This window comes from Aliivibrio logei, assembly GCF_001691055.1.
GTDB lineage: Bacteria > Pseudomonadota > Gammaproteobacteria > Enterobacterales > Vibrionaceae > Aliivibrio > Aliivibrio salmonicida.
Genome location: NZ_MAJU01000008.1, coordinates 874,519 through 989,861 on the forward strand (window position 1 = coordinate 874,519; position 115,343 = coordinate 989,861).

Annotated in this window: 108 protein-coding genes, 1 tRNA gene and 1 pseudogene (2 of these 110 only partly in view); 36 read left to right on the forward strand and 74 right to left on the reverse strand. The window is 39.2% G+C overall.

Annotated features, from left to right (window positions below; genetic code table 11):
- A protein-coding gene (locus tag A6E04_RS08095; protein ID WP_017022040.1) for an MATE family efflux transporter crosses the window boundary here: on the reverse strand, positions 1-202 show its 5' end (the start). The gene continues 1,178 nt to the left of window position 1, outside the view; only the first 202 of its 1,380 coding nucleotides appear in the window; it begins with the start codon at positions 200-202; the stop codon falls past the left edge of the window.
- Between the two features lie 147 nt (positions 203-349).
- On the opposite strand from A6E04_RS08095, the gene A6E04_RS08100 reads away from it, so the two are divergent.
- Positions 350-1,771, forward strand: coding sequence for a DUF2867 domain-containing protein (locus A6E04_RS08100; RefSeq protein WP_065610992.1), 1,422 nt, complete (start codon positions 350-352; stop codon positions 1,769-1,771).
- Positions 1,772-1,842: 71 nt separating this feature from the next.
- On the opposite strand, the gene A6E04_RS08105 is transcribed toward A6E04_RS08100, so the two are convergent.
- The 5 genes from A6E04_RS08105 to A6E04_RS08125 all read right to left on the reverse strand — a co-directional run bounded on the left by A6E04_RS08105 (position 1,843) and on the right by A6E04_RS08125 (position 7,327).
- Positions 1,843-2,532, reverse strand: a complete 690-nt coding sequence (locus A6E04_RS08105; protein WP_065610802.1) for a DUF2913 family protein — start codon at positions 2,530-2,532, stop codon at positions 1,843-1,845.
- Complete coding sequence (locus A6E04_RS08110; protein ID WP_065610804.1) at positions 2,533-3,738, reverse strand: Bcr/CflA family multidrug efflux MFS transporter; 1,206 nt, start codon at positions 3,736-3,738, stop codon at positions 2,533-2,535.
- 167 nt (positions 3,739-3,905) lie between these two features.
- Complete coding sequence (rsuA, locus tag A6E04_RS08115; protein WP_017022042.1) at positions 3,906-4,610, reverse strand: 16S rRNA pseudouridine(516) synthase RsuA; 705 nt, start codon at positions 4,608-4,610, stop codon at positions 3,906-3,908.
- Positions 4,611-4,679: 69 nt separating this feature from the next.
- Positions 4,680-6,284, reverse strand: coding sequence for a DHA2 family efflux MFS transporter permease subunit (locus tag A6E04_RS08120; protein WP_065610805.1), 1,605 nt, complete (start codon positions 6,282-6,284; stop codon positions 4,680-4,682).
- Positions 6,285-6,286: 2 nt separating this feature from the next.
- Positions 6,287-7,327 carry an HlyD family secretion protein gene (locus A6E04_RS08125; RefSeq protein ID WP_065610807.1) on the reverse strand — a complete coding sequence of 347 codons (1,041 nt, stop codon included), beginning with the start codon at positions 7,325-7,327 and terminating at the stop codon, positions 6,287-6,289.
- A 162-nt stretch (positions 7,328-7,489) separates the two neighbouring features.
- Between A6E04_RS08125 and A6E04_RS08130 the strand changes: the two genes are divergently transcribed.
- The 4 genes from A6E04_RS08130 to secF all read left to right on the forward strand — a co-directional run bounded on the left by A6E04_RS08130 (position 7,490) and on the right by secF (position 11,843).
- The gene (locus A6E04_RS08130) at positions 7,490-8,398 is read left to right on the forward strand and encodes a LysR family transcriptional regulator (RefSeq protein WP_023603801.1); all 909 of its coding nucleotides are present in this window, start codon (positions 7,490-7,492) and stop codon (positions 8,396-8,398) included.
- Positions 8,399-8,491: 93 nt separating this feature from the next.
- Complete coding sequence (locus A6E04_RS08135) at positions 8,492-8,998, forward strand: hypothetical protein (protein ID WP_026025467.1); 507 nt, start codon at positions 8,492-8,494, stop codon at positions 8,996-8,998.
- A gap of 118 nt (positions 8,999-9,116) precedes the next feature.
- Positions 9,117-10,940, forward strand: a complete 1,824-nt coding sequence (gene secD / locus A6E04_RS08140; RefSeq protein WP_017022047.1) for a protein translocase subunit SecD — start codon at positions 9,117-9,119, stop codon at positions 10,938-10,940.
- A gap of 3 nt (positions 10,941-10,943) precedes the next feature.
- Positions 10,944-11,843: a protein translocase subunit SecF gene (gene secF, locus A6E04_RS08145; protein WP_017022048.1), complete on the forward strand. Its 900-nt coding sequence runs from the start codon at positions 10,944-10,946 to the stop codon at positions 11,841-11,843.
- Between the two features lie 245 nt (positions 11,844-12,088).
- On the opposite strand, the gene A6E04_RS08150 is transcribed toward secF, so the two are convergent.
- From A6E04_RS08150 to A6E04_RS08160, 4 genes and pseudogenes are all read right to left on the reverse strand, one after another.
- Positions 12,089-13,924, reverse strand: a complete 1,836-nt coding sequence (locus A6E04_RS08150; RefSeq protein ID WP_065610810.1) for an ATP-binding protein — start codon at positions 13,922-13,924, stop codon at positions 12,089-12,091.
- Position 13,925: 1 nt separating this feature from the next.
- Positions 13,926-15,098 carry an SIR2 family protein gene (locus A6E04_RS08155; RefSeq protein WP_065610812.1) on the reverse strand — a complete coding sequence of 391 codons (1,173 nt, stop codon included), beginning with the start codon at positions 15,096-15,098 and terminating at the stop codon, positions 13,926-13,928.
- 239 nt (positions 15,099-15,337) lie between these two features.
- A pseudogene (locus A6E04_RS20935) lies at positions 15,338-15,535 on the reverse strand (DUF4172 domain-containing protein); the annotation flags it as partial.
- A 290-nt stretch (positions 15,536-15,825) separates the two neighbouring features.
- On the reverse strand, positions 15,826-16,932 hold the full coding sequence (locus tag A6E04_RS08160) for a Fic family protein (protein ID WP_065610814.1): 1,107 nt from the start codon (positions 16,930-16,932) through the stop codon (positions 15,826-15,828).
- Between the two features lie 279 nt (positions 16,933-17,211).
- Here A6E04_RS08160 and A6E04_RS08165 point away from each other — a divergent pair, with 279 nt between their 5' ends.
- Positions 17,212-17,550: a cytosolic protein gene (locus A6E04_RS08165; protein WP_065610816.1), complete on the forward strand. Its 339-nt coding sequence runs from the start codon at positions 17,212-17,214 to the stop codon at positions 17,548-17,550.
- 146 nt (positions 17,551-17,696) lie between these two features.
- Here A6E04_RS08165 and A6E04_RS08170 read toward each other — a convergent pair whose 3' ends face one another.
- Together A6E04_RS08170 and A6E04_RS08175 are read right to left on the reverse strand one after the other, a co-directional pair.
- A complete protein-coding gene (locus tag A6E04_RS08170) occupies positions 17,697-18,002 on the reverse strand; it encodes a Fis family transcriptional regulator (RefSeq protein ID WP_065610818.1) in 306 nt (101 codons plus the stop codon).
- 295 nt (positions 18,003-18,297) lie between these two features.
- The gene (locus tag A6E04_RS08175; RefSeq protein WP_017022055.1) at positions 18,298-18,792 is read right to left on the reverse strand and encodes a YcxB family protein; all 495 of its coding nucleotides are present in this window, start codon (positions 18,790-18,792) and stop codon (positions 18,298-18,300) included.
- Positions 18,793-19,281: 489 nt separating this feature from the next.
- On the opposite strand from A6E04_RS08175, the gene A6E04_RS08180 reads away from it, so the two are divergent.
- On the forward strand, positions 19,282-20,370 hold the full coding sequence (locus A6E04_RS08180; protein ID WP_065610820.1) for a methyl-accepting chemotaxis protein: 1,089 nt from the start codon (positions 19,282-19,284) through the stop codon (positions 20,368-20,370).
- A 286-nt stretch (positions 20,371-20,656) separates the two neighbouring features.
- Here A6E04_RS08180 and A6E04_RS08185 read toward each other — a convergent pair whose 3' ends face one another.
- The gene (locus tag A6E04_RS08185; RefSeq protein ID WP_065610822.1) at positions 20,657-21,163 is read right to left on the reverse strand and encodes a GNAT family N-acetyltransferase; all 507 of its coding nucleotides are present in this window, start codon (positions 21,161-21,163) and stop codon (positions 20,657-20,659) included.
- Between the two features lie 39 nt (positions 21,164-21,202).
- A complete protein-coding gene (locus tag A6E04_RS08190) occupies positions 21,203-21,772 on the reverse strand; it encodes a TetR/AcrR family transcriptional regulator (protein ID WP_023603812.1) in 570 nt (189 codons plus the stop codon).
- Positions 21,773-22,023: 251 nt separating this feature from the next.
- Between A6E04_RS08190 and A6E04_RS08195 the strand changes: the two genes are divergently transcribed.
- Entirely contained in the window at positions 22,024-22,674 is a 651-nt protein-coding gene (locus A6E04_RS08195; protein ID WP_244886258.1) for a CatA-like O-acetyltransferase, read from the forward strand.
- An 89-nt stretch (positions 22,675-22,763) separates the two neighbouring features.
- Here the strand turns inward: A6E04_RS08195 and A6E04_RS08200 are convergent, their stop codons facing one another.
- The 4 genes from A6E04_RS08200 to A6E04_RS08215 are packed head-to-tail and all read right to left on the reverse strand — an operon-like array spanning position 22,764 to position 25,596.
- Complete coding sequence (locus tag A6E04_RS08200; protein ID WP_065610826.1) at positions 22,764-23,450, reverse strand: MOSC domain-containing protein; 687 nt, start codon at positions 23,448-23,450, stop codon at positions 22,764-22,766.
- Between the two features lie 60 nt (positions 23,451-23,510).
- Positions 23,511-23,753, reverse strand: coding sequence for a hypothetical protein (locus tag A6E04_RS08205; protein ID WP_023603815.1), 243 nt, complete (start codon positions 23,751-23,753; stop codon positions 23,511-23,513).
- A gap of 12 nt (positions 23,754-23,765) precedes the next feature.
- Entirely contained in the window at positions 23,766-24,851 is a 1,086-nt protein-coding gene (serC, locus tag A6E04_RS08210; protein WP_023603816.1) for a 3-phosphoserine/phosphohydroxythreonine transaminase, read from the reverse strand.
- Positions 24,852-24,855: 4 nt separating this feature from the next.
- Positions 24,856-25,596 (reverse strand): type 1 glutamine amidotransferase, encoded by a 741-nt coding sequence (locus tag A6E04_RS08215; RefSeq protein ID WP_023603817.1) that lies wholly within the window; start codon positions 25,594-25,596, stop codon positions 24,856-24,858.
- 140 nt (positions 25,597-25,736) lie between these two features.
- Here A6E04_RS08215 and A6E04_RS08220 point away from each other — a divergent pair, with 140 nt between their 5' ends.
- Entirely contained in the window at positions 25,737-26,543 is an 807-nt protein-coding gene (locus A6E04_RS08220) for an AraC family transcriptional regulator (protein ID WP_065610828.1), read from the forward strand.
- Between the two features lie 51 nt (positions 26,544-26,594).
- On the opposite strand, the gene A6E04_RS08225 is transcribed toward A6E04_RS08220, so the two are convergent.
- Positions 26,595-28,127: a phospholipase D family protein gene (locus A6E04_RS08225; RefSeq protein WP_065610830.1), complete on the reverse strand. Its 1,533-nt coding sequence runs from the start codon at positions 28,125-28,127 to the stop codon at positions 26,595-26,597.
- 356 nt (positions 28,128-28,483) lie between these two features.
- Here A6E04_RS08225 and radD point away from each other — a divergent pair, with 356 nt between their 5' ends.
- A complete protein-coding gene (radD, locus tag A6E04_RS08230; protein WP_065610832.1) occupies positions 28,484-30,208 on the forward strand; it encodes a DNA repair helicase RadD in 1,725 nt (574 codons plus the stop codon).
- An 18-nt stretch (positions 30,209-30,226) separates the two neighbouring features.
- Here radD and A6E04_RS08235 read toward each other — a convergent pair whose 3' ends face one another.
- On the reverse strand, positions 30,227-30,652 hold the full coding sequence (locus A6E04_RS08235; protein ID WP_244886259.1) for a cytochrome c: 426 nt from the start codon (positions 30,650-30,652) through the stop codon (positions 30,227-30,229).
- 225 nt (positions 30,653-30,877) lie between these two features.
- Between A6E04_RS08235 and rplY the strand changes: the two genes are divergently transcribed.
- Positions 30,878-31,156 (forward strand): 50S ribosomal protein L25, encoded by a 279-nt coding sequence (gene rplY, locus A6E04_RS08240; RefSeq protein ID WP_017022066.1) that lies wholly within the window; start codon positions 30,878-30,880, stop codon positions 31,154-31,156.
- Positions 31,157-31,462: 306 nt separating this feature from the next.
- Positions 31,463-31,906: an META domain-containing protein gene (locus A6E04_RS08245; protein ID WP_065610835.1), complete on the forward strand. Its 444-nt coding sequence runs from the start codon at positions 31,463-31,465 to the stop codon at positions 31,904-31,906.
- A 132-nt stretch (positions 31,907-32,038) separates the two neighbouring features.
- Here A6E04_RS08245 and A6E04_RS08250 read toward each other — a convergent pair whose 3' ends face one another.
- From A6E04_RS08250 to A6E04_RS08330, 17 genes are read right to left on the reverse strand one after another with little or no spacing between them, the layout of a single operon-like run.
- Positions 32,039-33,274 carry a beta-ketoacyl-ACP synthase gene (locus A6E04_RS08250; RefSeq protein ID WP_017022068.1) on the reverse strand — a complete coding sequence of 412 codons (1,236 nt, stop codon included), beginning with the start codon at positions 33,272-33,274 and terminating at the stop codon, positions 32,039-32,041.
- The gene (locus A6E04_RS08255; RefSeq protein ID WP_012550621.1) at positions 33,271-33,996 is read right to left on the reverse strand and encodes a 3-ketoacyl-ACP reductase FabG2; all 726 of its coding nucleotides are present in this window, start codon (positions 33,994-33,996) and stop codon (positions 33,271-33,273) included. Before A6E04_RS08255 ends, A6E04_RS08250 begins: the two co-directional genes overlap by 4 nt.
- 11 nt (positions 33,997-34,007) lie before the next feature.
- Complete coding sequence (locus tag A6E04_RS08260) at positions 34,008-34,469, reverse strand: hotdog family protein (RefSeq protein ID WP_017022069.1); 462 nt, start codon at positions 34,467-34,469, stop codon at positions 34,008-34,010.
- Complete coding sequence (locus A6E04_RS08265) at positions 34,466-35,656, reverse strand: beta-ketoacyl-[acyl-carrier-protein] synthase family protein (RefSeq protein WP_085941858.1); 1,191 nt, start codon at positions 35,654-35,656, stop codon at positions 34,466-34,468. The genes A6E04_RS08260 and A6E04_RS08265 overlap by 4 nt, the downstream gene beginning before the upstream one ends.
- Before the next feature lie 7 nt (positions 35,657-35,663).
- Positions 35,664-36,293 (reverse strand): DUF3261 domain-containing protein, encoded by a 630-nt coding sequence (locus A6E04_RS08270; protein WP_065610837.1) that lies wholly within the window; start codon positions 36,291-36,293, stop codon positions 35,664-35,666.
- Between the two features lie 10 nt (positions 36,294-36,303).
- On the reverse strand, positions 36,304-38,625 hold the full coding sequence (locus A6E04_RS08275; protein WP_244886260.1) for an MMPL family transporter: 2,322 nt from the start codon (positions 38,623-38,625) through the stop codon (positions 36,304-36,306).
- A 19-nt stretch (positions 38,626-38,644) separates the two neighbouring features.
- Positions 38,645-39,253 carry a LolA family protein gene (locus A6E04_RS08280; RefSeq protein ID WP_241802865.1) on the reverse strand — a complete coding sequence of 203 codons (609 nt, stop codon included), beginning with the start codon at positions 39,251-39,253 and terminating at the stop codon, positions 38,645-38,647.
- Positions 39,254-39,257: 4 nt separating this feature from the next.
- Positions 39,258-39,716: an acyl-CoA thioesterase gene (locus A6E04_RS08285; protein ID WP_017022074.1), complete on the reverse strand. Its 459-nt coding sequence runs from the start codon at positions 39,714-39,716 to the stop codon at positions 39,258-39,260.
- A complete protein-coding gene (locus A6E04_RS08290) occupies positions 39,716-41,251 on the reverse strand; it encodes an HAL/PAL/TAL family ammonia-lyase (RefSeq protein WP_065610839.1) in 1,536 nt (511 codons plus the stop codon). The genes A6E04_RS08285 and A6E04_RS08290 overlap by 1 nt, the downstream gene beginning before the upstream one ends.
- Positions 41,241-42,932: a glycosyltransferase family 2 protein gene (locus A6E04_RS08295; RefSeq protein ID WP_065610841.1), complete on the reverse strand. Its 1,692-nt coding sequence runs from the start codon at positions 42,930-42,932 to the stop codon at positions 41,241-41,243. Before A6E04_RS08295 ends, A6E04_RS08290 begins: the two co-directional genes overlap by 11 nt.
- Before the next feature lie 2 nt (positions 42,933-42,934).
- Complete coding sequence (locus A6E04_RS08300) at positions 42,935-43,309, reverse strand: ApeI family dehydratase (protein ID WP_012550630.1); 375 nt, start codon at positions 43,307-43,309, stop codon at positions 42,935-42,937.
- An 11-nt stretch (positions 43,310-43,320) separates the two neighbouring features.
- Positions 43,321-44,694 (reverse strand): AMP-binding protein, encoded by a 1,374-nt coding sequence (locus tag A6E04_RS08305; RefSeq protein ID WP_065610843.1) that lies wholly within the window; start codon positions 44,692-44,694, stop codon positions 43,321-43,323.
- On the reverse strand, positions 44,691-45,251 hold the full coding sequence (locus A6E04_RS08310; protein WP_017022077.1) for a COG4648 family protein: 561 nt from the start codon (positions 45,249-45,251) through the stop codon (positions 44,691-44,693). The genes A6E04_RS08305 and A6E04_RS08310 overlap by 4 nt, the downstream gene beginning before the upstream one ends.
- Positions 45,251-45,502, reverse strand: coding sequence for an acyl carrier protein (locus A6E04_RS08315; RefSeq protein ID WP_012550633.1), 252 nt, complete (start codon positions 45,500-45,502; stop codon positions 45,251-45,253). The genes A6E04_RS08310 and A6E04_RS08315 overlap by 1 nt, the downstream gene beginning before the upstream one ends.
- 8 nt (positions 45,503-45,510) lie before the next feature.
- On the reverse strand, positions 45,511-45,768 hold the full coding sequence (locus A6E04_RS08320) for a phosphopantetheine-binding protein (protein ID WP_012550634.1): 258 nt from the start codon (positions 45,766-45,768) through the stop codon (positions 45,511-45,513).
- Positions 45,769-45,775: 7 nt separating this feature from the next.
- Positions 45,776-46,573: a lysophospholipid acyltransferase family protein gene (locus A6E04_RS08325; RefSeq protein ID WP_017022078.1), complete on the reverse strand. Its 798-nt coding sequence runs from the start codon at positions 46,571-46,573 to the stop codon at positions 45,776-45,778.
- Between the two features lies 1 nt (position 46,574).
- On the reverse strand, positions 46,575-47,306 hold the full coding sequence (locus A6E04_RS08330; RefSeq protein ID WP_017022079.1) for a beta-ketoacyl synthase chain length factor: 732 nt from the start codon (positions 47,304-47,306) through the stop codon (positions 46,575-46,577).
- 130 nt (positions 47,307-47,436) lie between these two features.
- Between A6E04_RS08330 and A6E04_RS08335 the strand changes: the two genes are divergently transcribed.
- From A6E04_RS08335 to A6E04_RS08345, 3 genes are all read left to right on the forward strand, one after another.
- Positions 47,437-48,012 carry a hypothetical protein gene (locus A6E04_RS08335; RefSeq protein ID WP_017022080.1) on the forward strand — a complete coding sequence of 192 codons (576 nt, stop codon included), beginning with the start codon at positions 47,437-47,439 and terminating at the stop codon, positions 48,010-48,012.
- 92 nt (positions 48,013-48,104) lie between these two features.
- On the forward strand, positions 48,105-49,184 hold the full coding sequence (locus A6E04_RS08340) for a methyltransferase (RefSeq protein ID WP_220488638.1): 1,080 nt from the start codon (positions 48,105-48,107) through the stop codon (positions 49,182-49,184).
- An 80-nt stretch (positions 49,185-49,264) separates the two neighbouring features.
- Positions 49,265-50,506, forward strand: a complete 1,242-nt coding sequence (locus A6E04_RS08345) for an NAD(P)/FAD-dependent oxidoreductase (RefSeq protein WP_017022082.1) — start codon at positions 49,265-49,267, stop codon at positions 50,504-50,506.
- A gap of 85 nt (positions 50,507-50,591) precedes the next feature.
- Here A6E04_RS08345 and A6E04_RS08350 read toward each other — a convergent pair whose 3' ends face one another.
- Positions 50,592-51,188: a VOC family protein gene (locus A6E04_RS08350; RefSeq protein ID WP_065610845.1), complete on the reverse strand. Its 597-nt coding sequence runs from the start codon at positions 51,186-51,188 to the stop codon at positions 50,592-50,594.
- Positions 51,189-51,372: 184 nt separating this feature from the next.
- Between A6E04_RS08350 and argS the strand changes: the two genes are divergently transcribed.
- Positions 51,373-53,106, forward strand: coding sequence for an arginine--tRNA ligase (argS, locus tag A6E04_RS08355; protein ID WP_065610847.1), 1,734 nt, complete (start codon positions 51,373-51,375; stop codon positions 53,104-53,106).
- 79 nt (positions 53,107-53,185) lie between these two features.
- Here the strand turns inward: argS and yfbV are convergent, their stop codons facing one another.
- A complete protein-coding gene (yfbV, locus tag A6E04_RS08360; protein WP_012550642.1) occupies positions 53,186-53,635 on the reverse strand; it encodes a terminus macrodomain insulation protein YfbV in 450 nt (149 codons plus the stop codon).
- A 315-nt stretch (positions 53,636-53,950) separates the two neighbouring features.
- On the opposite strand from yfbV, the gene A6E04_RS08365 reads away from it, so the two are divergent.
- Positions 53,951-55,147, forward strand: a complete 1,197-nt coding sequence (locus tag A6E04_RS08365) for an acetate kinase (RefSeq protein WP_012550643.1) — start codon at positions 53,951-53,953, stop codon at positions 55,145-55,147.
- Between the two features lie 99 nt (positions 55,148-55,246).
- Complete coding sequence (pta, locus tag A6E04_RS08370) at positions 55,247-57,418, forward strand: phosphate acetyltransferase (protein ID WP_012550644.1); 2,172 nt, start codon at positions 55,247-55,249, stop codon at positions 57,416-57,418.
- 190 nt (positions 57,419-57,608) lie between these two features.
- Here pta and A6E04_RS08375 read toward each other — a convergent pair whose 3' ends face one another.
- The 5 genes from A6E04_RS08375 to cydH all read right to left on the reverse strand — a co-directional run bounded on the left by A6E04_RS08375 (position 57,609) and on the right by cydH (position 64,592).
- Entirely contained in the window at positions 57,609-57,851 is a 243-nt protein-coding gene (locus tag A6E04_RS08375; protein WP_017022085.1) for a FeoC-like transcriptional regulator, read from the reverse strand.
- The gene (gene feoB / locus A6E04_RS08380) at positions 57,848-60,124 is read right to left on the reverse strand and encodes a Fe(2+) transporter permease subunit FeoB (RefSeq protein ID WP_017022086.1); all 2,277 of its coding nucleotides are present in this window, start codon (positions 60,122-60,124) and stop codon (positions 57,848-57,850) included. Before feoB ends, A6E04_RS08375 begins: the two co-directional genes overlap by 4 nt.
- A gap of 1 nt (position 60,125) precedes the next feature.
- The gene (locus A6E04_RS08385; protein WP_012550767.1) at positions 60,126-60,353 is read right to left on the reverse strand and encodes a FeoA family protein; all 228 of its coding nucleotides are present in this window, start codon (positions 60,351-60,353) and stop codon (positions 60,126-60,128) included.
- A 535-nt stretch (positions 60,354-60,888) separates the two neighbouring features.
- Positions 60,889-64,296, reverse strand: coding sequence for an AraC family transcriptional regulator (locus A6E04_RS08390; protein ID WP_065610849.1), 3,408 nt, complete (start codon positions 64,294-64,296; stop codon positions 60,889-60,891).
- 206 nt (positions 64,297-64,502) lie between these two features.
- The gene (gene cydH / locus A6E04_RS21135; RefSeq protein ID WP_017022089.1) at positions 64,503-64,592 is read right to left on the reverse strand and encodes a cytochrome bd-I oxidase subunit CydH; all 90 of its coding nucleotides are present in this window, start codon (positions 64,590-64,592) and stop codon (positions 64,503-64,505) included.
- Between the two features lie 150 nt (positions 64,593-64,742).
- On the opposite strand from cydH, the gene A6E04_RS08395 reads away from it, so the two are divergent.
- The 4 genes from A6E04_RS08395 (at position 64,743) to A6E04_RS08405 (ending at position 67,985) form a co-directional block, all read left to right on the forward strand.
- On the forward strand, positions 64,743-65,324 hold the full coding sequence (locus A6E04_RS08395) for an outer membrane beta-barrel protein (RefSeq protein WP_065610851.1): 582 nt from the start codon (positions 64,743-64,745) through the stop codon (positions 65,322-65,324).
- A 381-nt stretch (positions 65,325-65,705) separates the two neighbouring features.
- Entirely contained in the window at positions 65,706-67,172 is a 1,467-nt protein-coding gene (locus tag A6E04_RS08400; protein WP_017022091.1) for a sodium-dependent transporter, read from the forward strand.
- 1 nt (position 67,173) lies between these two features.
- Positions 67,174-67,269, forward strand: a complete 96-nt coding sequence (locus A6E04_RS21140; RefSeq protein ID WP_017022092.1) for a MetS family NSS transporter small subunit — start codon at positions 67,174-67,176, stop codon at positions 67,267-67,269.
- Between the two features lie 74 nt (positions 67,270-67,343).
- Positions 67,344-67,985 (forward strand): glutathione S-transferase, encoded by a 642-nt coding sequence (locus A6E04_RS08405; RefSeq protein WP_017022093.1) that lies wholly within the window; start codon positions 67,344-67,346, stop codon positions 67,983-67,985.
- Positions 67,986-68,042: 57 nt separating this feature from the next.
- Here the strand turns inward: A6E04_RS08405 and ptsG are convergent, their stop codons facing one another.
- The 14 genes from ptsG to yceD form a co-directional block, all read right to left on the reverse strand.
- The gene (ptsG, locus tag A6E04_RS08410) at positions 68,043-69,473 is read right to left on the reverse strand and encodes a PTS glucose transporter subunit IIBC (protein ID WP_017022094.1); all 1,431 of its coding nucleotides are present in this window, start codon (positions 69,471-69,473) and stop codon (positions 68,043-68,045) included.
- A gap of 448 nt (positions 69,474-69,921) precedes the next feature.
- Complete coding sequence (locus A6E04_RS08415; protein ID WP_017022095.1) at positions 69,922-70,692, reverse strand: TatD family hydrolase; 771 nt, start codon at positions 70,690-70,692, stop codon at positions 69,922-69,924.
- Position 70,693: 1 nt separating this feature from the next.
- Entirely contained in the window at positions 70,694-71,665 is a 972-nt protein-coding gene (gene holB, locus A6E04_RS08420; RefSeq protein ID WP_065610853.1) for a DNA polymerase III subunit delta', read from the reverse strand.
- Positions 71,655-72,287 (reverse strand): dTMP kinase, encoded by a 633-nt coding sequence (gene tmk, locus A6E04_RS08425; protein WP_017022097.1) that lies wholly within the window; start codon positions 72,285-72,287, stop codon positions 71,655-71,657. The genes holB and tmk overlap by 11 nt, the downstream gene beginning before the upstream one ends.
- Positions 72,288-72,289: 2 nt before the next feature.
- A complete protein-coding gene (gene mltG, locus A6E04_RS08430; protein ID WP_065610855.1) occupies positions 72,290-73,300 on the reverse strand; it encodes an endolytic transglycosylase MltG in 1,011 nt (336 codons plus the stop codon).
- Positions 73,294-74,100 carry an aminodeoxychorismate lyase gene (gene pabC / locus A6E04_RS08435; RefSeq protein WP_065610857.1) on the reverse strand — a complete coding sequence of 269 codons (807 nt, stop codon included), beginning with the start codon at positions 74,098-74,100 and terminating at the stop codon, positions 73,294-73,296. The genes mltG and pabC overlap by 7 nt, the downstream gene beginning before the upstream one ends.
- Positions 74,101-74,198: 98 nt before the next feature.
- Positions 74,199-75,440: a beta-ketoacyl-ACP synthase II gene (gene fabF / locus A6E04_RS08440; RefSeq protein ID WP_012550756.1), complete on the reverse strand. Its 1,242-nt coding sequence runs from the start codon at positions 75,438-75,440 to the stop codon at positions 74,199-74,201.
- Positions 75,441-75,532: 92 nt separating this feature from the next.
- Positions 75,533-75,766: an acyl carrier protein gene (gene acpP, locus A6E04_RS08445; protein WP_017022099.1), complete on the reverse strand. Its 234-nt coding sequence runs from the start codon at positions 75,764-75,766 to the stop codon at positions 75,533-75,535.
- Between the two features lie 168 nt (positions 75,767-75,934).
- A complete protein-coding gene (fabG, locus tag A6E04_RS08450; RefSeq protein WP_065610998.1) occupies positions 75,935-76,669 on the reverse strand; it encodes a 3-oxoacyl-ACP reductase FabG in 735 nt (244 codons plus the stop codon).
- Positions 76,670-76,688: 19 nt separating this feature from the next.
- Positions 76,689-77,612, reverse strand: coding sequence for an ACP S-malonyltransferase (fabD, locus tag A6E04_RS08455; RefSeq protein WP_065610859.1), 924 nt, complete (start codon positions 77,610-77,612; stop codon positions 76,689-76,691).
- Positions 77,613-77,672: 60 nt separating this feature from the next.
- Positions 77,673-78,626 (reverse strand): beta-ketoacyl-ACP synthase III, encoded by a 954-nt coding sequence (locus A6E04_RS08460; RefSeq protein ID WP_012550753.1) that lies wholly within the window; start codon positions 78,624-78,626, stop codon positions 77,673-77,675.
- A gap of 5 nt (positions 78,627-78,631) precedes the next feature.
- Entirely contained in the window at positions 78,632-79,657 is a 1,026-nt protein-coding gene (gene plsX, locus A6E04_RS08465) for a phosphate acyltransferase PlsX (RefSeq protein ID WP_023603840.1), read from the reverse strand.
- Between the two features lie 10 nt (positions 79,658-79,667).
- Positions 79,668-79,838: a 50S ribosomal protein L32 gene (rpmF, locus tag A6E04_RS08470; RefSeq protein ID WP_012550751.1), complete on the reverse strand. Its 171-nt coding sequence runs from the start codon at positions 79,836-79,838 to the stop codon at positions 79,668-79,670.
- A 16-nt stretch (positions 79,839-79,854) separates the two neighbouring features.
- Positions 79,855-80,376, reverse strand: coding sequence for a 23S rRNA accumulation protein YceD (yceD, locus tag A6E04_RS08475; protein ID WP_012550750.1), 522 nt, complete (start codon positions 80,374-80,376; stop codon positions 79,855-79,857).
- A gap of 133 nt (positions 80,377-80,509) precedes the next feature.
- On the opposite strand from yceD, the gene A6E04_RS08480 reads away from it, so the two are divergent.
- Positions 80,510-81,091 carry a Maf family protein gene (locus A6E04_RS08480; protein ID WP_065610861.1) on the forward strand — a complete coding sequence of 194 codons (582 nt, stop codon included), beginning with the start codon at positions 80,510-80,512 and terminating at the stop codon, positions 81,089-81,091.
- 77 nt (positions 81,092-81,168) lie between these two features.
- Here A6E04_RS08480 and rluC read toward each other — a convergent pair whose 3' ends face one another.
- The gene (gene rluC, locus A6E04_RS08485; RefSeq protein ID WP_017022104.1) at positions 81,169-82,116 is read right to left on the reverse strand and encodes a 23S rRNA pseudouridine(955/2504/2580) synthase RluC; all 948 of its coding nucleotides are present in this window, start codon (positions 82,114-82,116) and stop codon (positions 81,169-81,171) included.
- Between the two features lie 443 nt (positions 82,117-82,559).
- Here rluC and rne point away from each other — a divergent pair, with 443 nt between their 5' ends.
- The gene (gene rne, locus A6E04_RS08490; protein WP_065610862.1) at positions 82,560-85,589 is read left to right on the forward strand and encodes a ribonuclease E; all 3,030 of its coding nucleotides are present in this window, start codon (positions 82,560-82,562) and stop codon (positions 85,587-85,589) included.
- A gap of 174 nt (positions 85,590-85,763) precedes the next feature.
- On the forward strand, positions 85,764-87,311 hold the full coding sequence (locus tag A6E04_RS08495; protein WP_017022106.1) for a SulP family inorganic anion transporter: 1,548 nt from the start codon (positions 85,764-85,766) through the stop codon (positions 87,309-87,311).
- A gap of 58 nt (positions 87,312-87,369) precedes the next feature.
- Here A6E04_RS08495 and A6E04_RS08500 read toward each other — a convergent pair whose 3' ends face one another.
- Positions 87,370-88,821 carry an HD domain-containing phosphohydrolase gene (locus A6E04_RS08500; protein ID WP_065611000.1) on the reverse strand — a complete coding sequence of 484 codons (1,452 nt, stop codon included), beginning with the start codon at positions 88,819-88,821 and terminating at the stop codon, positions 87,370-87,372.
- 131 nt (positions 88,822-88,952) lie between these two features.
- On the opposite strand from A6E04_RS08500, the gene cobO reads away from it, so the two are divergent.
- Positions 88,953-89,555, forward strand: a complete 603-nt coding sequence (gene cobO, locus A6E04_RS08505; protein ID WP_017022108.1) for a cob(I)yrinic acid a,c-diamide adenosyltransferase — start codon at positions 88,953-88,955, stop codon at positions 89,553-89,555.
- 68 nt (positions 89,556-89,623) lie between these two features.
- Here cobO and A6E04_RS08510 read toward each other — a convergent pair whose 3' ends face one another.
- The 3 genes from A6E04_RS08510 to apbC form a co-directional block, all read right to left on the reverse strand.
- Positions 89,624-91,783 carry an AsmA family protein gene (locus A6E04_RS08510; RefSeq protein WP_083198942.1) on the reverse strand — a complete coding sequence of 720 codons (2,160 nt, stop codon included), beginning with the start codon at positions 91,781-91,783 and terminating at the stop codon, positions 89,624-89,626.
- Positions 91,784-91,947: 164 nt separating this feature from the next.
- The gene (gene udk / locus A6E04_RS08515) at positions 91,948-92,595 is read right to left on the reverse strand and encodes a uridine kinase (protein WP_012550742.1); all 648 of its coding nucleotides are present in this window, start codon (positions 92,593-92,595) and stop codon (positions 91,948-91,950) included.
- A gap of 111 nt (positions 92,596-92,706) precedes the next feature.
- The gene (apbC, locus tag A6E04_RS08520; protein WP_065610866.1) at positions 92,707-93,774 is read right to left on the reverse strand and encodes an iron-sulfur cluster carrier protein ApbC; all 1,068 of its coding nucleotides are present in this window, start codon (positions 93,772-93,774) and stop codon (positions 92,707-92,709) included.
- Between the two features lie 132 nt (positions 93,775-93,906).
- Here apbC and metG point away from each other — a divergent pair, with 132 nt between their 5' ends.
- Positions 93,907-95,967, forward strand: a complete 2,061-nt coding sequence (gene metG, locus A6E04_RS08525; protein WP_065610868.1) for a methionine--tRNA ligase — start codon at positions 93,907-93,909, stop codon at positions 95,965-95,967.
- A 90-nt stretch (positions 95,968-96,057) separates the two neighbouring features.
- On the opposite strand, the gene pyrF is transcribed toward metG, so the two are convergent.
- From pyrF to aroA, 7 genes are all read right to left on the reverse strand, one after another.
- Positions 96,058-96,762: an orotidine-5'-phosphate decarboxylase gene (gene pyrF / locus A6E04_RS08530; protein WP_017022112.1), complete on the reverse strand. Its 705-nt coding sequence runs from the start codon at positions 96,760-96,762 to the stop codon at positions 96,058-96,060.
- A gap of 55 nt (positions 96,763-96,817) precedes the next feature.
- A complete protein-coding gene (gene lapB, locus A6E04_RS08535; RefSeq protein WP_017022113.1) occupies positions 96,818-97,987 on the reverse strand; it encodes a lipopolysaccharide assembly protein LapB in 1,170 nt (389 codons plus the stop codon).
- A gap of 7 nt (positions 97,988-97,994) precedes the next feature.
- On the reverse strand, positions 97,995-98,279 hold the full coding sequence (locus A6E04_RS08540) for a LapA family protein (RefSeq protein WP_065610870.1): 285 nt from the start codon (positions 98,277-98,279) through the stop codon (positions 97,995-97,997).
- A 188-nt stretch (positions 98,280-98,467) separates the two neighbouring features.
- Entirely contained in the window at positions 98,468-98,749 is a 282-nt protein-coding gene (gene ihfB, locus A6E04_RS08545; protein WP_012550736.1) for an integration host factor subunit beta, read from the reverse strand.
- A 59-nt stretch (positions 98,750-98,808) separates the two neighbouring features.
- Complete coding sequence (gene rpsA / locus A6E04_RS08550) at positions 98,809-100,482, reverse strand: 30S ribosomal protein S1 (protein WP_012550735.1); 1,674 nt, start codon at positions 100,480-100,482, stop codon at positions 98,809-98,811.
- A gap of 96 nt (positions 100,483-100,578) precedes the next feature.
- Positions 100,579-101,253: a (d)CMP kinase gene (gene cmk, locus A6E04_RS08555; RefSeq protein ID WP_012550734.1), complete on the reverse strand. Its 675-nt coding sequence runs from the start codon at positions 101,251-101,253 to the stop codon at positions 100,579-100,581.
- Between the two features lie 155 nt (positions 101,254-101,408).
- Positions 101,409-102,692 (reverse strand): 3-phosphoshikimate 1-carboxyvinyltransferase, encoded by a 1,284-nt coding sequence (gene aroA / locus A6E04_RS08560; RefSeq protein ID WP_065610872.1) that lies wholly within the window; start codon positions 102,690-102,692, stop codon positions 101,409-101,411.
- 198 nt (positions 102,693-102,890) lie between these two features.
- Here aroA and aat point away from each other — a divergent pair, with 198 nt between their 5' ends.
- The 3 genes from aat to infA all read left to right on the forward strand — a co-directional run bounded on the left by aat (position 102,891) and on the right by infA (position 104,605).
- Positions 102,891-103,601, forward strand: a complete 711-nt coding sequence (gene aat / locus A6E04_RS08565) for a leucyl/phenylalanyl-tRNA--protein transferase (protein ID WP_065610874.1) — start codon at positions 102,891-102,893, stop codon at positions 103,599-103,601.
- 3 nt (positions 103,602-103,604) lie between these two features.
- Positions 103,605-104,297 (forward strand): arginyltransferase, encoded by a 693-nt coding sequence (locus tag A6E04_RS08570; RefSeq protein WP_012550731.1) that lies wholly within the window; start codon positions 103,605-103,607, stop codon positions 104,295-104,297.
- An 89-nt stretch (positions 104,298-104,386) separates the two neighbouring features.
- A complete protein-coding gene (infA, locus tag A6E04_RS08575; protein WP_005420180.1) occupies positions 104,387-104,605 on the forward strand; it encodes a translation initiation factor IF-1 in 219 nt (72 codons plus the stop codon).
- Between the two features lie 113 nt (positions 104,606-104,718).
- Here the strand turns inward: infA and clpA are convergent, their stop codons facing one another.
- Together clpA and clpS are read right to left on the reverse strand one after the other, a co-directional pair.
- A complete protein-coding gene (gene clpA / locus A6E04_RS08580) occupies positions 104,719-106,971 on the reverse strand; it encodes an ATP-dependent Clp protease ATP-binding subunit ClpA (protein WP_017022115.1) in 2,253 nt (750 codons plus the stop codon).
- 42 nt (positions 106,972-107,013) lie between these two features.
- Positions 107,014-107,334, reverse strand: a complete 321-nt coding sequence (clpS, locus tag A6E04_RS08585) for an ATP-dependent Clp protease adapter ClpS (RefSeq protein WP_012550729.1) — start codon at positions 107,332-107,334, stop codon at positions 107,014-107,016.
- 395 nt (positions 107,335-107,729) lie between these two features.
- Here clpS and cspD point away from each other — a divergent pair, with 395 nt between their 5' ends.
- Positions 107,730-107,951 carry a cold shock domain-containing protein CspD gene (gene cspD / locus A6E04_RS08590; RefSeq protein ID WP_012550728.1) on the forward strand — a complete coding sequence of 74 codons (222 nt, stop codon included), beginning with the start codon at positions 107,730-107,732 and terminating at the stop codon, positions 107,949-107,951.
- Between the two features lie 117 nt (positions 107,952-108,068).
- Positions 108,069-108,614: a DUF4136 domain-containing protein gene (locus tag A6E04_RS08595; protein ID WP_065610876.1), complete on the forward strand. Its 546-nt coding sequence runs from the start codon at positions 108,069-108,071 to the stop codon at positions 108,612-108,614.
- 44 nt (positions 108,615-108,658) lie between these two features.
- Here A6E04_RS08595 and A6E04_RS08600 read toward each other — a convergent pair whose 3' ends face one another.
- Positions 108,659-110,116, reverse strand: a complete 1,458-nt coding sequence (locus A6E04_RS08600) for a protein adenylyltransferase SelO (protein WP_065610878.1) — start codon at positions 110,114-110,116, stop codon at positions 108,659-108,661.
- 109 nt (positions 110,117-110,225) lie between these two features.
- Positions 110,226-110,302 (reverse strand) — tRNA-Arg (locus A6E04_RS08605).
- A 264-nt stretch (positions 110,303-110,566) separates the two neighbouring features.
- On the opposite strand from A6E04_RS08605, the gene folD reads away from it, so the two are divergent.
- From folD to A6E04_RS08625, 4 genes are all read left to right on the forward strand, one after another.
- Complete coding sequence (gene folD, locus A6E04_RS08610) at positions 110,567-111,424, forward strand: bifunctional methylenetetrahydrofolate dehydrogenase/methenyltetrahydrofolate cyclohydrolase FolD (protein WP_012550725.1); 858 nt, start codon at positions 110,567-110,569, stop codon at positions 111,422-111,424.
- A gap of 188 nt (positions 111,425-111,612) precedes the next feature.
- The gene (locus tag A6E04_RS08615) at positions 111,613-113,547 is read left to right on the forward strand and encodes a PrkA family serine protein kinase (RefSeq protein ID WP_012550724.1); all 1,935 of its coding nucleotides are present in this window, start codon (positions 111,613-111,615) and stop codon (positions 113,545-113,547) included.
- A gap of 67 nt (positions 113,548-113,614) precedes the next feature.
- The gene (locus tag A6E04_RS08620) at positions 113,615-114,883 is read left to right on the forward strand and encodes a YeaH/YhbH family protein (RefSeq protein WP_012550723.1); all 1,269 of its coding nucleotides are present in this window, start codon (positions 113,615-113,617) and stop codon (positions 114,881-114,883) included.
- A gap of 11 nt (positions 114,884-114,894) precedes the next feature.
- Positions 114,895-115,343, forward strand: the start of a protein-coding gene (locus A6E04_RS08625) for a SpoVR family protein (protein ID WP_017022121.1). The gene runs 1,069 nt beyond the window's last position; 449 of the gene's 1,518 nt are visible here — the first part of the coding sequence; it begins with the start codon at positions 114,895-114,897; the stop codon falls past the right edge of the window.

Consider the following 115,343-nt stretch of genomic DNA (forward strand, 5'->3'; position numbering starts at 1 on the left):
TCGTTGTTACAAACGTAGCACGGCTGGCTACGCCAACGGCAGCAATCTCAGCTTCACCTAATTGACCCAGCATCAATACGTCCACCAAGCCTCGACTAGAGAACATAATATTTTGCAGAGCAATAGGTATTGCAATAAGAATTAAACGCTTAAGGAAATCACCGCGAGTATGTGCGATAACATTAGAAAGGAAGACAGACATACAGAACCTCAGATAAACAACAAATTAACTATTTGCACTGCATAAGATCCATTAGGTATATGCCTACAAATTGTACTAGAATCAGAAAGTAATTAATATTTATATTCATTAGGTTAAGGAGTAATCTTGAATAAAGAAAACACCATCATGATCGTCGGTGCTTCAGGCTATATAGGATCACAATTGATCCCATTATTATTGCAGCAAGGTCATACAGTCATAGCCTGTGCTCGTAATATTGATTACTTGACTGACAGAGTATCTGAGCACCCTAATTTGCATTGCCATTATCTTGATCTAGAAGACACTAACGCAATTCAACCACTCATCGATCAATGTGATATCGCTTACTTCTTAGTTCATGGCATGTCACACGGCCATGACTTTATTGATTACGAAGTGTCTCTTGCTGAAAACTTTAAAACGGCAGCCGAAAAATCAACACTCTCTCGTATTATTTATCTTAGTGCATTACAGCCAGAAGGTTATCAATCTCAGCATTTACTCGCTCGAAAAAAAACGGGGGAATTACTACGTTCAACAGGCATTCCTACCATCGAAATAAATTCAGGGATCATTATTGGTACAGGTTCTGCCGCCTTCGAAATAATGACGGATTTTGTTAACCACTTCCCGCTATTAATTTGCCCTATTTGGATTAACTCTCAAGCAAACCCTATCGCGATTGATAATCTCAATTACTACCTTATTCAGTGTATTGATTTTCCATTAACTCACTCAATTACCTTAGAAGCCGGTGGACCTGAAACCGTTAGCTATCACGATTTATTTCATCTCATAGCTAAACACAATCGTCGTTCAATTAAAATAATTCCGACTCGCTTTATTAGCCCAGGCTTTGCTGGACTATGGCTAGGTATGGTGACCTCTGTGCCTTCGGATTTAGGAAGAGCATTGCTTGCTGGTATTGATCACGATCTCATTGCCGACAATACCGCGATACAGAAAATCTTCCCTCAACCTTTATTGTCTTTATCTGATGCCGTAAACAAGGCTCAAGAGACAAATGATGAAACCATTCAAACCGAAATATGGGGGTTTGATCCTAGTGCATTAAAACGCTGGAAGTCTGATTATGGTTTTTACCCAAAACAAGCCGGGGCAAGTTTTACGACCACCGCAACAGCAAAACAGCTTTGGCGTGTTATCGCTCGTCTTGGCAGTAAAGAAGGGTATTTCTTTGCTAATGCATTATGGCGAACCAGAGAATGGTTAGACCCATTACTTGGTGGCTCTTTCCCTGTGAGAAGAAGACCCGAATCAGGGAGCGTACAATTAGGTGATTATATTGATTCATGGAAAGTCATCCGCTGCGAAGAAAACAAGTTTCTTTCACTGCTTTTTGGTATGACGGCACCAGGACTTGGCCGCCTAGAGTTTTCAATAAAAGACATTGATGAACACCATCGTCAACTTGACGTCCGTGCATGGTGGCACCCAAAAGGGTTTTGGGGATTAATGTACTGGTTCGCTATGTTCCCAGCTCATTTATTTATTTTTAAAGGAATGGTAAAAGCCATTTGTAAAAAAGCAGAAAAAGAAGAGTAAACAAACAACCACAAAATAAAAAAGCGCAGAATATCTGCGCTTTTTATCGAACAATGAAAGTACCGATTCTGTTATTTTTTCACATTAAATGAAAATGGCGTTTCACCTAATTGAATACCGTGGTTATTTGGATAAATTAAATATTCACCATGGTATTTTACTTTTGATTTATAGTCAGAACGCTTATGTACTATCAAACCGTGCTCAAAAGCCGATTCAACAAACTCATGATGATTACCACGAACATAACACGTTAACGGCTTCACAAGCAGTTGATTTTCAGCATAACCCCCTTCAAAACACGATGCTAATTGCGTCGCACAGATAATCAACGAATGATCACCATCTGAAAACAAAGACGCTTTTTCTAAAATTTCAAAATCTGTCGTTACACACCATTCTTTTTCTTCTAATGACTCACACCACCCCATTACTACTGATTTAGTAATTGGAGTCACGGTGTCAATAGGCGCTAATGCTTGGTACAAGCGAGAATAATGTTCAAAACGAACAGGAAGCTCAGTTCCAGTCCCTTTCGTACGGCCTTCTTTTTGCCAAGTCTGCAAATCTTTGACGACACAACGAGAAAAACGCTGTGATTTAATCGCAGTGGTCACCCATCGGATCAAAAAGTGATTCGCACTTACCGGATTTTTCGGTAAACGTCCACTGTCCTTACTTTCTTGTAAGTCAGTAAGAGCTTCATTAATTACTTTTTGAATTTCTTGATAATAGTGCACTGTGTTTGTCTCATTACTCATTTACGCTTTACGTCCAAAAACAAAATAACAACCAAAAGATAAGATAGAACATGCTGCCATGGAACTCACCATAGGCCAAGCAGAATCAGCAGGAAACATTGCAATACAAGCACCAACAAGTGACCCCGTACCAAATCTCAATGTGCCCGCTAATGATGATGCGGTTCCCGCCATTTTAGGGTAGTGACTTAACAATAAGCCCATCGTATTACTGCCAATCGTCGAGATACAACCCACAAATAATACAACAGGAATAACCGTTCCCCATAGACCCCAGTTCAATAGTTGCCCGACCATCATCAGAATGCCAGCAAACAGTTGAATAGAAAGGCCAAATTTAATCATATTATGGGAACCCATTTTTTTAACCATACGACCATTAATCACAGTCATAACAATTAAGAAAACAACGTTTAAACCAAATAAATAACCAAAATTAGACACGCTCACACCATAAATATCGATGTAAACAAATGAGCCTGCCGTTAAAAATGAAAACATCCCAGCAAAAGAAAAAGCACCAGAGAAAATCAAACCAAGTGACACTGGGTTTTTAAATAATGAACGGTAATTTCTAAACGACGTCATTAATCTAAAAGGAGAGCGATTCTCTTCTGCCAACGTTTCAGGGATCCGCCAAAGAATCGCAAAAATAGTTAACACGGCAAAAATAGCCAGTAACCAAAAAATTGAACGCCAACCGAACCATACCGCCATGTGTCCACCAATCATCGGCGCGACCAGTGGGGCAATTGTCATGACCAACGTGATGAAAGACATCATGCGGGCAAAATCTTCTTTATTAAACATGTCACGAACAATGGCTTGAATAACCACCGCTGATGCAGCGCCTGCAATCCCTTGTAAAACACGGATATACATTAATGATTCAATACCATCAACCTGCGCACCAATCACCGCACAAATGGCAAAGAGCACCGTACCGATAATTAATACCGGACGGCGACCATAACTGTCAGCCAGTGGCCCATGAATCAGTTGTGCAATCGCAAAGCCGGCCGTATAAGCCGTTAATGTCATCTGAACTGAACCCGCAGATACACCAAGATCCGCCGCAATGCTCGGCATTGCAGGAACATACATATCAATAGCAAGTGGTGTTAGCGCTGAAATAGCACCCAAAATGATGACTAATAAAAGACTTAACTTAGGGGCTTCAGAAAGATCGCTAGCTGAGGATGACATAGGGTTTAGACCAACTAAAAAATAGGGAACAAGAAAGGATTTTTCATATTATCACGCCCGATTACAACATGCTTTTTATATTCGATCTCTTTGCAAGAATTTACAAAAAAAAGCGGCATGACATTTCTGCCACACCGCTTTTTGTACCCACAGATAACTGGGGTGAATTACTTGCTCAAAACCGCTTTTACTTCTTCCGCGGTTAAGTAACGATATTCGCCAGGCTCTAATGAATAATCTAAACCTAAACCGCCAATTTGAGAACGGTGTAAGCCTTCAACTTTATTACCCAACGCAGCAAACATACGTTTAACTTGATGATACTTGCCTTCTTGGATCGTTAATAAAAGCTCGTGCTCTTCTTCATTAACCACTTCCATTGTTGCAGGCATTGTTAAACCAGTTTCACTCTTAAGCTGAATGCCTTCCGCTAATTGCTCAGCGTAATCAGCACCAATTGGCTCATCTAGCCATACTCGGTATGTTTTAGGACACTTACGCTTTGGTGATGTGATTTTATGTGACCATTGGCCATCATCAGTAATCAGTACCAATCCTGTAGTATCAACATCAAGGCGACCAGCAAAGTGTAACTTCTCTAGATTCACTTCATCTAAAAGAGTTAATGCCGATGGGTGCGTACTGTCTTCATGTGAACACACGTAACCATCTGGCTTAAATAGCATAATATAACGAGGACCATGGAATTTAAGCTCACGACCATCCCACTCAACGGTCGAATCGTCAGTTACTTTTACTGAAGTAACTTTTGTTTTTACGCCATTAACAGTGACAGTACCACTTTTAACGATTCGAGTAGCTTCGCTACGGGTAGCACCTGTTGTTTCGCACAAAAATTTATCTAAACGCATGAGAACCTCATTTCAATATTCTGCCGCATTATACCCAAACCACTTAAAGATGCGAGCAACCATAAAAAATTAATGCCCTCCAGCCTCGATTGACCCTGGATTCGAATTCGATTTAACAAAAAACATCATAAATGCAGCAAAACCTAAGAAACATGTCATCATGAAAAACACATCGTTATACGCCATAATTGCCGCGTCTCTTTGCATTGTCAGACTCAATGACGCTTTAGCTTGCAGCATCGCCGTTGCCGGATCACTCCCCTTTGAGACAAACATCGCCGCACTCTGTTGTAAGTGATACCACCCATCTGTACTTACCGTAGTTAAGGTTTCTTTGATATGACCCAAATGTTCGCGGGTTTTGTTATCCAACAGCGTCGCAATAAACGCAATACTAAACGCACCACCCAAGTTACGCAGTACATTGGTAATCGTTGAGGCATCGGCCACTTGATGTTTTTGAATCTCTTCCATCGCAACTAAAGACAGCGGCACCATAATAAATGGGCTACCTATAGCACGCAGCAGCATAGAGAAAATCAATTGATCGCCACCAAAATCATAACTCATGTGTGTGTTTACAAAGCAGCTAATACCGAACATTGCAAAACCAAAAAACACGAGATATTTAGCTTTAATAATCTGAGTTAATTTAGGGACCAATGGGAAAATTAATAACTGAGGAAACCCCATCCACATTAATACTTCACCAATTTCTAACGAGTTATAACCCTGAATTTGGATCATATACATAGGCAACACGTAAATAGACCCCAATAACGCCATCCCTAAAATTAAATAGGCGACACACGACATCGCAAACTGACTTTGTTTAAGTAGCCGCAAATTTACTAACGGGTTTTTATGCTGTAACTCGTTAATCACAAAATAAATTAAGCTAATGGCAGAGATAATCGACAACGTAATAATAAAACTAGAACTGAACCACTCTTCTCTATTCCCTTCTTCCAAAACCACTTCTAAACAACCCAACCCTATCGCCATGGTCGCGATGCCAAACCAATCGGCTTTCAGCAAACTGTCTAATCGTAGTGGTTCATCATCAAGACCATAATTCACCATACAAATAAGTGCTATCGCAGGGGGAATATTAATATAGAAAATATAATGCCAAGAAAAGTTTTCCGTTAACCAGCCACCTAATGTTGGTCCGATTGATGGTGCAAACGTTGCTGTTACACCAAAGAGAGCCATACCAACCGCTCGTTTATTCAATGGTAATAATTGAACAACAAGAGAAAACGCCAAAGGAATTAATGCACCACCACTGAAGCCTTGGATCGCACGAAAGACGATCATCGATCCCATGCTCCAAGAGAGTGAGCATAAGACTGACGCCACAGCAAAAATAATGGTGGTCCACGTTAAATAACGACGCTTACCAATCGCGACCGATAGCCAGCCACTTAATGGGATGGCGATCATTTCAGCCACAAGGTATGAGGTAGAGATCCATGAACTTTCATCCATGGTGGCCGATAACGCCCCTTGAATGTCTTTTAGTGAAGAGTTGGTGATCTGAATATCCAGAATCGCCATAAACGCACCAAGCAAGCCACCGAACAGAGCTATCCAATGACGTCTTGGGATTTCAGGCTCTATCGGTGTATCCGCTAAGTCATTTTGATTTGTGGCTGTTAATTCTTGAGTCATGATTAACCTCGAGTATCAACCGTAGCAACAACAGAAAGCCCAGGAATTAACTGACCATCTAATAAATCAGCATTCAAAATAGTAATTTTCACCGGCACTCGTTGTACAATTTTAGTGAAGTTACCCGTTGCGTTTTCTGGTGGTAATAACGCGAACTTTGCGCCCGTTGCAGGAGAAAAACTGTCCACAATGCCTTTTAGGTGTAGATCCGGGTACGCATCAAGATCCACAAATACTTTCTGTCCTTTATGAATATCGCCTAACTGAGTTTCTTTAAAGTTGGCTTCAATCCATACATCAGAAGTAGGAACCAAACTTAGCAACGGCATACCCGCTTGAACAAGCAATCCAACACGTAAGCTACGCTTACCAACAACCCCATCAATCGGTGCGTAAATATTGGTATAAGACAAATTAAGTTCCGTTTGTTTTAACGCTGTTTTAGCTTGATTTAATGCGGCTTCTGCTTGAGCTATTTCACTCTCGATGACGTTGATTTGTTCTTTTGATGCTTGATAATTTGCTTTTGCTGCGTCCACATTCGCTAGCGCCACTTTAAGATGAGACACGTTATTGTCCAATTCATCTTGTGACGAGTAATTCTTTTTGATTAACGCCTTCGTGCGTTTTACTTGTTGTTGAGTACGTTCATATTCCGCTTTAGCCGATTCAATTTCACTGGCGGCTTGGCGAATACGAATGTCCTGTAATTTACGCTCTGCGACTAAGTTTTTAATCGATGCCGCATTAACTAATACGTTTGCTTCTGCTTTCTCTTTTTCAGCAACAAAATCACGACTGTCTATTGTTGCCAATAAATCACCCGCTTTCACTACTTGGTTATCTTCAACAAATGTTTTTGCAATGTAACCACCCACTTTAGGGCTGATTGTCGTGATATCACCTTGCAAGTACGCATTGTCTGTTGATTGGAAATACTGACCATAGCCATACCAATAGCCAGCCCCCGCAAAACCACATAAAATAATAACGATTGTCGCAATCAAAGGTGCTTTATTTTTTTTCTTTTGTTGTTCTACCACTGTGCGTACCCACTTGAAAATGAAGCCATCCCTGTTTGCCATAAACATGGATGTAATAAATAAGAGAGAAACAGTATAAAACGAAAATGATTAATTGATTAGATAGGAAAAAAAGGAAACACTGTTGCATAAATCTTACCAATAGAGCGAGTTTGAACAATGATGGACTTAAATAACATCACAATATTAAACCAAGTCATTGATTCTGGTAGTTTCACCCAAGCAGCAACAAACTTAGGAATGACAAAATCAACCGTAAGTAGAAAGCTTGCTGAGTTAGAAGAGCACTTAGGTGTGAAGTTGATCACTCGTTCAACTCGAAAATTAGGATTAACCCAAGAAGGTGAGATTTTCTATCAAGCCAGCGTCCGTGTATTGGATATAATGCAGCAAACCGAGTTAGAACTCACCGCAAACCAAAGTCTTATTCGCGGTCATCTGAATCTTGCGATGCCCGTAGAAATTGGGCATCACGTCATGTCGGAATACATTAATAGCTTTCTTAAACGCTACCCAGAAGTGTCGATTAACGTTGAAATGACCAATCGTGAAGTCGATATTATTGGCAGCGGTATCGATCTTTACGTTCAAATCGGAGAAATTAACGACTCTTCACTCGTTGCTCGCACCATTGATTACTCTGAACGTATTATTGTGGCTACCCCTGATTACTTAGCCACTTATGGAAATATTCATTCACCCGATGATCTTAAATCACCTCATCACCAAATTAAAATCGTCAATGCGGTTAAAGTCCCCTCTCTTTATTTGAATCAAGTGGATAAAACGATACGAGCCAATTTACCTTATCGCTTAAAAGTGAATACCATCACCGCGTGTAAATCGGCTTGTTTGAGTGGTTTAGGCATCGCTACACTTCCTGAGTTTATTTGTCGCCAACACATTAAGAATGGTGAATTAGTTCAGATCTTACCCGAGTGGGAACTACCTAGAGCCGCGATCAGTTTGGTGTTTCCACAAAACAAACTGATCCCGAAGCGATTACGCGTTTTTATTGATCACGTTCTTGAGCGATTTGAGTTGATTCACCCAAGCACTCCCTCTAAATAAAACTCAATTTTCATTAATATTGCGTTATTTCTTGTCAGAAATCGTTCTCCATTATAGGATGCGATCTTCTGTACGCATAAATGTGAGCTTCTAGTGATACGATTGTTTCGTATAGTAATGATGATTTGTTGTTTTGGGGTAGCCTCGCTAGCTCAGGCCGCATCACATCATGACATTATAAATACGATACAAACACCACTCACTATTGAACAGCATTCAACCATTCAGCCAACCCTAACGTTTGATGCGCCAGTATCTACATCGGCTGATTTTGCAGTGTGTCAGGTTACACATCCAACAGAAAATAACGTGTCTCAACACACCCAAAGTTCATCTCAAGAACATGGGGTAAACTTAGGCATTGGTTATTCTTCTCGTATGGCCAACCTTGCTCGACATGAACCAGAAGAAGTAACGCCGTATTATGAACTCGCTTCAGAAATACCCCTGCTTCCTGCTGAGCAACTTGCTATCGGCTATCAAGAAAAACCAAAACCGACCGTGAATTGGGCGCTTAACAGCTACTCTTCAACGTCTCGAGTTTCTGCTTGGAAAGAAAGTAACCTCCTCTACAGCCAGCGTTTGTACCCCCACTCTTAATTTCACTTTACCAACATAATTTATCTGCATCACTGCATCCATTAATAAATCATTAATAACCCAGTGATCGTCTGTGACTTTTTCGTGCCCCTTATTATCGGTGCGAGGTGAAATTAAAATGCAAAGAAAGCAACCATTAAAACGATTGAATCATTATTCATCTTGGAAATACATTGTCCTTATATTTACGATTCTCATTCTACTTCTGAGTGCGATACCAACATGGTATGGCGAAGATGCAGCAGTGCAGATTACGAATAAAGATGGTCAGATCCCGTCAATTCTTCAATTACAAAATACCTTAACGGACCAAGGCATTGTCGTAAAACGCATTGAACAAAAAGGGGATAAAACAACCGTTATCCTACAAGAAGAAGATCAACAAACCGCAGCAAAAACGGCGTTGGCTTCCGTAATTGATGAAGATAAAAAAGGCACCACGTTAGCCTTAGCTCTTGCCCCTGCGGCACCTGCATGGCTACAGAATATGGGTTTTGAACCAATAAAACTGGGTCTAGACTTACGAGGTGGCGTTCAATTTTTACTTGATGTTGATGTAAACCAAGTTTACCAAGCTCAACGCACCGAATTAAGTGACTCTCTAAAACAAGAATTTAGAGAAGAGCACATTCGCTCTGTACGCTTCCAAACAGAAGGTAGTGACCAATTACTTGTTCGTCTTCCTTCTGAAAAAGCAAACCTTGCCGCGAAGAAATTCCTTCATCAAAACTACCCTACATGGCAAATCGAAAATTCTGATGGCTTTGATATCAAGCTGACGTTAAAAGAATCAGAAAAAGTCGCGGTTCGTAATTTAACCGTACAACAAAACTTGCAAACCATGCGTAGTCGTATTGAAGAGCTGGGCATTACCGAAGCGTTAGTTCAACGCCAAGGTGAAAACCGTATTCGTATCGAATTACCGGGTGTTCAAGACCCTGCTGCTGCGAAAAATGTTATTGGTGCAACCGCAAGCTTGGCTTTTTATGCTGTGAAAGAACAAGGCACTGGCAGCACAATGGAAGTTCCAGATGAAAATGGACGTCCTGTTCGTGTTGGTAGAAAACCAGTACTAAGTGGTGACCACATTGTTGATGCTCGTGCAAGCTTAGGCGAGATGGGCATGGCGGAAGTAAACATTGTTCTTGATAGCTCAGGCGGCAAAATCATGTCTGAATTCTCTCGTCACAATGTTGGCAAACCAATGGCAACCTCATACAACGAGTATGGTCGTAACAGCAAAGGTGAAACCACACAAAGTAACAAAATCATCAGTGTTGCTACTATCCAAAGCCAATTAGGCAGCCGCTTTAGAATCACGGGATCTGGTTCACTTCAAGAATCTCAAGAATTAGCATTGTTATTACGTGCAGGTTCACTTACTGCGCCCGTCACTATCGTTGAAGAACGCACAATTGGTCCAACTCTGGGTGCAGAAAACATTCAAAATGGTTTTGCGGCACTTGGCCTTGGTCTTGGTTTAACGTTGTTATTCATGGCGGTTTGGTATCGTCGTTTAGGCTGGGTTGCTAACATTGCATTGCTTGCCAACATGATCATGCTATTTGGTTTATTAGCATTAATCCCTGGTGCGGTATTAACACTGCCGGGTATTGCCGGATTAGTATTAACCGTCGGCATGGCCGTAGATACCAACGTACTTATTTTTGAACGAATAAAAGATAACCTAAAAGAAGGACGAACATTAGCTCAAGCCATTGATAGAGGCTTTAGTAGTGCATTTGGTACAATTTTCGATGCCAACTTCACCACCATGATTACTGCGGTTGTACTTTACACCGTCGGTAATGGTCCAATTCAAGGCTTCGCATTAACACTGGGCTTAGGTCTATTAACCAGTATGTTCACAGGCATCTTCGCTTCTCGTGCCATTGTCAATTTAGTTTGGGGTCGTGATTCTCGTCATGATGTTAGGATTTAAGTTATGTTTATTACTATGAAAAATGCAACAAAATGGCGTCACATGACAAGTGTGGTTTCTGTTTGTCTTATGATTTTTGCTTTATCAATGATCGCGGCAAAAGGCTTAAACTGGGGCTTAGATTTCACAGGCGGTATCGTGAGTGAAATTCAAATAGACAACAAAATCACAAGCAGCGAAATCGCGCCATTATTGGATGCGGGCTTTAAACAAGACGTCGCCGTTATTGCTTCTGGTGAGCCGGGTCGTTGGGTTTTACGTTATGCTATCCCACCAAAGGGAACGGAACTGCCTGCGTTAACTGAGGTTCTTGCTCCGCTGCACAGTGATATACAAGTGCTAAATACAAGTATTGTTGGCCCTCAAGTGGGTGAAGAGTTAACAGAACAAGGTGGCATGGCGTTATTAGTGTCGGTTCTGGTTATCTTAGCGTACTTGAGCTACCGCTTTGAATGGCGCTTGGCTTCGGGCTCTTTGTTTGCCCTAACCCACGATATCGTGTTTGTTCTTGGTTTCTTTGCTGCAACCCAAATGGAATTTAACTTAACAACCCTAGCCGCTATCTTGGCAATCCTAGGTTATTCGTTAAATGACTCCATCATCATTGCTGATAGGATCCGTGAATTGTTAATTGCCAAGCCTAATTTATCTATCCAAGAGATAAACAACCAAGCCGTTGCTGCAACGTTCTCTCGTACGATGGTGACATCAGGAACCACATTGATCACGGTTGGGTCATTATGGTTATTGGGTGGTGGTCCACTAGAAGGCTTTGCGATTGCAATGTTCATCGGTATTGTAACGGGCACTTGGTCTTCAATTTCAGTAGGTACAACCCTACCTGAATACTTTGGTTTGAATTCGGATCACTACAAGCCAAAACCAATTTCTGAAGAGCCGTAAGGGTTTGGTTTAGATAGTAAACAGTAAAAAGCCGCAGAGAATGCGGCTGATATTGGGGGATCTGGTTTAGGCTAGATCCCTTTTTTGTTGGTGGGGATTTGATTTTTGCATTTATCTTTTTGTGCTTGGTTCGTTATTAGATAAAACCAAAATAAACTATTTAGTTAAAATGAATATATATTATAAAAAGTATAACAAAGTAGCTCAATTGTGACTTAACCACGACAGTTAATATCATAGATTAACTAAGAGCACATTCTCTCAGATATAGCTTCAAGCTCTTTTAATGCTAACCTATTGCTAGCCCAGCCTTCAGCAAATGGAATCGTATTTGATTTAGGCAATTGATCTTTTCTTAAATCTCTAATCCTGATCCTAGAAGGTAATGCTGCTCCTTCACCAACAAAGATTGCCTCTTGTTGAGATAAAATAGGTAACGCTCCGACCATTCCTGACAATCCATCAGGTAGAAAACGAGCGACATGTTGTTGATCTGCTGCATTTGTAAGTCTTAATACGACCCATGTTCCACATTGTGATATTACAGTACTGTCAACGTCGGCTGGTCGTTGGCTTACCAACATTAACCCAATACCATATTTCCTACCTTCCCTTGCAATACGTCTTATTGCATCTTGTGCTGCTGCGTATTGAGCTTCACCATGATCTGGTACGTATCTGTGGGCTTCTTCACACACAAATAAAATAGGATCTTTTTCCTTTTCTTCTTGTGTCTGAAATACTTTGTATTGGAAAAGTAATCTGGCAATCAATGCTGTAAGAGGGCCTGCTACTTCATTTGGCAATCCTGAAATATCAATAATCCTGATATCTTTTTTATCTTGTTTTGGCTTCCCAACAAATTGATTTAATACATCATATAGCTTTATTTCATCCTCAGATCCTTTCCAACTCTCCATCATGAAAGAAAGTCGGGTATCTCTTCTAAGAATCTTTAATTTGTCGAGAACAGAGGGGACTGGTGATTTTGCTAAGTCTGAAGCTGTCAAACTTTCATGCACCTTACCCTTAATTCTCCCTCCTTGAATATATTTAATATGGCTTTCAAATTCGTCTAATGAAAATGGTCTAGGCTTGTCTATATCAAACGCTAAAATATCTGATGTTTCCTTTCCATCACATGGATCAGGGTCATCAAAGTTAATGAGGTGACTCAGGTCTTTTTCGCCAAATGACCTAGGGCAAGGTTTTACGATTCCAGATGCAACCATTCTTGCATGGGCAAGTGCTTTTTGCATAACATTAGTTTGACTTGTTGCGCTTCTTTCTGTTTTTCCAATTATAAGGTGAGTAAATTCATCACAGGACATTAACCAATAAGGGAGTTTTATCTCTTCTTGTTCATCCTTTCCTGCTGCAATATTGTATGCGCGGTATTGAACAGCACGTTCTTTAAATGCCGTACCATACTCGCCGTGTGGATCGATAATTACTATCTGTGGGGATAATTCTTTTTCGCCATGTTTGTGCGAAAGCACACTATGAATAATTGCAGCTACTGTACCTGACTTTCCTGAACCGGTTGAACCTAAAACAGCACAATGCATACCAAACATCTTATTAATATTAGCTCTACAAGCTGTAGATTCTGATGCGCTATAAACCCCAAAAGGAACTAACGGATCTACTTCCTCATTTTGTCCGCCTTCAGCTGAACGATAGACACAGCCAACTTCTTCACTTGTTAGTAAAAAGACACCTTGTTGAGGGAGAGGATATGTTTTGATCCCACGCTTAAAAGCTAACTTTTGTTGTTGTCCATTCCAACTACCTTCAGCTAACAATTGAACTTCCATTAATCGTTGATCAGAATCAGCATTGACTGGCTTACCTACTTCAATCAATTCTTCCGAACGCATTCTGAGCATTGTTACTAAACCAAAAATGACTTTTCGACCATAGTGAATCTTAATCATGCTCCCTATTTGGCCTATAGGATAAACTCGGCCATTAAAAGTTCGATTTAACTCAGATATTTTATCGGAGATTTCGACCTTGATATTAGTTCCTGAAACTTCGACTACTTGACCTATTCTTAGTTCGTCAACTGGCGTAAACATACTATACCTCGCAACCATTCTTTAAGAGTGAAGTAACACCTTGAAATGTCCACCAATAATCTTCGCCATTTTGTCGTTCAAATGGCCCACTATCACCAATATATAGTCCATTTAGCGTTGCTATAATTATGCGTTTTCCGAATTTTGAATTACGCCATTTTTCAATACAATGAGGAATTTCATCGCGGCATTCCAAAAATGCAATCAATACTGTTTTATTATCTTCTTTAGATAATGCAAACTCTATTTCATTATTAATATGATCATCACCAAAACTATAGCCACATACAGCAAGAACGTTACTATTATTGGAATTTAGTGATTTTCTAAATAGATCAAATTGTGAAGAAAACGGGTCTTGTTGAGTGGCTATATATTTTGTAGCTTGAGGGTATATAAGAACTCTGCGGTTTACGTCAGGGTAATTGTCATTGTTTCTCACTCGCCATACATTCCCATTATCACAAAGAAACCAATCTATAGAACCATGCATCTTGATTAAGTTGGCACGTTGGCCATTTGGTGGAATAGGATCTCCATACCTTTGAGTCCTGTGGGCGACAGCACCACCACTAAACCCATCCCAGTAAGATATTTTATTCAGTGCTAAAGCATCTTCTAATAATGTGTCGTAATTCGTCGTGAAAATATTTACTGATTTTCTTCTTTCAGATACGCCAGCAGACGCATGATTGAAAAGTATATTAATAAAGTCTAAGTGAGCATTTATACAAACAATTGGTTTGTCTAATGTTCCATCTTCATCTAGATTCCCATTTTTACCCTCAACATGACCACAACGAATAACGTTAGATATCGACTCTAGAATGGCGTGATGAATATTTTCAAGATCAGATAACGCTATTATCTTTCCATTAATTGTTATCTTTTTTTCCTTTGTTCTTTCCGCTAGAGCAGCATAATCACCAATATGGCTCAGTACATGCTCAATATGGCACCCTGTAGGCAATTCATCGATTAAAGGTACAATTATTTCGTTGTATAGTTGTTCATGCTTACTCGCTAAATCTTTTTTTACCTTACTAGTTAAAGGATACATCAAAGGCAATTTAGCATCGAAACTGATCCCAGCCCCCATAAGCCAACTTTGCTCACTACATTTTAGATGCTCTTCTATTTGAGAGAACAGTTCCTTATCTACTAAATTTTCCATTTATTCTCTTCTAGCCAATAATTATTTTGTTAAGTTCAGAACTATTTTTGTAAAAAATAGTTTAACCCATTATTTATGAAAATATCCTAGACATTATTTTCTAATCTTACGAACTAAAATATAGCACAGTACACATAAAGAAAATCTAGTCTAGATCGCATAAGGACCTTAGTATTACTGCTAAATATCAATTAGTTAGTATAATAGAAAGGGGAGCACTAATACGCCTTTTATCTTATTCAAACATAACGAGTACTTCTACCACCTGCTCCAGTTTTAGCCAAACAACCAAGCTCAAATAACGCTGATAAATGCCGAGTTGCAGTGGGCTTACTGACCTTTGCAACTTTGTGGTATTGAGAGGTGTTAATGCCGTCCTCAAAACCCCCATCTAGCATTCGATTAAGCACTTTTACTTGCTCTTCTGTCAGCTTGGTTCAATGTACACCGTCAATATTAGAACTTGCATTTACCAACCAGATCATCCAAGATCATTTTGTAGGCACATTAAGCCTACAAGGTAAGAGAGAGACTAAGTCGGATTGAAATATCCTCTCCTCCCGCTGACTATAACAGCATTTTAAGCGAGTAATATCGGGTTAGAGTGTATGTCGGTGACCATGCAAGACATGGTGTTAACTAGGTAATCCGGAATGATTTATGAAAATGAGAGAAAGCTCTGACAAAATCAGGGCTTTTTTTATGTATTCAACTTTAGCAAATCAACTCATCTATGTTTCAACTCCCCCAAAACATAACGAGTACTACGGCCACCCGCCCCAGTTTTAACCAAACAGCCAAGCTCAACTAACATTGCTAAGTGCCGAGATGCAGTGGGCTTACTGACTTTTGCTACTTTGTGGTATTGAGAGGTGTTAATCCCATCCTCAAAATCCCCATCTAACATTCGATTAAGCACTTTTACTTGCCCTTCTGTTAGCTTGATTTGATCAACCTTGCGCCAAAAATTGGTTTTAAAAATCGTTCTGTCTATTTCGTTAAAGACTTCTGCAAACGTACTATCAAGGGTTTCAAAAAACCATTGTAGCCAAGCGGTAATATCTAACTCCCCTTTTTGGGTTTGCTCTAAAATCTCATAATAGCTTTTGCGGTTTGCCAAGATACCAACAGACATGGCATAGAATCGAACCGATTGCTGCTCAGCTTGGGCTAATGCGAGATCCGTAAGTAGACGAGTGATTCTTCCATTACCATCATCAAGTGGATGAAGCGTCACAAACCACAGATGTGTCATTGCTGCTCTTAATAGAGGATCTAAAGCAATATCACTTTTTGACGTATTAAACCAATCAATAAACTGGTTCAATTCAGCATCAAGAATATCTCGACTTGGGGCTTCAAAATGAACAACAGGACGATCAATGCGGCCTGATACCACTTGCATAGGTGCATCGCCTCGTAATTGCCCACCCACCACAGGATTAAACATGGTGTAGCCTTGAGGAAATAAACGATGATGCCAATGCAAAATACGATCGAGTGTTAAAGGCGTATCTAAGTTTTCTACCGCATCAAGCATGATCTCAGCAAGGCCATCAGTCTGCTCAGTAGTAGGAAAAGGTCTCTCTTCACTTAATCCTAATTTATTCGCTAGCGAAGAACGCACCGAGAACGCATTTAACGTTTCACCTTCAATCGCGCTTGAGTGGACAATATTGGCAAGTAACGTATCAAGCATGGCTTTTTCTTGGTCTTGACTTGTCATCTTCCCTAATAAAAGCCCTTGGTTAAATCTAACCGACCTTAATAATGGTTCAATAACGCGTTCATCCCAATAAAAGTTAGGCCATTTATCTTGCTGCCATATCCACATAACGCCTTCCTCTAATTCAATTTCGCTTAATCTAATCACAGTATGATGCGAATAGGTCACTTATTCAAATCATTTTGTGATGCGATTGAACACCCTATTCAAATCAAAACGTGATTAGATTAAAGATACTATTCAACTCACGACAAGCCAAACGCATTTCAAGTTGACCTAGTGAGAATACAAAAATGGCATAGAATCACTGACTTTAGCCACTAAATCTCTACTACGTAATCACTTGATAGTGATACAATCTCCACATCAGAATTACCGAGAAACTCCATGTTTATTCATCATGTTAACGACATCGACTGGCTGGTGATTACCGCTTTTGAAGAACTGAAAACTTTATTTATCGAAGAAGCGGGTGCGATCCCTTCTTGCTTCTCTACCACCAGCGAATTGAGCCTGATTGATCAAGCCAAGCGCAGTTATGGATATTTGCCTACACTCAGCGGCGTAATCACCGATACTGGCACTTTTCAAAGCCAGAATAATGAAGAAGACTTAAACCCACAGCTTGCCTGTCTAGTTGAGGGGCGTGGTCGCGTATTTATCTATCACGGCGGCTTTGTCGCTTTTGTGGATGACGAGCAAACCTTTATTACCCGAATGGACTGAAAATAGCGGTATTCCTAGACTTAAGTAAGCTATTCGTCACCCTGACACAAAGGACTGACAGTAGCCTTCAGGCTTTATATCAAACTGTATATAAAGCCTTACGTCCCCACTACAAACTCAACTCAATTCACTTTATTTGATGACCGCTACTTGCGATTTTTATGCGTATCGTAACTGATGTGGTTATCTACGTTCTTTAGTTGGACCCCAACCTTATTAAACGCCTTTTGGATAGTTGTTGAAACATGGAGCTGGTCTTCTCCCATTAAAAAGTTTGCTCTATCTTGATTCGTTTCGAATACGCAGACAATTTTTAAGCTCTGTGGAAAAGAAGAGAATTTGACCGTATGAGTCACCCAAAGGAAACCCTCGTAGCCTTTTAACGTATCTTCACAAACTTCGGTTAACACGTCTCTGATTTGATTTTCGATCTTCTTATCTGATTTACGCATAAAGCAAACTTCCTATTTAGCACCTTTAAAAAAGTTGTCGGTCAACATTGTCTTAAACGACATTGAGCACTGTGGCTGTTTCAAATGCAAAGTATTTATAGTAACACTTGAAAATCTCACAGTGTAGGAATGTAGTGGATGAGTAAATATCACCATATGGTTAGAGCTATAAATATTAGGAAGAGTAAGTCAAACAACAGGGTTTGAGATTGGAGTCGAGGGGTTAGATAGACAGTAAAAAGCCGCAGAGAATGCGGCTGATATTGAATAAGATTTTATTTTGCACGCAATGGCGTTAGTTTATTTTTGATATTGCGTGCTGCTCTGCAATGAATGCTATCTCTTCATCATTTAAGCAAGATTTACTGACATATTGGCGCTGTTTACCCATGTGAAAGATAAATCCTAGATCGCTTTGTTCAAGTTGATCAATGTCACTCCATGCGATATTACGGATGTTTTTAGCGCTTTTATAACTCACACCTTTTGAGTCAACCTGAAGTACCACTTTGCTGCCAGAGAGTGAGCTGATTTTTTGTCGCCATAACCACCACGTTCTCTTAAAATAAATACTAAGCCCCTCAATAATACTTAAAACAATAAAGAACCAACCAACATACCCATTAGGTAATAGTTCAAGTTTTAATAAAACCACACCAAAAAGAAGAAAAAGTATTCCTTTTAAATAGGCTTTTGGAAATTTAACAGGATGGCTAGTTTGATCATAACACTCAGCAAAGAAGGTCTTGTCGAGAGTGTATTCTGTGGTAAAACTAAAATCTTTAGGCATATGTGGCTACTTTACGGTTTTATGTGAATGAGTATCCCATGCTGCGATCTCGCAACTCAGGTATTGTACCGCTTATTGGTGCTTTTCTTTAGCTATTTTGGTCCTCTTTTTTACATCAAGAACACCGATAAGATCGACGATCAGCCTTGCGCCAAAAGTTAGTTTTAAAAAACAACGTTAGCCAAGAGATAATATCTAACTCCCCCTTTGTTGGGTTTGTTCTAATTACATTAAAGTCGATGCCATAACCAAAAATATCTTCTGCTTACTCGTTTCACTTTTAATTTTGATAACTTAAATATAGCCCCCTTCTTGTGTGCATCATATAAGTTACAGATGTTTCATTACTTGACTACAAAACCCAGCTTATCATTAAATGTAAATACACCAGAAAAGTCACACAATTCACAAATATACCTTACTTTTCATATGACAAAACCGAACAAACCTAGGTAGACTCAAAAGATTACTTAATTATTTTTTGAGCTTATGTTTGGATTAAAACGAGTCAAAGCAGAAAATGAGGCTCTAAAAAAAGAGCTGTCAAACCTCCAACAAAAATACCAAGCTGATATTGTCGCATTAGAAAGTCAACTCCAAGACGCTAAACAGCAAGTTAGCTCGGCACAACAACGTTATCAAAGTAGCGATGGGTTGATTTCTAGCAGTTTAAAAGGCGGAGACATGCTGCAAACCATTCGAACTGCGATGGTCGAAAGCGCTCAGTCGATGGCTCAAGAAAATGAAAATCTACAACAGCTCGGTGAGGTTTTTAAACAAACATATCAAGCACTTTCTCGCCTTGACGATAGAGCGATTAAAATAAGCGCCCAAACCACTCAAAGCATTAAATCTGTTCAAATATTAGATAAAACCGCCAATTCTATCTCCCACCTTGTATCTACTATTCAAGAGATTTCTGACCAAACAAATTTACTGGCGCTTAACGCTGCAATTGAAGCCGCTCGTGCAGGAGAAGCTGGCCGAGGGTTTGCTGTCGTTGCTGATGAAGTAAGAAAGCTCGCAAGCAAAGCCAGTGAAGCGAGCGAACAAATTGATTCGTTAGTGAACCAAGTTATGACTCAAGTGGTTGCGATTAAAACCTCTATCGATGAGAACCAAATTTGTGCCGAAGAGGTCTCCGCTTCTTCTGCACAAATTGGGGTTATCGTAAATGAGGTTGTTGTGAAATCAGAGCACATGAAGGGGGTGATTTATATCGCTTCGACTCGAGCTTTTCTTGATACAGTAAAACTTGACCATGCGATTTGGAAGAACAATATCTATCGTTTATTACAAAATGGCTCGTTCGATGAAACTGTAAATACTCATTCTGAGTGTCGATTGGGTCAGTGGTACTACAAGGGAGACGGTAAAGCCTACGTTCACCTGAAAAGTTATACGCAACTTGAAGGGCCTCACAAGGGGGTACACGACAGTGGTCGCGAAGCGATGAGCAAAGCCAAAACGGGCAATATGCCGGGTATGATCACATCAATTAATGCGATGGAAAATGCCAGTGAACAAGTCGTGATTCAAATTGATCGTTTAATGGACGAAATTGTCGCAACCAAATAGAACGGTTTGTTTCGCTAACGAGTTTGAGTAAACTTCAAGCCTCTAAACAACCCTGAATGTTTGTAATATATTCAGGGTATATTTGGTTGCTAAAATACCGATTAATTTAACGTCGTAAAAAACCATTCGAATCAAATGATGATTAGATTCGAACCATAATTCACATCACAAGTACTTTCCTATTGGCAACAACTGCAAAATCGGGATTTAAATCAACTCGGTACTAAAATTCGTTAGGCATAAATTGAAGTGAATAAAAAATTGGAACGCTCAGCGTCCCAGTTGATTATACTTGTTCAGAAGGATGACTCCATATTAGTGGCTCAGAATAAGGCCCCGTCATGCTTGATGTCGATTCACCTACATCGTTTAGTGCACCTTCAGTTAATGCTAGCGCGAACCAATTCTCTAATGGTGCTAACGATTCCACAGGAAGTCCTACCTTATGAGGTGTATTGTAACGTTTAGCGTAATGGTGAATTTCCCCCATGATAAACACTACATCTGGTGCTAACTGCTTTTCTGCTTCTTCCATTAATCTCGTTGCGTAGCCTTGGCGTTGGTATCCAGGCAATACGGCTAAAGGAGCCACTACATAACATTTTAAATGTGGTGCCGCATCTATAATAATCGGTGTATAACACGCATGTGCTACGCCTTCATAAACGATAGAGAAGCTGCCATCTGCAATTAGGTTATCTGCAAATTCAGCATACAGTTTTGCGTGTCTTTCATCATAAATACCGCCTGCTGCTGCGAAAGTTTCGTATTGAATTTGATAAGGTGTTTTCATTTTAATGTACTCTTTAATTATTATTTTTTATTGAACTAGTTATGAAAGTCCTAGCAATAACAAGTATTTTTGGATAAATCGATCTTTGATTTCTGTCAGTGGATAATCATCTTTAGCGAACAAATGATTCAAGGCAATGCCGTCTATTTCGGCAATTAACGCATGACTATCAACAAGAGGATTAGCTGCGGGTATATCGCATAAAACATCTTGAAAAGTGGACATCATTAATTTGTATCGCTCATCTAATAAGTCTTTTAAAATCAATCTCATTGATGGCTGACATTTCACCTGATAATCAAACTGATAAAATAATTTCTGTTCTGGGTTTGTCATTGATAAAAAGATATGTTCTAACAGATGAATAAACTTCTCTTTTACCGATACCTCCTCACTAACCGAATTCACATTTTCACCAACTTCGTTAATGATCTCTGCCATACGAACAAAAACGGCTCTCAGTAAATCGTCTTTATTTTTAAAGTGATGAAACACTAAACCTTTTGATACTTTTGCAGACTCACAAATTTGTGCGATAGAGGTTTTTTCATAGCCTTGCGCTGCAAACAACTCAATTGCGGCTTGTATTGTTTTTTGTTTTTTGTCCATGACAATGCCCTTCCAACCAGCAAACCGACTATCCGGTCTGTAATTAATGGCGAGATATTATATTAGAAAAATAAAGTTGGCAAGTGTTTAAAAATAGAAGCCTCTAAGCGTTATAAAAAGGCGGTATTGTTTAATTGCTAAGTAAGCTATGAACTCTCTATTCAAATTATCTTGCAGTCGCTTAGGGTTATAAATAGAATCAAGCCGATCGAAATCATTGAACTCTATAGGGAAATCAAATGGCGCATAAAGTGCTAGATGTCAGCCAGTGGGCGCGAGCTCAACATTTAAAATTCTATCAAGGTTTTAGCCACCCTTGGTATAACATCTGCTCCAACATCGACGTAACGGCGCTGTATCAATATTGTAAGCAGCACAATCATCGTTTCTTCCACGCTTACCTTTACCTAACTCAGCAGGCACTAAATAAATGTGAACCGATGAGTTATCGCCTTGTGGGAGAAGAAGTACGAATTTACTCGCCGATGTGCGTCAGTGTGGCGCTGCTTGCCGATGATAATACGGTGCGTTTTTGCGATTTAGACCATGAGCCTACGTTTTCTGACTTCACACTAAGTGCAGCCAAAGCCGAGACTCGGATTAAGAGCACGCCTTTTATCGTAGAGCAATTCATTGGCCAAGAAATGAAGCAGAACACGATTCATTTAACCGTATTGCCATGGGTAGACTTCACCAGTATGAGTCATGCTAGAGACGTTAACTTTCCAGATAGCGTGCCGAAGATGGCCTTTGGCAAATTGGTTCAACACAGTCAGCAATGGCGTATGCCGTTATCGATTGAAGTGCATCATGGTTTGATGGATGGCTTACACGTGGGGCAATTTATACAGGTATTACAAGCAATGTTTGATGACCCCTTACAGCTTGATCAATCGAAATAGGATTCATACCCCCACTGAGACGAGCGGCATTACGCTCGTCAAAATGCCTAGCCTCTGTTGGCTATTAGCTCTTTAACAAACCAACACTCTTATTTTTGACCATCTAATCGAGGAGACCAATCTTCTATACTTTGACTCTCTAAGCGTCTAGCCACTAATCTATGCCATGATTCTACAAGCGGTAAATCCAATAAAGGGGTTAGCTCTTGTTTATTTAAACATCCTTCAAAAATCAACTTCATTATTTTTGATAAAGGCCATTCAGGGTAAGGGCGATCACAAAGGAATATCTCATCACCACAACCAATATTGCCTTCGTCTAATACTCTAAAGTACCACCCGGTTCTTAATGTATCCTGCAATCTTAACGCCATACCATCTTGTTCAAATTTAACGTTTAATTTCCAGCATGGCATTCGACCTTGAGAAACTTCAAGCAGTGTTGAACCAATTCTAATTTTATCATTCAAACAAATAGTGTCTTCATTCAATCCCGTTGAACTAATATTTTCACCAAAAGCCCCTATCATTTGTAATGCTGTATTACCTTGTAGCTCTTTTTGCCATTCAACGTAATGCTCACTTGGGTATATATGAATCGCTTTTTCAATACCTCCATGTACTCGTAAATCGCCTTGCTCATCATCAATAAAACCTAATCGTGATGTTACTTGTCGCTCAGATTTTGGTTTCTTATTGATTGCACTTTGTGCACCTTTCGCATAGGGAACACTCTTACCAACAAGTACAGAGTTTACAACACCAATTTTTTTCATATTCCTCCCCCCTAAACTACTATTCATTAATCAAAATAATAAACATGAATTAAATTAAGATTATCTATAACCAACTTCTTTGAATATTGGTTGAATCGAGATCACTTCCATACTTCTTTCTGTACTTTTTATTATTCTATTTTCAGTATCTGAATAAAAAACATGTCTTTTGAATCCATTTTCATTAGGAAACTGAGCTAATAATATGGTTAACTTCTCTTCTAAAGCATTTCGACCAATATCATCAATTAATACTTCAAATAATATCTTTTCTTCTTTTGATATCTCTATTTTGTATTTCATTTCACTTCTTAATTAGTTATAGAATTTATCTTCGAATTGCTTCATGAAGGTTACTAATGCTTTGACTCCCTCTATCGGCATCGCATTATAGATTGATGCTCGAATACCACCGACAGAGCTATGGCCTTTAAGGGAGGTAAGTCCCGCAGTATGAGCAAGAGATACAAACTTTTCTGTTAATGCTTCTGACTTTAAATAAAATGGAACATTCATGATTGAACGAGCGGCAGAATCTATATGATTAATATATAAACTTGAGTTATCAATTGCATCATACAATAACGCTGCTTTTTCTATATTTATCTTGTAAATAGCCGATACACCGCCAACCTTCTTAAGCCATTTAAAGACTTCATTAGCAACGTACCATGGATAGGTTGGCGGTGTATTTGGCATCGAATAATTTTCAGCCAATACCTTATAATCAAAAATAGTGGGTATTTCACGACTCACTTTTCCCAATAAATCATCACGAATGATAACTAACGTTAATCCTGCTGGACCAATATTTTTTTGAGCTCCCGCATAAATAATTCCATATTTAGAAACATCAATTGGGCGTGACAATATGAATGAAGACATATCTGCAATTATTGGTTTATCTGTAATAGGCAGTTCATTAATCTCTAACCCATCAACCGTTTCATTTGGACAGAAGAAAACATACTGAGCATCCTGTGATAATTGCCAATCAACGGGAGATAAGAGTGATTGCTTTTGATTATTTCTCTGAACAATATTGATGGTATTAACCTTACAAAATTTACTCGCCTCTATCGCTGCATACTTTGACCAATGACCGCTAACAACATAATCCGCTGTTTGTGATTTATCCACCAAATTCAATGGAACCGCTGAAAATTGACCACTTCCACCACCATGACAAAACAGGACATGATAATTATCAGGGACCTCCATTAGTTCTCGTAATATCATTTCAGACTCTTCTGCTAATTGCATAAACTCAGAACTACGATGGCTAAATCCCATGATTGATAATCCAGTTCCTTTCCAATCAAGAACATCATGTTGAACTTGTTGTAAAACACTCGTAGGAATAACAGCAGGCCCTGCAGAAAAATTATATTTAGTGTGCATAAGATTATCTCGCGATCTCTTTGCAATCATCGTATCGATATTTTGCAATTAAATTATCTAAAAAATCACCTAGTAATTGATTCATTCGACTTGTAGATGTATTTAATATCTCAAGCTCTGATTGAATAAAAATATGCTCATTTTGCACGGTAAAGTCACGAGTACTATGCTCGATCAAAGAAGGCAGCTCGGAGGCGATAAACTCAAGATGGCATTGAAATCCATAGACCAAATTTGAATATCTAATGATTTGTCTCGGACATCCTTTACTAGAAGCTAATACCTTTGCTGATTCGGTTAAACCCGGCATATCATCATGCCAATGCCCAACGAGCTCTGACAAATTAAAATGATCAAGTGATGAGTCGTGAATTCCATCTTTACTTAATTGGATGGGGAAGTAGCCTATTTCCTTCTCTGGGCTTCTCTCATATTTTGCCCCTAGTGCTTCACCAATAAGCTGAGCACCAAGGCAAACTCCCATAACCATTTTATTACCATTGATCCCGTGTAAAATAAGACTTTGCTCTTCTTTTGAATGAAAGTATGCGCACTCTTCTTTAGTTGTATCTGGACTTTGTGGGCCACCTAACACGATTAACCCATCAAAATCATTCATATTGAGAGGCAGCATATCCCCAAGATAAACTCGTGAATAAGAAACCTGATAACCACGATTATTAATCCAAGAATCAATAAAATTAGGCCCTTCAAATTCTTCATGAATAATTATATGTATATTCATAACGCCTCCTGACTTTGCGAAGACACTATAATATGGTAATTTCAACTCGGCAGGATAATGACACATTGACAACAAACCATCCCAAACCGCCAATTATTATAAGCGTTGAAATAGGAACAAGAACACAAGGATGAATAATAATGATAAGTAACCAGCAGCTACCTGCTAATGAAATGATGAAGAACGACCCACTATTTCCTGCGTTGGCTAAAGTAATAGAAATGCCTAAAGGCTACGTTGACTCGTTACATCATCACACATGGCATCAAGTAATATTTCCTATTAAAGGATTACTCCAAACTCAAGTTGGCTCTTATCAATACTTACTTCCTCATACCTCAGCGCTATTTGTTCCTGCAACGTTAGCACATGAATCAATCGCTTTAACAAACACCACTTTCATTGGTATATATATTAACCCTGCGTATTGTTTTAAGTCTGAAGAACAGGTTCGAACCATATCTTTAACTCCATTTATCAAAGAGTTAATACAGGAAATTAGAAGGAAATGTTTGCAAGTAGAAAGTCAAACGCCGTTATTAGGCTTATTACAGGTACTGCATGACCAAATGATGCATAACGACGTAGTAACTTTTCAGCTACTACTCCCTAAAGATAGACGTTTAAAGCAAATATTTGACAAGTTAACTGAGACACCAGCCTTGGATTGGCCTTTAAAGATATGGGGAGAAGAAGTGGGGGCATCAGAACGAACGCTATCTAGACTTTTTGTTAAAGAGTTTAAAACCTCATTTCCACTCTGGCGTCAGCAATTACGCTTAATATATTCATTGTCACTGTTGGATGAGGAGATAACAATACAAGCAATCGCTGACGAAATCGGATATCACAACGACTCATCATATATTAAAGCGTTTAAATCGTACTTCGACATGACACCACAACAATTTAGAGGCAATTCTAATCGCAAATACTATGAATTATAGTAATACCGCATGAAAACTCAGCATGCAATTCATCTCAATAAGAAGCCTTCACTACAAGTACTTCTCTATTGGCAATAACTGCAAAAATCGGGATTCAAATCGCTCCCACCGGCCTGTTTCTGGTTCACTTTCCCACCTTTTATCGCCAGAATACCAACGAACGTCACCGTCTTGTAATTTCAAATGCCAACTGTTTTCTTCATCCATTGCTTGCTCTATGTCATCAGCCAGATGCTCTGCTATTTTTTGATTTTCAATGATGAGAATCGATTCGGTATTAAGGTAAGTGGATCGTAAATTGAAGTTAAAAGAGCCGATACTCGCGATTTTTCTATCAAAAACAGCAGACTTTGCATGAAGCCCATACGCTAATGTCGGGGCACACTTAGAAACATCTCGGGTTGAATCTTCACACAACCCTGTTTCTGGTTTTAATTCAAACAATTGTATACCGTGCTCAAGCATGTCTTGGCGTCGGCCTGCATAACCAGAGTGATTGGTTGTTAAATCATTCGATGCCATTGAATTAGTTAATGCTTTTATCTTTACACCGTTGTTACTTAATTCTTGCCATTCTTCTAGTTGGCTATCATCAAATATCAAATAAGCCGATTCCAATAAGATCTCTTGATCCGATTCACGAGCTAATTGAGCCAATACTTTGGCCGTTTCTTTTGGTTCACTCGTGTTATTTTTATCAACTGGAACTGGTCTGTCAGAAACAAAACGGGCTTGAACCCACGTCATGTTCCCCATCAACTTAGTTAAGAATTGATGAGCGGTTTTACTGCCTTCTGGCAAGGCTGGGTAGTTTGTGTAAATCGGTGCCGAAATTTCGTCTAACACCGGTTGATCTGGTGACGTTTTCCCACCTAATAAATCAACAGGGTAAGACCACCGACTGTCCCAATATTCTGCAAAACTCGTTTGAATCTCACCCACCACATCACCTGTGACTAATACATCACGGTCACGAAAATTGATTTCATCAGACAGATCAAAATACTCATCGCCAATATTACGTCCACCAACAACAGAGAAAGCCCCATCAACGGTAAATGATTTATTGTGCATACGACGGTTTAGACGAGAAAAGTCTCCTAAGAAATTGACCCACTTGGTAACACCACGGCGAGTTGGGATTGGATTGAATATACGGATATCAACTTGAGGGTGTGAATTAAGCGCAATAAGTAGATCTTCTCGTTCATTAAGGTTGATATCGTCCAGCATTACACGCACTTTAACACCGCGATCAGCCGCCGCTAACAAACGACTCGCTAGGTAATGACCTGAAGCATCTGAATTCCAGATGTAATATTGAATATCAATCGTGTGTTCTGCGGTTTCAATTAATGCTAAACGTTGAGCGAGAGCATCCCAGCCTGCATCTTGCAGTAAAACCGCACTCGTCTCTTGAGTCGATGTCGACGGTTGATAAGCGTCTCTTAATTCCGATAATGGGCTGATGACTGAGTTTGCGACGGGTTCATTAGTGTGCTCAACCTCATCAGGAAGTGAACCACACCCAGAAAGAATAGCGACAAAAAATAGTGTTATATGAATACGTTGAAGCACAGACATTTATTAAACTTCCTTATTAAACCTAAATAACCAACCCTGATTCCGTCTATTATATATTATTTTTATATCTTAACGCTCTACTGCTCGGATCTTATCCAAAAATTAGACAAATCATCAAACAGATCATCATTACTTAGAATACCTAAATGGTTTTCGTCATAGCCCCGAATTTGATAAATTTATAAAATTACTGCAACTGGTTAGCAATAATGCGCACACGAGAATAAAGAAACACCTACCCATTTGTTCTATTTTCCTTTTAATCAATCCCCCTTTAATCTTCACAAGAAAACAAAGAGGAATATTTTTTATTCTGATATGATGACACCTTGTCTTTTACCACTGTGTTTATATCCATGTATACGTTACGTCCTTATCAGCAAGATTCAGTCAAAGCCGTTATTCATTATTTCCGAAAACACACCAGCCCTGCTGTATTGGTGTTGCCTACTGGTGCCGGTAAAAGTTTGGTGATTGCTGAGTTAGCACGCATTGCTAAAGGCCGTGTATTGGTCATGGCCCACGTAAAAGAATTGGTTGAGCAAAACCATGAGAAATACGAAGGGTACGGCGAAGAAGCCTCTATATTTTCAGCTGGATTAGGCCGTAAAGAAACCGATAAAAAAGTGGTTTTTGCCTCGGTACAATCAGTGGTTCGTAATCTTGACTCGTTCAAAGATCAGTTTTCTCTGCTCGTCATTGATGAATGCCACCGAGTGCCAGACAACAAAGACACCAGTTACCGTAAAGTTATCGAACACCTGCAAACCCAAAATTCTGGCATTAAAGTGCTTGGCTTAACTGCCACCCCTTATCGTTTAGGCATTGGTTGGATTTATCAATATCACACTCGTGGACAAGTCAAAACCGACACGCCTCGTTTTTTCCGTGATTGTATTTTTGAGTTACCAATTCAATATCTATTGGATGAGGGCTTTTTAACCCCTGCAAAATTATTGGATGCCCCAATTTTAAGCTACGACTTTTCTCAGTTAAAACCCGCCTCAACGGGTCGTTATAAAGAATCAGAATTGGATCTGGTGATTGAAGAATCAAAACGTGCAACGCCTCAAATTGTTCAACAAATCATTGAATATGCCAAAGACAGAAAAGGCGTAATGATTTTTGCGGCAACGGTGCGTCATGCTCAAGAAGTATTATCATTACTGCCACCAGAGCAATCCGAATTGGTGATTGGCGATACCAAAGTGATTGAACGTGATGCCATCATCCAACGCTTCAAACAACAACAAACCAAGTTTTTGGTTAATGTGTCGGTATTAACCACCGGATTTGATGCGCCTCATGTCGATCTCATTGCTATTTTACGTCCAACCGAATCCGTCAGTTTGTACCAACAAATTGTCGGGCGAGGGTTACGTTTAGCTGAAGGGAAAACAGAGTGTACTATTTTGGATTACGCGGGGAATTGCTACGATCTCTACCAACCTGAAGTGGGCGATCCTAAACCTGACAGTAACAGCGAAATAATCACGATTCCCTGCCCTGCTTGCGGTTTTAACAATAATTTCTGGGGTAAATTAGACAGTAATGGTTTTTTACTGGAACATTTTGGTCGTCGTTGCCAAGGCTATTTTGAAGACGATGAAGGCACACGTGAAGAGTGTGGCTATCGCTTTAGAGCTAAATACTGTAACGAGTGCGGTGCCGATAACGACATTGCTGCACGTATCTGCCATGAATGTGATGCTATTTTAGTCGATCCAGATAAAAAACTAAAAGAAGCCCTTAAACTAAAAGACGCCCGTATCCTCAACTGTATTGATGTCACACTTACCGCAGGAAAAAATCAGTTTGATAAGCCACAAATTAAAGTCACGTATTCTGGTGATGATGACTCTGAATTGCATGAGGTGTGGCAACTTGGCACTAAGAAACAAAAGCAATTATTTTTAAACAATTTTGTCCGCCCTCATTTAGTCGACAGGCATCGCCCATTTGAAGAAACAACAGCAATAAAAATAGCGAATAGCCAACACCGATTCCGTCCACCAAGCTTTGTTATCGCTCGTAAGCAAGGCAAGTTTTGGTCTATTCGCGATAAGATTTTTGAAGAATAATCTTACGGTATTATGCCATTACCACAACGAACGGTAATTCATATGGCATGAACGGCATTGGGCGTACGCTTTATCAAGTGCGGCTCGTGCTGCCACTTCATCTTGATCTACAGCGGCTTCACTGATCAATATAAATTGCTGAGATAAAGTATCAAACTTTCCTTCAAACTCGACTTTTTGAGTCCAAATTTTAGTTCGTGCTCTACTATTATCTGCACTGCCTTCTGGAAATAATGTTTTTTGCTCTTCTACTGTTAAGTGCGCACTTTGCGCCAACGGCATAATTCGATCCCAATCTAGCGCCTCTTTATCAAACGCGTCATCGAGTAAATCGACCGTTGCATCGAGGTGTTGAAAGTTATCTTGTCGAGATTCAATCTCTGTAGAGTAGTCAGTTGCCATCACTGAAAACGAGAATAACGCAACAATCCCTATTTTTTTCATACTTACCTCCATTCGTTTCTTTATGCAGTTAAATCGCGGTGATTTCGATTTAACGAGAACTTATTAACATTAGCAAAATACTCTTAAAAACACACGAAAATAGGTTGTTAGATAAATAATGGGGTGGTACTATTCGCGCTCGTTTTTCGAAACGAAAAGTCTGTTAAGTTAGGTCGCTAAGCTTAATGGCATTTATTTATTTTACTATTTTTGAGAGTAAAGACTATGAAATTTGAAGCAGTAGTACGTACTGAACAAGGTAAGGGTGCGAGCCGCCGCCTTCGTCACGCTGGTAAATTCCCTGCAATCGTTTACGGTGGCACAGAAGCTCCAGTATCAATCGAACTAATCCACTCTGATGTTATCAACCAAATGGATAAGCCTGAGTTTTACGAAGCAATTGAGCTAGTAATCGATGGCGCTACTGTTAAGGTTAAACCGCAAGACGTTCAACGTCACGCGTTTAAGCCTAAAGTTGAGCACATGGACTTCATCCGCATCTAATTCGAGTCTGTTTTACTTTTTTGCATTATTGCTATTTCTTTCTTACCAATTGAAATAACAAACCCTTTAAGGCCCTGATATTACCAGTATCAGGGCTTTAATCTATCTAGCGCTTCCCCATTCGAATAAATTCCACGCTCTATCCCCATAAAATTCAGACTTACTTCCCATTTTTTGATTCTAATTCTTAAGACACTCATAATTGAACACTGTTTTTTACGTTTCACTGACAATAACCGTCCATTATCTTCTATACTCCGTTTAACAAAAATAAGGCTAAACTTCATAAATAAGCTAGGAGTTAAAATGAAAAAATTATTAGTGGCTATATCTCTACCTGTATTGATGGCTGCATGCTCAAGCAATGGCGATATGATGACTGACGCAACGGTTTCTGCAGATATGCTGCAACATCACAACTGGCAATTAACAGAAGTTGATGGCAACGCAGTCGCAACACCTGAAAAAATGGAAGCGCCTCGTCTAGAAATCGGCGAAAAAATGACAGCGAACGGTAATGCTGGCTGTAATAACTTTTTTGGCCAAGCTGAGCTAAACAAAGAAGGTCAATTCCGCATTGAAAAAATGGGCATGACAATGAAAATGTGCATGGGTGATGCCATGACAACAGAACAAGCAATGTCTAGCACTCTGTCTTCTTGGAGCGACATTACACTAACAAAAGAGAACTTGATCCTTAAAGGCCAAGATCACGAACTAACGTTCACATTGCGTGATTGGATTAACTAAACCCGATTAGCAACAGACTATTTGTTATAAAACAGAAATGCTCTGAATAAATGTGTCGGCGACATTAAGGCACAAAAAAACCGGTGAATTCCCCCTCACCGGTTTTTTATCATTTATACGTTCAGAATAAGGTTATTCTTCATTCCAACGTTTAAATATTAATGACGTATTAATGCCACCAAAAGCAAAGTTATTACTCATGATGTACTGACAATCAATCTCTCGCCCCGTTCCGGTAATATAATCCAGCTTACCGCAACGCTCATCAATATTATGTAAATTTAACGTTGGGCTAAACCAATTATTACGCATCATCTCAATAGATAACCACGCTTCAATTGCCCCACAAGCCCCTAGTGTATGACCAAAATAAGACTTCAATGAACTAATCGGCATTGATGAGCCAAACACATTCTCTGTTGCCAGACTTTCCGCGATATCACCGCGTTCTGTGGCCGTACCGTGAGCTGACACATAGCCAATACTATCAGGTGATAGATTTGCGTCCTTTAAAGACATCTCCATACACAGCTGCATGGTTTCCATTTGAGGCTGTGTTACATGTGCCGCATCACAATTACTTGCAAAACCAACCAACTCAGCATAAATGGTCGCGCCACGTGCTTTTGCATGCTCATACTCTTCAAGCACTAATGACCCGGCACCTTCACCAATAACCAACCCATCACGATCTTTATCGTATGGACTTGGCGAAGTCTTAGGGGCATCATTTTTTAAACTGGTCGCAAATAAAGTATCAAACACTGCTGACTCTGTAGGACAAAGCTCTTCTGCACCACCAGCAACCATCGCCGTTTGATAACCGTGTTTTATTGATTCGTAAGCGTAACCAATCGCTTGGCTTCCAGAAGTACATGCACTACTGGTTGGAATAACACGACCACGTAATCCAAAAAATAACCCCACATTTACCGCTGCAGTATGTGACATCATTTTTACGTAAGTTGTCGCGGTAATTGCTTTGGTACTTTTCTCACTCAACATAATACCGAAAGCACCTACCGCATCCGTAGATCCCGTTGATGAACCAAACGCAATACCCGTTTGACCATTCGTTAATACATCATTACCAATCAATCCACTTTGTTCTAGTGCTTGCTCTGATGCCACCGTAGACAACAAAGACACTCGCCCCATTGAACGGATTTTTTTGCGAGTATAATGTGCTGGCAGTGTAAAGTTATCAATTGGGGCTGCAAGCTTTGTATTCAAACCATCATAGATTTCAAAACTCGGCATATATTGAGTCGCATTTTCACACTTACGAAGATTTTCGCCTACCGTATTCCAATCACTGCCAAGTGCAGTTACCCCTGACATTCCGGTTACAACAACACGACGACTCATACTAAACCACCATTAATTGAAATGACTTGGCGAGTAACATAACCCGCGACATCCGACATCAAATAACTCACTAGACCGGCAACCTCTTCAGGCTCACCCATACGACGTAATGGAACTTGTGGTAAGGCGTGTTCTTTTACATGTTCATCGACCATTCCTGTATCGATAAGCCCTGGAGCCACACAATTTACCGTGATTTTTCGTTTTGCTAACTCAAGTGCTAATGATTTGGTTGCACCAATCACACCCGCTTTAGCCGCACTGTAATTGGTTTGCCCACGATTACCAACAATGCCTGAGACTGACGCTAACGTAACGATACGACCGCCTTTACGTGTTCTCACCATTGGCATAACACAAGGGTGAAGTACATTATAAAAGCTGTCTAAGTTAGTGTGAATAACGCTGTCCCACTCTCCCTCTGTCATTGCAGGAAAAGCCGTATCGCGAGTAATGCCCGCATTACTTACGACACCGTAATACGCACCATTCACTTCGATGTCATGTTCAAGCATAAGTCGACACTGAACACGATCACTAATATCAAACTGAATTAAACGGCCTGAACCGCCATTCGCTTCAATCGTCTCGATTGTTTTCTCTGCGCCTGCTTTGTCACTCATATAGTGAACCACCACATGAAAACCATCTTTTGCTAACTGCTCTGAAATTGCGCGACCAATACCTTTACTTGCTCCGGTCACTAATACTTGTCTTATCATGATTTCCTCTACTACTGCTTTGGCGCTAAGAGCTCTTCTAATTTATCTTCTGTCGGTACAAATACATTTAATTGACTCGATGCCAATTGCTGACCGTTATGTTTAATATAACAACTGAACACGGCCATGCCATTATTCTCTAATATTTGTTCCGCAAAAATGTCGAGTGTGTCGCCTTGCTTAAATTCACTGCATTCGGCTTGATACTTACGGCTACCAAGTAAAAATCCTATCGGGGACTTATTGCCTTTTTTCCAAGCGTGATATCCAGACCAACCAGCAACACTTTGGGCCATAAACTCAATCCCAACCCAAGCTGGAATCGTGTGAGTCTCATGGTTAAAAAAGACATTATTTTCATTAATGGTGACTTGGCAATGAATCGATAACTCACTGACTTCGATCAATTCATCCACTAACGCTAACGGCGTTTCATGAGGAAGAAGATCGATTAACGCTGGAATATGGCTCATGACTGGTACCCAAAAATTAAGCTGATGTTGTTGCCACCAAATGCAAATGAATTACTGATAATCGCTGGTTTTTCTAATCGTTGGTCAGTTACTAACTTTATATCCGCTAACGTTTCATCTTTTTGATTATCATTGATTTGTCTTGGTAACGGTAAGTCGTATTTTAAGATGTGCCAACAAATTGCAGCCTCTATAATACCTGCCGCCCCTAATGTATGCCCAGTAAATGGTTTGGTTGAGCTTATCGGCGTATGAGAGCCAAACACCGCATTTACGGCTTTCGATTCCATGGCATCATTCAATGGTGTTGCCGTACCATGCGCGTTGATATACCCAATATCTGATGCGTGAAGACCGGCATCATGTAATGCTTTTTGCATCGATTCAATCGCCCCTTTCCCTTCAGGGTGCGGCGCTGAAATATGATGTGCATCTGAGCTGTCTCCTGCGCCAAGTAAGGCAATAGGATCATTGGAGTCTTTTTGCTCTGCGCTTAACAACATGTAAGCACTCGCTTCGCCAATATTAATGCCTTTTCGATTAGGGCTAAATGGCAAGCAGTGTTCATTAGATAAAGCTTCTAGGCTATTAAAACCATTCAATGTTAATTTACACAGAGAATCCGTTCCGCCCACAATAACCGCATCAACAAACCCTGATTTCAATAATCGCTTTGCCGATAAGAAAACTCGACCACTTGAAGAGCATGCCGTTGAAATAGCATACGTAGGTCCTGACAACTCTAAATACGTCGCCACAAATTCAGCCGGGTTTCCTAACTCTTGTTTACGGTAATGGTAATCATCAGGAAAAATACCGGAATTTAGCTTTTCACTTAATGCAGCTTCGCCATCAGAAATACCCGATGTACTTGTCCCAACAATAACGGCAATTCGATCCGATCCGTACTTGGCTTTCGCTTCTTTAATTTGAGGTTCTATTTGCTGCAATGCGGATAAAACTAACTGGTTATTTCGAGTATCAAATAAGGACAAATGAGCGGGAATGCTAGGGAGTTCACCTTCAGCCTTCCCCACCACGGTTTTCTTGCCATCATTAAGCCATCCATCTTCAAGCATCATCGAAGACCCTTGATTACCATTGAGAGCCTGATGAATATCATTGCTCTCTTTGCCTAATGCTGAATGCGAACCACAAGCATGAATATATACAGGAAAATCACTCATCTTACTTTTATCCATTCTTCTTTTTAGTCATGACAGCCTGAGCGTTTGCAAACGTTTTGATTGTAATAACATACCCCAGATGCGGGCTCGTTAAAATAATATCGCCACTTAATTTATCTTCAATAGAAGAGTAATCAATAATAAGAATCGTCTTACCAAAATCGTTTGATAATACGCGTTGGTTTCCGATGTCTTGCAGACTCCAACCAATAGAATCTAACGATGCTTTCCAAGCCTCTGCCGGCCACAATGTGATCATGACATTAAATAAAACTTGCTCTGGCGGTGGCAGAGTCTCTGACAACCCGGCCATAACGTAAGTATTTAATGTCTGTCCATCGTAATCCAAACTAAGGATACGAGAGCCCCACGAGGCAAATCCAGCCAACACAAGTTTATTACCTGTTAATTGTAGCTGCACAGGCAATTGTTGCTTACCACCATGCCAATTTACTGAAATTAACTGGCTTAACGATATATCCGATCCATATTGATTTGGTTGAGGTAAAGTCACAAATTGCTCTGGAGATACTTCAACTTGATTGGCTTTTTTGATCGGTGCAGAGGCACAACCCAGTAAGCTTAATGACACTATAAAAATAATAGAGTGTATTAATCGTAGCGATATTCTTTTCATTCACTCTGTCCTATCGAATTTTATTGTGTGGGTTCATATTTTGGCTCAAGGGTGCCAATAACCAAGCCACGATGATACCCGTCAGTACCGTAATACCAAAACTGTGTATCGCTTGAGTTTCACTTAACGCCAACAACCCAAAAGAAAGGATGGTGGTTAACGCCGATAACGAAATTGCCAACAGAGTACTTTCGGTATGTGAGTCGTCTTCTTGTTTATTCTGCTCAGCAAAAAATAAGGTGTAGTCTATACCTATTCCTAAGATCAACATTAACGCGAGTAAGTTAAATAAATTCAATGGCACTCCCGTAAATACCGTCACAGCGAGCCCTGCACACCCAGCGATAAAGGGGGGTAACACAATTAAGAACCCTTGCTTTAAACCATATCGAGGCAACAGTAATAAAAAAATGGCTCCGTAGGCTATTAATAACAATTCAGTAATGCGTTCACGATATTGCCCAAACAACGTCGAAATTTCTTCCGCTTTATTCAAGTACGTTATATTTTGCTTCTCAGCAAACGCGTGTAACTCTTGGCTATCGACCGCTTTATTAAACGTGATCACCGAGGCCACCACATCGTCTATCTTACCAAGCCATAAAAAACCCACCGTATCAGAAATAGGCGATGCGAGAAAACCGTCAATCGTTAATGGTGTAAATGGTTGAGAAAATAACAATGGCACTTTTTGCTGTATCACAGTGTGATAGTTATCCGCTTGCTGTGCATATAATGCTTTTACTCGCTGATAATTCTCACGCTGTGTTTTTTCTGATGGAACATACCGGCTTATCGTTTGAAAACCGCCAAAATTTGCTTTCTGTTCAAGTTGGTTAGAAACCGATTCTAACTTCTGTAATAACTCTTCTTCTGTATCCGCTCGAACCAAGAGTAATTGTTGAGATCCACCAACACCCGTGATGGCTTTTATCTCTCTTTCTTGCTGCTGAAGCACTTGAGGCAATGCTTGCAGTTGTCGAATATCATCGTCGTATTGTGCTTTATATACACCAAAGCCAGAAGCCACCAACAAACTCAAAGGAAGAACGATTCTGATTAACGGCTGACGCCATACCAATAACCATTGACCCAATGCGCGTTGAGCGGGAATAACTTGGTATTTATTTGGCTTCGTGGCCAATAACGGATACCAACACACGACGGTGAAATACGCCGCAGTTAATCCAATCGCAGAAAATAGTGATAACTGTTGTAAGCCGGGGAATGGTGCAACAAGCATCCCTAAATAACCCACTAAGCTCGTAATCAAGCCAAGCGTTATTGCAGGAAAAAGTTGTTGTATTCCTTTCGTTGAATTCCATTTATTACCCGCATTTAAGCGATCCGTTAAAAAATGAAAAGCATAATCAATGGATACCCCAATCAGGCTTGCACCAAACACTAAACTGAATAAATGAATGGAACCAAAGAGCCAAATCGTCAAAACATACGCACAAAAAAGACCTGTCGAGATAGACAATAAAGCCAAAGTGAGTGGTAACGTACTGCGATAAACCAATAGAATTAAAACAAGAATACCAATCAAAGAGCCAAGACCAATGGTACTTATTTCGCTTTTAGCACTTTCAGTGCCATGAGCAGCATAAAAAATAACACCAGTATGTTGTATCTCTACTGAAAAAGCCTGTTGAATAGTTTGCTCTAACTCGACAAGCTGCGGCAATTGTTGTTGTAATGACAATTGGTAAGAAGATCCAGCAAGATCAGCGGTGATCACCACGTACTTTGCTTGATCGGATTTAACCGTCAAATACCCATTTTCGATTTGAAAATGACCCGAACTCTGAGTTAACCCTGATAAGAAATCTCGAAATAATAAAAAAGGATCATTTTCTAACTCAGCACCCGTGACTCCAGAAAATGGATTGTACAGTGCTTGTAATACCTTTTGGACTTGTTGATCTGGTGCCGTTGTTAACTGCTCTTTTTGCTTTTCCGTTAACAACTGAGCACGAGCAGGAAAGTAATATTTCCCCCACGCTTGTTGTTGATTTTCACTGATGGTAGCCGTAACAGAATCAAACAAAGGTAAGTCTGAAAGTTGATGAGAAAACTGATCCACTGCGTCAAACAGTTGTTTATCATTATTCTTGGTTTGGTTAACAACAAACACCACTTTGTCGCTCATGGTGTCAGCAATGCTATCAAAAGCCTGCTGAGCCACCTTATCTTGTTGATTATCAGGCAGAAGCGCCAGGATATTAGTTTCAATAGGAAAGGCACCTTTTGAGTACCATTGATAACCAAACAACCCTGTAATCACACTCAATACCAATAACCAACCGACAGCAAGTTGTCGTGGTTTCATTAAGGCCGATTTCATACAATTAGAAAGTAAAGGCACGTAACTCTTCTTCTGTTAATACACTAGGTGTTGATGATTGGTTTGAAAATATCATCTCAGTAACGTCACCACGGACTTCTCTTAAAACAACACGATTCAAATACAAACCGCCTTCAATTTTAATCGTTTCAAACACACTGTTAATCGGTGCAGATTTCGGGGTTAACAATAAAATCCACCCTTCTTTTGAGCCTGTTAATGTCATTGTGAAATTTTCTTGAATCGCTTTAGTGTCACCTTTGAATAAGGACAGAAATAAACGAGTAAAATAAAACGCCATTGGGTTTTCAGAATCATTCATAACCTGAGATTCCCCATTAATCGATTGGCGTAACTTATTCTTTGTTAGCGTTAAATAAATTGGAAATGGTGTGTTTTGTTGCCAAAGTAACCCTTTATCATGTTCTAACAAAAAAGTGCCTGACGTACTTAAAGGGTGGTTAAACATCTGCATGGTTCTGACTTGACTAAACTCACCACGAACCAGTGTTGATTGAGATAATTGTTGCTGTAAATCATCGACACTAAATGCAAAGCTATTCACACTAAATAATAAAAACAATGCCGCTATCCAAGCTGTTTTTCTATTCACTCTGTTACCCATTATGGTAAGCCTCTACTTTATCGGTAAATACATGAGGTGAAACAAAACACATCTCATCGCTTTCAATACTGACGGCTACCTGCATCGTGTGTCCTTTTGTCATACGCACCCCTGATTCGGCATCGTAAATAACATAATTCACACGCATTCGATTTTCCCACTCCGTTAATGTGGCAACAACTCGAATGGTATGATCATAACGAATTGATTTTACATAACGAACACCGACATCAATGATTGGCCAGACATAACCTGACTCAACCATATCATTGTAGCTATAACCAATTTTTTTCAACAGTTCATGGCGTGCCGTCTCAAAAAATCGAAAATAGTTTCCATGGTAAATGATGCCCATCGGGTCTGCATCTTGAAAAGCCGTTGTGATCAACACCTCTGAACTCAATACGTTCAACGTTGATGATCCATCCGTGTTAATCACAGGGTTTGACATTAATAAAGTGTCCAATGTTGTTGTTGAATTTTTTCGATAAAGTTACGTAAATCATGTTCTAACGGTCGATCTTCATTCACAAATTCAAACTCAGACAATACCGCATCACGCATGGTTTTTAACTCAACGCTCAGTTCTTTATCACTCAATTCACCTTGTCTTTCACGTAAGACTAATGCTTGAGTTGCGGCAAGTAATGACGCTGATGTCACTTGTTCTGTCAGCTGTAGAACACGTAAACAATCGCGTGATGCAATGGTGCCCATGCTTACTTTATCTTGGTTATGACATTCAGTTGAACGTGAGAATACACTCGCAGGCATCGTGCCCTTAAGCGCTTCTGCTGTCCACGCTGAAATGCCGATTTGTACGGCTTTAAACCCGTGGTTAATCGGTTTACGTGCGCCTGTTGCACCCGTTAAGTTAAATGGTAAGCCGTTATTGAACTTATAGTCCATTAACTGCGCCATTTGGCGATCCAGTAGATCCGCAATATTCGCAACCGCTGTTTTTAGCATGTCCATCGCCATTGCGATATGGCCGCCGTAAAAATGTCCACCATGCAGAACGCGTTCATTATCACCATCGATAATTGGATTATCATTGGCACTGTTTAACTCATTCTCAATCATTTGACGTAAGAAAGGCAGGCTATCTTGAAGTACACCAATAACATGAGGAGCACAACGCAGTGAATAGCGATCTTGCAGACGATCACTGTTTCTTGGTGGTGTTTCATTATGCAAATCAGAACGTAACCATGCCGCAATTTGTTGCTGACCTGGATGCGGTTTAACCGCAAATAACGCTTCATCAAAATGGAAGTCATTACCTTGCATACCCACAGACACCATGGCGGTAATTTTAGTCGCCATTTGCGCTAAATATTCAGCACGTTTGTAAGCTAAACAAGCAAGTGCTGTCATTACTGACGTACCATTCATTAATGCTAAACCTTCTTTTGGCTTTAGCTTAATTGGCTTAATATTCAACGCTTTAAACACGTCTGCCGTTGGACGGATTTCGCCTTTATAAATAACTTCACGTTCACCGATTAAAGTAGCCGCAAGATAAGATAATGGCGTTAAGTCACCGCTTGCACCCACCGATCCTTCTTGAGGAATACGAGGTGAAACACCGTGATTAATTAGCGTCACAATTTGGTTTAATAAATCGTGAGTTACGCCGGATACACCCTGAGATAATGAACACAAACGTGTCGCTAATACTGCACGTGACTGTTGTTCGTCAAGGTTCTCGCCCAAGCCACAACCATGAAAACGAGTTAAATGCAGTGGCAGTTCATCCACTAAATCCATTGGAATAGCAACAGTACAAGAATCCCCATACCCTGTTGTTACGCCATAAATAACGCCTTCTTCTCGTAAAAGACGTTCTAAAAATTCTACACCACGATCAATTTTGGCAGTGAATGCATCGGAATTATTAAGTTGTGCATCTGCACCATTTGCGATCTCAACAACGTCTTCAATCGTCAGACGTCCTTTACCAAATGTAATTGAATTAGTTGTCATCTTTCTTTCCAGTTAACTGCCAAAAATTAAAAAAGTTATACCATTGTGATGGTGCTTTCAGTGTGAAATGCTCTAAGCGTTGAGCATAGTTTTGCACGACTTCTTCTAAAGCCTCTTCTCGCTGTCCACGAGGTAATATAATTTGTTCTGAAAACGGTTCAAAATACACATCAAAACGAGGTTCTTTTTGTGTATCATCACGTAGTCCAAACATTAAATAAACGGGTTGTTTTAAAATTGAGGCCAACATAAATGGCCCTTGAGGAAAGGGGGCTGGTTTGCCTAAGAAATCAGCCCAAATGACACGATCTTCTTTTGTGACCGACGTTCTGTCACCCACAATCACTATCCATTCACCGGCATCAATTTTTTGTTGCAGTAAAATAGCGGTGTCTGGCCCCATTTTACCCACTTGAATCACGTTGACTTCAGATTGAGGATTAACGGCTTTCATTACGGCATTAAAACGTTCGGCATGTTCAGTGAAAACCAACGCATTAATTTTAAGATCCTTGTGTCGACGACTGAGTGCACGACATAATTCTAGATTACCTAAATGAGATCCAAGCATGACAATGCCTTTTTCTCTGTTAAATAATTCTTCGTAATGCTCTACCCCATGAACCGTTAAATTTTTGTCTGAAAAGTCTCCGCGCCACGCCGCAAGCTTATCTAACATCGTCTCACCAAAGGAAATAAGATGACGATAAGGAGATAATTTTTCAGGTAACACGATCCCTTTCACTCTTGCATACGCTTCAACTTGCTGAATATAATCATCAGATGCTTGTTTTACGGGACCACCACGCAAGTAGTAATACGCCATAACCGGTTTTAGCAATAATGAGAAAACACTTCGCCCAAAAGTAGAATAAACCCACAACAGCAACTGCATTCCGAGAATGGTGCCACGTTCTGCATGAGCAGACCAATGGTCGCTTTGAACCGGTTTACGTTTTAGTAATGAAGGGATACGTGGCAACATGCCAAAAAACAGTTTGGTATGCATCCAGCTAATGTTTACGTTATCCCACAGCGCATCAAAGTGAGAGATCCCATTTTCAGGGTAAATAACACGAGTATTAATGAAACGGATATCAGTATCATTCCAGTACATTCGCACCATGATCTCAGTATCAAAATCCATGCGACGACCGATAACCGTTCGTTCGAGAACATTAATGGTTGGACCTACTGGATACGAGCGAAAGCCACACATGCTGTCTTTAATAGAGAAAGACAGCGTTTCTATCCATACCCAAACATGAGTGACATAACGGCCATATAAACGAGATTTAGGAACGGACTCATCATAAACAGGTTGCCCTGAAATCAATGCCGTTGGATGCAGCTGGGATTCTTTAATCAATTGAGGTAATGCGGCTAAATCATGCTGACCATCGGCATCAATTTGAATGGTATGACTGAAGCTTTGTTGATAAGCGGCTTCAATACCCGCGATAACGGCTCCGCCTTTCCCTTGATTTTTACTTAACGTAATCAAGGTTACAGAAGCATTGTCTTCTGCTACTTTCATTAAAATTTTCTTTGTTTCGTTTTCACTACCATCATCAACAATTAAAATTGGATAATTGAATGAACTCAATGCATCAACAACCTTTGGAACAGTTTCACCATGGTTGTAGCACGGAATTAAAAAACAAGGACGGAAAGTAGTCATTTTTATTGCCCTAATAGAATTCGGCCAGAAGAATGTTTATGAATGCTATCACTCTGATGTGATGTAAATGAAAAATACAGTTTTTCTGTTTCTTTCACCCACTTTAAATCCAATATTACTTCTGTATTTGGTAAAATTGGTTCTTGAAACTTGAGTACTTCCATCCCTTTAAACACGGAATTCGCGTTCAAATACACTTGACCATAATAAACGGCCCAATCAACCTGAGTCACCCCTGGTAATAAGGGATGACCAGGGAAGTGCCCAGTAAAATCCAAAATATCGGCGTCTATTTTCATCGTAATAACGACACTTGAATGCGCATCATCTTGAATGACGACTTCGGTGGACAGAATTGTCGGCTTACGTTTTGTCATGAGTACTTCTTTTAATCATTAATGTCATTAAACAGCTGCTGTAAATCACGCATTTGGCGTTTACTTTGGCTATTTAATGGAACTTCATCTACCGCTCTGAATCGTCTAGGGATCCCTACAGGTTCTAACCATTCTCTCAGTTCAGAGCGTAATTTGAGCCAAAACTTCCCTTTTGACCCCTGTTGCATTAATTCGTTCCCAGCGTCAGAAAGCACAATAACAGCACCTAAAACAGTGCGTTTTTCTTCTTCCATCGGAATAACGGCGGCGTCATCTATCCACATTAACTGTGTTAAACGTTTCTCAACTTCCGTTAATGAAAGACGCTTTTCTTCAATTTTAATGACTCGATCAACTCGGCCTTTCAATATAAATTGACCATTTTCAAGCAAATCGCAGTAATCGCTCGTTGGGTACCATAGTGTGTCATCAATGAATGGAGACAGTAATTCCAAACAATGCTCAATATTCAAGCGCGCTTGATGAGACGGAAAAAACGTCCACAATGAACTGGATTCGGTTTGCTGGCGATAACCCACCCCACCCGTTTCTGTACTGCCATACACTTCAAATGGTCGTGATGATAATTTAGCCTCACTTTGATCCGCGCCTTCGATCGCTAATGGGCCACCCGAAGAAAATACCACCTGATACTCATTATAGCCTTCATGGTCAATAAGACGTTTTAATAACGCGGGACTACAAACCAAGGTCTTTGGCTGTGATGAGTGATGAGATAAAATTTGCTCAGGATAAATGAAATTTGTTTGGCTAAACGCGCGTCCTGAACACAATGGCCACAGAACTCGGAACAATAAGCCATAAATATGTTGATGAGAAACGGTGCTATAACATTCCGAGTCTTTGACTTTTTCACCCCACAACAATTCTAATTGTTGTATTTCATTATCCAATAATTGCAGGGTCTTATTAATGGGTTTAGGGGTATCGGTTGAGCCCGATGTAAACAGCGTTAACGGTATATCACACAAAGAAAGAGGCGATAGTATTTCTGTATGTTGAATCGATAAATCTACAGCATTGTAGTTAATATGGATCTCACAAGGCATCGTTTCAATAATGTCATCATGCAATAACGCATCAAAATGTTGAGCCAATTCAGCCAAGGCCGCGGGCTGATGATTTCCCGGTAAAATAAGATGCTTACCCGCATGAGCCAATGCCATAAACGCCACAGAAAAAGCATAGCTATTTTCAAAACACAGCGCCCATTTTTTCTGAGGTTTATCGCTTAAATACGCACTGAAAATTTGAACGTCTTGTTGAAATTTTTCATAACCAGTAACGTTATGTTGCTCATCAAAACACACGGAATGAAAGGCATTAGATTGTAATGTCAGATGGGAAAGTGATGTGTAGGTCATGCTTCTTTTCTCTTTATCCATTGGCGAACTAACCACTCACTCACAAATAATGTTCCAATAAGCAAATAACTAATAAAACCGTTATACAGCATCCATACTTTCATCTCTAAAAAACAAGTTGTGAGAGAAATAGAGCCGTTAATAACAAAAAATACACACCAAATTTTCGTCACTGTTCTTGTGTATTCAATACCGCTTTGTGGTAGCTCAGGCTCTTGAAGACGAGCAAAACGTTCAATCATGCTTTGAGGTTGAAATAAAGTCCAAAAGAAGACACAAAACATGACGACATTGACGATCACAGGATAAAAAGTAAACCACCCTTCAGATCGAAATATCCAGCCTAAACCCGCAAGTATTATCCCTGCCGCTCCACTGATCATCGCTATGTATTTTAGCTCTTTAATCGGAACTTGTTTTCCACCAACCATTCGCACTAAAAACAACACCGCTAGCACGCCTGCTACTGTCGTAATTCCACCAAAGTGAAGACCGTAGTAAACCGCTAGCGGATAGGCAAGCAGTGCAATGGCTGACAATACCGTCAGCCAACGCATTATTTTAAAAGTGCAGCGACTGAATTAACAACGTCTTCGACAGTACGAACTTCTTTAAATTCTTCTGGTTTAATCTTTTTGCCTGTCACTTTTTGCAAGTGGACAACCAAATCAACCGCATCAATACTGTCTAAGTCCAGATCGGTATATAATTTAGCATCCAACGTAATGTCAGCGGCATCAATTTCAAATAACTCAACCAGCGCAGACGTCACTTGCTCTAATACTTGTTCTTTATTCACATCAGTCATTTTAGTTTCTACGCCTTATTTTCAGTAATGTAAGCCGCTAAATTAGCCACTGATGCAAAATGTTCACGTGTATTGGTATCATCAGCATCTAACACTAAGTTGTATTTTTTCTTAATAGCTAACCCCAATTCTAACGCATCAATTGAATCTAGACCTAAGCCATCGCCAAACAAAGGGGCTTCTGTTTCAATATCATCCACTGAAATATCTTCTAGATTTAATGCTTCAATGATTAATAATTTAAGTTCGTTGTGTAATGCTTCCATCAATGACCTACTTTTTTTCGTTTGATGAGTTAAATTCATTTATTGGATACAAAGCTGTATCTAAAAATCGATTAAAATTTCGAGCGGCTGATGGCAATGAATCAGCTTCTTCAATAAAAGAGGCGATCGTAACCTTCTCTTTTACTTGGACATGAAAGAATGGACGCACATCAGGGACTTCATACCATTTTGCTTCTTTCGTCAAAAAGCTTGGTGCCACACTAATATGTACAATTCGAACATCACTTTCACTGCGTACTGCTATTTGAGCAGCACCTCGCTGTAATTTTGATTGAACGCCAGGCGTTGTTCTTGTCCCTTCAGGAAAGACGAGTAAAATATTTCCTGAATTGAGTTTTTCTGAACAATCATCTAAAAACACTTCGGGTTCACGATTTGGAATGTAGCCAGCGGCCCTCACAATCCCACGTATAAAGGGATTATGCCATAAAGCCGCCTTAACAATACAGTCACACTGCGGTAATTGTGAAGCAATTAAAACATAATCAATTAAGCTAGGATGATTTGCGACAATTAAACAATTATGGTCTTCTCGTAACAATTCAGCACCATCAAATTGGTATTTAATGGCTCGGCTATAATGCATTGTTTTACAAAAAAGAAGAAAGCTACGTTGAATGATCAACTGCACACGTATTTCACGTTGTTTGGCGTTTTTAGCCGTAAACGTCAGTGTCGGAAATATCACAAAAGTTAAACAAAGAGCACCAATACCAAACAACGAAAAACAAATTCCCGTCGCTATAATTCGCCAATATTTATCTATTCGTGAGAGTACTGTCATTCTACTTAATACGCGTCCATGTCCATTGAGTTGATTTACTGTCAACATTCCACTTATCCTTTGATCCTACTAAGTTAGCAATACATTGCAACCCATGAGGCAAGGATGAAGAACTGATTGATGGTTTATTGTTCCATGCAATCGAAATATCTTGTCCACTGCTTAATATCAACCCTAATGCGTAGCCTTGATAAGTGTCAGTTTCAAATTCTTTATAATGGGAAGACGTCGGTTCATCAAAATCCACCACTAATACATTATGGTCTGGATTTTCATAAAGATAGGCTGCGGCTTCAACTAATGCTGAGTGAAAGGTATTTTCTCCGGCGGCAATAGAGGTCACCGGAATTGGTTTTTTGGCACTGATCGTAAATAAACCAGAGGCCGTATTATGAACCGATTGAGAGAACGCCATTGGAGAAGCATCTTCTCCTTTTAAAATATCTTCAAGTAATGTCGTGGTTCTGGTTAATTCACCATGACGGCTTGCAAAAACCAAATAATCTATCGAATTATGTTCAGAGAGCGTTAAGGCAGTTTGAACCGCTAATTTACTCAATGAACTCATTCGACGTCGAGCCATCGCAGGAATTTTATCAACCGGTATTTTACCGTCTTCTGGCCAAGTAAAATCACTTTCTGACCATAGAAGCCAATCACTTCGATTTTCTAATCCAGTCGAAATTGCGTGCCAGTCGATTATATTAAAATTTGCGTATGCCATGATGCCCATCTAATAGTAAAAACATTACAATTTGTAACTATAGTCGTATAGGATATATGAATTCAGTGACTTGGCGCAAATACAAAAGCGGCAAAGCATACGGTAAACATATAAATAGATGCATAAATAAGGGTTATATATGTCATTTAAGAAATCAATATTACTGACAATAAGTGCATTATTATTAAGTAGTTGTGCTAGCGTTATCCCACTAACTGACAAAACAACAGGTGAAGATTTATCTCACACGACAAAACCAGTTTATACATTAGTCAATCTACACCCTGATTCAAATCGTCTTAAACTTTATTCTGTTAATTACCAACAAGATGGCTTAATTCCACTTTGCTCTCAAGTCGATATTATTAGCCTAAATAGCAAGCGATTGACCTTCAAAGTCAAATCATCCGACCAACAATATACCTTAGATAAACACAAATCCTCCCCTGACTTCACAGCATACTTAAGCCATTATTTTGGTACTGAATGTAATACCTCAAAAGTAAATGCGTTAAGCACTTTAGACCAACAAGGTATCAAAGACGGTATTGTTAAAGAAGGCATGACAAAAGAAGCAGTAGAATATGCGATCGGCTTCCCACCAAAGCACAGAACACCGAGTTTAGACGGCAACGAATGGTTATATTGGAAAAGCCGATTTAATACGTTTAAAGTTCAATTTAAAGATAATGTCGTTTCAAAAATTATCGACTAATCTATTGATACCTAATTCATATCTGTCATTTCTTGCTTTTGAACAAGGTTTACACCGATACAGCTGATATGATCCATTTACTTTCTAATAATATGGCCAATTTTGTGACCCAATATACTAATGACCCTTTTAATGCCTTAGAAGCAAAAACTGAAGCTCAAAAACTCTCTTTTGCTCCTATCGTTTTTCATACTGCTCGTACATTGAGAGATTTAGGTATTCTTGCCGCATTAGACAAGGCAGGAAACCTAGGATTAAACGCACAACAATTGTCAGAAAACACTGGTATCTCTGAATATGGTGTCAAAGTACTATTGGATATGGCGTTAAGTGCTCATATTGTCACGTGGAATGAACCTAATTATATTCAAGCCAATTTAGGTCACTTTTTATTGCATGATGGCATGACAAACGCCAATTTAGATTTCACGGCAGATGTATGCTATGCCGCGATGATGCATTTAACGGAATCAATAAAAGAAGGAACGCCAGCAGGCTTAAAAGAGCTTGGTGATTGGCCTACAATCTATGAAGGATTGTCTCGTTTACCAGAGAAAGCAAAAGAAAGCTGGTTTAAGTTTGATCACTTCTATTCTGACCGTTCATTCCCAATATTATTAGAAAAAGTATTGAGCCAAAAACCTCAACGTTTGTTTGATATTGGCGGCAATACAGGGAAATGGGCTTTAGAGTGTTGTAAATACGATTCTGACGTTAACGTTACGATTATCGATTTACCACAGCAAATTGAAATGGCGTTAAAAAACGCAGAACAGCAAGGCTTTGCCGACCGTATTAACGGCCATCCTACTAATATGTTAGATAAAACACTGCCATTACCTCAAGGTGCTGATGTCTGGTGGATGAGCCAATTTCTAGATTGCTTCTCTCCAATGGAAATATTAAGCATTCTTAAGCGTGTTCGTGCCGCTATGTCCATCGATGCTAAAGTCTATATTCTTGAGCTGTTTTGGGATGCTCAAAAGTACGATGCTGCGTCATACAGTTTAAATGCAACATCGCTATACTTTACTTGTTTAGCAAACGGAAACAGTCGTTTTTATCGTTGCGGTGATTTCTTAGAGATCATTAGCGAAGCTGGATTCATTGTTGCGGAACAAACGAATAATATTGGATTAGGTCATACTCTACTTGAACTTAAAGCCAAATAACGCTTAAACCATAGCAACATCCCTATTAAAAAATAAAACAATGGCAGGTGGTAATACACCTGCATGAATGAGGAATTTCTGTGTCTACACCACAATCAACCCACGTTGCCATTATTGGTGCAGGCCCATCAGGGTCTATTGCTGCTGCGTTGCTTAAAAAGCACAATATCGATTGTATCGTACTAGAAAAATCCACTTTTCCTCGTTTTTCTATTGGCGAGAGTTTACTTCCTGCTTGCATGGAATCAATCAAAAAAGCAGGCATGCTTGATGCAGTAAAAAATGCCTCTTTTCAATACAAAAATGGCGCAGCATTTCATTTTAACGGCACGTTTACTTCCTTTGATTTTACGGACAAATTTTCAGACGGTGCTGGAACAACCTTTCAAGTTCAACGTGGTAATTTTGATAAAGTTTTAGCTGATAGCGCCCAAGAGCAAGGGGTTGAAATTCGTTACCAACACGAAATTACCGATGTTGATATTTCTCAACCTAAAGCGCTACTTTCTGTTTTAGATGCTGATGGTAACCCTTATCAAGTTGAAGCCAATTTTGTCTTAGATGCAAGTGGATTTGGACGTGTATTACCAAAACTACTAGATCTTGAAGAACCTTCTTGTCTTCCACCACGAAAAGCTATTTTCACTCACATTAATGACAATATTACTGATGTTAACTATGACAGAAATAAAATCCTTATCTCTGTACATCCAACCAATACGCAGGTGTGGTATTGGTTAATTCCATTCAGTAATGGAACCTGCTCTTTTGGTGTCGTTGGTGAACCTGAGTTCTTCGACCTATATCCTGAAGATAATATTGAAGCATTAAAAAAATTAGCGACTGAAGACAGTAATCTTAAACAGCTACTGGCTGCGGCTGAATACCCAAATCCATCCGGTCAAATTATGGGTTACTCTGCGAATGTCTCTAAGCTATTTGATCGTAATTTTGCTTTATTAGGTAACGCTGGCGAGTTTCTTGACCCAGTGTTCTCTTCTGGCGTAACCATCGCGATGAAATCAGCAGAGTTAGCCGCTGATTTATTAATTAAGCAATTCAACCAAGAAGAGGTTGATTGGCAAGTTGATTATTCAGACAAACTAATGAAGGGCGTAAATACATTCCGTTGCTATGTGGAAGGATGGTATGAAGGATCATTTCAGGACGTTATTTTTCATGACGATCCAAACCCTAAGATTAAACAAATGATCTGTGCCATTTTAGCAGGCTATGCATGGGATGAAGAAAACCCGTTTGTCGCAGAACCAGAACGTCGTTTGAAAGTTATTGCTGAACTATGTAAACCTGTAACTAAATAACCTCAACACAAGCTTAAAAGTCGTAAAAACAAAAAGGCAGTCTAAAAATAGACTGCCTTTTTTATTTTGATTTAATAAGTAATGATTAGGCTTGTTCGCTCTCTATCACTGCTTTCAAACTGTGTGGATGCAATTTAATACATACCCCTTGATACTTAAAAGCCACGGTATAATTTGCAATTCGTTCTGCTTCACCAGATGGACAACTCTGCTTTACTTTTACACCCAAAGACGCCAATTCTGACCATTTTTCTTTAAGTATAGGAAATATAGAAAATAAGTAAGTCAGAAATTCTTCTTGAGAATTAACCTCACACGGTATTACCCATTCAATATGCTCCCACCCTTGTTGAGGGTAAGTTTTCTCTCCAGGATAAGGTAATTCTAAACATTCAATAGACCATCCACGACTCTCTAAAGGTTGATTAAAACCTAAAGCGATAATTGGACGACCATTAATCTCGTTATTTGACCATTCTGTTGCCTGTTTCAGCCACATTTGATGCGCTGCTTGAGCAACGTCGCGATCATTAATTCGCAAAGCAATATGATCCGCTTGATATTCGGTTAAATCCAAACCCAGAACATTCAACAAGACTTGAATTTTATCCATAAAAGCAGGTAACACACAAATTAACTGCTGAGGCTCTAATTGTTGTTCTTTTAATAATAGTGATGACATGAGAGCAACCTAACGATTGAAGAAGAGAAACCGAATTGTAGCAACCTCTTTACTTGATGTTTAGACTCTTAAGAAAAAATAGCAGAAACTATTAAATATCCCCTATTTTATTGCTATTATTAGCGACTATTTTGCTTTCCATGCAACAGCATTCCTGTTTAACAGCGATATGAAGGATAACTCTTTGAATATTCAATCACTTATTAACGACAAAGTTTCTCAAGCGTTAGAAGCAGCCGGCGCGCCAGCGGGCAGCCCTGCCGCCGTTCGTCAATCTGCAAAAGCTCAATTTGGTGACTACCAAGCTAACGGCGTAATGGGCGTAGCTAAGCAACTAGGTACAAACCCGCGAGAATTTGCTCAGAAAGTACTGGATGTTTTAGATCTTGATGGCATCGCTAGCAAAACTGAAATTGCAGGCCCTGGCTTCATTAACATTTTCTTGTCTGAAGAATTTCTAGCTAAGCAAGCAGAAGCAGCTTTAGCTGACGAACGTCTAGGCGTAGCACTAGAAACCAAACAAAATATCGTAGCCGATTACTCAGCACCAAACGTTGCTAAAGAAATGCACGTAGGTCACCTTCGTTCAACCATCATTGGTGACGCTGTTGTTCGTACTCTTGAGTTTTTAGGCCACAACGTGACTCGTGCTAACCACATCGGTGACTGGGGTACTCAATTTGGTATGCTTATCGCAAACCTTGAGCGCATCCAAAAAGAGAAAGGCGAAGTTTCTATGGAACTGTCTGATCTTGAAGGTTTCTACCGTGAATCTAAAAAACTGTACGACGAAGATGAAGAGTTTGCCGTAACAGCCCGTGGTTACGTTGTTAAACTTCAAGGTGGTGACGCTTTCTGTGCAGACATGTGGAAAAAATTAGTCGACGTTACAATGGTTCAAAACCAACGTAATTATGACCGTCTAAATGTATCATTAACTCGTGATAACGTGATGGGCGAAAGTATGTATAACAGCATGCTTGCACCTATTGTTGCGGATCTTCAAGAAAAAGGCCTAGCAGTAGAAAGTGATGGCGCTCAAGTTGTTTACCTTGACGAATACAAGAACAAAGATGGCGACCCAATGGGTGTTATCGTTCAAAAACGTGATGGTGGTTTCCTTTACACAACAACAGATATTGCTTGTGCTAAATACCGTTTCGAAGAACTGAACGCAGATCGCGTACTTTACTTCATCGATTCACGTCAGCATCAACATCTGATGCAAGCGTGGACTATCGTTCGTAAAGCGGGTTATGTTCCTGAGAGTGTTTCTTTAGAGCACCATGCGTTTGGCATGATGCTAGGTAAAGATGGTCGCCCATTTAAAACTCGTGCAGGTGGTACCGTTCGTCTTGCTGATCTTCTTGATGAAGCAGAGCAACGCGCAATTGCACTGATCGAAGAGAAAAACAAAGATCTATCAACTGAAGAAAAAGCAAAAATTGCAACGACCGTCGCAATGGCTGCCGTGAAGTACTCAGATCTTTCTAAGCACCGTACAACCGATTACATCTTTGATTGGGACAACATGCTTGCCTTTGAAGGTAATACTGCCCCTTATATGCAATATGCTTACACTCGTGTAGCATCTATCTTCAGCAAAGCAGACCTATCGATGGATAATCTAGCTGGCGAAGTTAAGATCACTGATGAGAAAGAGAAAGCATTAATTACTAAATTAATGCAGTTTGAAGAAGCAGTACAAGCAGTAGCAAGTGAAGGTCAACCTCACTTAATGTGTGCGTACTTATTTGAACTTGCTGGCCAGTTCTCTAGCTTCTACGAAGCGTGCCCTATCCTTAACAACGAAGATGAAACAGTTAAGCAAAGCCGCCTGAAGTTAGCTGCATTAACGGCTAAGACAATCAAACAAGGTCTAGATCTATTAGGTATTGAAACGCTAGAGCGTATGTAATCTTTATCTAAACCATAAGATCAAAAAAAGGAGCTAATTAGCTCCTTTTTTTTATTTCTAGATTTATTGTAATAAAGTATTAAAACCAACGTTCTAATGCTGTTTTATCTAGTTGTTTAAACGCTTTATTCAAAATATTCGCAAGATCTTTATATCGAGGTCTCTGTTTAAGTGGCTCTAATGCCGCCCCGGATTCGATAATTTTTTGATAAAGCTCTCTGTACCAATTTACTAATGCTGGTGGCAATTTAGTATTCGCTCGATTACCTAACCACCAAAACCCTTGCAAAGGCATACTAATAGCAAAGAGTGCAATAATGATGGATTGTGGTAACGCCGCTGAATTATTAAACACCATTTGAGTCAATACGCTGATCACAGCGACTGCTGGCATCACTTTAACAGCAAATTTAGTTGCCTTAATCACTCGCTGTTCAGGGAACATCGGTGCTAACTCTTTACGTTCAGGCCACGTATCCATATACGTCTGACCATCTTTAAATCGGAATAAAAAGCCGTTATCACTCATTTTGCCCCCTCCGATAACTAAACAAAAGTTTAATCATTCAAAAAAATACAGAATAAACTTGATTAGAATTAATATTATCTTAAAATATTTTTGTTATCTTAGCGCACAATCGTTATCCTATGCACTGATTTATCTTTTGCTGTAGTTCTACTATAAGCTAAAAAAGGATAAATCGGCAAGGACTGCTGTAATGCTCTTTCTAAGGATAGCTAATTTTTTTGTACAAATGTGGGATTTTTCGTTAACTCACTACATTTGTCATGCTATATCGTTGCGATATAGCTTAATTACTGATGAATAAATAGGTATTTATACATGTCTAAGCTGGTTTTAGTTTTAAACTGCGGTAGTTCTTCTCTTAAATTTGCGGTTATTGACGCAGAATCTGGTGCAGAGCACTTAACTGGTCTTGCTGAGTGTCTTGGTCTTCCTGAAGCGCGTATTAAGTGGAAACTTGATGGCAAGCACGAAGCTCAACTAGGTGAAGGTGCTGCTCACGAAGAAGCTCTATCGTTTATGGTTGAATCTATTCTTGCTTCTAAGCCAGAGCTTAAAGCTAACCTAGGCGCAATCGGTCACCGTATCGTACACGGTGGTGAGCAATTCACTTCATCTGCTCTTATCACTGACGAAGTGCTTAAAGGTATTCAAGACGCTGCAACTTTTGCACCTCTTCATAACCCTGCTCACATCATTGGTATCGAAGCGGCTAAACACAACTTCCCTGAACTTCAAAACGTTGCTGTGTTTGATACTGCATTCCACCAAACAATGCCTGAAGAGTCTTACCTATACGCTCTACCATACAACCTATACACAGATCACGGTATTCGTCGTTACGGTATGCACGGTACTTCTCACCTGTTCATCACTCGTGAAGTTGCTGGCCTATTAAACAAGCCAGTTGAAGAAGTAAACATCATCAACTGTCACCTAGGTAACGGCGCATCTGTATGTGCAATCAAGAACGGTCAATCTGTAGATACTTCTATGGGTCTTACTCCTCTTGAAGGTCTAGTAATGGGTACTCGTTGTGGTGATATCGATCCTGCGATCATTTTCCACCTACATGACGCACTAGGTTACTCTGTTGAACAAATCAACACGATGCTAACTAAAGAGTCTGGCCTACAAGGTCTAACTCAAGTGACTTCTGACTGTCGTTTTGTTGAAGACAACTACGGTGAAAAAGAAGAAGCAACTCGTGCGATGGATGTATTCTGTCACCGTCTAGCTAAATACGTTGCAGGCTACACAGCAACTCTAGAAGGTCGTCTAGACGCAATCACTTTCACTGGCGGCATCGGTGAAAACTCTGCTCCAATCCGTGAAATGGTTCTTAACCGTTTAGGTATTTTCGGTATCGAAGTTGATAACGAAGCAAACCTTAAAGCACGTTTTGGTGGTGAAGGTACTATCACTACAGCAAACAGCCGCGTTCCTGCTATGGTTATCTCTACTAACGAAGAGCTAGTAATCGCAGAAGACACAGCTAAACTAACTGGTCTATAATCTCTCCTAAAAGGCTAGCCACTAGGTTAGCCTTTTTTCTTTCTATGGCTTTATTCTTTAAATAAAGTCTCTTGCCCCAATAGTTTAGAGGAATCTTCCATGTCTCGTACTATTATGCTTGTTCCAATCAGTGCTGGTGTTGGTCTAACTAGCGCAAGTTTGGGTGTTTTACGTTCTATGGAACGTAAAGGCGTAAGCGTTTCTTTTTACAAACCTATCTCTCAACCTCGTCACGGTGGTGATCAACCTGATCTAACTACGTCAATTGTGACTAGCAGCAGCGATATTAAAGCAGCAGAACCTACAACAGTTTCTCGTGCAGAAGAACTTCTACGTAACGATCAAACTGATGTTCTTTTAGAAGAAATCGTTGCTCGTTATAAGTCTATCAGTGAAGATACTGATGTGACGCTTATCGAAGGTCTTGTTCCTACTCGTAAGCACCCATTTGCTAACCAATTAAATGGTGAAATTGCAAAAACTCTGGGCGCTGAGATTGTATTTGTAGCGACTCCTGGTACAGACAACCCTTCTCAACTTAAAGAGCGTATCGAAGTAGCATGTTCTAACTTCGGCGGCACTAAAAACAAACAAATCGCTGGTGTTATCATCAACAAGCTTAATGCGCCTGTTGATGAAGCCGGTCGTACTCGCCCAGACCTATCTGAAATCTTTGATGATGCAGATGCAACGACTAAGACTAATCTTGAAGTAATGCAAATCTTCAACTCTAGTCCTATTCGTGTTCTTGGTTGTGTGCCTTGGAAAATCGATCTAATCGCTACGCGTGCTATCGATATGGCTAAGCACCTTAATGCTGAAATCATCAACGAAGGTGAAATCGCGACTCGTCGCATTAAGAGCATCACTTTCTGTGCACGTTCTCTACCGCACATGATTGAGCACTTCAAACCAGGTTCTCTATTAGTAACTTCTGCCGACCGTCCTGACGTTATCGTTGCTGCATGTCTTGCTGCAATGAACGGCGTTGAAATCGGTGCTATCTTACTAACTGGTGGTTACGAAATTCCACAATCAATCGCTGATCTTTGTAAGCCTGCACTAGATGCTGGTCTTCCAATCTTCACGGCTCAAGGTAACACTTGGCAGACTTCTCTAAATCTACAAAGCTTCAGCCTTGAAGTTCCTGCAGATGATAAAGAGCGTATTGAGTTTGTTAACGAACACGTTGCTAGCCACATTGATGGCCCTTGGATTGATTCACTATCTGAAGGTACTGAAGGCATCCGTCGTCTGAGCCCACCAGCGTTCCGTTACCAGTTAACTGAATTTGCTCGTAAAGCGGCTAAGCGTATCGTCCTTCCTGAAGGTGATGAACCTCGTACAGTTAAAGCCGCGGCTATCTGTTCTGAGCGTGGTATCGCGACTTGTGTTCTTCTTGGTAATCCTGAAGAGATCCGTCGTGTTGCAGCACAACAAGGTGTTGAACTTGGCGCAGGCGTTGAGATCATCGATTCTGAATCTGTACGTGAAAAATACGTTGCTCGTTTAGTTGAGTTACGTGGCGCGAAAGGCATGACTGAAGTTGTGGCTCGTGAGAAACTAAAAGATTCGGTATTCCTTGGTACTATGATGCTTGAAGCGGGTGAAGTTGACGGTCTTGTTTCTGGTGCGGTTCATACCACAGCAAACACGATTGTTCCTCCATTCCAAATCATCAAAACAGCCCCTGATGCTTCTATCGTATCTTCTATCTTCTTCATGCTTCTGCCTGATCAAGTACTTGTATACGGTGACTGTGCGATCAACCCTGATCCAACCGCTGAGCAACTTGCTGAAATCGCTATCCAATCTGCTGACTCTGCAGCGGCATTTGGTATCGACCCTCGCGTTGCAATGATCTCTTACTCTACTGGTGAATCTGGTAAGGGTGCAGACGTTGATAAAGTACGTGAAGCAACCAAACTTGCTCAAGCAAAACGTCCTGATCTGATCATCGATGGTCCTCTTCAGTACGATGCTGCTATCATGGAAAATGTAGCCGCTTCTAAAGCGCCTAATTCTCCTGTTGCTGGTAAAGCAACTGTATTTGTATTCCCTGACCTAAACACTGGTAATACAACGTACAAAGCGGTTCAACGTTCTGCTGACCTAGTATCTATCGGTCCAATGCTTCAAGGTATGCGCAAGCCTGTAAATGACTTGTCTCGTGGCGCTCTAGTAGACGATATCGTTTACACAGTAGCACTAACGGCTATCCAAGCGTCTCAAGCTGAAGAAGCAGAAAAAGCTGAAAAAGTAATTAACTAATTTTACACCTTAGTAATTAAGACTTAGTTAACGAAAATAGAAAGACACGCGATGAAAATTGCGTGTCTTTTTTTGTGCTTAAAACAGGGACGAGTCCCTAATGTCTCGTCCCTCTTTCCCTTTCGCCCATAAAAAAACGAGAACCAATTGGCTCTCGTTTTTATTTATCACGCTAATGTTAATTAGGCGACTATCTTATATAAGTTGTCATTAACTCATCTTTATAAACTGGCCGATACCAAACACGTTCAGCGTCTTGACAGCATTGTGTTTTATCGCAACCGATTAATTCACGGGTTAACTTTCCTTTTTTTACCCATAGCTCAAGCATTGCATCAACACCATCTTCACTCATACTGAACTTTTTCGCTAGGGTCAGTCTTTCTACCCGACCCTCTTCATCAATATATTGCTTAAGCTCAGTGAGTATCATACTAATGCCGCCTCTTGGTTTTCAACCTCTCGACTCTTTCTCTTCAACGCTAAATAAGTCACAGCCATTGCAGCTAGTGAAATCGCAATCCACATACTGCTTGTCATTGGAGCATTAGAGAAATTTGCAATTTGGTAAAATAATGTCGAAGACACATAAGCCAACAACATCGTCCAACCAGCGATAAAATAAGAATATTGACGACCAAATTCACGCATGTAAGCCCCCATTGCAGCAACGCATGGTGTATATAACAAGATAAAGATTAAATACGCCATTGCACTTGCACTCGTTACAAAATACGTTTGTAAGTTACCAAAGATAGAGCGTTCTACACCTTGGTCTGCCGCGACTGCCGCACTGTCCGTTAAATCCCCTACTTCAACCCCTAATGGATCTGAATAACTAAGACCCGTTAAGTTCTCAGGGATCGACATTACGGCTTCTTCAAGGCTCGCCATAAGATTAAATTCAGCGTCATCTCCTGCAGGATCAGCATATAAGCTGTTTAATGTACCCACAACCGCTTCTTTAGCAAAAATACCCGTGATAATACCGACGGTTGCAGGCCAGTTGTCTTCTTGAATACCAATTGGCGCTAATACTGGAGTCACAATTTGAGCTGCTTTTGATAACACAGAGTTTTCACTGTCTTCGTTACCAAATGAACCATCCATACCCAATGAGTTAAAGAAGCTTAAAATAGTCACTACTACAACAATAGTTTTACCAGCACCAAGAACAAAGCGCTTCAACTTCTGCCATGTTTTAATCATGATGTTACGTACCGTTGGAAATTCATAATCAGGAATTTCCATAATGAACGTATCACTACGACCTGGATAGATAGTATGTTTTAGCAGTAAACCGGTAAATACAGCGGCTAAAATACCTAAAAAGTACAAACCAAACACAACATTTTGTCCATTTTCTGGAAAGAATGCCGCAGCAAACAACGCATAAACAGGCAAGCGTGCACCACATGACATAAATGGCGCCATTGAAGCCGCTAGTTTACGTTCACGCTCCTGCTCTAACGTTCGAGTTGCCATAATGGCAGGAACGTTACAACCAAAACCAAGCACTAAAGGAACAAACGCTTTACCAGGTAAACCAATTTTTTGCATTACTTTATCAAGAACAAAAGCAGCACGAGCCATGTAGCCTGAGCTTTCAAGCAAAGATAAAAATAGGTATAAACAACCGATAACAGGAATAAATGTTGCAACAGTTTGAATACCACCACCAACACCATTTGCAATTAATGTGACTAACCAAACCGGTAAGTGTCCATCTAATAAATAGTGTCCGCCATCAACTAGCAATGCGCCAACGCCAATATCAAAGAAATCGATAAATGCGCTGCCTATATTGATAGAAAACATAAACATGAGATACATAACGAAAAAGAAAAATGGGATACCTACCCATTTATTTAATATCACGGTGTCTATTTTTTCACTAACACTGTGGCTCAGTCCACCTTCTTGACGACGTAACTTTTGGCATAGCTGATGTAGAAAAGTATATCGACAATCTGCAATATGGAAATCCGCTTCAACTTCGGTCGTTAAGACATTCGCAATGTTAGCAATCGCATTTCGTTTATCAGCTTCTAATGTATTTAACACTAACGCATCATTCTCTAATGCTCTGATCGCTAAAGAACGACTTGATGCGTATTTACTTGAGAATAAATGAGACGCTTCTTTTATTGCCGCTTCAACTCTATCACCATACGACAATTCAAGCGGTGCCATTTTAATGCCTTGGGCAATGGACTTATGCAGTTTTTCTTTAAACTTATGTACTTGACCATTATTATTCGCAGAAAGAGCTAAAACTGGGCAACCTAGCGTTTTTTCTAATCCCTTGATATCTAATACTTGTCGTTGACGCTTTAGTACATCCATCTTGTTTAGCACAACAATCATTGGTCGACCCAATTCACGTAACTGCAATGTCATGTATAAACTGCGCTCTAAGCACGACGCATCAACCACATTAATAATAACGTCGGCATCATGAGTAAGCACGGCGCGTGAGGCAATTGTTTCATCAAGACTGTTTACATCATTACCACTATCCAGCGCATAGATACCCGGTAAATCCGTTAATAAAAATTCATCGCCAGAACAGATATATTTACCTGTTTTCTTCTCGACCGTAACACCAGCCCAATTACCAACTTGTTGCTTTGCGCCTGTTAATCCATTAAATAAGGTTGTTTTACCGCTGTTTGGATTTCCTACAGTTAATACCTGATATTGCATTTTATAATTCCTTAACTGTAATCTGTTCTGCTAGATTTTTACGAATGGCAAGAGAAGTACCTCTTACACTGATCTGTAACGGATCACCCATTGGAGCCTTACGCAATATAGAAATTTCAGTATGTGGCAGCATTCCCATTACCATTAATTTCTTTCTTGTATCCGTTGGTAATAAAGACATGTCTGTTACAACGGCTTTTTTACCGCTTTCTAATTGCGCTAAATTCATTCAAAGCTCCACGATAGTGAGAATCATTATTATTTCGTTTCATTTTATAACTAACTGTTACTTTTATCTTGCGCTAAATCAATTTTTTTCAGTAAATTGACAAAAATCCTATAAATAACGATTTTTAATTGAAAATAAGATTGTGATACTGCTTCAAAAAAAACGTCAATAACGTTAATTTAAATATGCATAGAATTGACGTCAAAAATGACACAAATATAGGACAAATGCGACATGGAAATATAGTTATTTAAAAACAACAACTTAAATTAAAAATATCGATTTGTCGTATTTATCCCTATCGATTGGCGTTATTTTGATATGTAAAAAAAGACGGTGGGATTATAGTTATTCCATCGAGAGGGAGACCTCTTAATTTTATTCTATAAGAGGAAACAGGAGAAATCTTGCTTCCTCGGCAGCAAGCGAAGGTGCCTTTGGTACCCGTGGCGTCGTCCCCCCGGCGACGCCACGATCTTTTTTTTCTTTCCTTATAAAGTCCCTTACCTTATATCTACAATATAAAATCCCATCGCTATAAAATTTCATTCTCAGAAACAAACTGTGTCGGTGATAAACCATAATGACGCTTAAAGCGCTTACTAAAATAAGAAGGATCATTAAATCCGGATTCAAACGCTGCATTAGCCACTTTATTTCCTGAAATTAACATTTCACACGCTTTTTCTAATCTGATTTCTGTTACATACTCCATGAATGAACGCTGCGTTATTTGTTTAAACTTTCTCTGTAGATTGCGTTCAGAGGTGTATAGCAATTTAGCTGCCGCACTTGTACCAAAAGTAGGATCACCGTAAGACTGTTCAACTAAACGATACACATCAATTAACCATTGTTGTTGATTATCATCTTTATCATTATCAATCTTATAATTAAATTTCTCTGGTCTTTCTACTAGCGCATCAACAGCCACAGGCCAAGATAATTTTATTTCACCATTACCGGCTTCATTTTTAACTAATACAAAATGCCCACCATTTTGTATGGTAAGCAATTTTACAGATGATAATCCTAACGCTACTTGACTCATGATTTGAAGGTGTTGAGAAAGATCAATTCGTTTTAGCTCATCGAGTTCGTTGTCATTGATGACCTCTCCTGAGCTTAAGAATTGCACGTGGATCTCTCCATTATCATGAAATAAAACAATTTCTACTTGTTGTCCAAAATCACTTCTTTTTAATAAATTAAATAGCATATTATTAAAAATCGTATCGATAAAAAGAGGCTCAACAAAAATAGAACACCCCTTAGAATCATCACATAATATTAACTCCACTCCTTTAGAGTGAAACTCATCTTTCCAACTCTTAATAGCGGCAGTAAGTAACGGCTGTAGTACTTGATTCATTCTTCTATTTTTTTGCAAATCGGCAAACGACTCTAATTGAGTTAATTGCTGTAGAAGCTGTAAGCTATACTCACATTGATTAGCCAATGACAAGTTAGTTAACGATCCCTTTTTGTATAGGTTTACTTGAATGTCTTTAATCGGTTGTTGCGCTTGCTCTGCCATCTCAGCAATAACATGTTGTCGCACAGTAAGTAACTTTTGCAACTGGCGATTACTTGATGTTAATACCTTCCCTTGATTACTCAATTGCTTCGTTTTTACTCCCACGCTTTTTCTTAAATTTTCATTACTTCTCTTAATTTCTTTAGAGCGCCAGTAATATATAGTAATGACAATACTAACCAAGCTGACAAAAAGTAAAAAAACAAACCAAGGAGCAAAAAACCATGGTACTTCAATATAGAAAATAAACTCTGTGACATTACTGCTTCTTTGCCCATCATTCTTAGGTCTGATCCGTAGTGTGTACTTACCTGGATTTAATGAATCAAAAATCAACAAATTACCTTCAAAATCTAACCACGATTCATCATTAGAACCAATCAATTGAAACGATAAATATTTATTCTGAAATTCCGGTAAAATACCAAATAAGAAAGAGATACTAGAACCATAAGGGACTTGTTTTGTTAATTTATTATCCTCGCCATAACTAACAATACGATCCCCCACTTTTACTTTGCCAAAGACCACCTTCGGCTTCGTTATTTGATACTCAATAAGATCTTGCTCATTAACAAAGATCACACCATCTTTGCTTGCGAAAAGCATTTTACCCGCAGGAGAAATAGAACAAAGGTTAGGTAATAATTCATTATTAATTAACCCTCTTTGGCTACCGAAATGTTTCATTAATCGGCCTTGATGGGTGTATAAAGAAAGCCCTTTACTAGAAGATAGCCATACACCTTTGCTACTTGGCAGTACACAATGAGGGGTTATATATTCAGCAGGGAGTTTGATGTCTTTACGAACCCCATTAAGCAGGGTCAATTGTAGGCCGTAGTTACTTACTATCCATGAATTACCATATTCAGTATCAGCCATATCTAAAATGCTGCCTGTATGGCTATAAGCATAATCAAACGTTAATGCTCCATTAGAATATTGATACAAACCAACATTTGTGCCAATGGAAACTCGTCCATCTTTGTTCTCATAAATGTGCGTAATTTGAGTGGAGTATTTCTGTTGAATTGCCCAATAAAAACCTAAAGGCACCAATTTATTTTCTGCTACATTGTATTTATATAGCCCCTTTTTGCTTGAAAACCATAACGTTTGGGTTGAATCAATAAAGATATGTTCGATGTTTTGTGTCGATAACGATTTTAATGCATCCGGAGTCGTTCTTTTCTGGTTATACCGATCAATTCTCTCCACGCCAAAAGACGTTGCTGCCCATATTGAGTCAGAATCATAAGAAAGATCATTAATTGGCTTTGCTATTATTTTTCGTAAGCTTTTCTTTATATTATTTGAATCAACCAAAAACAAACCAGTAGATGATCCTAACCATGCCAACTCATCTGGTGTTTGTAAGACCGAATTAATTTCATTAACGTCTAAACTGCCATTGGCTTCTTTATAACGAATGCGTGTAAATAATCGACTACTATCCGAGTAATAACTGACGCCATTATCTGTCGCGATCCATAATCCATTATTTTTATCAGCAAGTAATGCATAAATTTTATTTCCTTCAAGAGAGTAATCATCTCTAAGGACTGAATTAAATTTGTGGTATTTTTTGTTTTTTATATTCCATTGATATAGCCCATCATCAGTCCCAAACCAAAAAAGCCCATCCGTCTCTGCAAAAGAAATAAATGACGCGTTTATCGGTAACTTTTGTTTAATCAATAGGTTATTTTTTGTTAACTCCATCATCCAAATGCTGTCATGTGTCCCTAGAATGATTTGATTTGTCACCTTCGAATAAAAAATCGTATCTATATATTGCCCTAAATATAAAGGGGCAAAACTTTCTGTTGTCGTATCAAATTCAAAAATCCCTTCAGAGGTAGAAACTAACCAACGCCCATTAACATTGATAGCACCAGTGATCGTGATTTGATCCAGAATAACACTTGTATTTGATTCATTTATCATTGAAGACGAGAACGATTCGGTTAACGGATTATAAACAAAGAAGTACTCGTCATCGTTTCCCCACAGCATCCCATTGGCACTATTAAGCATGCTCACTTTTTTTGAGGCAGGTAAAGGCTGCTCGTCCCTAAACCCCTCTTTATGAGACCATGATTTAATTACATTGTCTTTGATATACCAAAAACGCCCATCAAATAAGGTGATTTTTCTTGGTAATTCAGTTTGAGATTTTTTACCTAGCGTGAAAATATTTTTACCGTCAAACAAATGCAGTTGACCATAAACATCATACATCCACAACGCTCCATCTTCTCGAAGAAAAAGTTGTTGCGCCGTAATGTATTGTCCATCTGCATGGATAGGCATAGGGTAAAAAATAAAATTTTCTGAAAGGGAAAAGCTTGAAGCAGAGAAAAGAAGGCAAACACTTGTAAAAAGTATTTTAATGAAAGACATCTACTCGCCTTGATATATTGATAAATGAAAGACTTACATAATAAAAAAACTCTCTACACTTATCAATAAAAGCCGTGATTCTGTATTCATTCCTATTGTAATCGATACAAAATGTGCTTTTTCACTCTCAAAACGCCACATTCGACCCATTAAAAAGAGCAATAAAGATTAAACTTTATTACTCTTTTTTTATTCTATTCATCATTCTAGGCTGTTAGAACTAACGTTCCAAAAAATGCTAGGCCTGAAAATACAGCGACAGTAGTAATAAGTGCGAATTTAAAATCACGATCCATAATAGCTCCTTGCCATTTGTTTGTAACAAAAAATTAACACCAATTTGAAGTATGTTCAAGGAATAGACACAGTTAATCAATCAAGTTGGTATTAGAGTCACAATATCAGCATAATAATCACTTCTATGAAATGGAATTCTAGGGGAACACATGAATCGATTAACATTATTTACACTATTAGCTTTTACGCCACTTTCTGCCTTTTCTCAGATCTATATCACGCCTTCCATTGGCTACGCTTCTGGCGGTGAAGTTGAAACCGTTAATGATGACATTCTCGATTTAAAAGCAGATACCGCTTATTCATTAAGTATTGAGACCGATTATGATTTAGGTCGAATTGGCTTGTTTTATAGCAATCAAATTAATGATGTTGATGGTGTAAACCTCAAATCAAAACTTCAATATTTACATTTTCAAAGCGCTTTAGATTATCAATTAACACATAATCTAAGCTCTTTCTTAGGGTTAAGTATTGGTACAACTTACTCTGACGTTGATTGGGTTGATGACAGTCTTCACTTTTCCGCAGGCGCATTTGCTGGTTTGCAATACCATTTTACGGATCATTTTGCATTGCAGTTCGAGGGCCGCTGGTTAGGGACTTCGATGAATAGTAGTGTTGATAGCACCTGCGCTTCAAACTCAACAAGCAGCACTTGTGTAATAAAATACGAAAGTGATTGGGTGAACCAATTTCAAGCTAACGTAGGCTTTCGTTTCAATTTCTAACAATTAAAAAAACACAATACTTCGACTATTAAGCATTTCATTTTCATTAATTTAAAATGAAATGCTTATTTTCCCATCATTTGGGCTTTTTTATAAAAAAACACAATCAATTATTTAACCATTAATTAACAATAGTAAACTTTATATACATTCCCCCCGATAAAACCATACTCTAGTTATAACCAAAAAATCAGCATAATCGACTATTTAGTACAAATTGCACTACCTTTTATTCATATTGCCTTAACAAGTATTAATAGGTAATCTGCCTGTAATGCTTAGCTAATCCATCTAGTTTGAGCAAATTTATTTCAAATTTAATAGAGAATGATACTAAACAAGCTTCAATTCTCAGGGAAAAGTTTTTTAAAGGAGTGTTTTATGAAGCGTGAACAATGGGGTTCTCGAGCAGGATTTATTCTTGCCGCAGTAGGTTCTGCTATCGGATTAGGTAATATTTGGCGTTTTCCATATATGGCTTATGAAAATGGTGGTGGTGCTTTCTTTATTCCTTATCTATTTGCCATGCTAACTGCAGGTATTCCATTTATGATAATGGAATTTGGTATGGGTCATAAATACAGAGGTTCTGCACCTCGTGCCTTTGCAAAATTAAATCAAAAATATGAATGGCTTGGTTGGTTCCAAGTATTAATCGCAGCGGTAATCGCCGTTTATTACGTGGCCGTTATTGGTTGGGCTATCTCTTACTTCAGTATGTCTTTTTCACAAAGTTGGGGACAAGACACGAATGCCTTTTTCTTTGGTGAATACCTACAACTAGGTGATAACTCCCCAAGCAAACTAGGTAGTATCCAATGGCATATAGCAATTCCAATGCTGATTGCTTGGGCGATTACCTTCGCCGCTATTTTTGGCGGTGTTAAGAGCGGTATTGAACGAGCAAGTAAAATCATGATGCCTTTACTCTTTATCATGGTTATCGCACTTATTGGACGTATGGTCTTCTTACCGGGCGCATTAGATGGTCTTAACTATCTATTCCAACCTGATTTCAGCAAAATAACCGACCCTAAAGTATGGTCAGCGGCTTATGGACAAATATTTTTCACATTAAGTGTTGGTTTTGCAATCATGTTAGCTTATTCAAGTTACTTACCTGAGAAATCAGATATAAATAACAATGCTTTCATGACCGTACTGATCAACTGTGGTTTTTCTATTATTGCTGGTATCTTAATCTTCTCTATCTTAGGCAATATGGCCCAAGAACAAGGGAAACCATTAACAGAAGTTGTGAGTGCTGGTGTGGGTCTTGCCTTTGTAACTATCCCTGCTGCCATTAACTTATTACCTGCTCCTTATATTTTAGGTCCTCTGTTTTTCCTTGCTCTTGTTGTTGCAGGACTCAGCTCTCATATTTCTATTATTGAGGCCGTGACTTCTGCCTTTATTGATAAGTTAAACTGGTCACGTAAAAAAGCAGCGTCTGTTGTTTGTGGTACAGGTTTAGTTGTATCAATGGCATTTGCAACCAATGGTGGTCTGTTATTACTTGACCTAGTCGATTACTTTATTAATAACATCGCTCTACTTGCAAGTTGCTTACTTGAACTCATTATTATGGGGTGGTTAGTTAAACTTACTGATATTCGTAAGCATGTAAATGCAATATCTGAATTTACAATAGGTAAATGGTTTGAAATCTGCCTCCGCTTTATTAGCCCTGCATTCTTAATCGTTATCCTTGGAACTAATATTGTAAATACGATTACAGATGGTTACGGTGGTTATGCACAATCAGATCTACTGATCCTTGGTTGGGGTCTTATCGCTGCAATGTTAGTTGTTGGGATTGTTATTAATAAAACAAGTAAGGAAGCTTAATATGACAACTGGTGCAATTATTATGATGGTTATTGGTTTAGGAATTACTTGGGGTGGCGCTGCCATCTGTATTCGTAAAGCGATGAAAAGTGAATAACCTCAGTCCTAAACAATAGTAATATAAAGCAGATCTTCGGATCTGCTTTTTTATTTCTCCTAAGGTGTAAATTCATGACAATACTTTATTCATTTCGACGCTGTCCTTATGCAATGCGCGCTCGATTAAGTCTTTCGCTCTCTCATCGTACCGTGATGCTACGGGAGATAGAATTAAAGCATAAACCAGAAGCCCTACTTATAGCGTCCTCTAAAGGAACGGTGCCTGTTTTAGTTAAAGATAATGGCTGTGTTATAGATGAAAGTTTGGATATTATGAAGTGGGCTTTAATCGACTCAGAGCTTCTTATTAATTCCACAAAAGAGATGCATCTTTTAATTCAAGAGAATGACCATGAATTCAAAGGATGGTTAGATAAATACAAATATTCAGATCGCTACCCTGAGCATTCCGACGTCTATTATCGCGAACAAGGAGAGATATTCTTGGAAAAGATAGAGAGTCGATTATCAAAATCAACAATGCTTTTTAATGAACAATACAGCTTTGCAGATATTGCCATTTTACCATTTATTAGACAGTTTGCTTTTGTGGATATTCAATGGTTCAAACAAAGTAACTATGCGCTTACTCGACAGTGGCTTAATCACTTTATAGAGTCACACTTATTCCTTTCCATTATGACAAAATACCCGACTTGGTTAGACTCACAGCATGAAGTCAGTTTCCCTCAAAATAAAGACCGTACTCTTTAGACTGGCAATAAAAAAGGAGACTCGAAAGTCTCCTTTTTTCATTCATAAAATCAGGAATTAGTTATGGCTAATCCATTCATTCATGTCTGTTTTCAAGTTATCTGATTTAGTACCAAAGATTGCCTGAACACCAGAACCAGCAACAACAACGCCTGCTGCACCTAGTTGTTTCAGTCTGTCTTGGTTTACCGCTTCTACACTTGCTACAGAAACACGTAAGCGAGTAATACAAGCATCTAAGTTTGTGATGTTCTCTTTACCACCAAAGGCAGCAACAAGTTCACCAGCCAATTCAGTACCAGTTACTGCTGGCGCTGCATTGTCATCTTCATCTTCACGACCTGGCGTTTTAAGGTTCATTGCTTTAATTACAAAGCGGAATACGATGTAGTAAACAGCAGCGTAAACAAGACCTAAGCCAATTAGAAGAGGCATTTTCTCAGCATGTGGAGATTGAACAATGAAGTCAATGAAACCATTTGAGAATGTGTGACCGTGAACAATACCTAATGCGTTAGTCAGCATGTATGCCACGCCAGCAAGAGCTGCGTGAATAGCATAAAGAACAGGAGCAACAAATAAGAATGCAAATTCAATCGGTTCTGTAATACCAGTAAGGAATGAAGTTAACGCAGCAGATGCCATGATACCCATTACTTTTGCACGGTTTTCAGGTTTCGCTGAATGTGCAATCGCGATTGCAGCAGCAGGAAGACCGAACATTTTAAACAAGTAACCACCAGCAAGTTGACCGAAGCCATTACCCGCAGCACGAGACGCATCATCAGCGGTTAGGAAACAAGTCATAATACCGTGAACTTGTTCACCCGCATTATTTACACAAGAACCCGCTTCATAGAAGAATGGTACGTTCCAGATATGGTGTAAACCAAAAGGAATTAGAGAACGTTCAACAACACCGTAGATACCAAAAGCAGCTACTGGGTTCTGATGAGCAGCCCAATCAGAGAAAGACGCAATTACTGAACCAATTGGTGGCCAGATAACAGATAAAATCACACCTAACGCAATTGATACAAAACCAGTAATGATAGGTACTGCACGTTTACCAGCAAAGAAGCCTAAATATTCAGGAAGTTGAATACGGTAAAAACGATTAAATGCCCAACCAGCAACACCACCCGCAAGGATACCACCAAGAACACCCGTTTCGATGCCATCAACACCCATCACTTCAGCCATTACGCCTAGTGTTGCTGTCATGATGCCATAACCAACGATAGCAGAAAGACCCGCTACACCGTCATTGTTTGTGAAACCAAGAGCAACACCAACTGCAAAGAGTAGTGCCATTTGGCCGAATACTGAACCACCAGCTTGTTCCATTAAATGAGAAACAACTTCTGGAAGGAAACTAAAGTTGGCTGCACCAACTCCTAAAAGAATACCAGCAACAGGAAGAACTGATACTGGCAACATAAGTGCCTTACCAACTTTCTGTAAACTGGCAAAAAGGTTTTTAAACATGTTTTGCTCCTAATATTTATAAATACAATTATAAAGAACCCTACTTACTTACTCATTACGGCAATATCCCCCTTGCCTTATGTAATCAACAAATTGTAAGTATTCGTATCTATAATCAAACTGTCGCTAAATATAGACCTATGTAAAAACACTTTCTAGCATGTTTTCATTTATTGTTTTAAAACCCTGCAGTGATCACAAAAGCAAGCCTTTATAAAAGTTGCACATAAAAGTCGACTTTACTCTATCATATTGAAAAATAACAATTATTGATAATATTCTCATAAAGTGGAATGTTATTTTTAGCAACAAAAATAGATCGGGTAAATAAGCATCTAACGAAAACGTTTACTTAGTAAAATAGTTACATAAACCTGTATTAAATCAATTAACCAAAAAAAAGAGAGGTAATCTCCTCCCTTTTGATTGCTTTATCAACAAATGCTATTTATCGATTCAAAAAAAGATTTTTAAAATTATTTGTCGTGTTTTCCGCAACTTCTTCAACTGAAGTCGATTTTAACAACGCAATATACTCTGCGACTTCTTTCACATAGGCAGGTTGGTTCTCTTTACCACGGTAAGGTACCGGTGCTAAATACGGAGAATCCGTTTCAACTAATAACCTATCCAGAGGTAAGCGACGCACTATATCTTTTAATTCAGAAGCTTTATTAAAAGTAACAATCCCAGAAATAGAGATATAAAATCCAAGTTCAATTGCCGCTTGAGCAAATGCCCAATCTTCAGTAAAACAATGTATCACCCCACCACACTTTTCTGCATGACCATTTTTTAAAATTGCTAATGTGTCTTCTCTTGCTTGGCGAGTATGGATAATAAGAGGTTTATTATATTCAACAGCAACATCTACTTGTTGGGTAAACAAGTCACGCTGTCTTTCTGCTGTTTCTGGCTGATAAAAGTAATCAAGCCCTGTTTCACCAATCGCAATCACTCTTTTATTTGATGCGTACTCACGGAAAAGCGCTAAGTCGAAATTAGATTCAACATCAAGTGGGTGGATGCCACAAGAAGCATGAACTTCTGGATGGTCTTCAATCATTTCCATCATATTTGGAAAAGCATCAAGCGTAACGCCTACCGTTAAAAACTGACTAACCCCACGTTGTTTTGCTTTTTCTATAACATCACCGACACTAACATGCAGATCATCATAATTTAATTTATCAAGGTGACAGTGTGAATCAATTAACACATTACGCTCCAATAAACTCAAATAACCATTGAGTAATTAATAATTCTTTATTCAATCCAGGATGACTATTTAACTGTTGTCGCAACTCATTTAATGATAAATATTGTTTGTATACTAAATCAGCGTTGAGCTTAATTGCATGTTTTTGAACGTAAGTAAGTTCATCACAATGCACTAAGTTAGTGCCGACTCCTAGCTGTACTTTTTGTATGTCAGACAATAAATAACTTAACCAACATAGGCCTTCATCCCCTAATTTAACCAACAAAGGTAATATTCCTGAAATATTGGAAAAGTAAGAATCCGCATAAACTGTGAATTCGGCAAGTAGTTGTTTATGCAGGAAGACTTTTTTTTCCTGATAATAACCACGAACAAGTAACGGAGAATAGGCATTTATTATAATTGATTGTTGCGTCACATCTAATTGTTCAGTCTCCATTAACCAATCGCGGATAATAGGGGCAGGAATACTTGGTTGATGCCAGACCTGACATCGACTCCGAACCGTCGGTAATAGCTTGTGCGGTGAACTAGCAAGTAAAACAAAATGGCAGTTCTTTGGTGGCGCTTCTAATGTCTTTAATAAAGCATTCGCGGCAGATTCTGTCATTTTTTCGGCAGGATCAATAATAATAACGCGTTTTGCATTAAATTGAGATGATTCTAAAGCCCATTGATTACACTGCCTAATTTGATCGACAGAGATAGATTTCCCTTCAACTTCAGGTCTGATCCAATGCAAATCAGGATGATTACCTGATTCAAGTAATCCACAGCTATGGCAAAAACCACAAGGTTCTATTCCTTGTGTCAAGCAAACTAGCGTATCAGCAAAATATTGAGCAAGGCGGTCTCGACCAACGCCATCAGGCATGGCGCATAAAATGGCGTGTGGCAATCGATCATTTTCAATCAATTGTTGCCATTGCGACCAAACCTCTTTCTGCCAAGGATAGAGTTTAGTTGCCATTCGTCGCTAACCATATTTCTAAAGCTGCAATAATCGATGCTGTTACCGTATCTAAGTCTTGTCCTGCATCAATGGTTATAATACTTTCGTCATTATTAGCCAATTCTAAATAACGTTCACGACTGCGTTCAAAAAAATCCAGTTTCATTTGTTCGATTCTATCTAGCTCACCACGAGCAGAAGCACGCTGTAACCCTAACTTCGGATCAATATCCATATAGATAGTTAAGTCTGGTGTAAAATCACCAAGTACTGTTCTTTTCATGGTCGCCATTAACTCACGGTCAAAACCACGACCACCGCCTTGATAAGCCTGAGATGACAGATCATGACGATCGCCAACCACCCAATTACCTGCGGCTAAAGCGGGTTTAATAACATTACCAACTAACTGAGCTCGTGCTGCATACAATAGTAATAACTCGGCCATATCCGTTAATGGCTCATCAGGATGGCCTTGCTTTACTAGTTCGCGCATTTTTTCTGCTAACGGCGTTCCACCAGGCTCTCTTGTCGTCACTGGTGCTGTAATTCCATGCTTAGCCAGTGTTGCTAATACGTTCTTAATTGCGGTGCTTTTACCCGCGCCTTCAAGGCCTTCAATAACAATAAATTTAGACATAATTAATTTCTTAAGGTTTTTAAGTAAGCTCTAACTGCTTTGTTATGCTCAACTAATGATTTAGTGAATTTATGACCACCCGTTCCATCCGCAACAAAATAAAGATACCGGCTCGTTTCCGGATGTAATGCTGCTTTAATTGATGCAGGGCCAGCCATTGCAATCGGCGTTGGCGGTAATCCATTAATGGTATACGTATTGTAAGCAGTTGGGGTACGTAAATCTTTTTTACGAATATTGCCATCATACTTGTCACCCATACCATAAATTACAGTAGGATCTGTTTGTAAGCGCATTCCACGTTTCAAACGGTTAACAAATACAGATGAAACACGTTCTCTTTCTGAATCAATGGCCGTTTCTTTTTCTATAATAGAGGCCAAAATCAATGCTTCATAAGAGGATTTTAAAGGTAGATTTACCGATTTAGTCTGCCATTCTTCGTTTAATACCGTGACCAATGCTTTATGAGAGCGAGCTAAAATATCAAAATCACTCATACCCGCAGTATAATGGTATGTCTCAGCCAGAAATAACCCTTCAACCTTCGCGCGATCAATGCCCAATTTATTGGCCACTTCTTTTTCAGATAACCCGCTTAACTCATGCTTTAAATAAGGGGCTTGTTCTAATTGCGCTTGCCACTCAGAAAAACGGCTACCTTCAACAAAAGTAATCGAAAATTGATGCTCTTTACCTGTTTTTAGCTGCGTCAAAACCGAAGCAAGTGATTGATTAGGTTCAATCCAATAAGTACCCGCTTTAATTTCAGTCAATTCTGGTGATATTTTATGAGTAAAACGAGCCCATTTAGTATTCGATACCCATTTATTCTCTTCAAATTCACGAATCAACTTACGGTAGCTTGTACCTGGTTTTACTTCAATTAGTTGGGCTTTTTCTAATAAAACGGGTTGCTCTGTAAATTTAATTGCTTGTTGATAGCTCCAAAATCCAAAACCTACAGATCCAATGATGATAATTAAAATAAGGAATAAAAATTTCTTTAGCACGAGTACAATTTCTCCTGAAACCAATGAGACAACTTATGACTGTCAAAAGTCGTATTGCCAATTGCATTAATTGGCACTATTTCAAATAATGAATTACTAATAAAAACTTCATCGGCCATGCATAGTTCGTCTACATAAATTGATGTTTCGAACAACGTTAGTCCATGTAAATTAGCCAATGCATAAATGTGTGCTTTCATCACACCTTCAACACCAGAGTTTGATAAATTAGGGGTGTAAATATTATCACCCTTCACCCAAAAAATATTGCCTATTGAAGTCTCTATAACTTTGTTATTAAGATCAAGAACCACGCCATCAAGATACATTGTTTTTGCGATTTCTTTCTTAATCAAAACTTGTTCTAATCGGTTTGTATGCTTCATACCTGCAAGTAATGGTGACAACCCTAACTGGGTTTCGCAAAGCATCAAACTAATACCGCCTTCTTTCCAATTCTGATAATACGTTGGATAAGAAAAAGTCGACACAATAATTTGTGTATCATGGCAGCCCTCAGGAGAATAACCTCGTCCACCACTCCCTCGGCTGATCAGTATCTTAATGCCACCATCTTGAAGTTCATGGGCGCAAGATTCAATTTGCGTTTCAAGAAGGAGCCAATCTTCAATCTTGATGTCTAATCGTTTTGACGCTTCTTTTAAACGAGCTAAGTGCAAGTCCCATAAACGGACTCTCCCCCGCTCAACTTTCATGGTCGTAAAAGAACCATCACCATATTGAATACTACGATCAGTGAGTGGTAATGAATCCGTAACTACCCCGTTAACCCAATACATACAATACTCCAAACAGAAAAAAGCGGCTTGATATAATATCAAGCCGCTTTCTAGTATAACTAACTGAGTGAAACTAATTAAGCCTCACAAACAAGTTATTACATTTTCTTAAATATTAATGTGCCGTTTGTACCACCAAAGCCGAATGAATTACAAATAGCGTATTCCATCTCAACTTTACGAGCAGTATGCGGAACAAGATCAATGTCTAAACCTTCTTCAGGATCATCAAGATTAATCGTTGGTGGCGCTATTTGATCAATCAAAGACATAACAGTAATAATCGCTTCAACAGAACCCGCAGCACCTAATAGGTGACCTGTCATTGATTTTGTTGATGACACTAATACTTTCTTAGAACCTTCTTCACCTAAAGCACGTTTGATGCCTTTGATTTCAGCAACATCACCCGCAGGTGTTGATGTACCATGCGCGTTAACATAACCGATTTGTTCACCCGTTACATTTGCATCACGCATTGCCGCTTCCATAGCTAACGCACCACCAGAACCATCTGGAGTAGGAGAAGTCATATGGTAAGCATCGCCGCTCATACCAAAACCGACTAATTCAGCGTAGATTTTAGCACCACGCGCTTTTGCGTGTTCATACTCTTCAAGAACCATCATGCCTGCGCCATCACCTAGAACAAAACCATCACGGTTCTTATCCCATGGGCGTGAAGCCGCTTGTGGATTCTCATTATTTGTAGACAGTGCTTTAGCTGCACCGAAACCGCCCATACCTAGCTCTGTTGATGCTTTTTCTGCACCACCCGCTAGCATTGCGTCAGCATCACCATAAGCGATCATACGTGCAGCATGACCGATATTATGAAGACCTGTCGTACAAGCCGTTGAAATTGCGATATTAGGACCACGTAGACCGCGCATGATCGACATATGACCAGAAATCATATTTACGATAGTTGAAGGCACGAAAAACGGGCTGATCTTACGAGGACCTTTTGCAGTAAAGGCTTTATGACCGGCTTCAATTAAGCCAAGACCACCAATACCTGAACCAATAGCAGCACCAATGCGGTGTGCATTTTCTTCAGTAACTTTAAAACCCGAGTCATCTAATGCCTGAATGCCAGCAGCCACACCGTATTGGATGAATAAATCCATTTTACGAGCGTCTTTCTTAGACATGTACTCTTCAGCATTAAAGTCTTTAACGAGACCTGCAAAACGAGTCGTAAACTCAGTGGTATCAAAGTGCTCGATATTAACGATACCACTTTGGCCTGCTAACAGCGCTTTCCAGGCTGCTTCAACAGTGTTACCCACCGGTGTTAGCATACCCATGCCTGTAACTACTACACGACGTTTGGACACGATATATTTCTCCGGAATTAATTGAATTAGATAGGGATTGTAGCGTATAAAAAAACTCAGGCGGTCAAGAGTGACCGCCTGGAGGGTATTTCTTACTGTGCGCTAGTTACGTAGTCGATAGCAGCTTGAACAGTAGTGATTTTCTCAGCTTCTTCATCTGGAATCTCAGTGTCAAACTCTTCTTCTAGAGCCATAACTAGTTCAACTGTATCTAGTGAATCTGCGCCTAGGTCGTCAACAAATGATGATTCGTTTTTAACTTCAGCTTCATCAACACCTAGTTGCTCAATGATGATTTTCTTTACGCGTTCTTCAAGATTGCTCATTTTATTTTCCTAATTACAGATTTCGCTGATTTGCGATACTTGCTGTATTTTATTCATTAATAAGAAAGTTGCAAGGCTAAGATTGCTGGTCAAACCACGAAATTCGTGATTTTTAGTGCAATTTTAACCCAAAATTGACTTAAGTCACTCTCAAGCCAACTTTATAAATTAAACCATGTACATGCCGCCATTCACGTGCAAAGTTTCGCCCGTGATATAAGCGGCTTCTGGGGACGCTAAAAAGACAACCGCAGCAGCGATTTCTTTAGGGTCACCTAAACGACCCGCAGGTACAGATGATAGTGTTGCAGCTCGTTGCTCATCATTCAAGGCTTTTGTCATATCAGTTTCGATAAAACCAGGAGCAACAGTATTCACGGTTATACCACGAGAAGCGACTTCACGTGCCATTGATTTAGTAAAACCAATGACACCAGCTTTTGCAGCTGCATAGTTTGTTTGACCCGCATTACCCATAGTACCAACAACAGAACCTACGTTGATAATACGGCCATTACGTTTTTTCATCATGCCACGAAGAACCGCTTTAGATAAACGGAAAATAGACGTTAGGTTGGTATCTAAAATATCCATCCATTCATCGTCTTTCATGCGCATAAGTAGGTTATCACGAGTAATACCAGCGTTATTAACTAAGATATCAATCGCACCAAACTCATCATTGATTGTTTTAATTACAGCAGCAATAGACTCAGCATCAGTTACATTTAATGCAAGGCCCTTACCATTTTCGCCTAAATAGTCACCGATTGCCGCCGCACCATTTTCAGAAGTTGCAGTACCAATAACTGTCGCACCGCGAGACACTAATTGCTCAGCAATAGCACGACCAATACCACGGCTAGCGCCAGTAACTAAGGCAATTTTTCCTTCTAAATTCATCATTTAATTTTCCCTTTAATTACTTAGCAGCTTCAAGAGAAGCGGCATCATTAACCGCTGCAGCGCTAAGTGATTTTACGATTCGTTTAGTTAAACCAGTAAGTACTTTACCTGGACCAACTTCATACAACATTTCGACACCTTGTTCAGCCATTTGTTCAACGACTTCAGTCCAACGTACTGGGCAATATAATTGACGAACAAGTGCGTCTTTAATTTTTGCAGGATCCGTCTCTGCAATAACATCAACGTTATTAATAACAGGTAAAAGAGGTGTTGAGAACTCAATGCTTTCTAACGCAACGGCTAATTTATCAGCTGCAGGTTTCATTAATGCACAATGAGAAGGCACTGATACTGGTAGAGGAAGTGCTCGCTTAGCGCCCGCTTCTTTACACAATACACCGGCACGCTCAACAGCATCTTTATTACCCGCAATAACAACTTGACCTGGAGAATTAAAGTTAACAGGAGAAACGACTTCATCTTGTGCTGCATCTTCACATGCTTTAGCAATAGAATCGTTGTCTAAGCCGATGATAGCAAACATAGCACCAACCCCCGCAGGAACCGCTTCTTGCATTAACTGACCACGTAGTTCAACTAATTTTATCGCTTCTTTAAAGTCAATAACACCAGCACAGACAAGAGCAGAATACTCACCAAGACTATGACCAGCTAAAACACTTGGTTGTGCTAAGCCTTGTTCTTGCCACACACGCCATAATGCAACAGAGGTTGCTAATAATGCTGGCTGAGTGCGAAATGTTTGATTTAAATCTTCAGCTGGACCATTTTGAACCAAAGACCATAAGTCATAACCTAATGCTTCAGATGCTTCTGCAAAAGTTTGTGTTACCACTTCATATTGCTCACCTAATTCAGCAAGCATGCCTACAGCTTGTGAGCCTTGGCCTGGAAAAACGATAGCAAAATTGCTCATGGGTATTATTTCCTTTAAATAAACAAAGAAAGAAAGTGGGATGACATCCCAACAATCAAACTAAAATTTAACGAGCGCAGAGCCCCACGTAAAGCCACCACCGAATGCTTCAAGCAATAAGGTTTGGCCTCGTTTGATTCGGCCGTCACGTACTGCTTCATCTAACGCAGTCGGAACTGTCGCTGCTGAAGTATTACCATGACGATCTAAAGTAACAACAACTTGATCCATCGACATCGACAGTTTTTTTGCAGTTGCTTTAATAATTCGTAAATTAGCTTGGTGTGGAACTAACCAATCAAGTTCCGATTTGTCCATTTGGTTTTTATGAAGGGTTTCCTTCACCAAATTAGAAAGCTGCGTAACGGCAACTTTGAACACTTCGTTACCGGCCATATACAACCACTTATCAGCTTCTTCATTACGACGTGAAGGAACTGGCAATGAAAGCAACTCACCAAATTTACCATCAGCATGAAGATGAGTAGAAATAATTCCAGGCTCTTCACTTTGACCAACAACAACCGCACCCGCACCATCACCAAATAAGATAACAGTAGAACGATCGGTAGGATCACATGTGTGTGATACAGCATCAGAGCCGATCACTAAAACATTCTTTGCCATGCCTGTTTTAATATGTTGATCTGCAACACTTAAAGCATAAACAAAACCAGAACAAGCGGCAGATAGATCAAAAGCTGGGCAGCCTTGGATCTCTAATAACCCTTGAACTTCACATGCGGAAGACGGAAATGAATACGTTGGCGTACTTGTAGCTAGGATAATCAGATCAATATCATTCTTATCAATTCCAGCCATTTCAATTGCTTTAACAGAAGCAAGATGCCCCATAGTAGCAACTGATTCGCCTTCACCAGCAATACGACGCTCACTAATACCTGTACGAGCTAGAATCCACTCATCACTAGTATCGACCATTTTTTCTAAGTCCGCGTTAGTGCGAACTTGTGCTGGTAAATAGCTACCAGTACCTAAAATTTTGCTATACATGAAGACTAATAATGCCTCTCGAGTAAAACTGCCTCCAAGCGGTCACTAATACGATTAGGTATTTGACGCTTGATCTCATGAACCGCTTCCTTGATGGCATTGTTAAAGGCAGATATATCTGCACTTCCATGACTTTTTACAACAATGCCGCGCAATCCTATCAGACTTGCGCCGTTATACTGGTCGGGGTTCAACCCTTTTAAGCTAGAAATGACATCACCAAAGAGCCATTTCGCTAGAATTTGTTTGAATTTCGACGTTAAAAGCTGTGATTTAAGTTGATCTAAAAATAAATGTGCGACACCTTCACTGGTTTTTAAACACACATTTCCGACAAAGCCATCACACACTACTACATCAGCAATGCCTTGATAAAGTTTATCACCTTCAATATAGCCGATAAACTCGATATCTTGACATTGATTCAACATTTCCGCACAACGCTTAATTTGATCGTTGCCTTTAATTTCTTCTTCGCCAATATTTAATAACGCAACTTTGGCTTTTCGTCCAATGCTTTGTTCAGCTAACTCAGAGCCCATAACGGCAAATTGGAACAATGTTTCTGCATCGCAAGAGACATTGGCGCCAAGATCAAGCATCCAAGTACGCTGATTGTTTTTTGTTGGTAACGGACTTATTAATGCAGGGCGTTCAACGCCAGGAAGAAGTTTTAATGTAAAGCGAGATAACCCCATCAATGCACCGGTATTACCAGCACTAATACAAGCATCAACGTCTTTACTAGCAACAAGATCCAGAGCCATACGCATTGAGCTGCCACGACTATGACGGAGTGCTTTTGAAGGTTGTGTGTTATTGCCTATAACGCTATCGCTATGAACAATAGAAAATCGGGGATTTAGAGTATAATTCAGATGAGTTAATTGTGTAGAAATCGCATCACGATCTCCAACGACAGTAACTTTTAGCTCAGGGAATTGCGACAATGCCTGCACGACGGCAGGCACTGTAACTTGGGGACCGAAGTCCCCTCCCATCGCATCAATTGCAATGGTTAGCTGCTGCAAAGCGTCAACCTTACTTGTTGATTACCTTGCGGCCACGGTAAAAACCGTCAGCTGTAACATTATGACGAAGGTGAGTTTCGCCACTAGTTGGGTCTACAGACAATGCCATTGTAGTTAGTGCATCATGTGAACGACGCATGCCACGCATTGAACGTGATTTCTTGCTCTTTTGTACGGCCATGGACCCTACTCCTCAATTACTGTTGTTTTAAAGATTTTAAAACATCAAACGGATTCGGTTTCTCTTCCTCTTCAGGAAGTTCGCCAAATACCAAATTGTTAGATTTGACCTGACAATCTTTAATGTCATGCATAGCGACTTGCGGCAACGCTAGAATAAACTCGTCAGTTACCAACTCAACGAGATCAACTTCACCTACTTCATTTAAATCTACAAGCTCATATTCCTCAGGAATAAGAGCTGCCTTTTCTTCGCTTAAAAAAGGCGTACACGTAAATGATACATTTAGGTGATGTTCAAAATTTTTATTACAGCGTTGACATTCCAACAATACATCGACGTTAGCTTTACCAGAGATAACGGCTAATCGTTGTTCGTCAACTTTAAACGACATTGTGACTTCAGCATCACTTTTCACATCTACAGTAGATTCAGCCAAACGCTTTAAAATATCAGATTGGATGATTCCATCGTAGTCTAATCTTCGTTGAGCGTTTTGGATTGCATCAACTGTTCGTGGTAATTTTACCTTTTGCATAGGGCGCGCATCTTATCTTTCTAAAGCCTTCGAGTCAAAGAAAAATGGCAAAAATTATGCTTTTTTTCTTCCCAGTTGCTATTTCAGCAGAGTTACTAATAATAAACGAAAATTTAAAGAAGAAGAACCCATTATGCAACCAAAACTCATTCTAGCCTCAACATCGCCTTTTCGTCGCTCGATCTTAGAGAAGATCCAAGTCCCTTTTGATGCTATTTCACCCAACTGTGATGAAACACCATTGGAAAATGAATCACCTATAGCCTTAGTCACTCGATTGGCCGAACAAAAAGCCCTTTCTTGCAATATAAAAGATCCTAATTACTTGATCATAGGATCCGACCAAGTGTGCGTGATCAACAATCAAATTATAGGGAAACCATTAACACAAGAAAATGCAATTCAGCAATTACAGGCAGCCAGTGGTCAAATAATAACGTTTTATACTGGTTTATCATTATTAAATACAACAACAATGGTAGCAGAAACCGTCTGTGAAGAGTTCCACGTTCATTTTCGTCAACTAACCACAAAGCAAATTCAAAACTATATTAATAAAGAAATGCCACTGTATTGTGCGGGTAGTTTTAAATGCGAGGGATTAGGAATTGCTTTGTTTGATAAATTAGAAGGTAAAGACCCTAACGCGCTAATTGGCCTTCCTCTTATATCACTCATTGATATGCTAGAACGTCAAAATTTTACCGTATTATAGTGAAAGATAGCACGCATAAAAAAGCGATAAGTGTTTGTAACAACACTTATCGCAAAATCGAGTTATATATTAAAAGATTACTTTGTCGTGCGTAAACCGGTTAATACTCTTTCTAATCGTTTTTCCATCGGCGCGCTAATATCCATCAACTCTTCAGTACTAGGGTGAGTAAATTTAATATTCGCTGCATGTAAGAAAAGTCGATCAAGACCAAATTGAGCCGTATAGGCATCAAATCGTCTATCGCCATAACGGTCATCCCAACCAATTGGGTGACCAGCATGTTGAGCATGTACACGAATTTGATGAGTACGGCCTGTAATTGGGCTTGCCTGAATCAATGTCGCTTGCTCAAACTTTTCTAAAATTTTAAAACGAGTTTCAGAAGGCTTACCATTTGGATTAACACGTACAATGCTGTTCACTTCGTTTTTAAGCAAAGGAACATTAACCACTTTACATGTGCTCTTCCAATGCCCCATAACCAAAGCAAAATAATATTTTTGAACGGTTTTATTTCTGAATTGTTCTTGTAATCGACGTAAAGCCGAACGTTTTTTTGCAATTAAAAGAATACCAGACGTATCTCTATCAATTCGATGCACTAATTCTAAATAGCGTGCATCAGGGCGTAACGCTCGTAACGCTTCGATTGCTCCAAACTTCAAGCCACTGCCACCATGAACAGCGGTACCAGAAGGTTTATTCAAAATAAGAAGGTGATCATCTTCATATATGATGCAATTCTCGAGTTCAGATACTTTGGCTAATTTAACACTAGGTAGCTCTACAGCCGTTGATTCAGGTAACTTCACTGGAGGAATTCGAACTATATCCCCCTCTTGAATTTTATACTCTGGTTTGATGCGTTTTTTATTTACACGAACTTCGCCTTTACGGACAATTCGGTAAATCATACTTTTTGGTACATTTTTTAAGCGGGCAAGAAGATAGTTATCGATTCGTTGCCCTGCAAAATCGTCATCTATTTCGACGAATTGCACTTTAGGTTTATCTTCAGTCATAACGCCATTCTACTGCCATATTTCCTTTTGATAAAACTTTTTTACCGCAGTTTCAAATAATGAAGATTGCTGAGGCTTGATCTGACTGTTATAGTTGCACTCTGAAATCAGCCCAGATGGCTATTTCTTCACCTTGGTGAGCATAAAAGCACCAACAAGAACTAAAATATACTGCTCGAATGCGGTGATGCAGCAATTGGCGTAAGACATCTACACTGCTTTGAGTTTTTTTGCTTGTTATGCCTAAACCATTTTTTATGTTTTAACGACCGCGAATAATTGCGGATCAGCACGATTTTATAAATTGTGTTGATGTGGATTGTGCCCTAGAGCATCCCTGAGTTCCAGCCGTGAGGCTGCACATGTAATCAGCCTTGGGATCTGGCACCATTTGAAATGGATGTGGACAAACAAGCTCGACAATTTGTAATGAGTATTCCCTAATGAAAAGAATGTTGATTAACGCAACCCAAAAGGAAGAGTTGCGCGTCGCATTAGTTGATGGCCAGCGCCTTTTTGATTTAGATATCGAAAGCCCAGGTCACGAATCTAAGAAAGCTAATATTTATAAAGGCCGTATCACACGTATCGAACCAAGCTTGGAAGCAGCTTTCGTTGATTACGGTGCTGATCGCCACGGTTTCCTTCCCCTTAAAGAAATCGCAAAAGAATATTTCCCTCAAGGTTACACTTATCAAGGTCGTCCAAACATCAAGGACGTTTTGAAAGAAGGCCAAGAAGTTATTGTTCAAGTTGAAAAAGAAGAGCGTGGCAACAAAGGCGCGGCTTTAACAACTTTTATATCTCTTGCTGGTAGCTACCTTGTTCTTATGCCTAATAACCCTCGTGCTGGCGGTATTTCTCGTCGTATCGAAGGTGATGAACGCACACAACTTAAAGCGGCACTAAGTACATTAGAACTACCTCAAGGTATGGGCTTAATCGTACGTACAGCAGGCGTTGGAAAATCAGCAGAAGAGCTTGAGTGGGACTTAAATGTTCTATTAAACCATTGGGAAGCTGTTAAACACGCTTCTGAATCAAATCAAGCCCCTTTCCTAATACACCAAGAAAGTAACGTAATTGTTCGCGCAATTCGTGATTACTTACGACGTGATATTGGTGAAATCCTGATTGACAGCCCTAAAATCTTCGATCGTGCTCGCCAACATATCCAACTTATTCGTCCTGACTTTTTGTCACGAGTTAAGTTATATGAAGGTGAAGTACCACTGTTTAGCCACTACCAAATTGAAAGCCAAATTGAATCAGCTTTTGATCGTGAAGTGCGCCTACCTTCTGGCGGCTCAATTGTTATTGACCCTACTGAAGCTCTAACTTCTATTGATATCAACTCTGCTCGTGCTACTAAAGGCGGCGATATCGAAGAAACTGCATTAAATACTAACCTAGAAGCAGCCGATGAAATTGCTCGTCAATTACGTCTACGTGATTTAGGTGGTTTAGTGGTTATCGATTTCATTGACATGACGCCAGTTCGTCATCAACGTGAAGTAGAAAACCGTATGCGTGAAGCGGTTCGTATGGATCGTGCTCGTGTTCAAATCGGTCGTATTTCTCGCTTTGGTTTATTAGAAATGTCTCGCCAACGCTTAAGTCCATCTTTAGCAGAAGCAAGTCACCATATCTGTCCTCGTTGTACGGGTACTGGTGTGGTTCGTGATAATGAATCTCTAGCGCTTTCAGTACTTCGTTTAATCGAAGAAGAATCTTTAAAAGACAATACAACTCAAGTTCTTGCTGTTGTTCCTGTCGCTATCGCTTCTTACTTATTGAATGAGAAACGCCGTTCAGTTCAACACATTGAAAAATTCCATAATGTACGCGTTATTATTGTTCCTAACTCTGACATGGAAACACCACACTTCGAAGTGGTCCGTATCCGTGAAGGTGAAGAACAAGAAATGCTGTCTTATCTTCTTCCTAAGAATTTAGAAGCATTACGTGAAGCTGAAGCCAAAGAAACGCCTGCAATGTATTCTGCACCGAAGAAACGTGAAGAACCAGTTCTTCAAGGTTTCAGTGCTCCGACACAAGCAGCGCCAATGTCTAAAGCTCCAGAAGAAAAAATAGCTGAACCGAAAACGGTAATTGCTAAAGATGAAAAACCAGGCCTAATCAGCCGTTGTTTCTCAGCTATTACTAACTTTTTCTCAACGCCTGAGGCTGTGCCTACTAAATCAGAGCCAAAAGAAGAAGAAGAGAAACCAGCTCAACCACAACGCCGTAATCAACAACGTAATAACAACCGTCGTAATGAAAATGGTCGTAATAATCGTAACAGCAACCGTCGTAATGACACGCGTAACGATAATCGTCGTGGTAAAAAACAAGATGAAGCCGCTGCGGCAGCACCTTTAGCAGCCCAAGCTCCAGCTCAAGTTAAACCTGTTGAAAACAAACCAGCTAAGCAACCTAAAGTTCGTAAAGAAATTGCTGAGCAAGGTCAACAATTAGCCGCTGAAGCACAACTATCTCCTGAACAACAAGTGCAGGCAACTGAGAAGACAAACGAAAAACGTGAGAAAAGCGTTCAAGTTAAACAACGTCGTCAACGTCGTCAGTTACAGAAAAAAGTTCGTACAGGTAAAGCAGTTGAAGCTGAAGAAGTACTTGTCGCTCCCATTGCTCAACCTGTTGATGCAGTAGAAACGCTAGAAGTACAAGATACCCCAACGACTGAGACAAATGCAGAAAACACAGAACGTAAAGAAGGTCAGCGTCGTAATCGTCGTTCACCTCGTCATTTACGTGCAAGTGGCCAGCGCCGTCGTCGTCGTGATCGTCGTCCAGTGAACCCTGCTCGCCTTTACTCAGGTGTTTATTCTCCTGAGATGGCAATGGGTAAAGTATGGCCAGACTTTGCTAAAACATTAGAACTAGCAAAAGCGAATCAACAACAAGATAAATTTGTTGATAACGACACCCAAAATGCACAAGATAAAGCAGCTCAAACTAATGCTGTAAAAGCTCAAGTTGGTGGTGTTGCATTCCCTGAAATGGCAATGGGTAAAGTATTACTTCCTTATGTTGCTGTGGAAGCCGTTGTAATTGAAGCGACTCCAGTAACCATTATTGAAAATGTAGTTATTGAAACGCCTGTCGTTGTTATTGAGGAAGCTACACAAGTAGAATCACCAGTAATTATCGAAGAAGTCGTGGAAATAAAAGAAGAAGTGACTATTCCTGTAGAACACGCAGTAGTAGAAACAGTAGCTCAAGTGGAAACACCAGTTGAAGCACCTCTTCAAACAACAAATGTTGTTGCAAAACCTCAATATAAAGGACATGCCGGTTCAGGTATGACGAAAGCGAGCGGACCGACAGAGATTAAAGAAATCACTGTTTCTGCAGCAGCCTTTAAAACTGAACGCTTTGCTCCTAAGCAAGCAGGTAGCCAAACCGCTACTGGTCATGCAAGTGCAGCAATGGCAAAAACAGCAGGTTTATAATTTTTTAGACCTTAGTCTTTAAAAGAATAACCAATAAATTAAGCAAGTTACATTTCGATGTGACTTGCTTTTTTTTATATTGATAAACTGAATAAACATTGAAGTTCATCACGCTTTTCTGTACGATTCTCGCCATACATGCTTGAAAAACAACCAAGAAGATATCTAAAAATAATGTTTGAATTCCCAAAATTTTCTAATCATTCAGTGAAGAATGATGTTCTATCAGGGCTAACCGTTGCGTTAGCTCTAGTCCCTGAAGCGGTTGCTTTTGCTTTTGTTGCTGGTGTTGACCCAATGGTTGGCCTTTACGCTGCATTCATCGTTGGCTTAATTACCTCAATTATTGGTGGTCGCCCAGGGATGATTTCAGGTGCAACTGGTGCAATGGCTGTTGTAATGGTTAGCTTAGTCGCAATGCACGGCGTTCAATATCTTTTTGCCGCAATTTTACTCGCCGGTCTTCTGCAAATTACCGCAGGCTTATTTAAGTTAGGTAAATTTATTCGTATCGTTCCACATCCGGTAATGATCGGATTTGTAAACGGTCTTGCTATCGTTATTTTCCTTGCTCAATTAGGTCAGTTTAAAGCCCCTGATGCTCTAGGTAATTTAGATTGGCTTCAAGGCCCTGAAATGATACTTATGCTAGGACTTGTTGCATTAACAATGGCTATCATTCATTTCTTACCTAAATTAACAACAGCAGTACCTTCTTCACTGGTTGCTATTATTGTTGTTACCGGTTTAGTCCAAGGTTTAGATTTAGATACTCGTACTGTTGTTGATTTCCTGCGTACGATGAGTGGTGATGAAGCGGCAACATTGGCAGGTTCTCTACCTACTTTTTCGGTGCCTAACGTTCCATTATCTTTAGAAACACTTTATATCATTTTCCCTTACGCACTTATTTTAGCGGCTATCGGTCTAATCGAATCATTACTAACACTAACAGTAATTGATGAAATGACAGGGACTCGTGGTCAATCTAACCGTGAGTGTGTTGGTCAAGGCGTTGCAAACGTTACTTGTTCAGTCTTTGGCGCGATGGGTGGCTGTGCGATGATTGGCCAATCAATGATCAACGTTAACTCAGGTGGTCGTGGTCGTTTATCTGGCATTACAGCCGCACTTGCCCTACTTGGTTTTATCTTATTTGCTTCAGGCTTAATTGAGATGATCCCATTAGCAGCATTAGTTGGTGTCATGTTCATGGTCGTGATTGGTACATTTGAATGGGCCACCTTTAAGTTAGCTCGACGAGTACCAAAACAAGATTTCTTTGTTATTGTATTAGTGACGGTTGTAACCGTACTTACTGACCTTGCTGTTGCAGTAGGTGTGGGTGTTGTTGCTTCTGCTCTTATGTTTGCATGGCAACACGCAAAACACATTTACTCAGCGAACTCATTGAGTGAAGACGGCTCTAAAGTATATGAAATTAATGGCCCAATATTCTTTGGTTCAGCAGCGAACTTTCTAGAGCTATTTGATTTAGAAAATGACCCACAAGATATTATTATTGATTTTGCTTCTTCACGAGTTGTTGATCATTCAGCAATTGAAGCGATAGAAACCATTGCCGAGCGATACTCAAAAGCAGGTAAGAAAGTGCATTTACATCACTTAAGCCAAGATTGCCATGCTTTACTAAATAAAGCCGGTAGTCTTGTTGAAATCAATGTGAAAGAAGATCCTATTTATAAAGTAGTTAGCCAGTAATACACAAACCCTTTATGAAAAATCCCGATAGCATTGCGCTTATCGGGATTTTTTTTATCTAATTATCTTGATATTTTTTCGCTATCTTTTGAAATTGTGTTTCTACATTTAAAAACGAATCTACAATCATGGGATCAAAATGACTCCCCTTTCCTTCTAAAATAATTTCTTTGGCTTTTTCATGGCTAAAGCCTGGCTTGTATACCCGTTTTGATATCAATGCGTCATAAACATCCGCTAAAGCCATTAATCGGCCAGATAATGGGATATCGTTACCTTTAAGTTGTAGAGGATAACCACTGCCATTCCATTTTTCATGATGAGTTAATGCAATTTCTTTCGCTAATTGTAAGAAAGAACTTTCGCCTTGCATTTGTGCCTCAGCAACAGAAAGTGCTTTTGCTCCGATGGCCGCATGGCCTTTCATTATCTCAAATTCTTCTTCTGTCAATTTCCCCGGTTTAAGTAAAATATCATCCGGGATACCGACTTTACCTACGTCATGCAATGGTGCCGATTTAAAAAGTAAATTAATGTAGTTGTCCGTTAATACGTCTGAATACTCAACCTTATTTCTTAAATCAAACGCAAGTACTCTAATGTACTCTTGCGTTCGTAAAATATGAGCCCCCGTTTCATTATCTCTTGATTCTGCTAATGCAGATAAACCAACAATAGCAGAATCTCTCGTTTGTTGAATTTCAGTTTGGCTTTCTTCTAAACTGAATAACATTTTATTCGTCAACACAGCTAAAACACCAAACTCATCATTACTATAAACGGGTAAACGCTCACTAATTACACCTTTTGCTACATTATTTAATGCATTCTCTTTCGTATTTAAAATCAAAGATAATTTTTTTCCCCATAAAAAAACCACTAAAAATGTATACAATAAGAGAATGAAACTGACAAAAATAAATTCCTTAATTATTTTTATCTTTCCTTCTCCATTTAAATAATGATTTTTTGCACTTTCCAACCAAAATAGATCTTTAACTGCAACCATAATAAGTGTTGTCGTTAGCGCAACAACAAGTAACGTTACTAAGACGGTAAACTGTTGTGTTATTGACCTTCTATTTCCATGTAACTCGGTATTTAACACATAGTGTTGAGGCATATTTTTATAACGTTCAATTAACTCTACTTGAGTCGTTATTATGCCAGTAAATATACCTAATATTCCCATACCAAAAACAACCTTGAGATTACTTTCAATTGGAAAATCATGAGCTTGCCCCATAAATAAAGAAATACCAAATCCAAATAATAAAAAAATTGAAAGATCGATTAATAACGGCGTTTGCTTACTTAAGCAGTAAAAGCGTGGAACAATAACTAATCGACTAATTAGCATAAAAATAAAGGCAGCACTCACTTCAATAAAAATGGTTCCTCTGGGTAACGATTCAATAAAAGGACAAACAAAAATACCGTAGCAAGAAAAAACAACAGCAGCAAAACTATACAAATAAGAAATATTTCTTTTATTTAATTGATAATACATTTCAATCACTCTAATTATAATTAACACAATCATCACACTAACAACAATAAAACTCAATACTGTATCCTAATGGTAAGATTCCACTTTTATTTATTCATTGCTATGATTCAAAATTTAACATGGAGAACATCATGACAAACACTTCAAAAGATGACCGCTATAAGCAACGCCAATCAAAAATAAAAGACAATGTTGATAAACGAGTAGAAGAGGCACAAACAGAAAAAGGGTTATTAATTGTTGTTACTGGTAATGGTAAAGGAAAGTCCACATCAGGCTTTGGTACCATAGCGAGAGCCGTTGGTCATGGCCTAAATTGTGTTGTAGCTCAATTTATTAAAGGAACATGGGATTGTGGGGAACGAACCCTTTTAGAGTCCCACGGTGTTCCTTTTCATGTAATGAACACCGGATTTACTTGGAATACTCAAGATAAAAAATCCGATACAGAAGCAGCACAGCGAGTATGGCAGGAATGTAAGAAGAACCTAGCTGATGAGTCGATAGATCTTATTCTATTGGATGAGATGACTTACATGGTCACTTATGGCTATATTGAATTAGATGAATTGAAAACAGCACTAGAAAATAGACCTAAAATGCAATCGGTCGTGATAACAGGTCGAGCCGCCCACCGTGAGCTTATTGAAATGGCTGATACCGTGTCTGAAGTTCGTAGTGTAAAACATGCTTTTGATTCAGGCGTAAAAGCATTAAAAGGAATTGATTGGTAATCACTATATTACAATTAAAAAGCCCATATTAATCTTCATCAATATGGGCTTTTATATAAAAGAGAGAACTAGTTAAATAATCCTTTTAGCAATTTATTTGCTGCATCTTTTACTTTTTCATCTTTAATTTTATCGCCGTATTTTGCTTCTAATTTCTCAATACCACGATCAAGTTCTTTTTTGGCTTTCTGTTGCATTACATCACCAAATTCAAGCTTATATTTAGGGTTAGCCCAAGAACCTGTAATACGAATAGGAATAGTAACGTCTTTCAAATCATCGATACTCTTGCCACCCTGTCCTTTTAATGAACCTACAATCGACGTTTCAATAAGCATATTCGCCGTTTCATTCACGTACTGTGCAGAACCTTCCCCATGAATACGTAATAATGGAGATACCATACGAATATTATTTGTAGTGGCATTTCCGTTTTCTAATAAGAAACTTGCGGTTAATGCACTAAAATCTGTTTTTTCAGCTTCATCACTGCCTTTAATTTTCTCACCTTTAACTTTTGCATAAGTGGTTCGAATCATAAGGGGAACGTTAATTCCATTCACGGCACCATCGGCAAAATTAATAGCGACTTTACCTTTAACATTTTGCTTTAATGCCGTCGGTTTTAAACTTTTTCCAGATACATTTATCGTAATATTACCAGTACCTTCAACTAAACTCTCGCCCATAACATCTATCAATAAAGGCGCAACTTTAACTCCTTTAATGGTGTTTTTCATGCTATATACGGGTATTGACTTACGAGCATCTAATTTAGCCGTCATATCAATGCTGCCATCATAAAGATTTGAATGAAACTTAGATAAATTCAATACTCCACGATTCACAGAAAATTGCGATTGTACATTTTGCATTTTTGCATTATTTGCTTTAAAACGATCAATGGTAATCTTACCCGCAACATCCAGTCCTTTTAATGCACTCAAGTCCGGTTCAATTTCTTTCACTGGTGTGGATTTTTTAACATTACTCGTATTCGTTTGTTTATTATCAACTACTGTATTCTCTGATGATGGCAACGTCGCTAATAAAGCATCCACATCTATGCTAGGGCTATGTAATTCAAACCTCACTTTAGGAATGTCCTTAAGCTCAACACTCGCCTTTCCATCAAATTGAGTATCTACCGCAGAAAGCGTTAAATCAGTTACTTGTAATAATGATTTAGTGACATCAAAAGAACTATTAAAACCAATAATGGCAGTGACGTCTTTATTTGGAAGTGCATCACCTATTACATTATTTGTACTTATAAATTTACGTATTTTAATAATATCGAGTGCTTTTGGGACGTTCAATTCAAACGTTGATTTTGAATCTACAGTCATATCATTCGCTTTACCCGCCGCCACTAATTCGAGAGTTGACCATTCATCAAAATTAAATTTATCTATCGTTAATGTAATACCATCAAATTTATTCGTTTTATCCGCATAAGAAACAACTAATTCAGTTTCTTTTAATGATGCGGTATCTAACGTCTTAGCAATATTAAGGTCAGTTTCTCCCTTCAGAGCTATCTTCTGTTGACCAAGATCTGCCTTCAAATTAAACGTTAAGTGCGTCCATTCTCCAGGACTAAATTGTGATAGCTTGATATTCATATTAGACAATTGCGTTTTTGTGCCCGCTTTGTCATCTTGAATAAGTGCACTCGCATTAGTTAATGCAATCCCCTCTAAACTGACGGTCCAACCATTAATTTCAGGCGCTGTAGTTGCAGCTTCGGCGTTTGAATCATCACTAGTCGTAACGTCTTCATTCTTTATTTCAGTTTTATTTTCAGAAACTGAAGTCTCTTTCTTAGGACCGATGCCATCAAGATTTGTTACACCACTTTTTAATGTATGTAATGTAAAAGCAGCCCCGTCTAACGTAATCAATCCAATATTAATCTCGTGATCAAACAATGGAAGCACATTAATATCTATATTAGCATTATCAAATTTCACTAAATTAGCCGTAGCAAACCCAGTTGGATTGCTTAATGCCATATTACCGATTGAAAAACCAATAGAAGGGAAGAAACGCCAAGAGATATCACCATCCATAGTCAGTTGACGACCAGTTTGCTGCTCTACTTGTTCTTTAATTAATGGTTTGAATTGATTAGGGTTAACAACTAATACCAGCACTAATAATGCGATAACAATTGCAATAAACGGAATGCTAATTAATAAGACTATTTTCTTCACGGCCAAATCCATCCAGAGTGTATAAAAAAAGTGATGTGAATGTTAATTATGGCACTATTAGCACATAATAAACATAGAGTTATTTATAGTTATATACCTAAATATAGACAATTTACAGAGCATGAGACAAAAAAAAGGCCGACATAATGTCGACCAGTTCTAATAACTATTATTATTTACGCTTTCAATAATCTTGAAATATGCGCTTTTAGTACATCAATAGCGATACGGTTTTTACCGCCACGAGGGACAATAATATCGGCATGTTGCTTTGATGGATCAATAAATTGCATGAACATTGGGCGGACAGTCTTCTGGTATTGTTCAAATACCGACTCCATTGAACGACCACGTTCTTCAACATCACGCTTAGCACGACGTAATAAACAAATATCTAATGGCGTATCCATAAACACACTTGCATGCATCAAATTACGTAATCTAGGATCAGTTAGTAATAAAATACCTTCAAGAATAATAACCTTTTTAGGTGTCATTACTTCAACATCTGATGTTCGAGTGTGCTCTGTATAGCTGTATGTTGGGATGTTAACAGCTTCACCACGCATCAATTGTTCAAGATGTTCACTCAATAATCGATGATCTAATGCATTTGGGTGATCATAATTAGTTTTGACTCTTTCTTCCATGGTCAGGTGGCTTTGGTCCTTGTAGTAACTGTCTTCTGTTATTACGCCAATTTGGTGGTCGCCAACTTTTGCTCGTAGTTCATTATAAATAGTAGAAGCAATCAGACTTTTGCCTGAAGCGGATGCCCCTGCAATACCTACGATAATACAGTGATGATTACTGTTCTCTGACATAAAAGATACCTAAAAGTGTAGCGAGATACGATAAGATTTATTAAATAAAACCGCTCAATTATAAGGACTAAAAATAAGACTTTCCACTCATAATTTAACTTAAATGATATTCTACAATGACTTGAACATTATTTGGTCAGCTACGACTTCGCCTTGCCAATAAAGTCTACTCGAAATTTGCTCAGCTAAGGCTATGTACATTTGGCTGTGATCACTACTTGAATTAGCCGCAACACTTGGCGTTCCTGAATCTGTTTCACTACGAATATCAATATGTAAAGGCAACTTACCTAATAATGGGAGTGAATAACTCCTCGCCATTGCTTCAGCACCACCAGTACCAAATATAGCCTCTTTATGACCACAATTAGAACAAACATGAACACTCATGTTTTCAACAACACCAATAACGGGAACATCTACTTTTGTAAACATATTCACGCCTTTTATTGCATCAGTTAGAGCAAGATCTTGCGGTGTTGTCACTATAATGGCTCCAGTAGTCGGAACCTGCTGTGATAATGTCAATTGAATATCACCAGTGCCTGGTGGCATATCTATAATTAAATAATCAAGATCTGGCCATAAGGTTTCATTTAATAATTGAGACAATGCTTTTGATGCCATTGGCCCTCGCCATACTGCGGCTTCTGATTTATCGACAAGATAACCAATGGAGTTACTGTACAGACCATGCGCTTCTACTGGCATCATACGATTATTATCAACAATATTCGGTTTCTTATCTTCAACACCCAACATTAATGGGACTGATGGTCCATAAATATCCGCATCTAAAATACCAACTCGTGCACCAAGATGTTGTAGTGCAAGAGCAACATTTACTGCTGTTGTCGACTTACCAACGCCCCCCTTACCAGAACTGACTGCGATGATATTCTTAATGCCTTTAACGGCTGGTTTATCTGTTTTTAGTGTTGCCGGTTTTGCAATTACCGTTAGAGTTAACGACGGTATATTTAATCGATTTTTTTGCTCCTCAACCCAAGAAGACAAATCCGTCGAAATTGAAGAAGAAACAAAAGGAAGTGTTACGGTGATCATGCCCGTAGCAGCAATAGAGACCATATTAGGGATCTCCGCCCAACCTTCACAAAGTTGTGGATGCGTAAATTCATTTAACCAATTCTTAATCTCAGCCATCGTTGTAAATGCCATCTTGCTACTCCTTAAGTTATTTTCCTCATCCTATCATTAATTGAACCCTTGATCCTCTATGCATTCTGGCTCGCATCAGGTACTATTTATCTCTTAAAATTTTTACCCATCACATAAAGCGAAAGAGAAGATATGGCTACCGATCCGAGAAAAATTCTGGTTACATGTGCCCTACCGTATGCAAACGGTTCAATCCACTTAGGCCACATGCTTGAGCATATCCAAGCGGATATCTGGGTTCGTTACCAACGCTTACGTGGCAACGACATTAACTTTATTTGTGCAGATGACGCTCACGGCACTCCAATCATGCTTAAAGCTCAACAGATGGGTATCACTCCAGAAGAAATGATTGCAGCAGTTAGCGAAGAACATCAAAAAGATTTCGCAGGCTTCGACATTAGCTTTGATAACTATCACAGCACACACAGTGATGAAAACCGTGAGTTGGCGTCTAATATCTACCTAGAATTGAAAAAAAATGGGTTTATTACTAGCCGTACAATTTCTCAGTTATTTGATCCAGAAAAAGAAATGTTCTTACCTGACCGTTTCGTAAAAGGCACTTGTCCAAAATGTAAATCTGAAGAACAATACGGGGATAACTGTGATAACTGTGGCGAAACCTACAGCCCAACGGATCTTATCAACCCTAAATCAGCCGTTTCTGGTGCGACTCCAGTAATGAAAGATTCTGAACATTTCTTCTTCGACTTACCTCAGTTTGAAAGTATGTTAAAAGAATGGACTCGTTCTGGCTCTCTTCAAACTGAAACAGCAAACAAAATGCAAGAATGGTTTGAATCTGGCCTACAACAATGGGACATCTCACGTGATGCACCTTATTTTGGCTTTGAAATCCCAGGCGAAACCAATAAATTCTTCTATGTTTGGTTAGATGCACCGATTGGTTACATGGGTTCATTTAAAAATCTATGTGATAAACGTGATGATTTAGACTTTGATGAGTATTGGAAACTAGACAGCACAACAGAGCTTTACCACTTTATCGGTAAAGATATTGTTTATTTCCATAGCCTATTTTGGCCTGCAATGCTTGATGGTGCTGGCTTCCGTAAACCAAACAATGTATTTGTTCATGGTTACGTAACGGTAAATGGCGCAAAAATGTCTAAGTCGAAAGGCACATTCATTAAAGCTGGCACTTACTTAAATCACCTAGATCCAGAATGCCTACGTTACTACTACGCCGCTAAACTAAATAGCCGTATTGATGATCTTGATTTAAACCTTGAAGATTTCACTCAACGTGTAAACTCAGATGTCGTAAACAAGATTGTTAACTTAGCATCTCGTAATGCTGGTTTCATTACTAAACGTTTTGACGGCAAACTGTCTGATAATTTTGTGGCTCCTGAGCTCTACAACGAATTCGTTGCTGCTTCAGATCGTATTGCTGAGTTATACGAAACTCGTGAATTTAGTCGTGCTATTCGTGAAATTACCGCGCTTGCTGATAAAGCAAACCAATACATTGACGAAAAAGCACCTTGGGTTCTTGCGAAAGAAGAAGGCAAAGAACAAGAGCTACAAGAAGTTGCTTCTGTGGGTATTAACTTGTTCCGCGTGCTAATGGCCTACCTAAAACCAGTAATGCCTGAACTTGCAGCACGAACTGAAGCTTTCTTAAACGAAACCTTAACGTGGGAATGTGTTGCACAACCTCTAACTTCTCATGAAATCACGAAGTTTAAAGCACTGTTCAACCGTATTGATCCTAAGAAAGTAGAAGCAATGGTTGAAGAGTCAAAAGAAGATGCCGCAGTTGAAATGGCAGCAAAAGAGAAAGTAGAGGCGGAAAAAGAAAAAGCAAGCCAAACGGAACTAGATAAAGAACCAATCGCGGATGAGATTGAATTCGATGCATTCGAAGCGGTTGATATGCGTATTGCTCGTATTATCTCTTGCGAAGAAGTTCCAAAGGCAAATAAACTACTTAAATTTCAGCTAGACATCGGCGGTGAGACTCGTCAAGTATTCTCTGGGATTAAATCAGCATACAAACCTGAAGAGCTAGAAGGAAAACTAACCGTTATGGTTGCTAACCTAAAACCTCGTAAAATGAAGTTTGGTATGTCGGAAGGTATGATTCTGGCTGCTGGCCCTGGTGGTAAAGATCTTTGGATCCTTGAACCACACGAAGGTGCTCAACCTGGTATGCGTGTAATGTAATTCCTACACTCTTTCTTTAAAGAACGTTAAAACAAAAATAGAGACTATAAGGTCTCTATTTTTTTATCTGCATTTTTTATAAAAAACAGTTTATAAGACAGAAGCCAACGACAAATTAATGTCATTTAATACTTGTGATGGGTTTTCAGCTTGAGTAATTGGGCGCCCAATTACCAAGTAATCAGATCCTGAAATAATCGCATCAACTGGAGTCATGATACGTTTTTGATCACCAACGTCTGAACCCACAGGACGGATACCAGGTGTTACCAACTTAAAGTCTTTACCTAGGTCAGCTTTTAGCATTGATGCTTCTTGAGCAGAGCAAACTACCCCGTCCAAACCACTGTTTTTTGTTAATGCAGCAAGACGTTTAACTTGCTCTTGTGGTGCGATATCTAACCCAATACCCGCTAAATCTTGCTGTTCCATGCTCGTTAAAACAGTCACACCAATTAATAATGGGCGATCTTTGCCATACGGCTCTAAAATCTCACGCGAAGCTGTCATCATACGCTCACCACCACTCGCATGAACATTTACCATCCAAACCCCCATTTCAGCAGCAGCACGAACTGCTTTTGAACACGTATTAGGAATATCATGAAATTTTAAATCTAGAAAAACAGAAAAACCACGCTTATGAAGTTCTTTTACAAACTCAGGGCCAAAAAGAGTAAACATCTCTTTACCCACTTTTAATCGGCACGAGCTAGGATCAATTTTATCCACGAACGCCAATGCGTCAGCTTGACGGTCATAATCCAATGCCACAATTACCTTTTGGTCTTTCATTTTCTATCCTTATTTTTATTTTATTCAAAAAAAGAGGCACTCATGCGCCTCTTAATTATTCACCGTCTAAGCCTCTAATTGGCTTAATAACCCCCCACCCTTTACAGGAAGGACATTGCCAAAATAAACGATGTGCAGAAAATCCACATTTACTGCATCGATAATTTGGCTTCATTTTTAATTGTTCACCAACTAGGTTTTGCAAACTTGATAAGCTCGCTTTTGCTCGACCATTTTCAGCTTCATCTACGTGATAGCCCATTAAACGATAAAAGCCTTTCATTGTTGGGTTTTTTAATAACTGTTTCGTCATGTAGCCTTGAGCTACAGCGGTACCTTCATGCTTTGCAATGAGATTCGACAACATTAATTCAGCACTTGCGCCTGAACCTTTTGAAATAGCCTCTTTTAAGAAGTGCAGTAATACACCTTCTCTATCTAACGTTTCATAACATTCAGCAAGTAAAGGTAATGCCTCACTGACAAAATCAATATCTTGATCTAATACTGCTTCTAATTGGCTAACGGCAGCTTTATGATTGTTTTCTTTCATTAAAAGCTTAGCCATCATTATTGATGCTCTAACGCATAAATTATCCGTCGACAGTGCTTTCTTTAAATGTTGCTTCGCTGCATTAATATTCTCTTCAGCTAAGTCTAATGTTGCTAATTCACAATAATAATGGGCAATGTCTGGCTTGATTTTTTTCTTTCCCATCCTAACCAAACTATTCGCAAATTTAATGGCTTGTTCCCATTCACGGGTTTGCTGATGAATAGATACAAGTTGCAATAATGCGGCTTCTTTATGCTCTGGTTCGTCGACCAATTGCTCAAATATTTTTTCAGCACGATCAAGAATACCTGCAACCATATAATCTTTGGCTAATTGTTGGAGAGCAATATTTCGTTGTTCAAGAGTAAGATTAGGACGAGCGATGAGATTTTGGTGGATTTTAATAGCACGATCAACCTCACCACGGCTTCTAAAAAGATTGCCTAGAGCAAGATGGGTATCAATGGTATCACTGTCAACTTGAAGTAATTCAATAAAGTGATCGACTGCTTTATCTGATTGATCAGACAACAATAAATTCAAACCCGTCACGTATTGACGAGACAGGTGATTCGTTTCTCTTTGACGTTGTTGTCCAGCATTCCGATTACCCATATACCAACCATAGCCGGCAGCAATAGGTAATAGTAGGAATAGCAGCTCTAGCATTCAGTAACTATCCTTTTGTTGACTCAAGACGCAGCTTATTCAATTCTGCGTTTTGTTTTTCGAGACGTTTACGTAATCGGCGTTGAGTAACGCTTGCCTTTAAATACATACTGCCACAAATAAGCCAACCTAAACCAAAGCCAGTAGCAAAAAATATCCCAAGTAAAGTAGATAACTGAAAATCATCTTGGGCTAATAAGTAATTAAAATGTACAACAACTTGGTTTTGAGCACCGAGTGCAAGAGATATTAAAAAAAGAGTAATTAATGCGATAGTAACTATAATTTTCACTGGTATTCCCTCCAGTTGATTTCATACAACTAGTCTCTATAAATAAGCGAGTAATTATTAGGTTTACTTATTTATAGACACCTAACGACATCTTTTATTACTATTCTAAGATACACCTAAATGCATTGAAAATGAACATAAAAAAACGGCATACTTAAAAGTATGCCGTTTTTATATACCAATTTGCATCAGCTGAAATTCACACGTTCACGCAGTTCTTTACCTGGTTTAAAATGAGGAACAAACTTACCGTCTAATTCCACTTTGTCGCCAGTTTTTGGATTACGACCTAAACGAGGCTCTCGATAGTGTAGAGAAAAACTACCAAAACCACGAATCTCTATACGATCACCGCCCTCTAGCGTTGTTGCCATCTGTTCAAGGACTTCCTTGACTGTATCTTCAACCTGCTTAGCAGAAAGTTGAGGCTTTTTACTACACAGTTGTTCAATCAATTCAGATTTTGTCATAAATGACCTCTCCTACGTTATCGAAAGAAAAGGGAGCATAGTGCTCCCTTCTAATTTACTTATTCGCCTTTAGCTGCTTTGAAAGCGTCAGCCATTGCGCTACCGAAACCACCATCTTCTGGTTTAGTATTCAGTGTCGCCATTGCTTCTTGCTCATCAGCTTCATCTTTAGCTTTGATAGATAGGTTAACTACGCGGTTCTTACGGTCTACACCAGTGAACTTCGCTTCAACGCTATCGCCAACGCTTAGGATTAGAGATGCATCTTCAATACGGTCACGAGAAAGCTCAGAAGTACGGATGTAACCTTCTACGCTATCTGCAAGAGTAATTGTAGCGCCTTTAGCGTCAACAGCTGAAACAGTACCGTTTACTAGAGTACCTTTCTTGTTGTCTGCTAGGTAGTTGTTAAATGGGTCTTCTTCCATTTGTTTAACACCTAGAGAAATACGCTCACGCTCAGCATCAACAGCTAGAACAACAGCAGAGATTTCGTCGCCTTTCTTGTACTCACGTACCGCGTCTTCACCTGTAGCATTCCAAGAAATGTCAGAAAGGTGAACTAGACCGTCGATGCCGCCGTCAAGACCGATGAAGATACCGAAATCAGTGATAGATTTAATCTTACCACTAACATGGTCGCCTTTAGCTTGCGCTTCAGCGAATGTCTGCCAAGGGTTAGCTTTACATTGTTTCAGACCTAGAGAGATACGACGACGTTCTTCGTCAATCTCAAGAACCATAACCTCAACTTCGTCGCCTACATTGACAACTTTAGAAGGGTGGATGTTCTTGTTAGTCCAATCCATTTCAGAAACGTGTACTAGACCTTCAACGCCTTCTTCGATTTCAACGAAGCAGCCGTAATCAGTTAGGTTAGTAACACGACCAGAAAGTTTGTGACCTTCTGGGTAACGCTTAGCGATAGCTACCCATGGATCTTCGCCAAGTTGCTTAAGACCTAGAGAAACACGAGTGCGCTCACGATCGAACTTAAGAACTTTAACATTGATCTCGTCACCAACATTTACGATCTCAGATGGGTGCTTAACACGCTTCCAAGCCATATCTGTGATGTGTAGTAGACCGTCAACGCCACCTAGATCAACGAATGCACCGTAGTCAGTAAGGTTCTTAACGATACCTTTAACTTCCATGCCTTCTTGTAGAGAAGCAAGTAACTCGTCACGTTCAACACTGTTTTCAGATTCGATAACAGCACGACGTGAAACAACAACGTTGTTACGCTTTTGGTCAAGTTTGATTACTTTGAACTCTAGCTCTTTGCCTTCAAGGTGCAGAGTGTCACGTACTGGACGTACATCAACAAGAGAACCAGGTAGGAATGCACGGATACCGTTAAGTTCAACTGTGAAGCCGCCTTTAACTTTACCGTTAATAACACCCATAACTGTTTCAGCATCTTCATATGCTTTTTCAAGTTGAATCCAAGCTTCGTGACGCTTCGCTTTCTCACGAGAAAGTTGAGTTTCACCGAAACCATCTTCAACAGCGTCAAGAGCAACGTCTACTTCAGAACCAACTTCAACTTCAAGTTCGCCAGCAGCGTTCTTGAATTGTTCAGCTGGGATTGCTGCTTCAGATTTAAGGCCTGCGTCAACAAGAACGAAACCGTTCTCGATAGCAACAACAACACCTTTAACGATGCTGCCTTGTTGGAATTCAGTTTCAGATAAAAACTCTTCAAAGAGTTGAGCAAAAGATTCAGTCATTAATTTGATCTTCAATTATTAAACGTCCATGGGTATCCTACCGCATGGGGTTGATAGTAAGGTTAGTTATCATCCTTGCAACTAACTAAGTTTCAATTATAGCTTAGATTCAATAAAAGTAAGTGCCTGAGCAACGACTTCATCAATATTCATTGACGTTGAATCTAGTACCAAAGCATCTTCCGCCGGACGTAATGGTGCAACAGCTCGATTGCGGTCACGATCATCACGCTCTTGGATTTCGCTTAAAAGACGGTCAAATCTAACATTTAACCCCTTCTGTTGCAACTGCTTCATACGGCGATTCGCACGTTCTTCAGCACTTGCATCTAAAAATATCTTAACTTCTGCACCTGTAAATACAACAGTGCCCATATCTCGACCATCAGCGACAAGTCCAGGGGCACTAGCAAAGGCTCTTTGACGACGTAATAACGCTTCACGTACTTGAGGTAAAGCCGCTACTTTTGATGCCGCCATACCGGTTTCTTCTTTACGAAGTTCCGAAGAGACGTCTTCGCCTTCTAAGATGACTTTAACCAAGTCACCTTCAGCTTTAAATTGAACGTCTAGATTAGCAGCAAGAGGAACAAGTCCTTCTTCTGAACCTAAATCAACACCATGGTGAATTGCAGCCAGTGCTAATACGCGATAAATCGCACCAGAATCTAATAAATTATAACCTAGCTTTTCGGCAAGTAACATGCACAGAGTGCCTTTACCTGCTCCACTTGGACCATCAACAGTGACGACTGGTGAATGAATAGTCATGGAGTTCTCCATTAATTATTATGATTGGTTTCTACCGCCGCATTATACCCAAGTCAGATTATTTATATACTCTAGTTTCTTAAAAACTAAAAAAGCCCTGCATTTTTTACACAGGGCTTACATCCGCTTAAAACTAATGACTTAAATACAATAAATTACACGCTAAGTTCTTTCAATTTATCAAAATAATCGGGGAAGGTTTTAGAAGTGCAACCGGGATCATTAATCGTTACTGGCGTATCACTTAATGCAACTAAAGAAAAGCACATTGCCATACGGTGATCGTCATAAGTATCAATAGCGGCATGTCGTAACATCGCTGGTGGAGTGATCGTAATATAATCCTCACCTTCTTCAACTTCAGCACCTACTTTACGGAGTTCAGTTGCCATTGCGGCTAATCTATCCGTTTCTTTTACACGCCAATTATACACATTGCGAATTGATGTTGTGCCTTTTGCGAACAACGCTGTCGTTGCGATTGTCATTGCAGCATCTGGAATATGGTTAAAATCCATATCAATGGCGTTTAATTCACCTTTATGAGCAATAACATAGTCATCACCCCATTCAATCTCTGCACCCATTGCTGCTAGTGCATCAGCAAACTGAACATCACCTTGGATGCTTTTTTTACCAATACCCGTAACTTTAACACTTCCGCCTTTGATCGCGGCAGCCGCTAAGAAATAAGATGCAGATGATGCATCTCCTTCTACAAGAAATTCTTCTGGAGCGATGTAAGATTGATTCGCTGGAACAACAAACGTTTTATACTCTTTGTTTTCAATTACAACACCAAAAGTAGCCATAATGTCCAACGTAATATCGATATACGGTTTGGACACTAAATCGCCAACAATATTAATGGTTGTTTCTTGCGATGATAGTGGTGCCGCCATTAAAAAAGCCGTTAAAAATTGACTTGATATTGAACCATCTATATCAACATTCCCGCCTTTTAAACCCGTTCCTTTAATTTTTAACGGTGGATAATTTTCATTTTCTAAATATTCAACATCAGCACCAGCCGCTTTCAATGCAGTAACAAGATGCCCAATTGGTCGCTCTTTCATACGAGGTTCACCAGTAAGGATAAACTCGCCTTCGCCTAAACATAACGCAGCCGCTAATGGACGCATTGCGGTTCCCGCATTACCCAGAAATAATTCTAAAGCTTCTGTTGTAGATTTAAAGGCTTGACCCAGACCATTCACTTCGCAAACCGTCTTATCTTCTGAAAGTTTATAATCAACACCCAATGCTTTTAATGCATTAAGCATATGTCGAATATCATCGCTGTCTAATAAATTAGTTAATGTTGTTTTTCCTGACGCTAGTGCAGCAAGTAATAGTGCTCGGTTAGAAACACTTTTTGAACCAGGTAAATTAATTTGGCCATCAATTTTTGAAATTGGTTGAAGAGTTAAGCTTTCCATGTTTATGTAAAAATTCCTATACAAATAAAAATAATGCTATGCCTGTTATTTGATTCAGATATTGCATAGCTGCTTCAGCTTTAATTGTTATTTTTTGTTATTCTTCATACTTGCAGAGTAACGAAAACCAACGCGTTGCGCTAGAGGCAATGTCGTCTCTCTAAATTAAAAATAATGAATACGTATTTCTTTTTGCCTATGACTATCTATTTACCCGAACTTGAACAAGAACATGACGCTTCATTTCCTGACATAGAAAGCGCATTACATGATCCTGATGGCTTACTTGCTATGGGCGGTGATTTAACCCCCAAACGCCTATTACTCGCTTACTCACATGGAATTTTTCCTTGGTATAGCAATGACGATCCTATTCTATGGTGGAGCCCAAGTATAAGAGGTGTATTTATTCCAGAGAATTACACTCCATCAAAAAGCCTTAAGAAATTCTTTAAAAAATCAGGTTACTCCATCACCATAAATCATGCGACGTCTGATGTTATTTCATTATGCGCATCAACTCGGCCAGCAGAAGAAACATGGATAATGCCAGAAATGATCGAGGCTTATCAAAACCTAGCTAAGTTAGGGCATTGCCATTCTGTCGAGGTTTGGTTTAATAATGAATTAGTCGGAGGACTTTATGGTCTCCAAATTGGGCAAGTATTTTGTGGTGAATCGATGTTCTCAATAAAAACCAATGCATCAAAAATTGCCTTATGGCAATTTTGTGAGCACTTTGTTGCTTTTGGAGGCAAACTCATTGACTGTCAAATGATGAATCCTCACTTAGAAAGTTTAGGGGCAATTCCAATGGAACGACCTATATTTAATGAAAGGTTACAGGTGTTTTCAGCTATCTCAGTATTCGAAAGCTGTTATCAACCTCAATCACTTAGCAATGGATAAATTATGACTCAATATTCACTGCAAGTAGGACTAACCCCTGAAGGTACATGCAGCTATTTACCTGATCAAAAAGATCGATTAGGCGTAATTATGGAACCTGAACTACACTCATTGTCAGGTTATCAAGAGTTAATACGCTTAGGGTTTCGTCGTAGTGGCTCCACAATTTATAAACCGATGTGTGATTCTTGCAATGCTTGCCAACCACTTCGTATTGATGCCGAAAATTTCTCACCCAGTAAAAGCCAAAAACGTATTTTAAATAAATCGTCTCATTTTGAATGGGAAATTAAATCTCAAATGGATGAAAATTGGTTTTCTTTATATGAACGCTACATTAATGCTCGTCATCAATCAGGCAGCATGTTTCCTGCAAATAAAGAACAATTTTTTGAATTCGCTCAAGCAGAATGGTTACCTAGACACTTCCTTCATATTTATGAAAATGAAGTCTTAGTTTCTATTGCCGTTACTGATCTTTTATCGGATTCACTCAGTGCAATGTACACTTTCTTTGACCCTGACAATGCTTTGTCTTTAGGCACGGTATCGGTATTGATTCAATTGCAATTATGTACGAAATTAAATAAGAAATGGGTCTACCCTGGTTACCAAATAGACGACTGCCCTGCCATGAAATATAAAGATCGATATAAACCGAACCAAAAGCTAGTAAATATGGTCTGGCAGGGGTAAGATGCCCAACAAACTTTACATACATCATTTTTAAGGGCATTATTAGCCGCTTAAAAATCAGCCGAAGCTATCTATATAAAGAGGATTCAATGGCAAAAGAAGACGCAATTGAACTGCAAGGCACAGTTCTGGATACACTACCAAACACTATGTTTCGCGTAGAATTAGAAAACGGTCACGTTGTTACTGCTCATATCTCAGGTAAAATGCGTAAAAACTACATCCGTATTCTTACTGGTGACAAAGTAACAGTTGAAATGACTCCTTACGATTTATCTAAAGGCCGTATCGTCTTCCGTGCTCGTTAATTGTCATCTTACTACCCAAAGTAAACATATTTACACTGGTTAGTATTAAACAATATAAAAAAACCCAGTCAACAGACTGGGTTTTTTATATTTATAACATTATAAAATGATATTTAATGGACAACTTCAGCTTCACTCGTAAACTCAAAGTCCAATTCACCTTTCGTTAATTTAACTCGAACGGTGCCACCATTAACTAACTCACCAAATAATAGTTCATTTGCCATTGGTTTTTTCAAGTTTTCTTGGATAACACGAGCCATTGGACGTGCGCCCATCGCTTTATCGTATCCTTTATTAGCTAACCACTCTTTGACATCTTTCGATACTTCCATTGATACACCACGAGCATCTAATTGTGCTTGTAATTCGACAATGAACTTATCAACAACTTGCCCGATCACGTCTTTGCCTAAGTGCTCAAACCAAATAATATTATCCAGACGGTTTCTAAATTCTGGCGTAAATACTTTTTTAATCGCAGCCATCGCATCGGTACTGTGATCTTGTTGGATTAAACCAATAGATTTCTTGACCGTTTCATGGACACCGGCATTGGTTGTCATTACAAAAATAACATTACGGAAATCAGCTTTACGGCCATTGTTATCCGTTAATGTCCCATTATCCATAACTTGCAGTAGCAAATTAAATACGTCAGGGTGTGCTTTTTCAAGCTCATCAAGTAATACGACAGAATGAGGGTGCTTAATAACCGCGTCGGTTAATAGACCTCCCTGCTCGTAACCAACGTAACCAGGAGGAGCACCGATCAAGCGACTAACAGTATGACGCTCACCGTACTCAGACATATCAAAACGTAATAATTCTATGCCTAATGCTTTTGCTAATTGTACTGTTACTTCAGTTTTACCAACCCCTGTAGGACCCGCAAACAAGAAAGAACCAACAGGTTTATTATCAGCACCTAATCCAGCACGACTTAATTTAATGGCTTCACATAAAACATCGATGCCTTGATCTTGCCCAAACACTAACATTTTAAGTTTAGCATCCAGTTTTTTCAGTACATCTTTATCGCTTGATGATACTGATTTTTCTGGAATACGAGCCATTTTAGCAACCATCGATTCTATATCAGCAACATTGATGGTTTTTTTACGACGGCTAATTGGAGTCAAACGACAACGGGCACCAGCTTCATCAATCACATCAATCGCCTTATCTGGCAAGTGACGTTCATTAATGTATTTCGCTGACAGTTCTACCGCAGCACGGAGTGCTTTATTGGTATAACGAACCTCGTGGTGTTCTTCATATTTACTTTTCAGACCCATTAATATTTTAGTTGTATCATCTATCGATGGTTCTAAAATATCAATTTTTTGGAATCGACGAGCAAGCGCTCGTTCTTTTTCAAAAATAGTACTGTGTTCTTGATAAGTTGTAGAACCAATACAACGTAACTTACCGCTGCTTAGTAATGGCTTAATTAAATTAGCCGCATCAACTTGCCCACCAGAAGCGGCACCAGCGCCAATAATGGTATGGATTTCATCAATGAATAAAATCGCATGCTCTTCTTTTTCAAGCTGTTTTAAAATGGCTTTAAATCGTTTTTCAAAATCACCACGATATTTAGTACCCGCTAATAGAGAACCAATATCAAGAGAATAAATAATACAATCTTTAATCACATCGGGAACTTGTTCTTCAACAATTCTCCATGCTAACCCTTCCGCTATCGCCGTTTTTCCGACTCCAGCTTCACCCACTAGTAATGGGTTATTTTTACGTCGACGACAAAGAACTTGAATTGTTCGTTCAACCTCTTGCTCACGACCAATCAACGGATCAATACCGCCATTTTTAGCGACTTGATTTAAGTTAGTTGCGAAGCTTTCTAATTGATCATCAGAATTGCCTTCAACAGCAGCTTCTACATTTGATTGTTCTGAATTCTCATCTCGATTTTCTGGTGCACCATGAGAAATAAAGTTAACAATATCCAGTCGACTAATATCATTCTTTTTAAGAAGATAAGCAGCGTGAGATTCTTGCTCGCTAAAAATAGCGACTAAAACATTCGCGCCAGTGACTTCATTACGACCTGATGATTGAACATGAAAAACAGCTCGTTGAAGAACACGTTGAAAGCTTAACGTTGGCTGCGTTTCACGACTATCATCGTCAGCTGGAATAAGAGGAGTTGTTTGTGTTATGAATTCATCAATTTCTGTCGAAAGAGCATCCAGGTCTGTATGGCAAGCAATAAGAGCTTCGTGTGCAGATGGGTTCTCTAATAGAGCAAATAACAAATGCTCCACCGTCATAAATTCATGACGCTTTTCTCTTGCACGAGCAAACGCACTGTTTAAACTCGCTTCTAATTCTTTATTTAGCATAGGAACCTCCCAAAACACCAAATGATGGTGTAACGAACAAACTTAAGCTTGCTCCATTGTACACAGTAGTGGGTGCTCATTATCACGCGAATAAATGTTTACTTGCGCAACTTTAGTTTCAGCAACTTCAGCAGTAAAAACCCCACATACTGCTTTCCCTTCATAATGCACAGTAAGCATTAATTGTGTCGCTTTTTCCAAATCCATGGAAAAAAATTTATCTAAAACTTCAACAACAAACTCCATTGGAGTGTAATCATCATTATTTAAAACTACCTTATACATCGGCGGCGGCTTTAAACCTGTTTTCTCCAGTTCCAGAACATCTGAATCAGGAGAAATCCATTCATAGAATTTACTCATGTCGGCAACTAATTCGTTAAAAAACATTTTTGATACTGCAAGGTATCTCCTACTATTCAGCCTAATCTAGACGAGGAGTTACATCAAACAAAAGATGTGAATTTAACGTCTTTATCACCTATTTAGTGACCGTTTGCATAGAAAATCATCGATAACACAAATAAAGAATAGAGCCTTTTTTTCTTTATAACCACTTAATTTATCAAATTGATATTATTGATATAAATGTTAATCTTAAATGTGATATTAAACATAAATGTTACAAAGGTAACCAATTTGTACTTGACTCCCTCTTTATATTTAATAGAGTGTACCTAGTAGTGGTTATCAATTAGGCAAAAACTTAATTGATAGACATTATGCTAGGTAACTAAAAATGCAGAGGGATGTATAGCATGGCAATAGGCACAGTAAAATGGTTCAATAACGCCAAAGGGTTTGGCTTCATTTGTCCAGAAGGTGAGGATGGTGATATTTTTGCTCATTACTCAACAATCGAGATGGATGGCTACCGTACATTAAAAGCAGGACAAGCTGTCACCTACGAAATTCATGAAGGCCCTAAAGGCTATCATGCAAGCGAAATTAAACCGCTTGAAGGTGAAGCTGTAAAATAGCATAAAATAATACTTACTGTTAAAGTGAGATCAAAGGTGAGTATTACTACTCACCTTTTTTGAACCTATCACATAAGAAATACTCTAAACTCCAATCAATTTATTCAGGGAACTATTTTGAAATATTTTATTTCGTTTATTCTACTTCTCACCCTTTCTGGTTGTGTGTCTGAAACTTATCAAGAAAAAAGCACCATAAATTTAGTCACTACTGGTGATATTAATAATATCCTTCAAAACAAAACCACATTCGCTTGGCACCCTAAAATTAGTGCTAACTTTTTAAATAAAGAATTAAATAACAGAGACATAGAACAACGATTCTCACAAGCATTGAAAGCATCCCTAGAACAAAAGGGATACTTATTTACAGATGATGTTAGTAACGCTGATTTTTATATTGGTTATGGCTTAGGAATAGAAGAAAACATTAAAGATATGGCCATTCTAGAAAAAACAGGCTTATTAACGGGAATACAACCAATAGGTATTGATGATAATGATGACTCACAAAAAGCGAGTATCTTTATTGCCCTCTTTTTACCAAATCAGCCTTATCAACAATGGTCAGTGTTAGCTCAAGGCTATACAAATACTGACAATACGTACTCTGTAGATGAAGTCACTGAACTGATGCTCCATGATCTAAAAGAGAAGCAATAAATATCAGATGAAAAATAAGCAGCTAACCTAGCTGCTTATTTCCGTTATGACGAACAACTTATTTCCATTTTCTTACCCCAACTCGGAGGTAAATTCGCATAATGTTCAAATTCAATATGTTCATCAAAAGGCGACCGAAGCAATAAACTCAAAGCTTCTAGTTCGCTATAGTCCCCTTCTTGTGCTTTATCTATCGCTTGCTGTGCTAGGTAGTTTCGAAGAATATATTTAGGGTTAACTTCTCGCATTTTTTTACATCGAGAGGCCATTGTCTCATGCTCTTTCTCACAACGAGTTACGTATAAACTAACCCATAATTTCGCCGCATCTCGATCGATAAATAAATCAATAATCGCTTGCTCATTATGAGTATCAACATTTGATAACTCTCGTAAAAAACGCGTGTAATCCACCGAATTTTGAGACAATAATTCAAACATTGATTCAAATAATCGACTATCTCCGTCTTGCTTTGTTATTAGCCCTAATTTTTGTCTCATTAATTGACTAAAATAACCATGTAATTGCACTTCGTATTGTTCTAGCGCTTGATCTAAATCGACCTTATCAATCAGTGGAGATAAAGCATGAGCAAGGGCAGATAGATTCCATAAGCCAATTCTTGGTTGTTGATTAAATGCATAGCGTCCTTGATAGTCAGAATGGTTACAAATGTATCCCGGTTCATAATCATCAAGAAAGCCAAAAGGGCCATAATCAAATGTTTGCCCAATGATAGACATATTGTCCGTATTCATTACACCATGAGCAAAACCCACCGCTTGCCAATGTGCAATCATCTTAGCCGTACGATCAACGATCTCATTAAACATAGCGGCATAAGGATTATCATTATCTAAGCAATCTGGAAAATGCCATTCAATGACTTTGTCCGCTAATAATTTATGTTCCCCCAATAAATTCGAATAAAAGAGATGCTCAAAATGACCAAAGCGAACATGAGTTTCTGCCACACGAAGTAACAATGCTCCGGTTTCATATCCTTCTCGATAAACAGGCGTATTGCTACCCATCATCCCTAACGCTCTTGTGGTAGGAATACCTAATCCGAACATCGCTTCGCTGCACAAATACTCTCGAATCGTCGATCGTAATACCGCTCTCCCATCCCCTGAGCGAGAATAAGGTGTTCGACCAGCCCCTTTTAAATGAATATCAAAACTGGCACCGGCTTTATCTTTGATCTCAGCCAGTAATAACCCCCGACCATCACCTAAATCAGGATTGTAACTGCCAAATTGATGCCCAGCGTATTTCATTGCCAAAGGAGAAAATTGAGACGGAACAACCTCTCCAGAAAAACCAGATAATAACTCAGCATCTGCCGCAGGATCTAAAGGCAAATTAAACCGTTTAGCGAGTTTTTCATTCCACATTATCCAATGGACATTGTTTAACGGTTGTGGCGGTACATGAGTAAAGAGAAGTGGAGGAAGCTCAGAATAACGAGTACTAAGTGAAAGGGAATTCCAAATCGACATCATTTAATCCATTAAAAGTAAATTAAGCTAACGCTAGCATATTAAAAATGGATATGACAGATATGAAAAAAGCCGCAGTAACTTTTCAGTTATTGCGGCTTTTTCAATTTGGTACGCCCTGAAGGATTCGAACCTTCGACCACCTCCTTAGAAGGGAGGTGCTCTATCCAGCTGAGCTAAGGGCGCTCTATGGGGTAGGATTATACGAATATACGAAACTAGATCAATCCTTTTCTTATCATTATCTTACTGAGTGCTGAAAAAAAAGGCATATTGTCTATTCTTTGATTCAATATATACATATTACATTGATTTAAAGGTGCTTGTTATTGGTTCGACGATTTATCATCTTCAAAAACAGCAAAAAGCAAACGTTTGCGTTGTAGCTATTATTATTTAATTCTGAGACAATGCGCACGTCAATCAGTCCAAGCCCTTGAAAGGATCACTATGACCGCTCAAATTATCGATGGAAAACTTATTTCTCAAACTGTTCGCTCTGAAGTCGGTGCTCGTGTAAAAGCCCGCATAGAGGCCGGACTGCGTGCTCCTGGTCTAGCCGTTGTTTTGGTAGGACAAGATCCTGCGTCTCAAGTCTATGTAGGAAGTAAACGCCGTGCCTGTGAAGAAGTTGGATTCGTATCAAAATCTTATGATTTACCAACCACGACCACAGAAGCGGAATTGCTGACATTAATTGATACACTAAATCAAGATCCTGAAATCGATGGCATTTTGGTTCAGTTACCTCTTCCTGCTGGAATGGATAGCACTAAAATTTTAGAGCATATCGATCCAGAAAAAGACGTCGATGGATTTCACCCGTACAACGTAGGGCGTCTATCTCAACGTATTCCAAAATTACGTTCATGCACACCAAAAGGCATTATCACTCTACTTGATCGCTACAATATTCAAGTTCGAGGGATGCACGCTGTTGTCGTTGGGGCCTCAAATATTGTTGGTCGCCCAATGACCCTTGAATTGCTTCTTGCTGGTTGCACCACGACGACTTGTCACCGTTTCACAAAAGATTTAGAGCATCACATTCGCCAAGCAGATCTTGTTGTGGTTGCGGTAGGCAAACCAAACTTTATCCCTGGAGAGTGGATAAAAGAAGGCGCTGTTGTGGTCGATGTTGGTATTAACCGTCTAGACACAGGTAAGCTCATTGGTGACGTTGAATTTGATGTAGCCAAAACAAAAGCAAGCTATATCACTCCCGTTCCTGGTGGCGTTGGTCCAATGACCGTAGCAAGTTTAATTGAAAACACATTATTGGCTTGTGAGCAATTCCACAGCAAATAGTCATTAAGCCTATTAATCAAAATATCAATTAGCGGACTTTATTAAGTTCGCTTTTTTTATACCTGCGTGTTGCCGCATTTCTCGATCAATTTTTATTCTATTTTCGGTTTTTTCTTGGACAAAATAAGGGTTTAGTTACTAACCTTAAGATGTGTAATAAAAAAAACGGATGACAAGAGGAAATGGATATGAGTATTTTTGACCACTATCAAGCCCGTTACGAAGCGGCAAAAGATGAAGAGCTTTCACTGCAAGATTTCTTATCACTATGTAGTCAGGACAAAAGTGCTTATGCCAATGCAGCAGAAAGACTTTTATTGGCCATTGGTGAGCCCGAAGTCATTGACACAGCTCTTGATCCTCAGCTTAGTCGTATATTCTCAAACCGAGTGATTTCTCGCTATGAGACATTCAAAGACTTCTATGGCATGGAAGAGCCAATTGAACAAATCGTGTCTTACCTAAAGCATGCTTCTCAAGGCTTAGAAGAGCGCAAACAAATCCTTTATTTACTCGGCCCTGTTGGTGGTGGTAAATCATCACTTGCCGAAAAACTAAAAAGTCTCATGCAACAATTGCCAATTTATGTATTAAGTGCAAATGGCGTTCGTAGTCCTGTAAATGATCATCCTTTCTGCTTATTTGACGTAGCCGAAGATGGTGAACTATTAAAAAAAGAATATGGCATTGAGAAGCGAAATCTACGTTCTATTATGTCCCCTTGGGCAGCGAAAAGGTTGCACGAATTTGGCGGTGACATCACGCAATTTAAAGTGATTAAAGTAAACCCTTCTATTCTTGACCAAATCGGTATTGCTAAAACTGAACCCGGTGATGAAAACAACCAAGACATCTCTTCTCTGGTCGGTAAAGTAGACATCCGTCAATTAGAGCATTTCGCCCAAGATGACCCCGATGCTTATAGCTATTCAGGATCACTCTGTAAAGCCAATCAAGGTTTAATGGAATTTGTCGAAATGTTTAAAGCACCAATTAAAGTACTACACCCCCTTCTAACAGCAACACAAGAAGGAAACTTTAATGGAACAGAAGGCTTATCAGCATTGCCTTTTGACGGCATGATTTTAGCTCACTCAAACGAATCAGAATGGCAAACATTCCGAAACAACAAAAACAACGAAGCTTTTTTAGATCGAGTTTATATCGTTAAAGTCCCATATTGTTTACGTGTTTCTGAAGAAATAAAAATATACCAAAAGCTGTTAGAACACAGTGAGTTATCTCAAGCACCTTGTTCACCAAGCACCCTTGGCATCTTAGCTCAATTCACCATACTTTCGCGCCTAAAAGATCCTGAGAATTCATCTCTATTCTCTAAAATGCGAGTTTATGATGGGGAAACATTGAAAGACACGGATCCAAAAGCAAAAAGCTATCAAGAATATAAAGATTTTGCTGGTGTGGATGAAGGCATGTCAGGCCTATCCACTCGATTCGCTTTCAAAATTCTGTCACGCGTATTTAACTTTGACCAAACCGAAGTCGCAGCAAACCCCGTTCACCTTTTTTATGTCATTGAACAACAAATTGAACGAGAACAATTCGCTCAAGATGTTGCCGATAAATACACCGAATTTGTGAAAGGTTTTCTTGTACCAAAATACGTTGAGTTTATTGGTAAAGAAATTCAAACCGCTTACTTAGAATCTTATTCAGAATACGGACAAAATATCTTTGATCGTTACGTCACTTATGCCGATTTTTGGATCCAAGATCAAGAATATCGAGATCCAGATACTGGTCAGTTATTTGATCGCTCAGCATTAAACGATGAGCTAGAAAAAATAGAAAAAACCGCAGGGATAAGTAATCCTAAAGATTTCCGAAATGAAATTGTTAACTTTGTTCTTAGAGCCAAAGCCAATAATAACGGCCACAACCCTAAATGGACCAGCTATGAAAAGCTGCGTGTTGTTATTGAGAAAAAAATGTTCTCAAACACAGAAGATTTACTGCCAGTAATTTCTTTTAACGCGAAAACATCAACAGATGATCAGAAAAAACACGATGATTTTGTCGCTCGTATGATGGAGAAAGGGTATACCAAAAAACAAGTTCGCTTGCTTGCTGAGTGGTACCTACGCGTTCGTAAATCTTCATAATCAACCAACAGGACGTTGCAGCCTATATCTCATAGGCTGCCCCTACCAAAATATAGGGGGACATATTATGGCTCAATTTATTGATCGAAGATTGAACGGAAAAAAGAAAAGCACCGTCAACAGACAGCGCTTTATTCGTCGCCACAAAGACCAAATTAAACGTGCGGTCTCTGATGCAGTAAACCAACGTTCAGTAACGAATACTGAAACGGGCGAAAGCATCTCTATTCCTAAAGGGGACATCTCTGAACCTATTTTTCATCAAGGTCAGGGAGGCATTCGCGAACGCGTTCATCCAGGAAATGACCAATTTATCAAAGGAGATAAAATCGAACGCCCTCAAGGAGGCGCGGGAGGGGGGTCAGGAGACGGTGACGCCAGTGCCGACGGTGAAGGAGAAGATGAATTTAGTTTCCAAATTTCAAAAGATGAATACTTAGACATTCTTTTTGAACAACTTGAATTGCCTAATTTAGAAAAAAACCAAGTTCAAAAAATAACAGAATGGGAAACACATCGCGCTGGGTATCAAACAGCCGGTGTTCCATCAAACATAGACATTGTTCGTTCGTTACAGCAATCACTTGCTCGCCGTACTGCCATGACAGCAGGAAAAAGACGCTTACTTAAAGAACTAGAACAAGAACTTGAGAACATAAAAAACAGCGAACCTGCACAACCGCTCTCGGTTCGACAAATGAAAGAAGAAATCGAAGCATTAAGAACCAAAATTAAACATGTGCCTTATATTGATTCTTTCGATTTACGCTATAAAAACTATGAACGAACCCCTATCCCATCAAGCCAAGCGGTTATGTTTTGTTTAATGGACGTATCCGGCTCCATGGACCAAGCGACTAAAGACATTGCTAAACGCTTCTATGTCTTACTTTATTTATTCTTAACTCGTACTTATGAAAATGTCGACGTTGTTTTTATTCGCCACCATACTCAAGCAAAAGAAGTTGATGAGCATGAATTTTTCTACTCCCAAGAAACGGGAGGCACTATGGTTTCAAGCGCATTAAAACTCATGAATGACATTGTCACTAAACGTTATCCCGCCAATGAGTGGAATATTTATGCTGCTCAAGCCTCTGACGGGGACAACTGGGCAGACGATTCACCAAAATGTAAGGAGCTACTTACTACGTCAATTCTTCCTTATTGCCAATATTATTCCTACATTGAAATCACAAAACGAACACACCAAACACTGTGGAACGAATATGAAAAACTATCTCAAGGGTGCAATAACTTTGCGATGAAAAATATCAAAACCGTTGATGATATTTACCCTATTTTTAGAGAATTATTCCACAAACAATTGGCTTAGGAGGAAATACTATGAATAAAAAAAGTAGGTTACCTGATGGGCCAGATTGGACCTTTCAAACTTTAGAACAATACCATGTTGAAATTAAGCGCGTTGCGGAGTATTACCGTTTAGATACCTATCCTAACCAGATTGAGATCATCACCGCTGAACAAATGATGGATGCGTATTCTAGTGTTGGGATGCCCATTAATTACCATCATTGGTCATTTGGAAAAAAATTCATTCAAACCGAACAGAATTATAAGCATGGCCAAATGGGCTTAGCTTATGAAATTGTCATCAACTCCTCCCCTTGCATCTCTTATCTTATGGAAGAAAATACCATTACGATGCAAGCATTAGTGATGGCACATGCTTGTTATGGGCATAACTCTTTCTTTAAAGGCAATTATTTATTTCAAACATGGACTGATGCGAGCTCAATAGTCGATTATCTACTTTTCGCTCAGCAATACAT

What these genes read in the sequence shown, in the direction of transcription:
- A6E04_RS08570 (WP_012550731.1), top strand. Translation starts at nt 103,605, where the DNA reads ATGACTCAATATTCACTGCAAGTAGGACTAACCCCTGAAGGTACATGC.
- cmk (WP_012550734.1), bottom strand. Translation starts at nt 101,253, where the DNA reads ATGACTATTCATTCACCAGTCGTCACTGTTGATGGTCCAAGTGGAGCA.
- cobO (WP_017022108.1), top strand. Translation starts at nt 88,953, where the DNA reads ATGACAAACACTTCAAAAGATGACCGCTATAAGCAACGCCAATCAAAA.
- rne (WP_065610862.1), top strand. Translation starts at nt 82,560, where the DNA reads ATGAAAAGAATGTTGATTAACGCAACCCAAAAGGAAGAGTTGCGCGTC.
- aroA (WP_065610872.1), bottom strand. Translation starts at nt 102,692, where the DNA reads ATGGAAAGCTTAACTCTTCAACCAATTTCAAAAATTGATGGCCAAATT.
- A6E04_RS08200 (WP_065610826.1), bottom strand. Translation starts at nt 23,450, where the DNA reads ATGAAAAAAATTGGTGTTGTAAACTCTGTACTTGTTGGTAAGAGTGTT.
- A6E04_RS08170 (WP_065610818.1), bottom strand. Translation starts at nt 18,002, where the DNA reads ATGCGTAAATCAGATAAGAAGATCGAAAATCAAATCAGAGACGTGTTA.
- acpP (WP_017022099.1), bottom strand. Translation starts at nt 75,766, where the DNA reads ATGAGCAATCTTGAAGAACGCGTAAAGAAAATCATCATTGAGCAACTA.
- A6E04_RS08105 (WP_065610802.1), bottom strand. Translation starts at nt 2,532, where the DNA reads ATGAGTAATGAGACAAACACAGTGCACTATTATCAAGAAATTCAAAAA.
- rplY (WP_017022066.1), top strand. Translation starts at nt 30,878, where the DNA reads ATGAAATTTGAAGCAGTAGTACGTACTGAACAAGGTAAGGGTGCGAGC.
- lapB (WP_017022113.1), bottom strand. Translation starts at nt 97,987, where the DNA reads ATGCTAGAGCTGCTATTCCTACTATTACCTATTGCTGCCGGCTATGGT.
- A6E04_RS08185 (WP_065610822.1), bottom strand. Translation starts at nt 21,163, where the DNA reads ATGAAAACACCTTATCAAATTCAATACGAAACTTTCGCAGCAGCAGGC.
- holB (WP_065610853.1), bottom strand. Translation starts at nt 71,665, where the DNA reads ATGGCAACTAAACTCTATCCTTGGCAGAAAGAGGTTTGGTCGCAATGG.
- A6E04_RS08350 (WP_065610845.1), bottom strand. Translation starts at nt 51,188, where the DNA reads ATGTCATCACTATTATTAAAAGAACAACAATTAGAGCCTCAGCAGTTA.
- pta (WP_012550644.1), top strand. Translation starts at nt 55,247, where the DNA reads ATGTCTCGTACTATTATGCTTGTTCCAATCAGTGCTGGTGTTGGTCTA.
- rluC (WP_017022104.1), bottom strand. Translation starts at nt 82,116, where the DNA reads ATGACTGAAGATAAACCTAAAGTGCAATTCGTCGAAATAGATGACGAT.
- A6E04_RS08510 (WP_083198942.1), bottom strand. Translation starts at nt 91,783, where the DNA reads ATGGATTTGGCCGTGAAGAAAATAGTCTTATTAATTAGCATTCCGTTT.
- A6E04_RS08150 (WP_065610810.1), bottom strand. Translation starts at nt 13,924, where the DNA reads ATGTTTACGCCAGTTGACGAACTAAGAATAGGTCAAGTAGTCGAAGTT.
- A6E04_RS08160 (WP_065610814.1), bottom strand. Translation starts at nt 16,932, where the DNA reads ATGTGGATATGGCAGCAAGATAAATGGCCTAACTTTTATTGGGATGAA.
- cydH (WP_017022089.1), bottom strand. Translation starts at nt 64,592, where the DNA reads ATGGATCGTGATTTTAAATTCGCACTTATTACTACTGTCGCTGTATTT.
- A6E04_RS08325 (WP_017022078.1), bottom strand. Translation starts at nt 46,573, where the DNA reads ATGACAGTACTCTCACGAATAGATAAATATTGGCGAATTATAGCGACG.
- secD (WP_017022047.1), top strand. Translation starts at nt 9,117, where the DNA reads ATGCAAAGAAAGCAACCATTAAAACGATTGAATCATTATTCATCTTGG.
- A6E04_RS08120 (WP_065610805.1), bottom strand. Translation starts at nt 6,284, where the DNA reads ATGACTCAAGAATTAACAGCCACAAATCAAAATGACTTAGCGGATACA.
- A6E04_RS08180 (WP_065610820.1), top strand. Translation starts at nt 19,282, where the DNA reads ATGTTTGGATTAAAACGAGTCAAAGCAGAAAATGAGGCTCTAAAAAAA.
- clpA (WP_017022115.1), bottom strand. Translation starts at nt 106,971, where the DNA reads ATGCTAAATAAAGAATTAGAAGCGAGTTTAAACAGTGCGTTTGCTCGT.
- A6E04_RS08255 (WP_012550621.1), bottom strand. Translation starts at nt 33,996, where the DNA reads ATGATAAGACAAGTATTAGTGACCGGAGCAAGTAAAGGTATTGGTCGC.
- A6E04_RS08500 (WP_065611000.1), bottom strand. Translation starts at nt 88,821, where the DNA reads ATGTATTATCAATTAAATAAAAGAAATATTTCTTATTTGTATAGTTTT.
- folD (WP_012550725.1), top strand. Translation starts at nt 110,567, where the DNA reads ATGACCGCTCAAATTATCGATGGAAAACTTATTTCTCAAACTGTTCGC.
- udk (WP_012550742.1), bottom strand. Translation starts at nt 92,595, where the DNA reads ATGTCAGAGAACAGTAATCATCACTGTATTATCGTAGGTATTGCAGGG.
- A6E04_RS08265 (WP_085941858.1), bottom strand. Translation starts at nt 35,656, where the DNA reads ATGAGTGATTTTCCTGTATATATTCATGCTTGTGGTTCGCATTCAGCA.
- A6E04_RS08340 (WP_220488638.1), top strand. Translation starts at nt 48,105, where the DNA reads ATGGCCAATTTTGTGACCCAATATACTAATGACCCTTTTAATGCCTTA.
- rpmF (WP_012550751.1), bottom strand. Translation starts at nt 79,838, where the DNA reads ATGGCCGTACAAAAGAGCAAGAAATCACGTTCAATGCGTGGCATGCGT.
- pabC (WP_065610857.1), bottom strand. Translation starts at nt 74,100, where the DNA reads ATGTATTGGGTTAACGGGGTAGTTACGGATTCATTACCACTCACTGAT.
- A6E04_RS08405 (WP_017022093.1), top strand. Translation starts at nt 67,344, where the DNA reads ATGACAATACTTTATTCATTTCGACGCTGTCCTTATGCAATGCGCGCT.
- A6E04_RS08260 (WP_017022069.1), bottom strand. Translation starts at nt 34,469, where the DNA reads ATGAGCCATATTCCAGCGTTAATCGATCTTCTTCCTCATGAAACGCCG.
- rpsA (WP_012550735.1), bottom strand. Translation starts at nt 100,482, where the DNA reads ATGACTGAATCTTTTGCTCAACTCTTTGAAGAGTTTTTATCTGAAACT.
- secF (WP_017022048.1), top strand. Translation starts at nt 10,944, where the DNA reads ATGTTTATTACTATGAAAAATGCAACAAAATGGCGTCACATGACAAGT.
- A6E04_RS08310 (WP_017022077.1), bottom strand. Translation starts at nt 45,251, where the DNA reads ATGCGTTGGCTGACGGTATTGTCAGCCATTGCACTGCTTGCCTATCCG.
- A6E04_RS08600 (WP_065610878.1), bottom strand. Translation starts at nt 110,116, where the DNA reads ATGTCGATTTGGAATTCCCTTTCACTTAGTACTCGTTATTCTGAGCTT.
- A6E04_RS08365 (WP_012550643.1), top strand. Translation starts at nt 53,951, where the DNA reads ATGTCTAAGCTGGTTTTAGTTTTAAACTGCGGTAGTTCTTCTCTTAAA.
- A6E04_RS08175 (WP_017022055.1), bottom strand. Translation starts at nt 18,792, where the DNA reads ATGCCTAAAGATTTTAGTTTTACCACAGAATACACTCTCGACAAGACC.
- clpS (WP_012550729.1), bottom strand. Translation starts at nt 107,334, where the DNA reads ATGAGTAAATTCTATGAATGGATTTCTCCTGATTCAGATGTTCTGGAA.
- A6E04_RS08290 (WP_065610839.1), bottom strand. Translation starts at nt 41,251, where the DNA reads ATGACAACTAATTCAATTACATTTGGTAAAGGACGTCTGACGATTGAA.
- A6E04_RS08620 (WP_012550723.1), top strand. Translation starts at nt 113,615, where the DNA reads ATGGCTCAATTTATTGATCGAAGATTGAACGGAAAAAAGAAAAGCACC.
- A6E04_RS08205 (WP_023603815.1), bottom strand. Translation starts at nt 23,753, where the DNA reads ATGAAATACAAAATAGAGATATCAAAAGAAGAAAAGATATTATTTGAA.
- A6E04_RS08390 (WP_065610849.1), bottom strand. Translation starts at nt 64,296, where the DNA reads ATGTCTTTCATTAAAATACTTTTTACAAGTGTTTGCCTTCTTTTCTCT.
- A6E04_RS08375 (WP_017022085.1), bottom strand. Translation starts at nt 57,851, where the DNA reads ATGATACTCACTGAGCTTAAGCAATATATTGATGAAGAGGGTCGGGTA.
- infA (WP_005420180.1), top strand. Translation starts at nt 104,387, where the DNA reads ATGGCAAAAGAAGACGCAATTGAACTGCAAGGCACAGTTCTGGATACA.
- A6E04_RS08100 (WP_065610992.1), top strand. Translation starts at nt 350, where the DNA reads ATGATCGTCGGTGCTTCAGGCTATATAGGATCACAATTGATCCCATTA.
- aat (WP_065610874.1), top strand. Translation starts at nt 102,891, where the DNA reads ATGACTATCTATTTACCCGAACTTGAACAAGAACATGACGCTTCATTT.
- A6E04_RS08155 (WP_065610812.1), bottom strand. Translation starts at nt 15,098, where the DNA reads ATGGAAAATTTAGTAGATAAGGAACTGTTCTCTCAAATAGAAGAGCAT.
- A6E04_RS08130 (WP_023603801.1), top strand. Translation starts at nt 7,490, where the DNA reads ATGGACTTAAATAACATCACAATATTAAACCAAGTCATTGATTCTGGT.
- A6E04_RS08245 (WP_065610835.1), top strand. Translation starts at nt 31,463, where the DNA reads ATGAAAAAATTATTAGTGGCTATATCTCTACCTGTATTGATGGCTGCA.
- ihfB (WP_012550736.1), bottom strand. Translation starts at nt 98,749, where the DNA reads ATGACAAAATCTGAATTGATTGAACAACTGTGTAGTAAAAAGCCTCAA.
- tmk (WP_017022097.1), bottom strand. Translation starts at nt 72,287, where the DNA reads ATGTCTAAATTTATTGTTATTGAAGGCCTTGAAGGCGCGGGTAAAAGC.
- A6E04_RS08335 (WP_017022080.1), top strand. Translation starts at nt 47,437, where the DNA reads ATGTCATTTAAGAAATCAATATTACTGACAATAAGTGCATTATTATTA.
- feoB (WP_017022086.1), bottom strand. Translation starts at nt 60,124, where the DNA reads ATGCAATATCAGGTATTAACTGTAGGAAATCCAAACAGCGGTAAAACA.
- fabD (WP_065610859.1), bottom strand. Translation starts at nt 77,612, where the DNA reads ATGAGCAATTTTGCTATCGTTTTTCCAGGCCAAGGCTCACAAGCTGTA.
- A6E04_RS08480 (WP_065610861.1), top strand. Translation starts at nt 80,510, where the DNA reads ATGCAACCAAAACTCATTCTAGCCTCAACATCGCCTTTTCGTCGCTCG.
- pyrF (WP_017022112.1), bottom strand. Translation starts at nt 96,762, where the DNA reads ATGAAAGACCAAAAGGTAATTGTGGCATTGGATTATGACCGTCAAGCT.
- rsuA (WP_017022042.1), bottom strand. Translation starts at nt 4,610, where the DNA reads ATGCGTTTAGATAAATTTTTGTGCGAAACAACAGGTGCTACCCGTAGC.
- A6E04_RS08300 (WP_012550630.1), bottom strand. Translation starts at nt 43,309, where the DNA reads ATGACAAAACGTAAGCCGACAATTCTGTCCACCGAAGTCGTCATTCAA.
- fabG (WP_065610998.1), bottom strand. Translation starts at nt 76,669, where the DNA reads ATGAATTTAGAAGGAAAAATTGCCTTAGTTACTGGCGCTAGCCGTGGT.
- A6E04_RS08285 (WP_017022074.1), bottom strand. Translation starts at nt 39,716, where the DNA reads ATGTCAAACCCTGTGATTAACACGGATGGATCATCAACGTTGAACGTA.
- apbC (WP_065610866.1), bottom strand. Translation starts at nt 93,774, where the DNA reads ATGGCATTTACAACGATGGCTGAGATTAAGAATTGGTTAAATGAATTT.
- A6E04_RS08270 (WP_065610837.1), bottom strand. Translation starts at nt 36,293, where the DNA reads ATGAAAAGAATATCGCTACGATTAATACACTCTATTATTTTTATAGTG.
- A6E04_RS21140 (WP_017022092.1), top strand. Translation starts at nt 67,174, where the DNA reads ATGACAACTGGTGCAATTATTATGATGGTTATTGGTTTAGGAATTACT.
- A6E04_RS08250 (WP_017022068.1), bottom strand. Translation starts at nt 33,274, where the DNA reads ATGAGTCGTCGTGTTGTTGTAACCGGAATGTCAGGGGTAACTGCACTT.
- A6E04_RS08615 (WP_012550724.1), top strand. Translation starts at nt 111,613, where the DNA reads ATGAGTATTTTTGACCACTATCAAGCCCGTTACGAAGCGGCAAAAGAT.
- radD (WP_065610832.1), top strand. Translation starts at nt 28,484, where the DNA reads ATGTATACGTTACGTCCTTATCAGCAAGATTCAGTCAAAGCCGTTATT.
- A6E04_RS08215 (WP_023603817.1), bottom strand. Translation starts at nt 25,596, where the DNA reads ATGAATATACATATAATTATTCATGAAGAATTTGAAGGGCCTAATTTT.
- A6E04_RS08330 (WP_017022079.1), bottom strand. Translation starts at nt 47,306, where the DNA reads ATGGGCATCATGGCATACGCAAATTTTAATATAATCGACTGGCACGCA.
- cspD (WP_012550728.1), top strand. Translation starts at nt 107,730, where the DNA reads ATGGCAATAGGCACAGTAAAATGGTTCAATAACGCCAAAGGGTTTGGC.
- A6E04_RS08495 (WP_017022106.1), top strand. Translation starts at nt 85,764, where the DNA reads ATGTTTGAATTCCCAAAATTTTCTAATCATTCAGTGAAGAATGATGTT.
- A6E04_RS08235 (WP_244886259.1), bottom strand. Translation starts at nt 30,652, where the DNA reads ATGAAAAAAATAGGGATTGTTGCGTTATTCTCGTTTTCAGTGATGGCA.
- A6E04_RS08395 (WP_065610851.1), top strand. Translation starts at nt 64,743, where the DNA reads ATGAATCGATTAACATTATTTACACTATTAGCTTTTACGCCACTTTCT.
- A6E04_RS08110 (WP_065610804.1), bottom strand. Translation starts at nt 3,738, where the DNA reads ATGTCATCCTCAGCTAGCGATCTTTCTGAAGCCCCTAAGTTAAGTCTT.
- A6E04_RS08220 (WP_065610828.1), top strand. Translation starts at nt 25,737, where the DNA reads ATGATAAGTAACCAGCAGCTACCTGCTAATGAAATGATGAAGAACGAC.
- serC (WP_023603816.1), bottom strand. Translation starts at nt 24,851, where the DNA reads ATGCACACTAAATATAATTTTTCTGCAGGGCCTGCTGTTATTCCTACG.
- A6E04_RS08315 (WP_012550633.1), bottom strand. Translation starts at nt 45,502, where the DNA reads ATGACTGATGTGAATAAAGAACAAGTATTAGAGCAAGTGACGTCTGCG.
- yceD (WP_012550750.1), bottom strand. Translation starts at nt 80,376, where the DNA reads ATGCAAAAGGTAAAATTACCACGAACAGTTGATGCAATCCAAAACGCT.
- A6E04_RS08295 (WP_065610841.1), bottom strand. Translation starts at nt 42,932, where the DNA reads ATGACTACTTTCCGTCCTTGTTTTTTAATTCCGTGCTACAACCATGGT.
- yfbV (WP_012550642.1), bottom strand. Translation starts at nt 53,635, where the DNA reads ATGAGTGATAACGGCTTTTTATTCCGATTTAAAGATGGTCAGACGTAT.
- A6E04_RS08400 (WP_017022091.1), top strand. Translation starts at nt 65,706, where the DNA reads ATGAAGCGTGAACAATGGGGTTCTCGAGCAGGATTTATTCTTGCCGCA.
- A6E04_RS08225 (WP_065610830.1), bottom strand. Translation starts at nt 28,127, where the DNA reads ATGTCTGTGCTTCAACGTATTCATATAACACTATTTTTTGTCGCTATT.
- A6E04_RS08320 (WP_012550634.1), bottom strand. Translation starts at nt 45,768, where the DNA reads ATGGAAGCATTACACAACGAACTTAAATTATTAATCATTGAAGCATTA.
- A6E04_RS08305 (WP_065610843.1), bottom strand. Translation starts at nt 44,694, where the DNA reads ATGACCTACACATCACTTTCCCATCTGACATTACAATCTAATGCCTTT.
- A6E04_RS08385 (WP_012550767.1), bottom strand. Translation starts at nt 60,353, where the DNA reads ATGAATTTAGCGCAATTAGAAAGCGGTAAAAAAGCCGTTGTAACAGAC.
- A6E04_RS08190 (WP_023603812.1), bottom strand. Translation starts at nt 21,772, where the DNA reads ATGGACAAAAAACAAAAAACAATACAAGCCGCAATTGAGTTGTTTGCA.
- A6E04_RS08165 (WP_065610816.1), top strand. Translation starts at nt 17,212, where the DNA reads ATGTTTATTCATCATGTTAACGACATCGACTGGCTGGTGATTACCGCT.
- A6E04_RS08275 (WP_244886260.1), bottom strand. Translation starts at nt 38,625, where the DNA reads ATGAAACCACGACAACTTGCTGTCGGTTGGTTATTGGTATTGAGTGTG.
- metG (WP_065610868.1), top strand. Translation starts at nt 93,907, where the DNA reads ATGGCTACCGATCCGAGAAAAATTCTGGTTACATGTGCCCTACCGTAT.
- ptsG (WP_017022094.1), bottom strand. Translation starts at nt 69,473, where the DNA reads ATGTTTAAAAACCTTTTTGCCAGTTTACAGAAAGTTGGTAAGGCACTT.
- A6E04_RS08460 (WP_012550753.1), bottom strand. Translation starts at nt 78,626, where the DNA reads ATGTATAGCAAAATTTTAGGTACTGGTAGCTATTTACCAGCACAAGTT.